The organism is Bremerella sp. JC817, from assembly GCF_040718835.1.
Taxonomy (GTDB): Bacteria; Planctomycetota; Planctomycetia; order Pirellulales; family Pirellulaceae; genus Bremerella.
Genome location: NZ_JBFEFG010000268.1, coordinates 288,357 through 403,699, shown reverse-complemented (window position 1 = coordinate 403,699; position 115,343 = coordinate 288,357). Strand labels below are relative to the sequence as shown.

Here is a 115,343-nt window from a genome sequence, read left to right as displayed (position 1 = left end):
CTCGAAAACGGCATTGTTCTGGTGAAGAAGGGGAAGATCGAAGCGGTTGGTGCCGATCTCGAGATTCCTGAAGATGCCGTTGTTGTCGACGCGACCGGCATGCATATCACTCCAGGCCTGATCGACTGCCATTCGCATATCGCGACGGATGGCGGCATCAACGAAAGTGGCCAGGCGATCACCGCCGAAGTTCGTATCGGCGACTTCATCGACGCCAACGACATCGATATCTACTGGCAACTCGCCGGTGGTTTGACAACCGCCAACGTGCTGCACGGTTCGGCCAACCCCATCGGCGGCCAGAACCAGGTGATCAAGATGCGATGGGGAGCCAACTTCGACGAATTGAAGTTCAAAGGGGCTCCGCTTGGTATTAAGTTCGCCTTGGGCGAAAACGTCAAACAGAGCAACTGGGGCGAAAACTACACCACCCGCTACCCGCAGACCCGAATGGGTGTCGAGCAGGTCTTCCGGGACGAGTTCCAGGAAGCCCAAGAGTACGCCGCCGCCAAGAAGGCTGCCGCCAAGGCAAAATCAGGATTGCCGGTTCGCGTCGACCTGCAGATGGAAGCGATCAGCGAAATTGTCGAGAAGAAACGTTGGATCCACTGCCATAGCTACCGTCAAGACGAAATTCTGGCGCTGCTGCGGGTGCTGGATGACTTTGGCATCAAGATTGGCTCGCTGCAGCACATCCTGGAAGGTTACAAAGTGGCCGACGCCATGGCCGAACATGGTGCAACCGCCTCGACGTTCGCCGACTGGTGGGCTTACAAGGTCGAAGTCGACGATGCCATTCCATACAACGGAGCGATGATGCACGACCAAGGCATTGTCGTCTCGTTTAATTCAGATGACGCCGAAATGGGGCGCCGGATGAATCAGGAGGCTGTCAAAGCAGTAAAGTACGGCGGCATGTCAGAAGAAGAAGCCTTGAAGTTTGTCACACTGAACGCAGCCATCCAGTTGCGGATCGAAGACCGTATCGGTTCGCTCGAGGCTGGCAAAGACGCCGACCTGACCATCTGGTCAGGCGCACCGTTGTCGAACCTCAGTGTCTGCAAACAGACCTGGATTGACGGTCGGAAGTACTTCGATAAGGACGACGAGCAAGCCCAGCGTGATAGGTTCGCCGATATGAAGAACAAGCTGGTGCAGAAGATTCTCGATACCCGAGCCCCCATGATGAATCATGGAGAATCGGTAGACGATCCGACCAGCCTCTGGCCTCGTCACGACGAGTTCTGTGGTCATCACGAGCATGAACACGAACATGAGCATCACCATGAGTAATCATCACGGTTTGCATGGCGTTCGTTTCCCGTTTGTCTCCCACACTCACGTTCGAGTTTTAACTATGCGTTGTTTTTCCTGCCTTCTCACCTCTGCTTTGCTGTTGTTCGTTACGTCGGCTGGTTTCGCATCGGATCAAATTCCTGGTGCGATGCCGAAGGGATCGGTCGCGATCGTTGGTGCAACATTGCATCCCGTTTCCGGGCCCGCCGTGAAAGGTGGAACGATCGTGTTCCAGGACGGAAAGATCACGGCGATCGGAAGCGATGTTGAAGTCCCCGCCGAAGCGACCGTGATTCAGGCAGCCACTAAGCACGTCTATCCTGGCCTGTTCGAGCCATACTCGCGCATCGGCCTGACGGAAATCTCTTCGGTGCGAGCCAGTAACGATTACCGTGAATCAGGCGAGCTGAATCCGAACGTGAAAGCTCACGTGGCTGTCAATCCAGACAGCGAGATCGTACCCGTCACGCGGACCAATGGTGTGCTGCTGACCATGACAGCTCCGACCGGCGGTTTGATCGCTGGACAAAGTGCTGTGATACAGCTCGACGGCTGGACCTACGAAGATATGACCGTGAAGCCAGAAACGGCGATGATCGTCACCCTTCGCAGTCAACATCATCGCGAAGAACTCGGTGAGTTCCTCGAGGAATGTCGTCAGTATGCCAGCGCCAAAGAAGCCGGCATGCAAATACGTCACGATGCACGTTTAGAGGCGATGGGCGAAGTCGTGGCAGGCAATCAGCCGATCATTATCGCCGCGGACCGCTGGGAAGACATAACCCGCGCCGTCGCCTTCGCTCGCGAGCAGAAAGTCAAGCTGGTGATCTTCGGTGGCTATGACGCTCCGAAGTGTGCTCCTCTTCTGAAAGATTACGACGTGCCGGTGATCGTTTCTTCGATTCATCGCCAGCCGATGCGAAAAGACGATGCCTACGATGCCGCTTACACCTTGCCAAAGCGTTTGAAGGACGCAGGCATCTTGTTTGCAATTTCGGGCTACGATCGTTCGGAAGCCTGGAACGTTCGTAACTTGCCTTACCACGCGGCCACTGCGGCGGCATTCGGTTTGACCAGCGACGAAGCGATTGAAGCAATCACGCTTTCGCCTGCTAAGATCCTGGGTGTGGCCGACCGCGTCGGTAGCCTGGAAGTCGGCAAAGACGCGACGTTGATCCTTTGCAACGGCAACCCGCTGGAGGCGCCGACAGAGATCGAGTCGGCCTGGGTCTTTGGCAAGCCAGTCGATCTGAACGACAAGCAGCAGATGCTGCGAGACAAGTACGAGCAGAAGTACGAACAGTCGAAGAAGTAACGGCCGAAAAGTGATTACAGCTTGCGGTCGGAAACGGCCTTCGACGATTGCAACAAGTGCTCGCGCCGCTCTGGCGCGAGCAACAGCAACCGTTCGAGCAGCATCTCGGCGACTGCTTCGCCTGCGATAATCGACGGAACTTCGGCCTTCAACGGATCGCGATTCGCTGTCGTAAAAAGCGAAACATCCGCGATCTGGCTTAATGGCGAACTCGAGAAGTTCGTCAGCGCGATCACGGTCGCGCCTTGGGCCGCGGCAACTTCGGCCGCATGGAGAATGTCCTTCGTGGCTCCTGAAGAGCTGATGGCGAACAGCACGTCGTGCTTCTTCAGCAGTGTGGCATTCACCGCCATCACGTAGCCTTCGGTCGAAGGACGCGCGTCGATTCCAATTCGGCTCAGCTTCCAAACCAGGCTCAACACCAGTGGAGCACTACTGGCAACACCGACCACCAGTACCACTTTGCCTGCCAGAAGGTTCTCGGCAGCTTGTTGCAGATGGTCGTCTTCCAACAGACGGAGGGTATCGGCAAGTTCGTTCGTCAAACGGCGTTCTACCGCGCTGGAAGGTCGATCTTCGCTCCCCTGGTCCGCTCGAACGTTGGCGACCCCTTCGGTCGCGAGCATCAGCTTGAACTCTTGAAAGCCTTTGCAGCCAAGCTTCTGGCAGAACCGGATGATGGTGCCATAGCCGATGCCGCTATGGGCCACCACTTCACTGATTGAGTGATAGGCCGCTTCGGCGTGGCTTTCAAAGTACTCGCCGGCACGCTGCTCGGCGGCAGTCATTTCACCATGCATTCGCCGAAACTTCTTACGCCACGACGGATCGGGATTGCTGTTAGGAGAGGTGTTCATCGAGAAAGATCGAATCCGATCAGTTGAATTCTGGCATCTAGGCGAAGCACGGCGGAGCAAACTAGAAGTCCGTTCGAACGGGCTGCTTTGATAATCGTCTATAAATGGGATCCCATGTCCAGTGATCTGGATGAAATATCCGTTAAGAGTCTAGTGCGGATATCGCATCCAGTGACGTATGGGTGTATCTTGGCTTTTTGAATTATCAATCGTCACGATCCAGGATATTCGATTCGTATCGAATGGATAGGTTATCCAGTGGCGGTTTAGGCGGTCGATTTGTTCCCTTTCCCTGCTTGGAGATACTCCATGTTTGGTAACCCTGCCTGGGCGATCCGATTCCGATTGTTTGTTCTAGCGAGTTTAACGGCGATAATGACCCACGTTTCCACGACCGATCTGCCTGCCGCTCCGGCGAAACCATCTGCGGTGACCGCCTACGTTTGGGATTATCAGGATGCGTGGACCAAGCAGACCGGTGCCACCCAGCTGCTGGCGGAAGCGGGTTTTGATGTTCAGCCATTGGCGAACGATCAATCACCTTGGGGGCTTTCGGGAATGATCTTCATTGGCAGCTTTGCCAGCGACGACCCAGCCTATGCCAAGTACATGGAGCAATACTCCGAGGACCTCTACAAGTTCGTTGACGACGGCAATCTGTTGGTTCAGATGACGCAGGCCGATCAAACCGAAAACCGTCCTCCCTTTCTACCCACGACGCTGGAAGCACGTCGTTGCGATCGTGACTTTTCGGAACTCCATATTCTCTCGAGCGATAACACCCTCGTGAAAGGTTTTCCGATCGAAAAGAACAAGGTTGCTTGGTCTGGGGAGCGACTTGGCTGGGAAACGTTCGATCGCCAGGGTGGTTTTCAGGTGATTCTCAGCTCGGATGGCAACGCAACCTATCCGATTCTGATGGAAGGTGCCTATGGCCAAGGTCGCATCGTCCTGGCTGCCATGCACTTGGACAAGTTTGTGGACGCGGATGGCAAGAACGTTGCGACTCCGCAGCGGCACAAGCTGGCTCAAGCGTTCGCGAAGAATCTGCTGCAGCATGCTAAAGATATCGACGCACGCAAAGCGAAAGCGATCGCCGTCACCCCTTCCCCACGGGTTCAACGAAGCTTCGAGCAGGGATCATGGACGCTGGCTTTGCTGCCCGATACCCAGGTCTATTCAGTTCGCTATCCTGGTCTCTACTCTGCTCAAACTGCCTGGTTGCGTGCCCATGCGGAAGAACGAAATATCAAGTACGCATTGCACCTGGGGGACATTACCGACAACAACACCGAGACCGAATGGCAACGAGCCGCGGAGTCGATGAAGCTGCTTGAAGGTCACCTGCCATATGTGATCGTCGGTGGCAACCATGATTACGGTCCATCGGGGGATGCTTCGACCCGCGATACGTTTCTTAACCAATATTTCTCATTTGACGAAACCTCAGCCAGAGAAGGGTTTGGGGGAGCGTACGAGCAAGGCAAGCTCGATAACACCTACCATTTGTTTGAAGCAGGTGGTCAAAAGTGGATTGTCGTCGCACTAGAATGGGCGCCTAGGGATGAAGTGGTTGCGTGGGCGAACCAGGTGATGGCGAAGCACGCGGATCGAAAAGGCATTCTGGTGACGCATGCCTACATGTTCTCGAACTCGCGTCGTTACGACCACACCGACAAGACTTCCCCCAACCACTGGAATCCGCACAACTACCGCACGCCTGGTAGTAAGAACGATGGCCAGCAGTTGTGGGACAAGTTGGTTCGCAAGCACAACTTTGTGTTCACGTTCAACGGTCACGTTTTGAATGATGGTACCGGATACCGGGCCGACAAGAACGACGCCGGGAACTACGTACATCAGATGCTCGCGAACTATCAGATGCGAGAACTTGGGGGCGAAGGCTACTTCCGGCTGCTCGAGTTCACGCCAGATGGCAACACGGTGAACGTGTTGACCTACAGTCCGCTTTACGATCGGTATCTTTTGGATCAAGACCAGACCTTCACGATTCGTTTGGATGAAGCCCCGGCCAATCAGCCATCACAGCGCGACGAGCCTGCGGGCGACGGAATCAAGCCGCCAAAAAGCGAATTGTTGAAGGCTTTTCCAGCCAGACCTTGAAGGCAACGCAATGAGCCTGCTGAAATGGGAAACGTTCATGACTTCTTCGTTAGCCATCTCGTTTCGCATTTTTCTGCAGCTGCTGCTGGGCGGCGTCTCCCTGGTCGGAGTAGCCGCCGCGGCGGAAGACTCTTTGCGAGATGGTACGGCTCAGCGACCACTTCGCGTGATGCTCATTCCTGCTGATACGGGGGCGGATACGACTCTGGACGATTTTCGTCCTGTGTTCAACGCCATCACACGAAACGAAGACCTTCACTTCGAGCTTCGCGTCGGCACATCGTACGGATCGGTCGTGGAAGGCCTGGTCGCCAAGCGAGTCGATATTGCTTTCCTCGGTCCGGTGACATTCCTGCAAGCACAAAAACGTGGCGCCGCCGAATTGCTGGCGGTCGCTGTGAAAGAGAAGTCGAGTTCTTACCGGGCTGCCATCCTCACGCGTGCAGGCAGCGGGATCCAGAAACTCGAAGACCTGAAACAAAAGCGAATTGCCCTGGGGGATGTAAATTCCACGTCCAGCTTCCGTTACCCGTTGGCGATGATCGTTCGCGCTGGTGTCGATCCGGTGCTGGGGGTCAGCCAGATTTCGTTGACCGGAAGCCATAGCAATGCCCTCGCGGCGCTTCGTGAGGGACATGTCGACGCGGCTGGTTGTTCGCTGCATGCCTACGAGAAAGCCCTCAATAGCCACGCGATCGCTCCGGGTGAGCTCTCGGTCGTGGCGGTCAGTCCTGCGATTCCAAACCCACCTCTGGTGATGCATCCCGAGTTGGAGCCAACGGTCAAACAGCGCCTTCGTGAAGCCTTCCGCACGATCCATGAGTCGCCCGATGTTCGGCCTGAGATGATTCGGGGTTACGGTGGCGATCAGTACGATCGCTTCGATGTTGATTTTCCTCAAAAGCAATTTGAGGACGCAATCAACGATCTTGATCCGGTCAATCCAAGAATGATCGCTACCATTATCGAACGGGCCGCCGATCGCTAGTAGGTTCTAATTTCAATCGCCGCCTTCACGTATCAGACGCTCGATGCTTTCTTTGATCTCTGTCAGCAAATCATTCGGTAGAAAGCAACAGTCCGTTCGCGCGGTGGACGATGTTTCGCTCCGGATCGAACGGGGAGAATTCGTGGTGATGCTCGGCCATTCCGGAGCGGGCAAGTCGACGTTGCTGAAGTTGATTAGCGGCCAGTTGTCGGCAGACCAAGGCCAGGTCGAGATCGACGGCGAGGCAATGCTGACCAGGTCGCGACGACGGTTACAGCATCGCATGGGGGTTGTCCATCAGCACTTCGCTTTGGTTCCGCGACTTAGCACGCTCGATAACGTTCTGCTTGGCCGCCTTCCCTGGATTCCATGGTACCGTTCCATCTTCCGGCATTGGAGTATTGCCGAACGCGAGCTGGCCTGTCAGTGGCTGGAACGAGTCGGGTTGGAACCAATCCATACGAATCGTGCCGCTGGGCAACTGTCGGGCGGACAGCAGCAACGCGTTGCGATTGCACGCGCCCTCATCCGTCAGCCTTCCTTGATCCTGGCGGACGAACCGGTAGCCAGCTTAGACCCAGCCACCGGTCGCGAAATTCTGGAGCTATTGCGAGAAGCCGCTCATCGGTGGAATATTGCCGTGCTATGCAATCTCCATCAGCCGGACATGGCGGAAAAGTACGCGGATCGCATCGTTCATATGGCCAAAGGAAAGGTTAAGTTCGATGGCACGCCGAACCAATGGCGACAGAGTTCGGAACTGTCGTCCGACTATTTCCGCCGCGAGGCAAGTCCGGTAACGACTGGCCAGGCTGAAAATGCTTTGCAGAATGCTTCGACCAACCGATGAGCGATCAGGAACATGCCATGGATGCAGCGAAGCAAGATCGCGATCATTCGGCAGATGTCGCCGATTTGCGTCAAAGCGGGTGGCCGATTCGCCAGCCAATCGTGATTCCCAAATTACTTTGCGTGGTGGCGCTCGTAGCGGTCGCAGCGATGTCTTTTCGTCGCGTAGGATTAGAGCACGTACGTCAGGAGTCAACCAACGCCTTCTGGGCGATGTTAGGTCACGGAGAATCAAGCCAGGTTCTCGAAGCGGCGCAGCGATTTGCTCAGCAGGGTTGGCCTCCGGTGATCTCGCGGCAGCAAGAGGTTAGCCGAATCGAGAACTTCAACCCTGACCAACTGCCGTGGTTTAGTCACCTCGAATCGAAGCAGACGACAAAGATGTCGGTCGAATTCGTCGACGGTCAGGTGATTGAACGAGAAGAGACAATCGAAGAGCAAGTCCTGGTAGAACACGTCGGTTACCTCGTTCGCGTTGGCTGGTTGATGCTGGAAACGCTGGAGATTGCCCTATGGGGAACGATTCTCGCTCTTTTGCTTGGGGTGCCGTTGAGTCTGCTAGGGTCGCGCCGGATCAGCATTGCGGCACCAATCGTTTACGCGGCACGAACGTTATGCAGTTTGAGTCGCGCAATTCCTGAATTGGTGAGTGCGATGTTCTTCGTGCTGCTGTTTGGGTTTGGACCGGCGGCTGGGGTATTGGCCTTAGGGCTTCATTCGGCCGGCTTCCTGGGAAAGTTCTTCGCGGACGATATGGACAACACCGATCCTGCCCCGGCCCAAGCACTCGCCAGCAGTGGCGTGGGAAGGATCGGCGTGTTTCTACACGCTCTGCTGCCACAGGTATTTCCCCAATACCTGGCCTATATCCAGTACATCCTGGAACGGAACGTTCGCACGGCGACAGTACTGGGTATCGTGGGAGCTGGCGGTATCGGTGTCGAACTGATGGGAAAGTGGAGCAACTTTCAATATGGGCACGCAACGACCGTTCTGCTGGCGATTTTCTTCACGGTGGTCGTATTGGAACTGTTAACGCAGTCGATGCGAAAGAAGCTGATTCAGGATTAAGATCCGCTCGGGAAGAGTTGGAAGCAGCGAAAGTGACTCGTCTGCATCTTGTGAATCAATGCCTCGCCGGAAGATTTGAACTGCTGAGGGTGAAGCTCAATGGAGCGACGGGCATGGTGTGCCGCCAGGGTGCTGTGCTGAATGTCTTCGTAAAACTGAGCCAGCAGAAAATGGGTCTCGGCGGATGGATTCAAGTCGAGCAACCGCTGATACGCCTTTTCGGCCTCGTAGACCCGGCCAAGTTTGCGAAGAGCAAAGGCGGTTCCTTGAATCGAGGAAGCCAGGGCCGCGGATGTCGATGGCGATGACGCTTGGTCTGCCCAATACTTTTCGGCCAGTCGGAAGTGATCGAGCGATAATCGCCACTCGCGACGGTCCTGGTAAAGTGTCCCCAGGACCTGATGGCCACCATGGGCCGCAAAGCCGGGAGCATTCTCGTGCATGTTGAGCAGGCGTGTTGCCTCTTCCCCTCGCCCCAAGATTGCCAGTTGAATCGCAAAAGGTACGACGCGTTCGATGGGGGCATCGGCTGCCAGGGGCGTCGCGGCTTGTTGTTGGATTTCGGCGATTTGAAGGGTTAGCTGCTCAACCATCTTTCGTACGGATATGCCGTTGTGCTGAAGGTTTGGTTCCAGTACCAGACAGCGACGCAGTCGATCGTTGGCTTCGACGAGGCGAGTCTGCGAAAGTTTATCCATGGCGGAATCGAGTTCCGCGTTGCACCGAGCCTGTTGATAGGTCCAAGGAACCACCAGAAACAATAGGGACGAAACAAGCCACCTTGTGGTATTCGATGGAGACACGGGAGCGGAAAACCAGGTTGCTCCTAAAAGGGTTAGCCCGAGCGCTGCGGACAAAGCACCCAGCATTCGCGAGAGTCCCATGCTTTGCGAAAGCAGCGTTACCGGGGCGTACTGGTCGACCTGATTCCAGAACAAAAGATGAAATCCGGTCAGCAAAACGATACCCAGGAGTAGTTCTCCCCAGATGGCATGCGTGGGATTATCGAACCGGCGATGAAATTGATTTCGGATCGTCCAGGAAAGTGGCAAGCCGGCGACAACCATCACCACGGCGACGTCGGTCCAGGCAAATGGCAGCAGAATGGCTTGGGGGGCCGGTATTCGGGTAAGCGATCCAAGCCAGGTCAGAATGACCAGGATGCCGATTGCCTGAGGGAGCACTTTCAATAGGCGGTGTGACATCTGATCGGCCATCTTGAGTTACTCCAACCCAACGGGCGTCGTGCTGATTGAGGGACTGCTTCGTTTCCACATGACACCATCGAAGCCATAGTGAAGAAAGGCAGCGATCACGTTGATCAGCAGCCACAGTTCCAGGAAGTTGTGCTCCGCCATCCACCCCACCGAACCGAGTATCAGCATGAAGACCAGCAGCGAGACCGCCCACCGCGATAGCAGCCAGCGAACAATGTCGGAATTGGTATCAGGGCCGCTTGTTTGAGCCTGCCGCTTCAGTCGCCAGCCGATGACGGTCAAATATTCGCTCGCATGAAACCATGCCGACGCGGTCGTCAGGCAAAGCACCAGCGCCGGATTACCAACGTGCACACTGGTAAGCAGTGCCAGGAAAAGACCGACGACGCTGACCAGGTAAATCAATCCACCCAGGCCTGCACGGCGAAACGATAGTAGCGCGTTGCCCAGAACGATTGCTGGCAGAAGTGGCATGAACCAATCCATCCAGTTCAGCAGATCCAAAGCGAGCGAGGGCCGAATCGAGACCTGGGCGACGCGGAGGATCACGTACAACAGGAAAGCGCGAAGCAACCACTTTTCCACGACGATCGGCAGCGTCGTGCGGCGCGAAGCGAGACGGCCGTAAATCCGATAGATGCCATGATGCTGTGCTGCGAAGTGCCACGCATTCCAAAGGTAGTCAATCGCCAACAGGCAAGTCAGGCCGCCAGTTCCAAGGCGAACTCCTACGACGATTCCAATCACCAGTAGAGTGAATCCGATCAAAAACCGGCGTCGGTTACGCAGCAACTGGCGATCCATCAACACCACTGCCAGCGTACTCCAGCGATGGGGCGTGGTGATGAAGTAGATCTGCCAGAACTGAACCGCAGCACGGCCCGTAAAATCGATGTCGTGCTGCAAAAATACAAGCAAGGGCCAAAAGCAGTTCGAGACCAAAAGCAGATCGATCCACGGTCCGAACAGCCAGCCGGTTCGAGCCAACGAAGATGCTGATTCTGCGGCGGTTTCAGTTCCAGTCGCAGGTCGGTTCCAGATTTTTGCCGGGTGATTCACCAGGGGCAGAATCCTAATTGGGCTTGCGCGTCAGGTCGATTGTCAGCTGGTTGTTCCCTTGTGGTGTGACCTCGACCGTGATCGGCGATTTGGCAGAGTCGGCATAAATCAACGGAATCCGCTGCGACTTGCTCACCGTTTCGATCGGACCGGAAGACATCACCGGTTCACCGCCGTCGTCGCTGGCGACCATCGTTGGTTCGGAGGTTGTCGTCTGCATGATGATGACACGAAACTTGCCGGCAACCGAACCGTCCCCTTGGCGGTAAGTCGTCATCGTGAACGTTCCATCTTCATTGACCAGCCCGCCTGCTGGCTTGCCCGTTTGAGGCCCGATGGGGATGAATGAAATCGCCCCGCCCCCTTTCATCGGTTCACCCTCGAAGGTGATCAGACCGGTCGTTGGGTAGGCGGTCGGTTGGCTGCTTCCTTGACATCCGATCGTCAGAAGCAGTAGCAACAGGGAGAAAGCAATGGGAAAGCGAAAAGACATGGTGAATTCACGGCAGGTTGGAGTTCCAGATATTACAGATCACAATCAATCCCGGCGGACACCTTCGCGCAAGGGACGTCCGCCGAGAGGGTGCGTCGACGTTACGGCAGTTCGACCACTTCACGGCCGCCGCGAGAACCAAGAGCCTGCCAGATGGCCAGGTCAACCGTTTCGCTGAAGAAGCGGACCGAACCGTCGGTCATGGCTCCCATTACGCCCCCTGGGTGATAGCCACGAGCCGCCGAGTACATCTCGGTATAGGGGCTGCCGATCTGCGTGCAGGGCATGCCTTCTTCCGGGAAGTTGCGGCAACCCCACACACCATCTGGCGTGGTGCTGTTGGGTCCGGTCTTTGTGCTGAAACAGGCCGCGCCCATCGCACCGTAAGCCCAGACGCCACGCGAGTCCTGGTACGAAGGACCGGTGCCGCTGGGGAGGCGGAACTGAAGTTCGCTCAACGAGATCGTGTTGGCGGTGCCATCGGTGACATCTCGCATGCTGAAGCCAGAGTTGTTTCCGAACACGCCTCCTTCGTCACCATTGTTCGTATGCACCGCCCCATAGCCCGCCTTGCCGTAACAGGCGACGTAGTTTCCACGCGCCAAATCTTCCAGTCCGGTGCCATTGGCAAGCTTTTCGGATGTGGTCGGATGGGATGGGCAAAGCATCGCATCCAACTGCTCGGATCCCACGTTCATGCCTTGGCTGGTGTAGCGGCCGTTACCGAGCCAGTCGGCTACTTCGACTTCCGACTGGGCGATGACCATGAATTGATCGTGCAGCGCGCTTTGTTCGATATGCGAAAGAATCAACAAGCTCCACGACCCGCCAATCGCCGGCGTTCCACTTCCGTGCGCCCCATTGGGGTTGTCGCCTCGGTTGTTGATCACCCCGGACGGAAACGACAGGAAGGTGTCGTGGTAGTTGTGGATCGCCAGCTGCAATTGCTTCATGCGATTGGCACAATCCATACGTCGAGCCGCCTCTCGGGCTTGCTGCACTGCTGGAAGCAGCAATGCGATCAGTACGCCAATGATCGCGATGACAACGAGAAGCTCGACGAGCGTGAACGCACTGCGTCGACGAGGTACTGCGAGATTGCCGGACTTGGATACTTTCATCGGGAACTCCATGTCTTCTGACTCTTCCAAACAAATACGCGAATGAGGACGGTAGCGGCACCGAGCGGATAGATGATCCAATTCGAGGCAGAATGAAATGCACCAACCCACGTCGAATGCCGTTGGTGGATAATTTATCCGCCTGCGGTCAGATGTCCATTGAAAAGTCGGCAACCACGCGATCTATTCACGAAACGTTAATCCAGTGGCAAAAACACCTGTTTGCCGACGAATCAAAGATGTTGCCAAACAATCCGGTTCATGATTCGTGAAGTTTTCAGGTGAATAGGATATCCAGTTTTGATTCTGGGCGGTCAGAGTGCCGTTGTGGGCCACTTTGGGACGGCAGAAAAGCCCACAGCGAGTCCTGCCTGCCGCAGCAAGGCGGTTGATACCGATTGCGCGGATGACGCGCCGTCGACCAGAGATGCGGGTAAATCAGAGATGATTCGTTCTTCAGGCCGGGTCTAGCCGAAACAGTAGGCTAGGGTTTGGCGGAGTTGGGTTGGATCGCGATCGAAATGACACGAGTTTTGGCATCAAGTTTTGTCGTCATTCCAAGTTTCGCTATTCTGCATCCAGCAAACGCGCTCCAACTCAACCCGGCGTGACCGAAGCTTCGGCGCGTTTTTCCTTACTGACTACGAGGTAGAAGCAATGGCATTGCACGCGAAGAAGAAACTCCGTGAACTCGTCGACGACGATATCTACGCATCGAGCGATCTTTCGTCGCGCATGCCGAAGTACAAGTTCCCGCATGCCGAGCGCGATCCACGTCACGTCTATTCGGTCGTGCATGACGAGTTGATGCTCGATGGCAACTCGCGGCAAAACCTGGCGACTTTTTGCCAGACCTGGCTCGAGCCTGAGATTCACAAGCTCATGGAAGAGTGCCTGGACAAGAACATGGTCGACAAGGACGAATATCCTCAGACCGCAGAGATTGAATCGCGCTGTGTCCACATGCTGGCCGATCTTTGGAACTCGCCGGTCGAGGCCTCCGCGGTTGGCTGTTCGACGACCGGTTCCAGCGAAGCCGCAATGCTGGGTGGCATGGCGATGAAACGTCGCTGGGAAGCCAAGCAAAAGGCCGCTGGCAAGCCAATCGATAAGCCGAACCTGGTGACCGGTCCGGTTCAGGTATGCTGGCACAAGTTCACTCGCTATTGGGATATCGAACACCGCGAGATCCCTATGGAAGGTGACCGTCTGATTTTGACGGCGGAAGAAGCGGTCAAATATTGCGACGAAAACACGATCGGTGTCGTACCGACGCTGGGTGTCACGTTCACTTGTCAGTATGAACCGGTAGAGGAACTCGCCGCCGCACTCGATAAACTGCAGGAAGACAAGGGCTGGGATATTCCGATTCACGTCGATGCGGCCAGCGGTGGCTTTCTGGCGCCGTTCTGTGCCCCAGACGTCGTCTGGGACTTCCGTCTGCCGCGCGTGAAATCGATCAACAGTTCCGGCCACAAGTTCGGTTTAGCTCCGCTGGGTGCTGGCTGGGTGATCTGGCGTGAGGAAGCCGATTTGCCGGAAGAGCTGGTCTTCTGGGTGAATTACCTGGGAGGCAACATGCGTGACATCGCCTTGAACTTTTCGCGTCCTGGCGGACAGATTGTTTGTCAGTACTACAACTTCCTGCGACTGGGCAAGGAAGGCTATCGCAAGATCCACACGGCCTGCTACGAGACGGCGCAGTTCCTGGCGACTGAGATCGAGAAGATGGGCCTGTTCGAGGTAATCTACGACGGAAAGATGCACGAAGGCATTCCGGCCTTATGTTGGAAGCTGAAGGACGACGCCAAACCTGGCTTCACGCTCTACGATCTGGCCGATCGATTGCGGACGCGCGGATGGCAGGTCCCTGCCTACTCGCTGCCGCCTAATCGCGACGACCTGGCGATTCAGCGAATTCTGGTTCGGCACGGGGTCAGCCGCGATCTGGCAAGCCTGCTGCTGAAAGACATGCGCGAGGCACTCGACTACTTCAAGCAGCATCCGATCCAGGCCCCTCTCACGGAAGAGGAAGCCTCGGGCTTTCATCACTAATCACTGCCGAGCATGACTTCTTCGGACGAAGCCAATCAACTGCACTGCGTCGAGCAGCGCGGACCGCACCCGTTCATCACCTTTCGATTGTTTCACGATCGACTGGGACGGGTGCGCCGGTGGCGTTCGCGGCATCATCGGAAACGACTTGCCCATCCCGAAACACAGCATTCGCATTCCTTGCTGCGAACGTTAATTAAAGCAGCATGGATGCCTGGCGAATTGAATTGGTGGATCGGCATAATCTTCGCCTTGGGTGCCAGTTTGTTTGCCTTGGGAAGTAGCGTGAGCTTGTGGCCGGAATGGACGCAAGCCATCGGTCTGGCCAAGAGCGAGGCTGGACTGATCTTTTTCCTGGGTTCGATTCCGTTTACGACCGCGGCATATCTTCAACTGTTTCAAGCCGCGAATGCTGATCCAATTCCAGGCGATCAACCGTCGACGCCGCAGCGGACTACGTGGATCGGTTGGAAGCCTGGCGACCTTGGTTGGCTGAGTTGCTTTCTCCAGTTCATCGGGACGGTGCTCTTTAACGTGAACACGTTTGACGGCATGATGCCTTCGCTCGGTTGGCAGCAACAAGATGTTCTGATCTGGGTTCCTAATATCCTGGGATCGATCTTGTTCATGGCCTCGGGCTACCTCGCCTTTATCGAAGCCGCCCACGCCTATTGGAAGTGGGAGATAGAAGATCTCTCGTGGTGGGTGGTCTTCGTAAACCTGTTGGGCTGCATCGGCTTTCTGATCTCGGCAGTGCTCGCCATTGTGCTGCCCGGAGATTCAGGACCGTGGCAAGAAACCGCGTCGGTCTGCTTCACGCTGATCGGTGCAATTTGCTTTTTCTGGGGCTCCGTTCTGATGTTGCCCGAAGCGGTTCCAGGGGAAACTTCATCGCTCTGAGCATCGGCTGGTGCAACGATTTCAGTTGATTCGAGACCAGCGTCAATGCTATTCTTAGGAATCCCACCTGTGGTTGCCTGATGGCATGTCTGGCGAAGGGGCGTCATCGCGAGATGATGCGTCCGCCAGCGTCTCGTTTCCTGCCCAACAACGAACACTCAAGGCCACATCATGGTTCGTTCCTGCCTGATTATCGGCGCCCTCCTCGTATGCGTTCCACATGCGTTCGCCGCCGAGTTACCTCCCGCCGCGAAGAAGACGATTCAATTCGAGTCCGACATCGCGCCGATTCTGCGGGCGAAGTGCCACGACTGCCATGGTGAGTTCACACAGGAAGGCAATCTGAGGCTAGATCGAAAGGCTGCGGTCATTCGTGGTGGTGACTCAGGCGAACCAGGAATCGTGCCTGGCAAGAGCGCCGAGAGCCATCTGATTCGCCTCGTGGCAGGGCTTGAGGCGGACTTGCGAATGCCGCCGGAAGAAGAGGATGCGCTTTCCTCGGAACAAATCGGGTTGCTACGAGCCTGGATCGATCAAGGTGCCTCCTGGCCGGGTCCGGCAGGCTCGATGGAAATCGAGAAACGGACGACAGACCACTGGGCTTTTCAACCGGTCAAGCGTCCGAGTGTCCCCGAGGTGGAAAGTGACTGGGGCACAACTCCGATCGATCGCTTCATCCTGGCAAAGCTCGAGGCAAACGGGCTCAATCCGAGCGAACGAGCCGATCGCAGAACGCTCGCTCGGCGATTCTCTCTCGATGTGCTTGGCTTGCCTCCAACACCTGAAGAAGTGGCTGCCTACGCCGACAGCGAAGATTCTGCCGCCACGGAGAAGTGGATTGAAACGATGCTCGCCAGTCCGCACTTTGGCGAGCGGTGGGCATCGCATTGGCTCGATCTGGTCCGCTTCGCCGAAACGCACGGTTTTGAAACGAATCGCGAACGCCCTAACGCCTGGCGATATCGCGATTACGTAATCGATTCGTTGAATGCCGATAAACCGTACGATCAATTCATTCGTGAACAGATTGCGGGCGACAGTTTCGGAAGCCCCGTCGGCCTCGGCTTCCTGGTGGCAGGACCTTACGATCAAGTCAAAAGTCCTGACATCAATCTCACCTTGATGCAGCGCCAGAACGAACTGGACGACATCGTTAACACCGCCGGGACCGCCTTCCTCGGACTGACGATGGGATGTGCCCGGTGCCATAATCACAAGTTCGATCCGATTCTGCAGACCGATTACTACTCGATGCAGGCGATCTTCTCTGGGGTTCGCCATGCTGACACTCCCCTCCCCTTCACTGCCGAACAGCAAAAGCTTGCCGAGCAGCTTCGTGCCGAGATCGTCCAGCTGGAAGGCGAACTGGAACATCTCCTTCCGCAGCGACCGACCAGTCGTTTCGTCATGCTGGACGACAATCCCGAAATCGCTGGCGAAAAGGTGAAGCACCTGGTCAACGCCGTCGGCAACGGAACGAACCTTCCCGGCACTGAGCGTGGTCGGGCCAGTGACCTTGGGGACGAGTTACGTTCGCTGAATGTGAGCGGAGGCAAGTATTCCTGGTGGAAGCATCAACCAGGCGTCCCGGTCATCTCGTGGGCGCCCGCTACCAAGGGACAATTTCGCCTTTGGCTTTCGTGGGGCTGCGGATACACCACGCATTGCCAGGACGCCCGATACGTTATCGACCGTGATGGCAATCCGGCGACAAAGGAAGATTGGGAAGTCGTCGCGATCGTCAACCAGCAACAGTTTGCCAACGGCGATTTACAGCTCAAGAGCGAACCGATGTGGAGCGGATTCTTCGACGCAGGCCTGGTCACCCTCGACAAGGACGATCAGATTCTTCTCGTCGGCGGGATGACCGGTACCGCTTTAACCGCAGACGTGTTGGTATTGGAACACATCCGCGATTCCGCAGGGCCGACCCCTCCCAAGCCATTCTTCCGCGAACCTGTTCGGGCGATTGGCAATGTCGAACATCTTCACCCGATCGAAACGCGTTCGGTACGCTTCGTGATTGAAGACACCATCGGTGGGATGCAACCTTGTATCGATGAACTGGCAATCTTCTCCGGCGATCGCAATGTTGCATTGGCGAGCGAAGGCGCGGTGGCGACAGCGTCAGGAACTTTGCCCGGCTATGAAATTCATCAGTTGAAGCACATCAACGATGGGCAGTTCTCGAATCGCCGGAGTTGGATCGCCGATACCCGCCGCACTGGATGGGTTCAGATCGATCTGCCACAAGCGACGACGATCGACCGAATCGAATGGGCCCGCGATCGCGAAGGGCAATTCAACGATCGGCTGGCCATCCATTATCGCATTGAAGCGTCAGTAGATGGGGGGACATGGAAAATAATCGCCGACTCATCCGATCGATTGCCCGTGGCGCTTCCCAGTCCCGAATTGATTCCCAGTTATCACTTCGAGAGTCTGCCTTCCGAGAAGTCGGAAGCTGCCAAGGCCGCGGTCGCCAGGCTATTGGCGGCAAGGGAAGAATTAAAACAGGCCACCACTCGACGGGAAGCCTATGCTGGCCGTTACGAGCAGCCAGGCCCAACGCATCGCCTTTACCGAGGCGAGCCGCTGGAGAAACGCGAGGAAGTATTGCCGAACGCCCCAGAGATCTTCGCGAATCTGGCGCTGGCCGCAGACAGCCCCGAGACAGTTCGCCGCCAGAAACTGGCAGAGTGGATTGCTTCCCGCGAAAACCCATTGACTGCACGTGTCATCGTAAATCGGATCTGGCAATTCCATTTCGGTACTGGTCTTGTCGATACCCCGAGCGACTTTGGCGCGGCAGGCGTTGAAGCATCACATCCAGAGCTCCTCGATTGGCTGGCCGCGGAATTGATGGACCATGGTTGGTCGCTGAAGCATATCCATCGGCTAATTCTGCAGTCGGCAACCTATCAGCAGGCAAGCCAGCCCGACGAAGCAGGTTTGCGAGTCGACGGCGCCACGCGACTTCTTTGGCGCTATCCACCCCACCGGATGGAAGCCGAACCGATTCGCGATTCGATCTTGGCGGTGACCGGGGTGCTCGATAATTCGATGGGAGGACCGGGCTTCAGCGCCTTCGAGGTTGAAGCCGAGAACGTGCGTCACTATCACCCGAAGAAACAGTTTGGCCCAGAGGACTGGAGGCGTATGGTCTATATGACGAAAGTCCGCATGGAGAAAGATGCGATCTTCGGCCTGCTCGATTGCCCCGACGCGGCGACGTCCGTCGCGAAACGTTCCCGTTCGACGACACCGCTGCAAGCACTAAACCTTTTCAATAGCGCCTTCCTATTGCAACAAGCCGACCTGTTCAGCCAACGCCTGCAATCCGAAGCAAATACGACCGACGGTCAGGTTCGCCTCGCGTTCGAGTTGTGCTATTCCCGGTCGCCATCGGCAGAAGAAGCGGCGTTTAGTCGGCAGTTCATCAAGCAAGAAGGGCTCGCGGCTTTTTGTCGGGCGCTGCTCAATAGTAACGAGTTCCTCTTCATTCCCTAGCAAACAGGCAACACGTCATGGCTAGTCGCCATCAGCAACCGATCAACGCTCAGCCGACGCCTGGCATGCACCTGCTGGACCGTCGTCGGTTTCTGGGTCAGACGGCCACCGGACTGGGTAGTATTGCTTTCTCGATGCTACTGGCCGAAGAGCAATTGTTGGCGGAAGGCGCGCGGTCGGTGGGTGGGCTGTCTCCCATCCGCCCGGAAATCGACCCTGGGCAACCATTCGCCCCGCGAAGCCCCCATTTGCCAGCCGCGGCAAAGAATGTGATCGTCATCTTTTGCTCTGGCGCATGTAGCCATGTCGATACCTTCGATTACAAACCGGAGCTAATCCGCCGCCATGGCCAGCCGATGCCTGGTGCCGATAAACTGGTGACGTTCCAAGGACAGCAAGGGAACCTGACGAAAAGCCCCTGGAAGTTCCGCCCGCGCGGCCAAAGTGGGAAAATGATCTCGGACCTGGTGCCGCACCTGGGGGAACTGGCGGACGATATCTGCTTCTTGCATTCGGTCACCGGGAAGACCAACACGCATGGACCCGGCGAGAACTTCATGTCGACGGGCTTCACGCTTGATGGATTCCCCAGCATGGGAGCATGGGCAACGTATGCCTTAGGGAGTTCCAATCAGAATCTGCCTGCCTACGTCGCGATTCCCGATCCGCGAGGAACGCCTCAGGCGTCGGTCAACAACTGGGGACCTGGCTTCCTTCCGGCTGCTTTCCAGGGAACCGACTTCAACGCCAACAATCCGATCCGCAACTTGAAACGGCCTGAGGCAGTTGACCCGGAGAAAGACAAAGCAACGCGAGAGTTTCTGAATGCCTTAAACGCTCGGCATCTGGAACGCTTCCCTGGCGACAACGACCTCGCCGCGCGGATCGCCAGCTACGAATTGGCCGCTCGCATGCAGATGGCGGTGCCGGAAGTAAGTGATCTGTCGACGGAAAGCGCCGAGACGCTACGAATGTATGGCGCCGACGATGCCGAGAACCATTTGAAGGCGGCGTATGCTCGCAATTGTATTCTCGCCCGTCGCCTGGTCGAGCAAGGCGTTCGATTTGTGCAGCTGTTCAACGGGGCCTATCAGACCGGAGGCGAAGGGGTCAGTAACTGGGACGGCCATAAAGCGTTGGAGAAACAATACAGCGTCCATGGTCCGGTGCTCGATCAGCCCACCGCCGCGCTTCTGAAAGACATGAAACGTCGCGGGCTTCTGGAAGACACCCTCGTCGTTTGGTGCACGGAGTTCGGCCGGATGCCGACGTTCCAGAAAGGTGCCAGCGGACGGGATCACAATCCAGAAGGCTTTACCTGTTGGCTGGCCGGGGCCGGGGTAAAAGCCCCATATACCTTCGGTGCGACCGACGAATTTGGTTACAAGGCAGCCGAAAACGTGATCGACGTGCACGATTTCCATGCAACCATCTTGCACCTGCTCGGACTGAACCACGAGCGATTGACGTATTACTACAACGGCTTGGAACGCCGCCTGACCGATGTGCACGGTCACGTTATCAACGAGATCCTGTCGTAGCCTCATCGGCCGGAATGATCACGAGCCAATTGATGCATGTGTTCGTCTTGGACATTGGCTTCCCTAAGACCAGCGTCAATCGGCCATCGTTGACATCGACGGTCGTTTCAAACTCGTAGAACGAACCTGCGTCCGTATCGATATGATCAGCGACAATGTCCCCTTCCACGGAAAGGTTCTGTCCTGCTTGTTCGTGCCCGGCATCGCCCAGGCAGCCGATCACTCGGTAACGACCCTTCGCCAGAACAAGCTCCCACGTATCGACCGATCGCGTGAACACAAACGTGCTTCGCGGCGATCGCTGCTGGTCTTCACGCTGCCGCGTATTTTTCGTGAGGTTTGCCTGCCAACCATAGCCGCGAGCAGCCTCAAACTTCTCGCCAATGTCTGGCAGATATCCGGCGTGTGGCGAAGAACTCTTCCCCGTAAAGTCGAACGCTTGCGAATCCGGAAGCTGGAGGATCGTCTCGTCAACAAGGCCATCGAATCGAGGATCATTCCTCCACGAAACGGTTCCGACCGTGAAAGGCAACGCATCTTCCGCGTCTACCAGCCCATCCAAGTCGGCATCTTGTTTCGATTGACGTTTCCAAGGGGGCGTTGGTTGCTGCTGAAGAACCCTCCAAATCGCAACTGCCACGTCGCGTCGGCCTCCGGTCAAGCGATCTGCAGTAAGCGGGGTAAGGTCGTAGCCTTGTTCCTTGGCATTGAGAAGAATCTGTTCTGTCCATTCCGATGTGGCTGGCGAGTCGGCATCGAAGTAGGTACTCGCGGGTCCCACCGGGAGGAGTCGTCGCAAGGCGAGTTGCTGGATCGCGGCGAACGCTGGCTCAAGTGGATCGACATCCGCGAAGGGCCAGATTGCGAGAGGGGCACCCTGGTCCGAGGCGAGGAGGCCATTCCAAATTTCGGCCAGTCGCTCTCGCTGATCCCAGATGGCAGAAGGCTGCTCTTCATGGCGAAGGCAAACCGCCGCGATGGCTCCGCTGGCCTGGCCAGCATGAATGGATTGATCGTGCAGGCGACAGGAAGAACTGACAATGCTGGTGTAGCCCAGGTTCTTTTGCCCACCGAGCAGCCCGTCGATACCCTTTGGGACGAAGCTACGCAGCGGGAAGACTGCCCGACCGGTTCCGCCACGCCCGAATCTTCGGTTGCCGCGAAAATCGGCCTCCCATGGTCCAGCCTCCAGCTGATCGGTAAGCCATGAACGGTGCGTTGGGTGGAAGTCGAGTTCAAACTGCCACGAGAAAACCGCATCTGGAAACATCGCCGTTGCGTAGTGCGAACGGTTCTGAAACCCGAGGACCTCTTGCTCGCGCAGCACATGCAAAGCATCTAAGCGAAGGCTTTCGCGGATGTAAGGTTTGGGAGGCAAGTTGTCGGCCGTTCCGAATTCATCGCTCAGGGCCATCTTACGAAACTTAGGAAAGCGATCCTGTAAGTAGTACAGAAACTTGAGCGAATGATTCTTGGCGTCGGCAAAGACAATTGCCCGCTGCTGGGGAGTCATCTCGACGATCGACTTTTGTGATGCCCCCTGCTCTGTCTTTTCGAGTGCCGCAGCCACATCAGCCGGGAAGACATCGAGCGGATAGTCGATCGGCGGCGTGTTGATCAACAACAGATCTGGCCCTTCGATCTTGCCAAATCCTTTACTGTCGACAAGGCGACGCGATGTGTAGGCGAACTTCTCATCGATCCAGCCCCATTTACCGGTGAAGTATCGCGGGTCGTAGCCGTCTGGCCGTTCAATCCGTGTTTCACTCGATTGTTCTTCCAGGATCATGCACCAGGTGATCGGGTTGATGTCAGTGCGGGGCTCGCCTGATTCCGGGGCACTTGGCTCATCATATTCATGACGAGCATCCAGGCCGACATCCCAGCCAGCCCCCGAAAGCCTAATCACGTCGCCCCAGTCCGAAGCATCGATGGTGATCGCCGCGCGGACGGTCAAGGGCGAGTCATTCGCAGTCGATTTGAACCGAACCCCCTTCACTCGGCTGTCTTCCTTCAATACAGAAGAAACCTGGTAGTTGGAGAATCGTTGAATCTGGCCAGAGTTTTCGTAAGGAGCTAACAGCTCGCGAAAGACCTGCTGGGAAACCACTGGGCGGCTGGTGGTGATGACGCGCGTATTGCCTGGCCGCTGAACGCCGCCGTATAGCCCCGCGTTCTTCGCTTCGATCGCATCGATTACGTCGCGAAAGATTCCGCTGCGAGGGATGGGGACGGTTCCGTCGTAGCCATGGCCCCGGTTTTCGTCGATGGCCCCAAGCGCTTCCGCGCTGAATTGTCCGCCCAACCATTCGATGTCATTCACGAGCACGACACGCTTGACGCCCATCCGGGCCGCTTGCACGGCGGCTGCACAGCCCGACTCGGTTCCTCCAACAACAAGCAGGTCGGCCTCAATCGTCTCAGCTTCGGCTCGAATCGGAACAAAGCAAACCAACAGAAGCAGAAGCAACACGCTGCGGCGAGTCAATTTCATGGAAGAACCAGCCATGGTAGGACTCCAGAGAAGAGAGAGGAGCGACGAGGGCAAAAGACGACGCAGGAACACGGCTGGGTGTTCCTGCGTTGAAGTGGGCACTCCGAGGGCTTGCCGCGGGGGCCATCTGTTTGCGTGAAGCGTAATGGCTTAGAACTGGCCGAGTACTTCGCCGTCGCGACGGTCACGGAGGCGTCGATAGATTGTCAGGTCGATGGTTTCGGGAATGAAGCGGACGGCTCCATCGCATTGTACCGACATGATTCCGCCTGGGTGCGTGCTGCTACTGATCCAGTCGGCACCCCAGTTCGCGCCAGAGCGATTAATCAGCATGTTGGCACCGGAACCGCCGAAGCAAAGCACGTCGTACGTGTAGACACCCGTATGCCAAGTCTGCGTGCTTGGTCCAATACGGGCACCAATCCAAAGCCCGCCAGAGAAGTTACAGACCGAACCACCACAGTTCAGTGTGCCGGAGTCAGGCGTGGCACAGGCTTCGCCGACCATCATGGTATTCGAGGTTCCATCGGTCACGTCGCGGATGCCAAGCTTCGACGCCTCGAACATCACACCCTTCCCGTCGCGGGCCGCATTGTTGCCTGCGTTGGCTTTGTAGTTCGACTTGCCGAAGTTGCCACGACGACTGTTGAGCAGCGGCATCGTATCGGATGGGCAGCTATACGCCTCGAGCCCGACCGTGGCGGCATCGATCGGGTCGTTCATGGTGTCGTCGTTGTTCTTATCTTGCCAGTGATAACCGAATCCATTGGTCTGCGTTCCGATTTGATCGTGCAATGCGTTCTGCTCGATGAATGGCAGAATCAATGCCGACCAGGCAAGGCCGTTCCGGTTCGACACGCTATCGATTGCCGAATTGAATGCCGGATTGGAATCGACATATCCAGGCGGAAACACTTTGAAGGTGTCGTGATAGTTGTGCAGTGCCAGACCGATCTGTTTCATGTTGTTGGAACAGGTGATTCGGCGGGCCGCTTCACGAGCCTGTTGAACGGCGGGAAGGAGCAAGGCGATCAACACGCCAATGATGGCGATCACCACCAGGAGTTCGACAAGCGTAAAGCCAGACTTCCGCGCGAGGGCGCGAAGTGAGCGGGCAGGCATAGGGGCTTCCTGTAGAATGACGGGGATTTATTCGAATTGGGGGGCGATTAGGGTGGGGAGTTAGTCGATTAGTGAGATTCGATGATGCATGAATCCACATTTGTTGTGGGTGGCAAGAGAATTAGCCACCTATGTAGGGTATCAAATTAACCAGTTAGAGAGAATAAGAAATAACTGGAATTTGTGTGAATTAGGTGCCAGGGTCTGGCTTGCTCTCTCGACTATCCAGAAACTTCAGGCGATTGATGGCACGTCCATGCGTTGGCATCTGCTCAAGGCAAGCCCGATAGGCCTCGGCAGCCTGATCGAACTCGTCGAGATAGAACTGCATTTCGCCCAGATAAAACATCGCCCGACCGTTCGTTGGATCGAGCTGGATCGCTTCCTCAAAATGCGGAATCGCCCCGCGTATCCGGTTACGGCGAAATTCGTGAAGGCCCCGCATCATGGCAGCTCGACTTTGGTGATAGTCGCTGCGATCGGGCAACTGCTTTGCGAGTTTGACATGCAGTGCCTCGGACGGACTGAGTTGAACCGCACGTTGCCAAAGCTGGACTGCTTCCTCAGCGCTACCGGACTGAAGCTTCGCATCCCCTTCCGCTTCCAGAGTCACGGCATCGATTCGTCCTTTTTCACGAAGTCGTTCGATCAGTGCCAACGCTTTCTCTGTATCGTTGGCTTGAATGTATGCCTTCAGCTGCTCTGACTTCGCCAGGTCTGCTACGAAAACATTATGATCCATGGCCTCGCGATCGATCGCTTCGGCGATCTCAATGACTTTGGAGGTGTCGTTATCCAGGGCGGCCAGGTGGAGTTCGCTTAACTTGCCGGAAAGGCCAGTGCTTTCGTCCAACGGCGCGACATAGTTGGTGTTGAAGTTTTGCGAAACGAGATAGGCGGACCGCTCGACCATAGCCGCCGCGAGATAGGCTCTTTCTGTATTGCCGAGTTCGGTTTGGGCGCGCTGGTTGAGAAAATGAAAGCCCAGCGAGTAAGGGATGTTCGCCAAGTTCTTTTCGATGATCGGCAACGCCTTGTCGGCGTGTCCTGAGCGTATCGCCAGCTTGGCAAGCTGGTATTCTGCGGCCGGATAGTCTTCGTTTTGCTGGAAGTATCGCTGCGCGTCTTCCGGCGCGTCTTCTCGTAACGCGTTTCGTCCCATGGCAAACAACGCGTTGATTTGTCCGATTTGTTGCTCTGGCGACTCGGACGGTGCCTGAACCACTTTGCTGTAGGCAACGCTGCTTTCCTGCATGCGTCCCATGCGATCGAGGCAGAAAGCCAACCCAAACATCGCGTCGAAGTTTTCAGGATCTTGCCGAAGTGCCTCGCGGAAGGCAGGTTCGGCATGGGCATAGAAGCCTTTGCCGATGAGGGCCTCGCCGTAGATGCGCCAATCGTCCGCGGTGCCATTGGATGCTTGCTCGGCAAGTGCTTCGATTTGCGGCATGATGGTTGGATCGGCAAGTTCTTCCGTAGGAACCAGCGGAATCGTACGAGCCGCTTCACTGGACAGGTAGATGCCTGCCCCGATTGCTTCCAGCACGACCAAAATCAGTAAGGCAATCGTGGCGTACTTCATGGCTGCTGTCCTTGATGATTACGCCAGACGCTCACCCGCCCTAGGTGTCGGTGTGGTCGGCGAACATTCAAACTTCCGGAAACGATGTCTGCCGTTCCGTCTCCATCGACATCTCCGGTGGCTACCGTCACCAAGTGCAGAGGTTCCGCCGCGACCTGCCATGGGGTGAAGTTCTGTTGGCCATCGTTTTCGAGCCAGACCACACTGGCGTTCTCTGGATTTAGCCAATTGTTGGTCAGGCTGACTAGCACCACGTCGAGATGTTTGTCCCCATTAATGTCCGCGACCGAGGCCGCGTAAGTTCCACCGAGATCCGATATCCGATGCTCGACAAACTTCCAGTCTCCTTGGTTCTCGAACCAATAGCACCCGTGATAAGGCTGAGGGTAGGCATCGAAATCTTCCAGGTTGTCACCGGCAGGCAGAATAAAGTCGAGATCGCCGTCCTGATCCAGATCCGCAGCGACCAGACCAGCGCTGCCAGAATCGAGGTTGTACGTCATCCAAAGTAAGCGCGGACGAAACTCACCGCTGCCGAGATTCTCGAAGGCCCACAGCTCTTCCTCGTCTTGCGTGACGATCGCTGCGATGTCGAGGTCGCCGTCTTGATCGAAGTCACCAACGGGCACGTGGATCGTCCCCGGGGCACTCAGCAGAAGGTGATCACGAAACGAGAAGTCACCCAGGTTCTCTAGCCAGAGGACCGAACCTCGCGAATAGCCGAAGACGGCAACCGCCAGGTCGAGGTCGCCATCGCCATCGAAGTCGCCGGGCTGAACATCCGCCACCCGTCGTACATCATCCAGAATGACATGTCGCTGGAATTCACCATCGTTGTTCTCGAATAGTTCGACGCGTCCAACAACACTGTCGTCGGGAAGGATATTTCCCAGCACCGAGACAATGACGTCAAGGTCGCCATCTTGATCGATATCTACGACCGTCGCATGCGCTGGCGCGGCGACGTCGGCGATCAGCGTCGATTCCTCCCAGCTTCCGTCGGACCGTCGTTTGAGTAACAGAATCTGGCTACCGAGCGAATCGCACGCAATGATTTCATTCTGACCATCTTGATCGAAGTCGACGACTTGGACATTGGTGATTTGAGGCAACCCAGGAAACTGCGGCTGGGTGGGCTCGAAGGTGAATGGGACCTTCGTCGCAGGATACGAGGTACCGCCAGAATAGAGTTTTGCGGGATCGATCTTCTGCCGCAGACTGGGGCCGATCACCATCGCGGTGATCGGAATGCCAATCGCAAGCACGATCAACAGAACGAGACGAATGAGCATGGGGACAATCTTGAAGTAGCGGCATGCGATGCTGCACACTGGTTGGCGCAGGCAACGTTCGCACGGTGAGACATCTTGCGGTAAGTCTCAATCATCGCAGATGAACAGCGCCGCTCGCAAGTCTGGGCCGAACGGCGGTTGAAAGCTACTTCGTTGAATGACTGCTCTACTGAAATAGATCCGTCGAGAAATAGCGTTCCATGCGATCGGGGAAGACGGTCAGACAGACTGGAGTTCCGCCCCGTTCTTTGTAGGCACGCACTGCGGCCAGATAATTGAGCCCAGAGCTGGGTCCGACGGGGAAGCCTGCTTGGATCAAACGACGCGTGGCGACGATGGCGTCTTCATCCGAGATCTCGAATTCAATCAGCTTCTGCAGTTGAGCTTCCTGGAAGATATCGGACAGCCCATCGACAACGCCTGGGATGCGCTTGCTGAAGCTGCAACATTCGACGTCGGAGATCAACTTGTTACTGACCGGACGGGCCAACACCGGCACGACATCGCATCCGGCCGAGAGCAGCCCCTGCGTTACGCCCACCAAAGTTCCGCCGGTGCCAACGCCACTGACGAAGATATCGACGTATCCGCTCGGGATCTGACAAAGAACCTCGGCGGCCGTTTCGTCACGGTGAGCTTTGGCATTGTCGGGGTTCGAGAACTGTTGTGGCCAGAACGCGTCTTGTTCGGCGGCAAGTTTCTCGGCCAACTTAATCGAAGCATCGATGCCTTCATCGGCGGGCGTCAGTTCGACCTTGGCTCCATACGCCTTGATGATTTTCACGCGTTCCGGACTGACACTTTCCGGCATGATGGCCGTGAACGAGAGTCCGAGCTGCGCCGATGCCAACGCGAAGGCGATACTCGTGGAACCGCTGGATGCTTCCACGACACGGTCACCTGGCTTCAACCGGCCACTACGGACTGCTTTCGACAAGATATACCGAGCAATACGATCTTTCGTCGAACCGCTGGGATTCAGAAACTCGAGCTTGCACCACACCGGCACGCCATATTCTGGCAAGGTAATAGGAACCAAAGGCGTCGTAACACGGCTTCCGGCCAGAATTGCAAGTGGATCGATCATTGGCATTCAGAATAGGAAAGGCGTCGCCCGGCGATCTGCGATGCGCTCGCGATCACGTTGTGGGCAATTCCGAAGTATAAATTCAATTCGAAACGGGTTAAAGTAAGGAGGACCCCATCGCGGCTCCATTCCGCGTTTCTCTTCCTGTCTTCGTCGGAAATTGCCACCCACCTTCAACCCAAGAATGGCCCCATGTTGCATTCACTCCCTCGAACAAGCTTGTTCGCCCTCCTGCTCTTGTCGTACGTCGTCGCGCCATCGTTGGCCGAGGAAGTCAAAGTTCCGAAGAAAGAAAACTTTCACCTCTTCCTTTTGATTGGCCAATCGAACATGGCAGGCCGCGGCAAGGTGACGCCTGACGATCAGATCGAGAATCCAAAAGTGTTGATGTTCAACAAGGAAGGCCAATGGGTGCCTGCCGTCGATCCGCTGCACTTCGACAAGCCAAAGATGGTGGGCGTCGGACTGGGGCGTACGTTTGGGCTGGAAGTCTCCAAAGCGAATCCAGATGTGACCATCGGTTTGATTCCGTGTGCTGTTGGTGGTTCGCCCATCGCAAGTTGGAGCCCTGGAGCCCGCGACAAGGCAACCAACACGCATCCGTACGACGATGCCTTGAAGCGTGCCAAGGCTGCCCTGAAAGCGGGTGAGCTGAAAGGGATTCTATGGCATCAGGGAGAGGCGGACTCGGGCAAAGGCAAGTCCGAGATCTATCAGCAGAAGCTGACCGAACTGATCGCTCGCGTGCGGAAGGAACTCGATGCGGAAGATGTTCCCTTCATCATCGGACAGCTAGGCAAGTTCGAGGAAAGCCCTTGGAACGAAGCCAAGCAGCAAGTCGATCAGGCCCATCAAGCCATCGCCAAAAGCGATGGTAATAGTGCGTTCGTCAGTTCCGATGGTTTGACACACAAGGGGGACAAGGTGCATTTCAACGCCAAGTCGTATCGTGAGTTCGGTCGCCGCTATGCCAAGGCCTACCTCGACCTGCAAAGCAAGAGCGGCGATCAATAACGATACAACATGCGCTACGGCTTATCGGATTCCGCCGCAGCACGAAAGTTGATCGTTCCCCACAACCCTGGCGAGAGCATGATCTCGCCGGGGATATCGTCGACCAGCCCGGTGCTCCCGTTCGACCAGTAGCTCCGCAGATTGGTGTCGGTCCCTTCCGCGTTGCCATAGGTCACTCCAAAGTCGCCCCGATAGGCAATCCCCGGCTGTGGATCGAAACCGAGATCTTTCAGCGGGACGGTGGCGGTGACATGATAGCCGCCGTTGGACTGGCGAACTTCTACGTTGGCATTCTGCAGTTTCTGAACATTATCAACGGTTTCGGCTCGCCAAGGCGACGTGAACTCGATCGCATTGCCCTGCTGCTTTTCCGGCAGGCGATGTTCGTATAAGACAACCAGCGGTTGGCCATCATGCGGAGCGATCAGCAGGCGTTTATCTCCTGGGACCGGATCACGTCGTTTGGGGTTGGCTTCATGGTTCGTGGCAAACTGGAAGTCGACCGAGTCCCCCGTCGCGAAGAGCTTCGTCCAGTCGCGACCGTTGTTCACCCAAGGAGATCGGTCCTGGACCTGCCAGGTTAGTTGCATTTGATCCGCAACGATCTCAGCACTGACTTCCACCTTGAACTTGCCATCTTTGTCCCAGGCAATCTTGCCAGGGAACTCGGCGTTACGGGATGCTTGTTGCTCGGATGCCTGACGCAGGGTTTGTTGCTGCGCGGCGAGCACCTGTTGCCGCGTCACCGCAAGCGAGCCCTTCATCCGCTTGGTTTGTCCGAGTCCTTCCAGTTCGTAGATGCGATACGGACCGTGCCCAATCTGGACGTAGAACGTTCCGTCCGACAAGGACCGGCCGAAGCTTCCGCCGAAGATCTCTCCGCCGAGGCGGTATTCATTCATTAAGTAGCTGACGCGGACATCGACGAACGCTTCATCGAGATACAACCCGTCGGTTGTCAGTAGAAAACAGCGGCCATGGTTGCCGTTAAGGAAGACCACATCGCTTTCTTCGTCCAGCGGGGCGACGCCCAAATACGCCATCGTTCCTTGCATCACGCCAGGCTTGGGCAACGGCGCATGGTGCGAACCATGCACGTCGCTCCATTGGTTTGGAAAGCTCCAGAGATGGGTACCATTGCGCTTCGGCTGGGAGGCGGGTAATGGTTCAATTCCTGGGCGGTCGATCCAATAGGCATTCATTTCCGGATCGGAGTTCAATAGCATGCGGCCGAAACGATCTTGGATGGTCGAAACTCCACTTCGTTTGTAGCCTGGGCTAAGATCGATCGGCGTCGCCTTGGCGATCGCGGCTTCGAGCGAACCATAGTTGGGGACGCCATTGGCCAGAAAGCCTTGCGGCTCGATCGTGACGATGCTGACCTGATCGTCCGTCGAGACAGGCATGACAAATGTGAGCGAGTTCTGAAGGTGCCCCCAGGCCCCGCCGCCATATTGTTCTCCTTCGCTGAAGTCGAACTCTTTGGCTTGAGACTTGCCGTCACCATTCCGATCGACCCACAACACACCCATGCCACGCTGCGACCAGGGCTTCCCTTCCCCTTTGCGACCAGGTTTCTCACCAGCACGCTTCTCAGGCCACTTGGCATAGAAGGCGTCGATGTATGCCTGCGGTGGATCCCAGTCGCAGCCGTAACCAAAGTGATGCGTACCAGCCGTTGCCGCCAGGTCGTGCAAGGTGCCATCGGGCAAGACTTCCGAGATCAACGAAATCTTGCCACGGGCACAAACGAACGTCCGTCCATCCTGGCGGAAGAATTGGTAGCACTGCGGTTCGTAGTTTCCGAAATGCCCTTCTTCCAGAGAAAGGATCGACGTCGGTCGAGCCGTTCCAGCGGCGATGTCGACATCCCAGAAACAGCCAAGTCCAATCCAACGTCGCGGATTCTCTGGATCGAAGCCGGAACCATCTCCGCCGTAATGCGGCATGCCAAACTTCTCGTAGACAACATGCGGCTCGCCAGTCAGATCCCACGCAAAAATACGTTTCGGATTCCAGCGATCTTCGGTGACCCAAAGTTTGCCATCCGGACCGAACGCAAGACCGGCCGGGTTCACCATCCGAGTTGGATCGTAGGTCCCTTTGTACGCGCCGCCAGGTGTTCCAAGGGTGGAAAGCTGTTTGCCATTAGCATCGAAGCGGATGATCTGATGACGCTTGGCATCGCTCACCAGAATATCGCCGTTGGCAGCAACCGTGAGCCCGGTCAGGTCCATTTTGTTCGCGTCGACCATTCTTTTTCCATCTGGCAGTCGAACTACTCCAGTATCGGTGGCGGCATACAGTGATGGACCAGACGCCAGATGACGCACGCCTGAGAGGTTAATTTGATCGACCTGCTTTCCAGTGTCGGCGTCGAGTACCAGGACCTTGCCTTCGTCTCGCGAGCCAACGTAAAGCTTGCCGTCGTGAACGGCGAGACCGCCCAGGTTGAAGTCGGTCAGATCAGGATGTGCCGAGCCGGGACCGACTTCCATTTCATCGACTTCGATTCCACGCTGCTTTCCGGGAAACTCAACCAGTCGACCCGTTTGAATATCGTAGCGCACGATCGTCAGCTTCCAGGTCGCCTTCCAGTCGTCGCTACCGAGATCGATCCCCTTGTTACCGCCCCACGAAAAACCATCCTGAGCACAGTAAAGGTATTGGTCGTCGGCCGCGATCGCGTCTTTTTGAATGCCGTATCCGTGAAGGTGTTCGTACCCTTGCACGAAATTCCCATCCTGATTCAAAGCGACCAGTGCCCAGCCACCTTCGGTAACGGGAGCCGCGAAGAAGATTCGTTCTCCGTTGCTCGTTGCACAGCGAAAGGTGCTGTGGTTTGGGCCCCAGGAAGCGGTCGTCGGTTCACCGCCGTTGGCAAAGTTCATCTTGTAACGCGGGGCGATGCCGGGATGCGTGATCCCACGCCAATGGTAGTTGCCCGGCGAGACCAGTTTGCCCGTCTCATCGAGACCATCCCACTGCACCGTATGTCGGCCTGCGATGAAGCTTTGCCCAGAAATCAGATTGCGAACGCGATTCCCGTCGGTGTCTTCAATGACGATCGTTGCTTTGCCAGAAACAGGCTGCTCAAAGGTGATTCGGATTTCCTGCTTTCGGGCCTCGACCATTTCGTGATGGGTCGTCAGATCAAAAGGACCCCACGTCGCAGGATTCGCGTTAAATGCGGCATGCAGCGGCGCTGAGTCGACGAAACCGAAACGCTCTTGTTCGGTTGGAAGCGTGAGAGAAGCGGCCAGACGAATTGTCTTCCATTCGGTTTCGGGCAGACGAATGTGGTAATGACCTTGGTTCTGCGTCGCCTGATCGCCGGTCAGAACGTAAGCCCGTTCGGCATTGGCAATCCCGACTTCCAGCAAAAGATCTTCGTGTTCAACCGTACGAAGGGAAAGCGTCGTGCCGGTGTTATCGGTGACAAGGGCAACCTCAAGCGGCAGACCGCCAGGACGCCCCAGTGATTGAAAATCGGCTTCGCCAGGGAGTTGGTTCTGCGGGATCTCCGTGTCCGAGGGAAGCTTGATAACGGTGAGATCGGGCGATGCTTCTGTCGCTTCGCGTACGAGTTTGACGATGCGCTGCCTTCCTGATTCGTAGACAATCATGCGATTGCCGGAGATGGCAACGTGTGTTGGGTGATCGAGCGAGGTGAACTCGCCGTTGGGGGCGTCGAGCGAACGATAGGTTTGGACAGTCCCTGCGGCCGTGTCGCTAATGGCGAGCGTGGTTCCATCACTATGAACGTGGAACGTGCCGTCACCATGTTGCAATGGGGCGAGCTTTTGCCAGTTGCTTTGTTCATCGCGTTGATAAACGTCGACTTTAGATTCGTTGCCCGCGATCAGCTGGTTCTGAAACCAGGCAAGACTTGTACAGCCGCTCAGGCCGGTGATCTTCGCAGGAACCGGTTTGCCGCGCGGTTGGCCGGAACTGGTCACCCCCATCTGAAACGCATTCCCGTCCGTATCGACAAACAAGATCGCCAGCCCGTTCCCGTCTGGAATCAGCGTCGCCCCGGAGACGTTCTCGCCCAGGTCGAAATCAGCAATCCCCTTCGTTTCAAAGTGGGACCAGCCATTCGTATCGAAGAACGGCCCCGATGAAAGCTGCACATAGCTGTAGTGCTTCTTCAGCAGGCAGAGCGTTTTCCCGTCAATGACTGTTGGTTGAGCCATGACGTCGGGAACCTTATCCCCAAGGGATGCGGCATCAGCACTATTGGCATCCCACCGCCAGCTTCCACGTGGCGTCCAGATGTTACCAGATGCATCCAGGGCGAGCCCCTTCAACGAAGGTAAGGCCCCAAGTCGGCGCACCGGCAGGAAGGCTTGTTCCCGTTCATTCCACTGGAGAAGTTGCACGATGCCGTCCAGACCTGAGACGGCAAAGATGTCGCCTCGCACGTGCGTGAGGCCGCGACCGTTTTCGATATCGACACTTTGCGGCAAGTAACCAATGAACGAGCCGGAAGCTCCACCGAGGACCACCCCAGGCTCTGGCTCCCATTGCTCGTTGAACCGCTTGACCGTGCCATGCCAGGCAAAGCTATACCAATAGTCCCCGACCTTGATCGGACGCTCGCCGTCGATTTTCTTTGGGAAACCATTGAGGAGTTGACCATCTTTCCAGGCATAGATCTGGTTGCTGTGCATGCCGTATAGCGTTCCATCGTCATCGATCTGGAGCGTATCGGTCTGAATGTCCGTTTGCAGGTACGGCGTCTCTTCGAGCGAAACCGGGTTGAACCATACGATGGCGCCAGCACCCTTCTTCGAGATCGCCACCTTTCCGTCGATGGCGTTGACCGCGAGTGCTTCGACGTTGCCCAGCACACGTGTTGGTTCGGTTCCGCTGACGCTGTTCACTGGCAACACGTACAGCGCATCGCGGATCTTCATTACCAACAGATCGCCAGCGAGCGTGATGCGATCGAAGCGGCGATCGTGATTGCCAGGAAGCGGAAAACTCGCCAAGAGGCGTCCATCCAAGGCGTAACGGTTGAGCTGCTTCTCGCCAGCACGTTCCCATATTGTTGACTGCGCGTCGAAGACCGGGCCAAAGCCAGAGGCCTCGTTGCCTGCGAATGTGACGAGCGACTCGCCTTCAGCTCCGGAGTTGCCAATCGTACCCTGAAAAGTCCAGGGCTCGGCGACGCTTACCGAAGTGAGAAGCAAGCACAAACAAAGGGTGGGCGCAACAAGATGCATATCGCGAACTCTCTTGGAGGAAGACAGGGGGTGCGTGGCCAGTTGTCGACGATCAGGGGATCGGGACAGAAGACCAGGCGCTGGGGACGATGGGGGTCAGATCGGAGCGCGATAGATGTCTGACCAGGTGGGCATTACGAAGCGAGCCATTGAAATCGTGTGATCCCAACGGCTCGGACAAGGTCATGTTAACAGGCTGCGGCAGCCGTTGTCATCGCAAAATTCGCGATCTAGTCACGCGAAAACGGGAAATTCGCTCGCTGCGGGAACGATTTCTCGGGAGATTCCCCTTCCCCCTCGGTAGCTTCTTCCTCCGACGTGTCCGTAGGTGTCAACCGCTCGGCCACCGAGTCAGGGTTATCGACCGCTTCGCGATCAGGCGTCACGAGCAGCGACCAGCCGTGCAGCACACCGCTGCGTTCGCTTCGACTGCCACGAATCATCAACTGCCAGGTCCCCTTCAGGTTCTTGCCACGGAAGTGATTCAAGCCGGGCTGGCGTTTTTCCAACGCTTCGGGACGGAAGGTGCCTTGGAACGGGGCTCGTGCCCGGGAGATCCGTTCTCCATTGTCGTCGTCGAAGATCGTTTTGTCGAAATGATCGTCGCTACCACCGATGCCGGTAAACAGTTCGATCCGCTGCCCATCCGGACCAATCAGGTAGCCATCGAGCTGCTCGACATAGGTGTGCGTGATCGAAAGCTGGATGTTGAGGTCGCCGATCAGGTAGTCGTCGGCAACTTCAATCTCGGAAACGACCGTCGAACGTGGCAGTAACAGGTGAGCCTGGGTGTTGGAGAACTGGCCACCGACAACCGTCTTCGAGGTGAGAACTTCGTCGATGGTGATCATGCCATCCTGATTGTGATCGTACGAAGCGAATTCGTCGAGCTTCTCTTGGTCCCACTGGTCGGTGAACTCCGACATCAAGATCTGCTTGTCGCCATCCTGGTCGCGTTCGAAGAACCACGTTGGAATCGCTTCCTGGCGTTGGCTGGCTTCCCGTTCGAGGGCCTCGTTCAGATAACGGGCAAATTCTTCTTTGTCGATTGATCCATTCCGGTCGTAGTCGACCTTCGAGATGGTAATGCCGATGCTCGACATCTCTTGCGGATCAAGCTGGTCGTTGCGGTTGAAGTCGTAACGTTCCATCAGGCTATCAGCCAGTGAAGCACTGCCGCGGTCGCCGTTGCGTGAACTACCGGCTCGCATCCGATCGCGCCAATCCTGGCGATCGTCGCGGCGATCTTCCGTTGAAGGAGGTAGTCGCGAGCCAAGACTGCGAACTGTGCTTTGGGCCTCGATTCTTCGTTTGGCGTATCGTTGGGCCAATTCCAGATGCGTGAGGTAACCGTCGTGGTCGAAATCGGTATCGAGAGGCGGATGGCCAGACCATCGTCCCCGTTCAATCTCCTCTGGGCTGAGTCGACCATCTCGATCACGATCGTAGCGCCGCAGTTGCTGTTCGACCTCTTCCAGGTCTGCCAGCGTGTAAGGATACTTCACCTCGGCGAGGCCGAACTCCGGCAGGAGCGGCTTGTCGGCCGGTGGACCAAATTCGCGCATCGTTGGCGAGTCGACACCGGTGACTGCAGCTGGCGTGTCGCCGTTTTGTTGACGCTGGGCATGAAGGCGAGCTGCTTGCTCGAGCTTCTTCACGGAATTCGGCCGCGAAAGGCTCAGACCGTAAGGAACGGCGAACTCCTCGAGGTATCGACGCGACCGATCCGAAATTTCGTCCGGTTCGACAAAGCCATTGTTGTCGCGGTCGATACGATGGATCCACTCTCCTTGAGCCCAAACCCATTGCGGCATCAGGATCAAGAGAAGAAGTGGCAGGAACGTGGGAAGTCGATAGCTTGCCGACTGCATTTATCGACCTCGCGAGTTATTCGAGCGGGTAGGCGTATTGCTGCGCGGACGGTTGTTCGTGCGAGGACGCTGCGAAGTGTTGCCCGACTGTTCGGATAGAATCTGCTGAATCGTTTCCAGATTGACGCCACTCCCTGCGGTGATCACGCGAACGGCCCGCTCGCTACGTTGATCGACCGATTCCACCAACTGCTGTACTTCCGCGAAAAGTGAGTCTGGGGCCGTAATCACCAGCGAGTTACTCGCTTCGTGGACGGCGACCGCCATCACCGGCTTGTTGCCACGGGTCGGCTTGTCGTCAACACGACGCTGCTCTTCCTCACCGCCGCGTGGGTCGTTCGTGGGACGAGGGGCATTCTGCTGTTGTGCTTGTGGATTACCACGCTGCGAAGAGGTATCGACGCGACCAGGAAAAGCCTCGCGGATCATTTCGGCGACTTCCTCGGCCTTCGCATGACGCAGAGCAATGATTCGCGAGCGTCCAGCCGTTTCGATCTCGGTGATGCTGGAATCTTTGTCGATGATCTTCATATAGTTTTCGATCGTCGCAATGTCTTCTTTCGTCCCTTGAACAATCAAGCGATTAAGACGGGCGTCGGAAACAATCGTTGCGGTTCCAGCGGTGACCGTCGTCATGCCATCTCGATCGAACAGCAAGCTGCCGTAGAAAGTACCTAGTCCACTCACCGAACCTCGAACGAGTGTATCGCTAGGCGTATCACTCAGGGCGTTGCCGCCGTCCAGCAGGTCGGCGAGCATCTTCACGGCTTCCTCCGCCGAAACGTACTTTAGGTAATAGACGATCGTCGGCGAGATCGCGTTGCGTTCGTGTGAGGAAAGCGATCGCAGATGACGCTCGAACTGGTCGAGTGCTTGAACGTCGTCTGATTGCAATAAGATCCCATTAGGAACTACCTGGGTGCGGATCGGAGGAGTCGTTGTGCTGGTAGGAACGGACGTGGGGATTGAAGGCTTTTGACCAGACCACGCGACGAAGTCGTCCTCGTTTAAGGAAGGCTTCGACCTTGGTGTTTTGCGAGGTGCCGGGGTCATCTCGACAGGCGACTGCGTCGGAACGGTCGCTGCCGGTTCTGTGGTGGTGCCTGATTCGGGATGCAGCGTCCGCTCGATGACTGGGTTCTGCGTCGATTCACTGGTTGGCAGAATCTCGAGACGATTGTTGCCATCCCACGACTGCTTGGCCGACTCGAGCAACTCGTCGCGGGTTGCACCGGTGAGAGGAACGAATCGTAGATCGGTTCCGCTGGTATTAGGAGAACGGGTTTCGAGGCGGGTTACCAATTGTTCAATCTGCCGTATCTGATCGGCGGTACCACGCACAAATAATCGACGGTTGCCGGGATCGGCATCGACCTTAGGTGGAGCAACCTTGGGTTCTGGTTCACCCTTCTTGGGAATCTCGTTCGGGACGCCGAACATTTCGCCAATGAGCGATACTGCGAAGTAAGGATCGACGGAACCCAGTTCAACGACGGAAAACTCAACCGAAGGTGCTTGCAGTTCCGCAATCGTTTCGCGAATCAGTTGGTGAACTTCAGGATCGGCCAGGGCGACGATCGTATTGCTCTCTTCCTGCCGCGTGAGACGCAGGTTCTTATCCGCCAGAATCGTTTGTAGAACATCGTAGATCACCTGCAAGTTATCGCCGGTAACTGGATGCGAAACGAGCTGCTGCTGCGATGGTGCCAGTTCCGCTTCGTCGGGAACGTCGACGACTTTGAGAAGTTGTTCAAGACGATTCAGCTTTTCTTCCGATCCGACCACGAACAAACGCTTGCCAGTCAGGTCGGTTGTGATCGTGATATCGATGCCGCTCATGGCGTTCTCGGGAATGCCAAGGTGGGTCGCGGCAACCATCAAGACGGTTTGCGCGTCGACATGCTTCAAGTTGAAACGGCGGATCGATTCGGTACTTTGCTGCGGCTGTTGCATCGAATTGAGGACGTCGAGTGCACTTCGCAGGTTCTTCACCGTATCGGTAATGATCAACTGGTTCGACTTAGGCAGTGTGACCGGAGTGGTCATTAGCGAAAGGGGCTGCATTTCGCTGATCGCTTCGGACGCGACCACCTGGCCCAGCGGGACGAAGCACTTCACGACTTCGTGCGGGTTCAAGCCTTCCAGGCCATCGGCTGGGACAACCTTCGCCATCGCATCCAACTGCTGCAGTCCGCGAGGGTCGCCGAGGTTGATGACCGAAAGCAATTCATCCCGGCGAACGAGTGCGTAACCGCGGGGAAGCAGAAACAAGTTCAGCCGAGCGACCGCTTCATCGACGGTGTACTGCTGACGATCGGAATAGGTGAAACTTCCGGTGGGAACGTCGTCGACATACAACGAAAGCTCAGCCGCCTCGGCCAGCCAGTCCAGAACTTCGCGCCAAGAGGCACCGCTGAACGAAAATCTTAAGCGGCTTTCGATGCCTGATGCATCGTTGGTGACCGATTCTTCCACAACAGGAGCCGCAGGCTCAACGGTTTCCTGCGACCACGCAGTGGTGGTGGCAAAGGCTGACAGCAGCAAAGCTGGCAACAACGAAAAGGAAATCGGAGCAATGGACGAAGCGCGTTGCATGGTTGGTTCCACCGGTGATAGGTCCCGGCTTTGGTACAAGATCGGCGGGCGGTTTGGAATTTGGGGCGATATCACGATCTACGAAGAAATCTCGAGAAATGTGATCTGCAGAAACAGGTGGGGAGTAACTGGAAGGCTTTGAAACGCAAAATATCTCAATTTAATTGATTGAGAACTGGCTCAGGCAGGACATCGAAGACTCAGGTGGGGCGTAAGGCAGGTCAACAAAGTTACCTAATTAGACCGTTTTAGAAGGTGGAGACGTTTACGTCAATGTTTTCTGCTAAGGGGCGGTAAGTTGCCGCTAAAGAAAACGAGGCTATTTCTTGGCCGATCCTTTGCTGGAATACAGTAGATAGGACTGCCGTCGCTTCATGAAATCTTCGAGCGCGGCCTGGTAACTGTGTTTAATTTCGGCGGGTGTCTTGGCATCTTCAATCATCTGGGCAAGCGTGCGGTTGCCGAGCAAGACTTGAAGCCGTTCCGCGTTCCAATCGACCGGGTACAGCTTTCGCAGACTCACGGCCAGGGACCACGTCAGATCGAGCGGGCGGAATTCGTTCCAATCGGTAATGATGAAATTCACTCCGCCGCACAGCTCGCCTTTGTATTTGCTGCTCGATGGGGTGAAGTCGATGCCAATCACTTTTACGCCTGGGACGCCATACGCATTGATGGCATTCGCCAGCTTGGGGCCATCGATCCAAGGCGCGCCAACGATCTCGAACGGTGTCACGGTTCCCCGTCCGACCGACAGGTTGGTCATTTCCAGCAGACCGACGCCAGGGTAAAGCATGGCCTGGGTGAGGCTTCGCATGTTCGGTGAAGTATTTCGCCAGGGCAAGCCCGTTTCAAATAAGCGTTGGCTGCGATCCCATCCTTCCATTGGGACGACGGTCAGATCGGTTTTCCAGCCGCGCTCCGCGTTCATTAGCTTGGCAAGTTCCCCCAGGGTCAGGCCATGCCGAACCGGGATCGAGTGAAAACGAACGAACGAGCGGAAGCCCCCTTCCAAAAGTGGTCCTTCAACGACGTCGCCGCCGAGGGGGTTGGGCCGATCGAGAACGACGAACGGAATCCCCTGCTCTGCCGCGGCTTCCATCGCCAGCCCCATCGTCGAAAGATAGGTATAGAAGCGGCAGCCAATGTCCTGGATATCAAATACCAAAATATCGATTCCCTGAAGCTGTTCCGGGGTCGGCTTGCGGGTCTTGCCGTACAAGCTTTGAATCTTGATACCGGTCAGGGGATCGACCGTATCGTCGACGAGCTCTTGATCGAGATCGCCCGTGAAGCCATGTTCCGGGCTAAAGATGGCGACGAGATCAACCTTGGTTGACTTGGCCATCAAGACAGCGGTCGAGGTGCCTGCCTTGTCGCGACTGGTATGGTTGGCGATCAATCCGACCCGTTTTCCAGCGAGAATATCAAACTGTTTGGCCGAAAGAACATCGATGCCGAGCTTTGTTTCTGAGGGGGACGCGGTTTTAAGCCCGGCCAGACAAGCATCGGCTGCGATGGTACCAATACGGCCAGCCAGTTTGTTGATTGAACCTTTGCCATGCGGGTGGACTCGATTGCTTAAAAACAAAACGACCAGTTCCAGGTCCGGGTCGATCCACATCGCTGTTCCGGTGAAGCCACCGTGGCCGAAAGCAGAGGCGGTCATCGTCTCGCCGCGATTACTGGAGTAGCTGCTCTGCTTGTCCCATCCCAGGCCGCGTGTTTGTCCGGCGGCATCGTAGGGGGTGTTCATTGTTTTCAAAGTCTTTGGGTGAAGCAGATGCCCGGTTCCTTCCTGGCGTGTATCGAGCATCGCCTGAGCGTAGGCCGTCATGTCGGCAGCCGTGCTGAAAAGGCCCGCGTGACCTGCGACGCCGGCGCAGTAGCGAGCGCGAGGATCGTGAACGGTTCCTTTCAGCCAGACACCATCTTCCTGCGTCGTTGTCACTGCCCGTTGACTTAATTGCTCGCTCGGGTTGTAGCCGGAGTCTTTCATGCCGAGCGGCTGAAAAATATGCTGCTGAGCGTATTGATCGAGCGGCATCTTCGAGACGCGTGCCACGACTTCTCCCAGCAAAATGAAACCGACATCCGAGTAACGAAATCGTTCGCCTGGTTTCGAGAGTAGCTTCAGCGCACAGATCTTCTTGTAAGCGGTCGGCCAGCCTTCTTCGTAGTCGGACAGCGCGTTATCTGGCGTCAGGCCACTTGTATGCAGCAGAAGCTGCTTGATCGTGATCGTTTCTTTGTCGTTGCCGCGGAACTCTGGCAGGTAGGTGACTACGGTGGCATCCAAGTCGATCTTACCTGCTTCGAACAGTTGCATAATGCTCGTCGCCGTGACGACCGGTTTGGTAAGCGATGCCATGTCGAACAACGTATCGACCGTCATCGGTTCGACGGCAGGTTCCACGCGGCGGTTGCCATGCGCCTTCTGATAGACCACCTTGCCGTTCCGCGCGACAACGACCACACAGCCTGGCATTTGCTTGGCATCCAATGCGGCGCTGATCTCGGAGTCGATCTTGCCAGCCAAGTCCCCCACCATGCCAACCGACTGCGGCGAAGCCTCTGGGAGAGCTGCAAGAGCGAAGCTGGGGAGGCAACAGATCAGCAAAATCACAAAGAACAAACGCGGGTTCATGGGGAGTCCTCGATCGAGGTGATGTCGGCAGGAAGTGGGGTTTTGCGGAACAACATCCCGAGGATGCCTGTCGCCAGGAAGGTGGTGGTCGCACAAATGAAGGAATACCAGTATCCGCTGACATTCGTCTGAAACGCAACCACCGAAATGGTTGAGGCTCCGATCAGCAGTCCCAGGTTCGCCGCCATGCTGGAAACGTGCGGGATCATTATCGCCAGCAACATCAGGCCTAAGAGTAGCCCTGCCGAGAACCCTGCGATCGCCAAGGCTTGTTCGACGACCGAGTCGGCAAATTGACCGCGGTAGGCAACCACCGCGACGATTGCTTGAAGCAACGTGAACAGCAGCGTAAAGCCGCGTGCCAGTCGCAATCGGCGTTGATCGCTGAAATTCGGACAGAGCCCGGTCACCCAGTCATCGAGTAGCGAGCTGGAAGAGGAATTCACCGAACTGGAGAGTGTCGACATGGCTGCCGCGAAAACGGCTGCCAGAACGATTCCGGTGATTCCGATCGGAATTTGTTGCACGATGAACTTCGGCAAGGCTTCATCGCCAGCGATCGTGGTGAGATCTGGGCCGATCTGCTGATAGATATATGCCAGGCCAACACCGATGGCGAGAAAGATCGTGAACTGTACGAATACGATTGGACCGCTCCAAAACAACGCCCACCCGGCCGAACGCTGATTCGCCGCACACAGGTAACGCTGAACGATCAGTTGGTCCGCACCATGTGTTGCCAGACTCAAAGTGGCACCGCCAATCAGGCCAGACCAGATCGTGATGCTGCCGTCCTGCGGAAACCAACGCCAGTCGAACATCTTCCAGCGACCTGTTTCCTGGGCAAACTGCAGGTACTCGCTCACGCCGCCAGGGATTTGCTGCACGATCAACATCATGATGACCACGGCCCCTGCCATGTAGACGGCGAACTGAAGGCAATCGTTCCAGACAACCGACCGCACGCCGCCAATCAGCGCATAGAATGCGGTGGCGATTGCCAGGATGGCCACGTTCGCCTCGAACGGCATGTTCGTCACTTGCTGTAGCGCCAGTGCGGCCAGATACAAACGAAGTCCATCTCCCAAAGTTCGAGCGATCAAGAAGAACAACGATGCCATTCGCTGCGTCGATGGACCAAAGGTTCGTTGAAAAACCTGATAGGCGGTCGAGGTCTCTTCACGAAAATAGATTGGCAAAATGAAGATCAGAACCAGGATTCGGCCGATAATGTATCCCAGCGCCAACTGCAGAAAGGCAAAGCTTCCGCCGGGACGGTAAGCGATTCCTGGAATGCTTAAAAAGGTGACGGTACTGGTCTCGGTCGCCACGATCGAAAGAAGTAGCGCCCACGTCGGCAGGTTCTTCGATCCAAGAAAGAAATCGCCGGACGAATGGTTGCCGCGCCCCAGGTACACCCCCAAGATCGCCGTCCCCAAGATGTAGAGGGCGATGATCGTCAAGTCGATGGGAGTGATCGCCAAGGTTGCGAAAAACGACATTTAGGCAGGTAAGCTAACTGGCGGTCTTGTTAAGGAATCACAAACGACAGATGAACCTTCCTAAGTCTATCTGCCACAAAGGCTCTCGCTAGTTGCTGAAGCGCATATTAATATCGGTTTTGCGCAGTGACTCTATTTTATCGAACTGGCCACATCTAAACTGGCAAGCAGGCCAGACCACAACGTTGGTCTAACCACGATCCCCCTTGAGAAGGAATTTGGCCGCCTGTGATGCTCGAACATTTGACAACCGAGGCGCATAACCCAGCGTCGGAACATCTCGATCAATTGTCGACGATGGAGATGGTCCAGTTGATCAATCAACAGGACGCGCTGATTGCCGACGCGGTCGGACAACAGGCTGCGCAGATCGCCGCATCGATTGACGTCATTTCGCAGCGATTGTCGATCGGCGGCCGCCTGATCTATATTGGTGCGGGGACTTCCGGGCGACTAGGGATCTTGGACGCTGCCGAGTGCCCGCCAACCTTCAATTCCGATCCTAAACAGGTCCTGGGATTAATCGCGGGTGGTCCGACAGCAATGACCACGGCCGTTGAAGGTGCGGAAGATCGTCCCGAACTCGGCGCGGCGGACCTGCAGCATATCGCCTTGAGCGCATCGGACGTCGTGGTTGGCATCGCCAGCAGCGGCCGCACACCCTATGTGATTGGTGGCTTGGCCTACGCTCGGAGTATTGGCGCGTTTGCGATTGGGCTTACCTGTAACGACAATTCCGAACTTCTGCCGCACTGCGATCTGGTAATTGCCCCGGTCGTTGGTGCCGAGGTGCTTAGCGGATCGACCCGCATGAAAGCCGGAACCGCGACGAAAATGGTTCTAAATATGTTGAGCACCGGCGCGATGATTCGCCAGGGAAAGACCTATGGAAACTTGATGGTGGATCTGCGTGCCACGAATATCAAGCTGACCGATCGAGCACGCCGTATCGTACGTGCGGCAACAAAAGTTACCGATCAACGCGCTTCCGAACTGCTCCGGGAATGCTCGGGCGAAGTGAAGACTGCGATCGTCGTCCATCAGACTGGCCTGTCACCAGAGGAAGCAAGATTGCTTCTCAGTGAAGCTCAAGGACACTTACGCGAAGCGATTATGGGAGCAACCAGGGAATGCGAGTCTTAATGGCGACTTCCAGGCAGTCTAAGCTTTCGATCTCGACACCACCTGCCGTTGGTGAGCTGATTCTAGCGGTCGACGGTGGTGGTACGAAGACGCGCTGCACACTGGCAGAAGTCGGTCCGTTGGGAAAATGGCGCGTTCTGGGAACCGGCAATGCCGGGGCCTGTAATCCACGTGTGGTCGGTGTGGATGCGGCCGCCGCCGCGATCAACGAAGCCGTTCAAATTGCCAAAGCGGAAGCGGGACTCGACTCCTTTCCTTGTCACCGCGGACTTTTCGCGATCGCGGGGACGCTTCATCTTCCCACTCGCCAGGCTCTCAGTGAACGACTCGCCCAGCTTGAATTGGCCGATCACGAAGACGTGATGCCAGACCTTCTTCCTCTCATCATGGATGACCCGAAGAACGAAGTCGTGGCGCTCGTTTCGGGGACTGGGTCAGTTGGCGTGGGCCGCGATTTGCAAGGCAATGTCGCGATTGCTGGTGGCTGGGGCCCTTGGCTCGGAGATGATGGCAGTGGATTCTCTCTAGGGCGACAGGCACTGCGGCAGACACTGCGAACGCTGGAATCTGGGGCTCCGCTTTCCCCCATGCAAGCGGCCATTTGTGACGAATTGGAAGCCGAGAATGCGCTCGACATCAGAACGAGACTAGCCGAAGCCAAGGATCAGCGAGATCTCTTAGCCCGTGTTGCGCCGGTGGTCCTTTCAACTGCGATGCAGAACGAACCGGATGCTCAGGCAATTGTCGCCCATGGCGCCGAAGAACTCACGTCGCTCGTGCAATCGGTGCAAAGTCGGTTACGGCTGAAGCAAAATCCGATGCGAATTGTGGTCTCTGGCGGAGTCTTTCAGGCAGGCGGGTACCTGCGAGCGGCATTGCAGAAATCGCTAGAGCAGAAAGGCATTACGCCTAAGTTCACCGCGATCGACGACCCGACGACGCCGATTCTGAAAATGCTCGTTCGCGGAATGACCTCGGCCGACTATCAGATCTTGCCGTAAGCATTACGGCGTCACGAAACCACCCGTCGTGGGAAGCGAGCATCCCGTCGTTTCCGGAATGGTGAGGGGCAGCTTCTTGATGCTGCGGACCGCCAGCCAGGCGAAGCATTCTGCTTCGAGCGTGTGCGGGTTCAAGTGACGCTGATCGATCGTCTTCAGCATCGCATAGCGGTCTCGAAGTAGTTTCATGATCAGCGGGTGCCGGGCACCGCCGCCGGTCACCCAAAGCACGCCCAAGGGGCCAGGCAGTTTGTCGATCGTTTGCTCAATCGATCGAACAATGATCGAGCAGAGCGTCGCCGCGCCATCTTCGACGCTTAAGCCTGAGACGTCGATATGATCGAACTCGTAGCGGTCGGCCGATTTGGGAAGGCGTTTACGAAAGTATTCTGACTGAAGCCATTCTTCGACCAGATCTTCATGCACTTTTCCTTGCGAGGCCAGTTTCCCTTCATTGTCGTGGCTGAGTCCTGCCATCTCCTGGACCCATTCGTCCAGCAGGCCCACGCCAGGACCGGTATCCCCCGCCAGGATCGAACGATCGGGACCGAGCCAGGTAAGATGGGTCAGGCCCCCTAGATTCAACACGGCAATGGGTCGGAACGAATCGTAAAAGAGCGCTTGATGAAAGAACGATGCCAGGGGTAAGCCACGACCACCCCGTGCCATGTCGCGTCGGCGAAAGTCGGAGACCACTTGCTTGCCAGTTCGTTCGGCCAACAGCCAAGGATTGCCCAGTTGCATCGTCACGCCATCCTGCGGCAGATGGCGAACCGTGTGGCCGTGAAATCCAATCAAGGTAGCGGTACTGGCTACTTCACCCAGCTGACGTTGCAAGGCAAAGACAGCTTCCACATGGTGAAGCGTCACCTCGCGCTCCAAAAGTAGGAGTTCATCCAGCGAGATATTGTGCTGCGACGCTTCCAGAAGCTGGGCCCGGAGATCTTCGTTGTACGGCAAACGGATTCCGCCATGATGGCGAATAGAAGACTCTCCGTCGGTCGTCAGCAGGGCCGCGTCGACCCCTTTGGCCGATCCGCCGCTCATCAATCCTATGACGGTGCGAAGTTCTGGAACACTCACGGAAGAGGCACTTTCTGGAGGAATCAAATTGCCCGAGGCACTATGGCAATTCCCCGCGCGGGCCGCCGACTCTGATGATGTTCCAGCTTACTACCCTGCCCGGCGCACGAAAGCCCCCTCGCGATGACGTCGGTGCAAAAATGAAAAAAACTATCGTATATGCGCAAACTTGAACGATGTCGAAGGTAAGATTAAGAGTCTGATTCTACGTGTTAACCCTTAGTCATCTCTTATGCCGCGCACCGTATCCCAACCCGAAGTCACCTTGCCGATAGAATCGATCGCCGTGCTGGTGGAAACCGAAACCAGTTGGGGGCGTGAAGTCATCCGCGGCATCGCCAAATATGCCCAGAAGCATGCGTCGTGGCATTTGCTGATTGATCCACGCGATAACGAGCAGCGGCCGGCGCTACCTGACGGGTGGCAAGGGAAAGGGGTGATTGCCCGGCTATCGTCGCGGCAGCAAGTCGAACAAATTCGTCGTCGTCGATTGCCAGCGGTGGATGTCGACGACGTGTACGAATCGATCGCGGGAATTGGTCGGGTGAACACCGATGAAGATGCCCGGGCCGAATTCGCGCTCGATCATCTATTGGCTCGTGGATTCACACAGTTCGCTTACTTCGCGCCGCCAAGTCATCGTTATTCAACACGCCGAGGGGAAGCCTTTCAGCAGGCGGTGCTTGAGCGGGGCTACCGATGCGATAACTACCGTCCTGGGTACCGGGCAGGACGCAAGATGTCGTGGGGGGAACAACAGCGCCGAGTGACGCGTTGGTTGAACTCGCTTCCCCGGCCGATCGCCATCTTCGCGGTCGATGCCTATCATGCCCGGCAACTGGCCGAGGTGTGCCATTTTTCTTCGATTCGGGTGCCCGATGAGTTTGCGATTCTAGCCGGTGATTCAGACGAACTGCTTTGCGAAGTGTCGTATCCCCCGCTCTCTTCCATTTCGGTGGCGAGTGAAAAGATTGGCTACGAGGCAGCTGCCATGCTGCACGCCATGTTAGAAGGAGAGGCGGCGCCACAGCAGCCAATTATGATTCCACCGCAAGGTGTCATCAGTCGGCAATCGACCGACTTTCTTGCGATCGACGACGCGATGATCGTTCGCGCCCTGCGCTTTATCCAGGCCAATACTGCCCAGGGAATCGGGGTCGAAGACATCCTACGGGAAGTCCCCCTCTCGAGACGGAGCCTGGAAATCCAATTTCGGAACACGCTTGGCCGGACTCCGGCCGAGGAGATACGTCGCGTTCAATTAGAGCGTGCAAAAGAATTGCTTCTCGATCAGGAACTTTCCATCGCGGAGGTCGCCGCTCGGGCCGGTTTCAGCAATGCGACCCGATTCGGGATTGCCTTCCGGAAGAAGTTTGGCGAGACGCCGCGGGACTTCCGGAAAACACTACGTGCCGAGTAGTTCTTCTCTGCGGGACAATTTCTAACACGACCATTTAACCTGGTTGCCTGTTTTCTACGCGATGGTTGTAAGGGGAAGGCTTTCTGCCGGAAGTATTCCCCTGCTCTCCCCCCACGGTTGATCCGAACCACCACGCCTACCAGCTTAGGAAACCGGTTATGTCTTCTGACCACCGACAAGATCTCCGCCAGGCGATCCAATTCGTCCGGCAAAATCTCAAGGATTGCCAACTCGAAGCGCCTGTGGCGGCCTACTACGACGACTGGGAAAGTCGCATTGAAGGCGAAGTCGAACGTTGTCCATGGCTACGAGAACCCAAAGACAACGAACCACCCTCGGGATCTGGCCAGCACTGGCGATATCGGGCGTTTCTCGAACATGAACTGGGCCGACATATTGAAGCTGGTCGCTTGTCAGAAGAGTCGGTCGCCAGCTTGCGAGCCGAAAACCGGCGAATCGGTACGCTTCTGAAAGAGCAAATGGAATCGCCAGTGACAGCAGAAGCGGCGGCCCCTACCGCGGCAGAGCCATCGTCGGGCAACCTGCTGGATACGATCCTCGACCCCCGTAGCCTCCAATATTTGATGATGTTGGGGGCGAGTGTGTTGATGGTGGGCCTGGTAATCTGGCTGGCGACGCAAGGCTTCTTCGATAATCCACTGACCGTCGCGATCTGCGGCGGTATTGTCAACCTGGCAATTCTGGGGACTGGGGCGTGGCTCCTGAAAGGAACGAAGTTGGAATTGGCGGGGCGCGGACTATGCCTCTTAGCCTGTTTGTTAATGCCGCTCCATCTTTGGTTCTACGACTACCAGGGATTGATCGTGCTGAATGAAGGAGGTCACCTGTGGGTTCCGGCGCTGGTGATCGTGGGACTCTATGGTCTCTGCGCACTACTGATTCGCGATCGAATGTTCGTGTATGCCTTGATTGGCGGGGTTACGTTGACCGGGCTCATGATTCTCGGCGATCAGAGCGTGGGGAAATTCTGGCAAGGGGCCGCGACTTCCTCGCTGCTGATTGTGATCGGGGCGTTGGCAATCCATGCCGAACGTGCATTCCCGAAGGGAGATGGCCCCTTCAGCCAAGGCGAATTTGGTCAGGCGTTCTTTCGGGCGGGTCACATTGTCTTGATGGGCGGTCTGCTGGTGATGCTCAGCTGGAACGTTTGTGCGTGGACCTACGATGGCTTGTTGAGCAAGATCTACGCAGAAACCTGGCGGCAACCTTTACCGTTTGATCTGCCAGCGTTGGCGACCAATACTCAGCTGAAATTGCTGGCCGTCAGTTTGATGCTGGTAGCGACCTACCTTTATGGTTACTCCTACGCCCTGGTCCAGCGTAACCTGGCATGGATCGCCGGAGCATTCGTCACGCTGCTGTGGGCCGAGGCGATTGCGGTCAGTTTCTTACCGGTTTCGATTAGCGAAGAGCTTGTTGTGGCCATGTTCGGACTGACTGGTTTCATCGCTTTGTTGGCTGGCAAGTTCGCAGAGTTCTCTGATACGTCGAACCAGGAGGAAGCCTCACAAAGCAATCCGATCAACCAGGTTGGCCACTTCGTGATTGGCGTCGCAGGCGTGGCAGGGATTTTGCTTTCCTTGAATCGTATGGCGGGCGTTGGATTGATGGCATCGACAATGGCAGTCAGCCTGGGACTGTTAGCTGTCACGTTGGTCGCTCGTTTGACAACCTCGAATCGTCCAATGCGGCAATGGTATGCTGTGCTGGGAATCGCTCAAGCCGCCAGCGCCGTGGTGCTGGTCGCCTTCGGCTTGGATCTGTTGATCTGGCAGAAGCTGGAATTGTTGGTGATGACGGTCGGTGCAATTTTGCTGGTGACCAGCCACATTGGTTGGGCTCGGGAACGTGACCAGCGCGAAGATTGGATCACGGTTACGATGATGTTCGGCAGTATGTTCCTGGTCGCCCCGGTGCTCATCGGATTGGTGGGCCAGCGATTGGGTTACTACGACGGCGATAGCGTCTGGCGAATGGTTCACGACATCGGAACGCTATCGATTGGCTTATTGCTGCTGGGGAGCGGGATCCTGCTTCGCCTGCGAGCCACAACGATCACCGGTGCCACGGCGATGGTGTTGTACCTGACAACATTGGTGGTCTACATCCGACTGCCAGAGCAACTGCAAGGTGTCGCGGTCTATATGATGATCGGCGGCGGAGCTTTCTTTGTGGTGGCGATCGTTCTGAGCATCTTCCGCGACTATTTGTTGTCGCTGCCGAAACGGTATCACGACCGAAAAGGACTATTTCGCGTGCTGAACTGGCGATAAACATGCTCGAGGGGCTTTCGCGAATCGAAACATTGTCCAGGGCAGGCTCGACTCATTCGGGCCTGCCTTTTTGTGTTAAGTATGCTCAACCACCGGAACGGCGACAGAAGCGTTGTGGCGATAAGCGAAGTAACGTGATGCCACAAGCAGACCAACTAACGAGAGGATGACTGCCAGCCAACTGAAGCCGAGAAAGTAGTCCAGAAAGTTCGATCGTTCGACAATCAGATGTCGCGTAAACATCACTACGACAAAGCCAAGGTAGCCAAAAGCATCTGCCAGATACACCAGGAAGCCGAGGTTCCCTTTCTCACGAGTCATCGCAAGCAGGCGTTCAAACACCGTCGTATGGATCGCCACGTAAGGAACATAAAGACCAAATCCAATCAGGACCATAAACGAGAAAGGACCGATGGCATCGAACTGCTGACCGATTAGTGCGATCGCCACCGCGATGAAACCGAGTCCACAGATACCCAGCGAACGGAAAAAGGCAAGTCGGTTGTCTCCGATACAAACCGCCAGGCCGTTCACCACCGTCACGCCAATGGCAACCAGCATCTCCGAACGGGTAAACAGCAACGGGTCGACCTCGTAGCCAAGCCCCTGCCAAAGCTCCGGAGCGAAGTCGGCGCGAATGCTTCGCATTACGGTCGTCAAAAGGTAAACGCCCACCAGGATCGAGAGCCCGGGCGCGTACCGCAGGAACAAGTGTCTCCGGTCCTGGGCCGTCATCGAGTCGCGTGCTGAACGAGCGTTTACGTCTTGTTCGCTCGGGGCAGGGATCAGCGTCAACATCGCCACGAAGAGGCACAGTGGCAGACAGAAGAACAAACCGGCCGTTACCGGCATCCAATCTTCTTGAACGCCTTGATCCAATAACCACGCTCCGACCGACTTGGTTACACCGTCCGAAATGATGAAGCTGGTGCATAGCCCGGCAACCAGGGCCTCGGTCAGACGGCGTCCTTCCAGAAATCCCAAGACAAGCCCAAAGACCATTCCTAGTGATAGTCCATTCAGGAATAGGCCTGCGGCATTCCATGGTCGTGGCAACAAGCCGAAAAGCGCCAGGGCCATCTCGGCGAAGATTATCAACCCCAACAGGGCCGTTGCCCGCAATCGGGGCGGCATCTCCGAGATCGTCTTGATACCGATGAACTTCGACAGCGTATAGCCGATCACCTGGGTCGAGACCGCGATCGTCTTGTAGTCGATCCCGACGAAAAAGCTGTCGGCGTATTCGGCTACGGTGAATGGCTTGCGAAAGCCATACATGCAGAAGTATGTGCCGAAGGCGGCCACCACGGCCCACGCACCCCAAAACAAATCGGACTTGGTTGACGAAGGCTTCGGCGTGGCGTCGAACGAGTTCATCGGGATACGATTCGTTTTGGGGATCAACAAAGTAGGTACGTGTTGGAAGAGAGGTGGGCTAAGGACGCTCGCCTTGCGCCATTCGTTGATTGATCTTCTGAATTACAACGGGAAGCTCTTCGAGGGAACCGATCGTGAAATGGCTGCCGGCATCTTTGAACACATTCGTGGTTGAGGCGATTCGTTCCTTCTGCTCTACGGCCTGCAGATGCTGAAAGTCTTCGTACGAGAGACCGGTGCTACTGCTGCTGTCGCAGACGCCCACGGTCCAGCAACCAGCGTTGTGCCCCGCTTCGATGTCGGCGACCGTATCACCGATCTTTACAACGCAGCGAGCCGGATAGACGGTCAGTTGCTTCATTACTTCATAAATCATCCACGGTGCAGGTCGACCTTCTGGAACATCGTCCGCACAGACGTTGGCATCGGGCACAAAACCTTGCTCGCGAGCCGCGGCGGCGGTCGCTTCCGCGGCCGCTTTGAAGTAACCGGTCGTACCGCCGATACGAATGTTGTGATTACGGAGGTGTTGGACGACTTCATTCAGTCCTGGTACCAGTTTTGAGCTCTCTTCAATCGCCTGAAGCTGGTAGGGAATAAACTCTTCGTACAGACGCGAAACGTCGTCTTCGGTCCAGGCCTTGCCGTTAGCAGCAAGCCACTGCTGGGCGATGGTTTCGGTTTGCAACATCCGGATAAGGTGCTCGCGTTTGTTGAGACCCATCGGTGCCCGGGCAGCATGGTCGGAAGCTTCGACCCCATGGGCGGCAAACACTTTGCGGAAGGCGGCAGCCGGGGCACATGAACCGAAGTCGATGGTGGTCCCGGCCCAGTCAAAGATGGCGAGTTGAATGTGGTCAGTCGAATCGGTCATAGCAAATCTTTACAGGTGCCACGGGGCATGTCGAAATGGGAAACAATCAGAGGCTCGTCGCGCGGGGAGTCACACCGAGGGGGCGAGGCATCGTCGATAAGTTAGTGCGAACTTTCAGCAACGAGACAAGATCGTCATGACTGGCCGCTCGCGGGTTATTGGAAAGCCGATCGGTATTCACACGGCTGGCAAGCAGGTTCAAACTTTCGTCTGACGTGATACCGGCCGCGAATGGTGTGGCGCTGCAGCCGAGCGAATCGACAAACGATTCAATCCGCTGGCAGGCCAGATCGACGCTAGGTACTTCGAGGATCTCCAAGATCAATTCAAGCTGCTTTTGAACGTAAGCCAAACCACGTCGATCGGCACAATCGCGAGCCGAGACACCAAAGTTGAACGCCATCACACTGCTTAACGTGGTGGCGACGGCCGCACCGTGCGGCAAACCATAGTCGGCGGTGATGCTGTACGAAATCGCATGCGGCAAGGTCGTCTTGCTGATGTTGATGGCCTGACCGGCGAGATTCGAGGCACAGCACATCGCTCGCCGCGCTTCCGGCGTTGGGCGATGGGTCGCCTCCGGCAGATATCGCAAGGCAAGCTGCGCGGCCTCTTTGGCGAACTCGATCGATTCAGACGTGGCACCAACCGCCCAGATCGATTCGATTGCCTGACAGAACGTATCGAGCCCTGTCGAGGCGGTCATCGTTGGTGGAAGGCTGTAAGTCAGTTGGGGATCGATCAACGCGAACGCTGGCAAAAGACAGGGGTCGGCGACCGAGTACTTCTCGCCATCGACATAAACCACGGCGAAGTGCGTTGCCTCGCTGCCGGTGCCAGCCGTGGTCGGAATCGCGATCAGGGGCAACGTTCCACGCTGAAGTGGCAAGCCATGAACGGCAATGTCGCGGGGAGACTCTTCCTGCAAAGCCATCGATCCGATCATCTTCGCCAGATCGATGGCGGTTCCTCCACCCAGAGCCACCACAAGATCAGGTTTTACGGAACGGCACTTCTCGACGCCACGCATGACATCTTCAAGCTTCGGGTTCGGCTCGAAATCAGTAAACAGCGTAACGGCGTCTTGGGGCAGAAACTGTCGCAACGCGTCGGCCGCTCCGGAAAGGCGATAGGCGATCTCGTCGACGACTAGCAGCAAGTGCCGGGCACGAAGTGTCTCGCAAATCTTCGGTAGCTCGGATAACGCTCCTTCACCAAAGATGGTGCTCGGAGTTATTCCTCGATCGTTCAAGCCTGGGGATCCTTCGTTGCGAAAAGCCAGATGTGGAATCGTTGACTTTAAGCAGGTGTCAATTCGTCGGCGGTCAGGGTGATATCCCACATCGGTTGTTCATCCATCTGGACCCACTCGGCATGCAGCTTGGCGGGCGACTGCGTCGTGTCGACTTCCAGTCGCATCCAGACATGCGGTATCGCTTCCCCACGAACCAGATCGGGGTGAGGCACATTCAAGGCTGGGATAACGCGATCGTGGATTGGTGAAACAATAAACTGATACATCGGATAGCCGATGGTTTGTTCCGTCTTGTATTTCAGCAGTCGCGAACAGTGGATATCGCCTCCGATCAGCACGACCCCAGGGATCTTGTTGTCCGCAATGAACTGATAAACCGCGTCACGTTCGTGTGTGTACGTTCCCCAATCATCCGATTCACCGTTCTCTTTGTCATCCCAAATCATGCCACACGTCAACAATTTGAATGGAGCGGTCGAAGCGAGAAGTGATTCTTGCAGCCATTTCCATTGCTCTTTGCCCAGGAGCGTTAGCTTCGAAGCATCAGCAAAAGACTTTTCGGTTCGAGCAAACCAGCGTGTGTCCAGCAGGAACACATCGACCGGCCCATACTCGAACTTCGTATAGATTCCTGATTGATCGTGACCGAACTCACGGAGGGCTCGATACTCGACAAATGCTTTGCGAGTGTTCTCCTTTCCCTTCAAGCGACCATCGGAGTCGTTCCGGCCAAAATCATGATCGTCCCACGTGCCCCAGGTTGGCGTATGACGAATCATTGCAGCCAACTCTGGCACCTGCAGAAATTGACGATGCTTGGCGCGGGCAACGTCGAGATTCGTCGTGTCGATGTAAGGTGTGTCGCCAAGCAGGACCAGTGCCTCTGCCCCTTGATCCTCCATTTGCTTCCAAAGCTTGGATGGATTGTTACTGGCACATGACCCGAAAGCGAGGCACACCTTGCCAGGCTTCGTGGGCTCGGGACTGGTGGTGAAGTAGCACTGGTCATCCGAGTACGTCTCGCCATCGGGACCGGTGATGCTGTATTGATAACGCGTTGCTGGCGATAGGCCTGGGACGTTCCACTTCACGCAAAAGTCTTCATCGGCATTGGCTTCGGCCAGGATCGTTTTGGTGCCGGAATTCGCAGAGCCTTCCACCTTCAAAACAAAGCTTCCCGCTTTGCCAGGTCGCAGCCAAAGCTGGCTGGACGTTGTAGTCGTGTGACCGACCATTGGCCCGGAGATCTCGGAAGGAGCCGCTTCAGGGGCGGCAAGTGCGGGCTGAGCGAGAAGCGATGCCGCGGACACAGCGAGCATCGCGCGGCGGTCGAGGTGGTTAGACATTCGCGAGTTCCTGTCGAAAAAGGCGGGGCCCATGCCTGGGCATCAGACGGTAGGTCTCGAAGGACGAATGTCGACAGACACCGCAACTGATCCATCAAGCTGCGACGATGCCTGTCAACTGTTTCCTCATTCTGTCCGAAAGTTGCCTGGTAGTCAACAAACGGGATATTAAGTCAATATGAAGAACGGTTTCTTTTCGCGCAGACCGTGGGCCATCGGTTCCCTAAGCAGTGGGGATTCCGGGGCAGTGACGCAGCTAAAAGCTCGCCACGCAGATGGCAAGTTGCCGCCTAGGCTTGTGGCGACTGGAAGATGCAGAGAACGACCGCCGGTCGCTTGTAGGTGTTCAACAGCCGATGCGGCACGCTGGCATCGAAATAGAGACTGTCGCCTGCTTGAAGCTTGTAGAGATCGCCGTCGTACTCGAAGTCGACGTTGCCGTTTTGGACGAGCAAGAACTCCTCGCCCAGGTGAGGCAGAGCTTCTTCGCGAGCGACCCCAGGGGGAATGGTGATCAGAAAGGGATCCATCGAACGCGATTTCCGCCGATGGGCGAGCGACTCGTAGATCGAGGTGTTCGCATCGGACTGGTCACGCTCGACCACTTTCCGCTCGTTCTTCCGAACCATGGTCAGCGATGGCTTCTCGTCCAGGCCTTCGACCAGCTTGGAAGTCGTAACTCCGAGTGCCTTCGCGATTTCCGCCAATGCCGGGAGCGAGGGAGTCACCCGAAAGTTCTCGACCTTGGACAGCCAACTCCGGGTCAGACCGGTGCGCGAAGCGACTTCTTCCAGCGTTAGACGCTGGTCAATGCGGAGAGAGCGGATTCGTTCTGCCAGTTCGACCAAGTTCATCGCGGTATTATATTCTGCGGGTTTGCCGCCGCAACCTGTCTGCTAAGAACCCCCTTTTGCTCTTCACCAAATGTTCTTCCACGTCGTAGCCATTCCTTAAAACGGCGAATCTGCCATCTGGCGATCCAGGTTTTGCCATTCTTGAAGCTTCGTTTCTTGATGCTTGGCACTTTGCTGCGTGAAGGATCGCCTGTTTCTAAGAATTTCCCTTTGTGCAAGGTATTTGCAGGAGCGTATTGGTTGCCTTTAGAGGACTGGGGGGACTATACTTGCTGAAATGGTATGGATGCGGCTGAAGAATGAATTCCAGTCTGGGTTGTTGTGAGGAGTGCGTGAATTTCGCCAACGCCATGGCAACAACGATTGACGACTGGCCGATCCTTGAAGCAAAATTCCACGAGGTTCGGTCAGATTAGCTGCGACCGGTTTGGACAAGTGTTGTGAAGCGAGTTCTCTCAATCCGAAAGTGTGCTGCATGGCTTTGCCTTGCTGTGATCCTGTTTGGGTCCGGCGGAGCACAGCTACTGCACGCAATTCCTGGGTTGGGGCACCACCATCACAATTGTTGTCATTCCCACGGTCTCGCCTCAGAGCATTCCCACCGACATTCACATTGCAGCCATGGTCACGATTACGACCATCGTGGCCACGCATCGGTGGCGACAACGCCTGCTGAATCTGAAGCGGACTCAAGCGGCAAGCAGTGGAGCGTTGGGCATCACTGTGTGCTGTGCGAAATCATCGCGGTGCTACATCATGGGACGCTGTTGATCGATTCGCCGGAAACTTCGACAGAGGTTTTCAGCGGACAATTCTATCTTTGCGAGGCGTCCCAGCAGAATTGGCGTCTATTGGGCGTACCGGCCCCTCGCGGCCCGCCGATCTCTTAGCCTCAAAGCAGATGCCCCTTTGACTTGGATGGAATAGGCGTTCGATGCGCGTTCCAGGCTAGGCATCTGATCTTTACATGTGGATTGAACGGAGAACTCCAGAGCCTTCCGTCCCTGCGGGATGCGTCTGCTGCTAGTGGAATCCTGGTTCGATCTCTCTGTACGAAAGTAAATTCCCAACAGCCCTTTTGCCTAGTGAGGCGAAGCGGTTGCGCCATGAACTGTCGTTGATATCGGAGGTACGGGAGTCTGCGCCGGTACGCAAGCTCTGTACGCCCACTCCCTTGGAATTTCTAAGATGACTAATACGCAACCGTCTGCCAGCCGTTGGGCATGGCTGACCAATGACTATACGCCATGGGCTAACAAACACGTCTATTGGCTGAAGACGCCTATCGGGATCTTGCTCGCACTTGCTGCGGTGGCACTCGCCATGGGAATCTTCGTAACACCGCAAGGATACGTCCTATTACTGACGATTCTGGCCGTTGTTGGGCTCGGCGTGGTGTGGCCATGGGTGGGGCTAAAAGGCGTTTCGTGCGAACTGAAGTTCCGCACGCGTCGTTGCTGCGAAGGTGAAAAGGCAGATGTCATTGTCGAAATTGTCAATCGATGGCCTGTCCCAGTGTGGGGACTCTCGATTGAAAACGGTTTCTTCCTTGAGGACGCGGCGAGCGATGCCGCAGTGGCTTTGGCTCGCATTCCTGGTTGGTCGCGATGCGAGTTTGTCTGGCGATTTCGACCACTCCAGCGTGGCGTCTACCCGCAAGCTCCACCAAAGATAGTTACTGAATTCCCGTTTGGGCTATGGAAAGCGAAGCGACCGGTGAGGGTTCAGCAAGAGCTGACGGTATGGCCCAAGACGTACCGCCTGTCGAACTTTCCACTACCACAAGGAAACCATCGCAACAATACGTCCTCCAGCGATCAGCGGACCGGTCACGAAGGAGAACGCAATGGCGTCCGGCCGTTTCGACAAGGAGATTCGCTACGCACAATTCATTGGTCGCTGACAGCAAGACATGGGCGGTTCATCGTTTCTGAGCGTCAAGGTTCCGCGCAAACTCGGGCACGTATCCGTGTCGATCTTGATCACCATTCACATCAAGGGTTCGGACCAGATGGCACCTTCGAGTGGGCGATCCGCATTGCGGCGAGTATCGCGACCGAACTCGTTCAACAGCACAACGTCGTGGTGCTGGACTTCGGGACACACGAAGAGCAACTCACCGGCGCTCAAGCCAGCATTCATCGGACCATGGATCGCTTGGCTCGACTAACACCGACCCAAGAGCCGGCCACCATGCGACGGACTGGCAATGGGTGCGATTGGTTGGTTTCCGTTGTTACCGACCTCAGCCCATCCGAGAAGCACACCAGACGGACAATCGTGCTTCGAAGCGATGGTTTTCGTGCAGCGCCCGAGTCTTCTGAGAGGCAGCCCGTATTGGCATCGGTGAAACCTTGGATTTCTGTAGAAGACCATGACAACGCGCCTCGCCAGTTGCTTTCGCAGTGGGCCACGAAAGGCCGGGAGGCTTGGTGTGGAAGCTGATAAGTTCACCCAAACAATTCATCTAGCGATGGTGCTGACCGCTGCCTTGGGCGTGCAGTTGGCAATCAGCCATGGTGAACTGGGTTTCTGGTGGCAGTGGTTGGAATTGGCGGTTGTGGCTGCGGCCGCATGGCTGTGTGCTCGTTACCTAAGGCCATCAGATGCGATACGTGATCCCCGCGTGCTAGGGCTGTTGATTGCCGTGGTCGCCGGTCACTTTGCACTGGAACAGGTTCTCTACCATACGCTTCCCAGAGCAGGTCAGCTGTTTGAGGGGCAGGTTTCCCTGGCGCTACGAAACCTCATGATTGCATCTCTGCCATTTCGATCGGAAAGACGGATCGCCAATCTGGCTACCCTGATAAGCCTGGCTCTGATGGCGGTAAGTGTCTTTATGAGTGTCTATTGGTCGGTGACGATCTGCGGAATTGTTTACGCAGTGCTAGGGGTGGGTTGGCTCGTGACCTCGTACTGGAATCGCATTTCGGGAAGATTTCCGGAGGGGACAAAGTCGGAAATTCCACGCGGTGCCGTGGGGCTCGCGTTTTGTCTGGCCGTATCGCTGGCGGCCGCCGCCATTGGCATCGCAGGTACGAACCACGCAACACGAGCGCTCGCTGGATTCATGCCTAGTTCTGGTGGGAACCGAGTTTCTGACGTGCGATCGCAAGGTGGTGTCGGCGATGGGGATGACTTAGTTCAAGGCACCAAGGACGCCATGAGCTTCGGTCCGACTGAGAGTGAGGTCTTTCTTGAGTCAAGAATGCCGAGCCTTTTCGACGTATTTGATGACACTTATGACGCTCCGGTGATCAAGAACAAAACCTTGCAAAAGGCAGTAAGCCTTCCACCGTCCAAACTGGAGCATCGCCACTCGCGCGTCGCGACGACTAAATCGAAAGGTAACGACTTTAGCCTGTTACGTAAGAATGAGGCCCGTCGTCAGAAGTCCCTCGATGATAAGAAGTCGCCGGCACTGTTCTACGTGAAAGGACGCGTGCCACTGCATTTGCGGACGACCATTTATGATCAATTTGATGGCGTCAACCTACGAGCAGCCGAAAGTCACGATGAACCTCCCGTGAAGTTGATCAAGGAGGATGGAGTGCCCTGGTACAACATTTCGTGTCCACTATCGGAGGGTGCCATCCATTCCACCGAAGAGCACCTGTTGAAGTTCATCAATCTAAAGACAGATCGTATTCCGTCTCCTCCGCGTCTGGCACGCTTTCAGATCAAAGATGTCGATCGAGAGGATATGTTTGGCTTGGCAGCCGATGGGCATCCCCGGATAACCGTGGACTTCATTCCACAGCTTACCGTCATGAGGGTGCAGTCGTTCCTGGTTAGTTCGCCAACATTGCTCAGCGACTCCACGACCAGCAAACTTCAGCAAAGTATCTCACTTCCAGACCAGCACAGTTCGGTTCCACGAATACGTGAGTATGCGCAACAGATAACTGCCGGACTGGAGCCTGGATGGCAGCAGATCGCGGCGGTGCGAGATCATCTTCGAAGCGAATACGCACATGCACCCGATAGCCAACTGAGTGAGGATATCGAGTTCCCGGTCGAAACGTTTCTGTTCGATACTAAGCAGGGCCCTGACTATCTCTTTGCTACGGCCACCTCGCTTCTCCTGCGAGAGTTGGGATACACCTCACGTGTGGTAAGCGGATTCTACGCGGATCCACAGAACTTTGATTCCGGAACCTGGCAAACTCCGATCGGGAAGGAAGACGTTCACTTCTGGGTTGAAGTCTCCTGGGATGGAAAAGTATGGCATCCCGTTGAACCGACCCCTGGATACGAACTGTTAGCACCGAGGCTGAATCCTTGGCAAAGAATCCAGGCTGCCTGCGTCGCTACAGGCCAGTGGTGCGTCAGCAATTGGATACCACTGACCGTTATCGCCAGTCTTGTTGTCATTGTTTATCTAGCGTTCGCACGCCTGGCGGATGTTGTTTTTCGCCTGGCCAATCGGTATGCCCGGTTTGGTAGTGATCGAAATCGAATCCTCTGGACGGCGCGTTTATTACAGTGGCGAGCGAGGATTCAAGGACACCGTCGTCCGCCAGGAAAGACCTTTGCCCGTTGGATTCAAGAGTCTTGCCAACCCATCTCGCACGACTTTATCGCTGCTACGAATTGGGCATTTTATTCACCGACGTTAAGCTGCCCAATCTCGCGCATTGAAATCGACCGTGTTTGCAACGAAGCATTCAGCTCATTCTTTCATTCGCCTCCCCCGAAAAGTCCAGCATCCGCTTCCAAGGAGCTATCGTGAAGACTGCGTCCGACAATGATCTGCAAGTTCTCGCCCCTGAGGGAGAGTGCGAATTTCAGCCAATGATCGATGGAATTCGACAGACGCTAAACCAAACCCTGAAGGGGAAGCAAGACGTCGTGGAAAAGGTGATCGCCTGCGTATTGGCTCGGGGGCATATCCTGCTGGAAGACCTACCCGGACTAGGAAAGACCACCCTGGCCAAGGCACTTTCGACTGCCATCGGAGGTGACTTTGCCCGAGTGCAATGCACTCCGGACTTGATGCCCAGCGATGTCACGGGATTCAACATGTTCAATCAGAAGACGCGTGAGTTCGAGTTCGTTCCAGGGCCGGTCTTTTCCGACGTACTGCTGGCCGACGAAATCAATCGTGCGACGCCGCGTACGCAGTCGTCGCTTTTTGAAGCGATGGCAGAGCGTCAAGTGACTATCGACAAGCATTGCCATCGTCTGTCGGAGTCGTTCTTCGTGATTGCCACCCAAAACCCGGTCGACAGTCATGGGGCCTATCCCTTGCCAGAGGCCCAACTCGACCGTTTCGCCATGCGGTTGAGCATTGGCTACCCCGGTAAAGAGAACGAAATTGCGATGTTGGCCTCCAACATCCATCGAGGTGATCGAGAGCGCGCAGATGTGGAGGCCGTGGTTACACCCAGGCAATTGCACCAACTTCAAAACCATGTTTCCCAGGTGCATATCGAAATGAACTTACTTCGATACATGGTCGAGTTGGCCGAATTCACCCGTAACCGTAGCGAAGTGACACTGGGCGTGAGCCCGCGTGGACTATTAACCTTGCAGCGCGTGTCCCAGGCCTGGGCGCACTTGAATGGTCGCGACTTCGTCACGCCTGACGATATTCAAGAAATGGCCTACCCCGTGCTGAATGTCCGCCTGTCGGGTGAATTTGAAGATGCTGCAGACCTCATCGAAGAGATGCTTCGAACCGTTCCTGTTCCCGTTACGCGGGGTTGATCGATGACGTTTGGTGATTTCTGGCACACATTCACGATCGAACAGTCGGTCGTGACTCTGCTGATAACGTTGGTCCGCATTCTGGTGGAGTCGTCCGCCACGATTCTCATCGGAATCGTTGGCGCAGCGGCTATTCGAGTCAGCGGTGGCTACAACTTCGTTCAGGAATGGCTAGGACCGGCAGACAGCCTGGAGCGGACTTTTCGTCTTCTGGCGGCGTGTCTATGCGTGCCGGTGTGTGCGCTCGGCGTCATTCCGATCGCAAAGGAACTTTCTGATGGGGGAATGCCACGCCGCGACCTGGCCCTGTTGTGGCTGGTTGCACCACTGCTCAACCCGTTGTCGATTCTCTACGCGATCAGCGTATTGCCGATCTGGCAATGTGGTGTGTTTCTGCTCGTGGCTTGCGTATACGCCGTCGTCGTCGCCGAGGTTGCCGGACGGTTCTACGATGAGCCTCAGAACAGTAAGTCAAGTTCCGTTTCCGAGGCAACCAGCGGAACAACCAGACTTTGGAATGCCTCTATCGCGGCTGGGCAAATCGCGACGGGGTGGTCGATCGTCTACGTAATACTCGGCATGGTTATCTCGGGTCTGGTCGTCGGACTGGTTCCATCGGGGTCGTTCGAGAGGATCTTCTCGTATCAGAATTCAATGGGCCCATTGGAAACCATGGCGTTAACCGGCCCCCAGATGGTGACCCCCATCACCTTCACCATGGCGGTGTCAGCCATTCATTCCACGCACCTCGCGTTCGCTTGTGCCATCGTTCTACAACTACTTGGTGTTGCATGGTGTGGCGGTACGGTCCTAGCGATGCGTTCGATTTGGGGAATCCAGCGTACGCTGGCACTCCTCGTGGTGACACTCTTTTTGGCGACGACCGTCAGCTATGTAACTTACTCCGTGTTTCCACCGGCCCCTGGTGAAGAAGAGGAAACACATGGCCTCGATACTCTGGCCCGCCCCTACCATGCGACCTTCGACCAGTTCTCTCTGGCTTTGAGCCAACAACTAAACCATACCGACCTGATCATGCAGGCCGGCACCACGCTGTTGGGAATCCTTGCGTTGTGGGGCATCGTAGTTCGGTCCTGGGGCCTTCGCTTTTGTGAAGATCCTATCCCGTCGACCGAAGCAAAACCGTCTGCTGGTCGCTGGAATGTCGAGTTGACCCAAGGACAGGTTGGCATGTCGCTTATTGGCGTCGCCGCGTTCGGAATCATCCTGCTGATGTATTCCATCTTCCCTGGCGTGGAAGAATCATTCGAGCAAATGAAAAAGGTATCCGCAGACGCGGTGATCGCGGTGAAGACTAACAAGACGCAGGTCGCCCAGCAGAAACTTTCCGAGTGGGATGCGGTTGCTGCCCGGATGCCGGTTGGGTGGGTTCTAAGGATGGGCGTTCCCGATAGTCAACAGGCGTCAGAAATTCGGGCTCTGCGAGAGTTGCTTTGGAAGACGCGCCAACAGTTCGCTCAAGCCGAATTGACAGATACTGAGGCCAAAGAACGAGGGGCCGAATTGATCGATCAATTTCAATCGTGCCGGGTCATCTGCCTAGGAGACAAGACATGAGTGATGTGTCAGAACAAGACGCACATGCTCCACTTTCCCCAGAGGGGCGTACCTGGATCGGGCAGCTTTTGTGGATTGTTGGCGTTAGTGCCGCGTTGACTTTCGGCTATGCGTTTTACAGTGAGTCCGCCCTGTTTCGCGGTTTGGCGATTCAACTGCTGCTGGCGGTCATTCTATTGTGGTCGACTCGTCGATCGATCGACATCCAAGTAGCAACTTCGTCGGGCCGAACCAAATCGGTTGAAGCCTGGTCGCTGCATACGATCTTTACGGCGGGGCCCCTGTTCGTGCTGCTGATTGGCGTGATCATGTCGCTTCTGGTCGGTCGTGTCGAAGTCGCTCGTTCACTATCTCCACAGGAAATCGCGACCTCAGCGATTCTCGCTGTGCTTATGGCAAGCTTGTGGACGGCGCTCGGGAAGATGACTCAAGGGATTTCCGAAAGACCATCCTGCGAACTAGCGACCATTGGGCTAACTCTCCACGAAGCTCGCGTGGGATGGTTCCTCGCTGCGGCAGCTCAACTGGCATCGTCGGTGCTGGCAAGTGTTCCTCAGTGGCTTGCGGTGATGGTTCATGTATATCTGGCCGTCGTAATCGGCGAGTGCCTACTGCGTCTGTTGTTTACCTGGTTCCAGTTGGAACGTGTCCCCAGTACGACTCATGAAGGTTTGCCTGATCCATTTGACTCGCTCTTTCGTGAAGTGCTGTTGTCTTCGCTTAACCCTATCGACACGCTCTTCCAAATCGCTGAGCGGCGTTTTGGACTAAGTCTTCGCTCTTCCTGGTCGATTCGATTCTTCCGACGGGCAACGCCGCTGGCTTTGCTCGTTTCAATACTCGTCTTCTGGTTGTCGACTTCGCTCGTGATTGTACAGCCTGACCAGTTGGCACTCTCGGAAGTATTAGGACGAGTCCAATCGGAGCCACTCCAACCTGGTTTACACACCAAGTATCCCTGGCCATTTGGTATTGTGCGACGTGTGTCGGTTGGAAAGATCCACACGCTTCAAATTGGTTTCTCGCAGCCAGTGGATGAAAAGGCCGTCGTCTCTGTCGAGCCACGCTCGATGCTCTGGACTGAACCGCACGCCAATGAGTTCGCCCTGGTGCTGGGGACCCAATCGGAGTTGGTTGCCGTCAACGCTCAGATCTATTACCAGGTTGGGAAGAACGTCGAGCAACTTAGAAACTATCTAGTTCGTCATTCAGACCCTGCCAAGGCGCTCGAGGCTGTCGCTTACCAGGTACTCCGTGAAGAAACGGAAAGCGCGACTCTTGGCCAGGTGCTGACTGAAGACCGCCTGGTATTTGCCCAGCGAATCGCCAGTAAAGTGACCGAGAAGTCTCGTGATATGCAACTCGGGATCGAGATTGTAGATGTCAGCCTGCTTAGTTTGCATCCGCCCGTCGAGGCAGCTGAGGCCTATTTGGATGTCAGCAATGCCGAAAGCGATGCTGCACGGCGTGTGACTCAAGCACTCGGCGACGCTCAAGCGAAACTCTTGGGTGCGGAAAGGGAATCTGCCACACTCGTCGCGTCCGCGAAGCAGGCTGCCGCCAGGCGTGTTGGGCTGGCAGGTCAAGAAGCATCGCACTTTGCTGAGGCCAGCAAAGCCTATCGCGCGGCCCCGGAAACTTATCGAATGCGGCTCTGGTTCGATACCTACGAAAAGGCTCTCCCTGGCCGGCAAGTCTATGTGATCGACTCGCAGCTTCAAGATGTACTCGTCACGGAGCCCAACGCTTCTTTATCGCCAACCGTCATTCCACCACTCGCATCACCATCCCCCTAGTTAGCCGGTTCAAGCTATCTCATGGAAAACGCAATCGAACATCAGTCGAATCAGGTGGCGCCACTCTGGACGAAAGTCGTACGGATTGGTCTAGGAATTTCTATCCTTATCCTGCTGGTGGCCTATCCCTGCTACATTCAGGTATCGGAAGGGACATCGGTGGTTGTCACTCGCTTCGGCAAGCCAACTCGGCAACTGATGGAACCTGGCGCCTACTTCAAGCTTCCCTGGCCCATCGAAGATGCCCGCGTTGTCGACTTGCGACAACATGTCTTCAATACGCCCTACACAGCAACGTTAACGCACGATCGCCGCAACGTGGTCCTCTCGACCTTTGTGGTATGGAACGTGGACGACCCACTACTATTCCTTCAATCGGCCGGAAGCGTCGAAGCTGTGTCGGCCAAGATCGATGGCATGGTAACGGCCGCCAAAAATACCCGGATGGGAGGCTACGATCTGTCCGCGTTAGTTTCAACCGACTCGACTCAACTCCAGACCCAACGCATCGAGCAGCAATTGCTGCAAGATGTCCAGCAAGATGTTCGCAAAAAGTTTGGCATTCAAATTCTTCAGATCGGCATCAATCGAATTGCGTACGAGTCTTCCAACGTATCAGCCGTACTAGCCCAGATGAAGGCCGAACGTGAAGCTGCAGCGAAGCAACTGCGAGCCTTGGGCGAGAAAGACGCCAACGCAATTCGCGATGATGCTGTCGTGCGCAGCGAAGAGATTCTGCGAGACGGTCGATTAGAAGCAGGCCGAATTCGTGCCGAAGCCGAACAAAAGGTTTCGGAAATCTACGCACATGCCCATCTACGCGATCCAGAGTTCTACCGGTATTGGCGTTCGTTGGAAGCCCTCAAGCGGAGTCTTGGGAGTGATTCGACGATTATCCTGCGAACCAACGATGGATTTATGGATTTGCTCACGGATCCACCTCCGGTTCCTCAAGCGGGTGCACCCTCCTCGCTGTCAGCAACGTCCGCCGACCGAACGACGCAGTTTCCTCCCGGCAATACCCAGGCAACTGTGGAAAGGCAGCCATGAGCGATCAGCGTACCTTCTCGCCACCACCTCCGCCGAGAGAGAATCGTGCCCGACGTTCCGAGCAGATCGGTGTAGGAGTTGGTGCCGGCATGCGAATCATTGGATTGCTGGCAGCATTGTTGATGATTCTGTTCTGGTGCTCTGGGATCACCATGATTCAACCCAACGAAGTTGCCTTGTTAACTCGCTTTGGCAAGCTGGTCGGCAACACGCCTGGAGAGCAAGTTCAGCCCCCAGGCATCTTGTTAGCTATGCCCTACCCTATCGATGAGGTTATTCGCGTTCCTGTCAAAGAAGAACGGGAAGTCTCGATTGATCGCCTGAAACTGAGTGCTGCCGGTGGCAATACCACCGCACTCGATCCCATTCGGGATGGCTACGTGCTTTGTGGCGACCAGCACATTCTGCAGACCAATGTTCGTGTGAAGTATAGGATCTCCGACCCGGTTGCTTATCACTTTCAAGCCGATCAGCCGGAACGGGTTCTCAAGGAAGCGGCCGCAGCTTCGATTGTCCAGACGATTTCTGGTTGGAATGCGATGGATACTCTGCGCCTACAACGTTCTTCCCGCATGGTAGAAGTCGAGCGTTTACCGATATCGGTTCGCGCGAGTTTGCAGAGGCGGCTCGACCAACTTGGTCTTGGCATCGAGGTCAGTGCGGTTGAGTTCCGTGAAATCATTCCGACACCACAGCTGGCGGAAGCATTCGAGAACGTCCAGAGCGAACAGATTCATATTGAAACGCGAAAACGGGAGGCCGAGGGCTTTGCTGCTCGAACGATTCCCAGATCTGAGGCAGATAGCTACACGCTGGTCAACGAGGCAACGCGTTTTCAAACCGATGTGATTACGAAAGCAGACGAAGAAGTAACCCTGTTCGACAAGGTCTATGCCCAGTATCTGGCCAATCCCGACCTGGTCTGGTCGCGTCTCTATCTGGAATCCATGGAGCAGATCATGCAGTCGGTGGGACGCCTCAAATTTGTCGCCCCTGGGACCCGGATTGTTATCACTCCTAGGAGTTCTCCCGAGAATTCACCTTCGGTTGTTACCGGTCCAAACAAGGAGCAAAGCCCATGAGTTCCGTATCGGTAGCGAAAAGAATCCAAACCGACCTCGACGCCGGTCTTTCAAGCTACGAAAAATGGCGAATGAGCATTCGCTTCAGTACGGCCTTGATAGCGGCATCACTGCTTGTGGTTGGTATTTTGATCGAGCGTTTAATGCCTGCCGAGCAGCTATCCCTAGGGGCCGCATTTCAGGCTGCGGCAGCACTCCTGGTACTTGTTCCGATCCTATGGGAAGGCTTGTGGGGACTATTTCGCGAATCACCAGAATATTATAGCTCGCAGTTGGTAAGTATCGCGGCGCTCGCGGCATTTGCGATTGGTGATTTTGCCACGGCTGTTATCGTCCCGGTGATATTGAGCGTGGCGTTCTTCCTGGAAGAGCGTAGTATTCTCGGTGCCAATTCGGCCATCGCGGGGCTTCAAGCTTTGCAGTCGAACCTTGCCCGCAGACTGACTGAAGACGGAACGGAACTTTCCATCGCGGCCTCGGAACTTAAGGTCGGCGATATCATCATCATTGCTCCCGGTGAAAGCATCCCGGCCGACGCGGTCGTTCTACATGGACATGCGGCGATTGATCAGTCTTCGATCACCGGCGAATCGACTCCGGAAGAAGTCAGCCCTGGTTCGAAGATCTTCGCTGGTTCCATGAACTTGAACGGATTGCTCCGAGCACGGGTGACGTCGGCGGGTGACGATACCACGCTCGCCAAGGTACTGGATCTGTTCCAGCAAGCCGAGCAGTCCAAGACGCGTGTCCTTCGCTTGGTCGAACAGTATGCCAAGTACTTCGTCTTAGCGGTCCTGATGATCGCTGGGATCACTCTCTTTCTTACGCACGATGTGGCTCGTGCGATCACTGTGCTGGTGGTGGGTTGCCCCGGTCCCTTTCTCATCGCGGGGCCCGCCGCCATGGTGGCTTCCCTGGCAGTTGCCTCGCGGCATGGCATTCTCGTGAAGAATGCTCGATTCCTCGAGGCTCTGAGTGAGGTTAATTGCGTCGTTTTCGATAAGACGGGGACCGTGACCACCGGGCAGCTAGAGGTTGGTTGCGTGATACCCTGTTCCGGTGAAGAGAACGAGACTATTCGGGCGATTCTGCCTGGGGTCTCTGTGAACCAGCATCCTGTTTCCAAGGCTATTGCCCGGTATGCCACACAACAAGATCTAGTCGGCATTGCAGTTGAAGAGGTAGCAGAAGTCCCGGGATTAGGGATTCGTATCCACTACCCAGACGGACGCGTTATCCTCTTGGGGCGTGAGAGCTGGCTCAATCAGGAAGGAATCGAGACGGAGTCGATCGACCATTCCGGCCCGATGGTCTGGGCCGCCGAGATCAGTCACCAAGCCAAACGACCGCTCGGGTGTATCTGTCTTTCCGACCATGCCCGCGCTGACTCGTCGCAGGTAATCCAGTTGCTGCGTGATCTGGGGGTTGAACGCACTGTTCTGCTGACTGGGGACCGAGCGGCCGTGGCACAGCTAATCGGCCAGGAGGTCGGTGTCGATGAGATTGTTTCCGAGGTACTCCCATCCGAGAAACTACAGGTAGTCGAGTTGGAAATGAAGGCTGGCTACAACGTCATGGTCGTGGGAGACGGAATCAACGATGCCCCAGCACTTGCCGCGGGAAATGTCGGTGTAGCGATGGGAGTTGGAGGGGCCGATATCACGATGCGTAGCGCCGATATCGTCCTGATGACTCATCAACTGGATCGGCTGCCCATGGCCATGATGCTAGCCGCCAAGACCAAAGCAACGATTCACAGAAACGTGCTCATCGGTGCGGGACTAACGCTCTTGATGCTCGGTATGGCCTCGGCCGGAACGATTACTCCCATCGCAGGTGCGGTACTGCAGAATGTTGGAGAAGCGTTCGTTATCATTAATAGCGCCACGATCCTTCGCTGGAAATGGCAGCCCGTCAGCCAACCGATTTCATCCTGAATTGCGGGGAGCTTATTGCCCCGTGCATCCGCCACCGGAGAGTTCCTGGAGTTACGGCACAAACTCCATCCGAACGGGATCAGTCGTCGTTTCAAATCAGGTTTGCATTCACCGACGTCCGCAGCACCGGAAATATTAAGCCAATTTCCGATGACTCCGCATCCGGTATTCCCACAAACAATCACATGGCTGATCTCGTGTTGCGAAAACGCAAACTCGATGTCCGCGATAACTGTGTTCTCGTCGCGATCGCCTGCTGCGCGAATCGATGATGCGATGTGCTGGATTACGAAGAGTCTCCGTGGCAGTGCAAATGACACATCACCAGGAGACGGACACCGTCGCCTGCCGCGATGGGAGGAATCGCCTCCAGCAGGTAACGAACCGGGCGACATTTCCGCGATGAATTTCCAGGACAGGATTGTCGTTTGGCATTACTCGACTCCCACAATCAGGCTAGGGAAGCGAGGAACCTTCTGCGGAGTGATCCTGATGAGTATCGTGCGCTGCGGATTCTTGCGTCGCTTGATCTGCTCCCCGCGACTTGAGTAACGCCGTTGCAGCGTGATACCTGGACTGAACTCCCGGTTGCGGAAACACGCCGCCGCCGATGATCAATACCACCATTACCAAGATCGTGAGACGTTCCGTCGGTCGACATACCAGCGAGGCCGTTGCGATATGTGGCGTGCCAGTAAAGACGTGGAAGTAAGCTTTGACGATCGCAATACCATTGAGCGCCGCCGCCAGAACCACGGCGAATCCAATCAGTGGATAGACGTCCACGACTCCTTCGACCAGCAGTTCCGTGCCGATGAAGCCGATCGTTCCTGGGAAACCAATCGAGGCCAGACCCGTCAGCAGAAACATGTTGGCGAGGAATGGAGTATGTTCGTAAAGCCCATGAAATCCATCGAGTGAGAGGCGTCCCGTTCGCGCTTCGACGGATCGCAGCGCCAAACCGAAACCTAACAACGAGATCCCCACAGATAGCCAGACATACAACGCCCCTGTCAAACCGATCGGATTTGCCATTTCCAGCCCAACCAACACCAGGGAAGAATGGCTGAGAAACAGGTAGCAAAAGAAGCGGCGCGTTTCATGCTGAACCAGGGCCATGCCGGCGGCATATATCGCCGTCATCATCGACAACATCGCGATACTTTGCAGGGCCCACGCCGGGGCAATGGGGAAAACGAGCCGCATAACCACGTAGGCGCCGGCCATCGGCGTGACAAACAGCAGCGCCGTCCCGAACGTCGCCTTCTCGAATAGATCGGTCATCCAACAGTGAAGTGGGCAAATGCCACTTCGAATCAACGCGCCTGCCGTCAGCAGGCAGCCGGCGAGGATCGGAGGATTGTCGGCGCTCGCGTCGGTTCCGACCAGCCACTGTCCGGCGACCAGTAGTCCCACGGATAGCCCCATATGCAGGGAGTATACCTGCGTGGATTGGCGGCGTTTGCGCAGCTCGATCCAAGGGGGAACCACGCCGACCGCCAGCAATAGAATGACCAACCAAGGGTCGCGACATCCGAGCGTTGCCAGCAGCACCGACTCGGAGAAGAGCGCCCACCCGAATGAGAAGCGATTCAGCTTGGTGCGAAGCGTCGTTAAAACAGTCGCGAGATAGAGCAACGCGCCGAGCGGCAACAGCGGAGCGCTAAGTTCGTCTACCACGAACGCATCGGCCGGACCAAACAACTGAAAGACGTTCCAATGATCGTGCGCCTCGAAGGACTGCAGCGTCTCAAAGTCAATCCACTCTCCGATGGCACATAAGAACGTCGCCAAACAAATCGCAACGCTATAGTTCCTTGCGCGCTCACGATCCTTTGTTAATGACGCGATAATAGAGCCGATCAGCGGCAGCAGGACCGACAAGCCAAGCCAGGGCATGTGAAGTTCCGGCATTAGGCTACGTCCTCCAGCGAGTCTTCGTACGGAGCGAGACGATCCGACTCGCGCGACTCGCCGCCGGAAAGCAGGCTCGTCCAGCGTCTTTCCAGGGAGTCAAAGCTGCGAAATGCGAACAAGAACGGGTCGACGATCCAGACGTTGAGGAAAGCGTCGAGAAAGCCACGCTCCAGCGCGAAGCGATACAGCCACAACTGGAGCGAAGATGTGGATTGGGAGCGCCCCGCCTTATCGCCGCTCAACGAGGAGCCGACAGCATTCTCCAACATTCGGTAGTCTTTCAGGACGGAAGGAGCTCGTAATAGTTGGAATGTTCTGAGGCAAGCATGGCCAATCATGTGTATCAAGGCGACGTATTGCAGTCCGAGTCCGATCTCCACAGTAATAATACCGACCTGAGTCAACGAAGCGTACGCCAAAGCGTTCTTTACGTCGCTTTGGACGCGGCATGCCGTCGCTCCAAAGATCGCCGTCACGAGCCCCAGTACAACGACCGCAACTCGTAGCAGAACCGAAGCGTCTAGCAAGGGGCTCACGCGGAGCAAGAGAAACACACCCAGATGAACCGACAAGGCTCCATAGAACACCGCGCTGGAAGGCGTAGGGCCTTCCATGGCGCGAGGAATCCAGCCCGAAAACGGCACCATTCCAGACTTGCCTGCCGCGGCCAGCAGTAGCAGAAGTCCGACCAAGAGCGCCGACGTGGAATCAATCGCGGCGACGCCATCGGGCCAGGGCCCAGAGCCCATCAGTCCATCGAAGTCTCCACCGCCTGTTAGATGATGCAACGTTAAAGCGGCAATCAGAAAAGCAGCGTCCGCAATACGATAAATAGACCAGACGCGTAGACCATTGCGCACCGGAGCAGGCCGCTCATGGAAATAGGCGACGAGCAACGCCGACGAAAGGCCGACCAACTCCCAGCCAAAGAACAAGGTTTCGATCGTGCCGGCCAAGGCCGATACCACCATTCCTAGCTGGAAGAGTGCGTAAAGGAGGAAAAAGCGTCGAAAGCCGCGATCTCGATGCAAATAGACGGAAGCGAACGCTCCAACGGTGCCGCACAGCACGAACGACAAAATTACGAATGGTACCGAAAGCCGATCGAAAACGAATTTCAGATGGAAATGAAAGTGCTCTTGGGGAATAGACGCCCAGTTCCCGAGTTCAATTGGCACATGCCGCGATCCTGTGGCCAGCATGACTCCCAGTATGCAAACCGCGGCCGTTAATCCCGCGACGACGCTCCCCTTCATGAGTCTCGACTGTAAGGTTTCGCTTAGTCGAATTCCAATTAAGAGCGGTAGACCGAGGGCTGTTAATAAGACTACGGGGCTTCCAACGACAACGTCTCCCAGGGCATGTAGGATCGGCTCGACCATCATTGCCGCTCCTCTGTCGCCGAGATCGAGAAGAACGGCAGGTTGTCGCGGGAGCCACGATAGCAATCCCGCGAGAAGGATGCCGTACGAGGTGCGGCGCCGCTGAACTCATATGGTTCAAACTGGCCATTTCTGAAAACTTGCACCGTTGAATCCGCTGGTTGCATCACGGCGAGATGGATCCAATCGCCGCGGCAAAGCCGGCCGATGGTCGGGTTGTCCTGCATGATGGAAAGTAAGGCCTCGGGAGTTGATTCAATTACAAACAGTATTCTGAGCGGCTCGTGAATCTCCACCATTTGTTGATAGAGACCGGTTCTCAAGTCGCTCGCCGTCCCTTCCATCACTCCTAATAGAGATACGATGTTGTGCGGCAACTTCGATCCAGAACCGTAGACCGCATGATCGACTCGTGAGAAGTAGTACTCGAGGTTGATCCCCGCGCAAACTGGTATCGCCGCGGCCAGGATGCGGGCGAGAATCGAATGCCGGTCGTCGTCTTGGGCCGGATCGTACGACGTCAGGAAGGACCGCCGATCGAGAAATAGGCCCCGCGACCAATCGCGTCGTCCCACAACGCAAAGCGCGTTCGTGGCGTGATTGTATTCTGGTCGAGCTTGGGAAATGTCCTGGGCTCGGGCTTCAACATGCCGAACGGCCTCTTGCGGCGAGATGGTCAGAGGGGCAGAGTCGAACCGTCGACAACGTTCGTGGGCGTTGCGACGGCGTGCCTCTTCGATGGCCTCGCGAGCCGCCTCGAAGTCGTCATGATGCGACGGTGGCAGCGAGTCCAAATCAAAAAAGACCACCGAATCGTCGCACGTATTGTGGTAGGCGCCAACGAATACCGTATCATCCGGAATCGAGACGCCTGCCTGCTTCACCAAGGCACGCACGCGCCAGTCGTTGGCCATCTTGGCGAATGCTCTCGCGTTCGGACCGCCCCGTTTTCCTGCACATGCTCCACAGCAATAGGCCGACTCGTGGGGATTATTGAGGCTCGAGGAGCCATGTCCGCAGACAACGAACAAGCGAGAAAATGCGTCTGGTTTGGTTACGCCGATATCCTGCAACAAACGTACAACGACGCTCGCCATTTCCTCGCAAGAGAATCCAACATGACCATTCTCGGGGCCAGGCTCCTCTTGATAGCGTTCCAATTGGAGTGTCGTCACCGGAGGAGGTTGAACCAAGCTCCCCAACTGTTTGCGAATCCTGGCCGTCAGATGCGGAAAAAGGACGCTCGCTACTAGCGGGGCCGTCGCCAGCGAACCGATGATGCCGGTAAAGATGCCTCCCAAGAACGTCCGACTGCGCATATGAAAGGCATGGCTCGCCAGGCCCAAGCGTCGCCTTAACTCTGCCCGTTCCAGATGCATTCCCTCGAACGTATAGCCGACGTCCTCCTGAACATAGTGCCGCGGAGTGATCACGTTGGGACATAGCGGTTGGTAAAAGCTGTCGGCCGCCCCACGATAGTAGATCGCCACTGCGAAAAATCCTGCGGCGCCAAACGTTTCGCAAGCCGGATGCGTTTCTTCCAGGTGACGTCGAAACGACTCTTCCCGATCGTCGATACATGTCAGGACTTGAAAGTCAGGACGATGTGGCTTTCGCCTGGCCGAGATCTCGTCGAAAGATTGCGTGTGCGAAATGAACGCGTCCAACGCCTCGCGCCGGTATTTTCGCTCGAACGCCTCGTGGTATATCCGACGGCGCTCGATGGCCGAAAAAGCTTCGGCTTCCGCATCCAGTTCTTTCCACTGATCATTGGAGAGCGCGAGTAATTGCTGTGGTTGCCAACCAAGCGTTTGGGCGGCCTGAAACAAGAGAAATGCTCGGCGTTCAATGTTAAGGGGGCGTTGTTCCGACAGCTTCCTCTGAGCGAACTGCATTACTTCCCGAGCGCCGCTGCGCCGACCGGTTTTGTCGAACCCAACGTTAACGATCGCAAAACGCTCAAGAATCAACTGGATGGCCACCAGCCCGAGCAGAGAGCCTGATGGGATCGAGTGGACGACCGGACCGGCACCCGATTCCAACTGCCAGATCATTCCGGCCCAGCCCCGTAGGCCAAGCAGTGTCTGGGTTACGAATTCGTCGCGATCGTCGTCGGGCACGCCCAAGTCGCGGATCGATTCTTCAATCGATGCTTCTGGCGTTACCCCAGAAGTTTGCAACCGACGCAGTTCCAGGGAAAGCCCACGCGTCCAGCGGTCGGCACACCAATTTGATTGGGTATAGAGCGTCAAAAACGCTTCGTAAAAGCCCTTGTCCCGCTTGGGGAGTTCCCAGTCGGAATAGCCCTGATCGACGTAAGCCGCGCAAAATCGGATGAGCAGGTCATGCACGTCTTGGTCGATGTCGTCCCCGAATGCCTTCAGTAACAGATCGCGTGGACGCACGTAACGAACAGATGCGGTGCGAGGTGGCGTGGACTGAATTCCAATGCGGCAGATACGCCACAACAGGTGCAAGGAAAACGCTTCCCAGGCGTTTTCCCCCCATTCCTCATATTTTCGGCCGAACTTCACCAAAAGCCCGTCCAAGTCCGCCGAGGTTGAGCGTTCCGTTGCCTGACGACTGCGAAGCCACTCTTTTGCACCGCCTACGACTCGCTCGCGAAGGTCCTGGGGGACTTCTGAATGAAACCGCTCAAGCGCGTCGGTCTCTGCCACAATCCACTTCAGCTCGGCGTTGGGACCAACGTGAACAGGATGGCGAAGCATCGCTAGGCGAATTTGCCGGCGCGTTCCCAGACCGTTGATTCTCTCCTGATCCTGCTGTCCAAGGTCTTCTTTCAGGACGGCCAGGAGATCTTCATCTGTGATCCGACCTTTCCGAAATAGCTGGCGATATTCTTGTTCCAGCAAATAAGGCTGGGCGCCATAGCGAGCCAACCCCAGCTTCACAGCTTCGTGAAACGGGAGATCCTCGAATGCATGAAGCGTATTGTGATGAACAAAGACCTCGATCGGCCCTTGCGATGGTAAGAGGTGGGCAGCGTGCTCCACCAACTTACGTATCGCCTCCGGTCCGGAATCGTCGGAGACCGTCTTGGTCAAAGAATCAGTGGTGCGTTCCAAAGTTGGATCGGCCCTAGTCTAATAACATGCAGGCGAAACAGCGCGTTTTGGCGATCCATGCCGCTAATGGGGAGGCGGGGTCGCGTTTCGATTGGTACTTTCTGTCGCAATTATTATACCGATAAAGCTGCCCAGCCGTTGTCACGATGTTTGGCTCAATACGAACGATAGAAAAACGGGGGTGAGGCCGAAAGTTTTGTTTGCGAAAATCTGCAAGTGAGGCAGTCAACTCAACCCTCGGTCGATAGAATCTGGAGATGCAAATGATGCAAGTTCTTGCATGTCAGATGCAAAATCTTGCACGCCCAGACGTTTTGAACCGAGGAATCGATCGATGCAGCAACTAGTTCAGGGGATCCATCGCTTTCAACGCGAACAATTCAGCCAAGACAAGAAGCTGTTCGAAACCCTTGTCGACGGCCAGCACCCACTGGCGTTATTTATTACCTGCTCTGACTCGCGCATTGACCCTAATCGTCTAACCCAGACAAAGCCGGGCGAGCTATTCATTCAGCGTACCGCTGGCAACATTATCCCTCCCTATGGGGCAGTACTTGGCGGCGAGGCGGCGACGATTGAATATGCGGTTTCTGCGTTAAAAGTCCGTGATATTATTGTATGTGGACATTCTCACTGCGGAGCGATGGCCGGCCTGTTGACTCCAGAATCGGTCGAAAGCATGCCGGCGGTTCGCGCCTACCTGCAACATGCGGAAGCGACGCGTCGCATCGTCGAGGAAAACTACTCTCACCTGACCGATCCTGCCAAGCGATTGACGTTGACAGTCGAAGAGAACGTCCTGGTGCAGCTCGAGAGCTTGAAAACCCACCCCGCCGTCGCGGCCGCCGTTGGTCGAGGCGACCTGAAACTGCATGGATGGGTCTACAAATTCGAGACGGGGGACGTATTCACATTCGATCCGGATCAGAATCAGTTTTTGCCTCTCCGAGACGTGGCGTCGCCGTTGAGTGAGACCCAACGTACGCTTCCGCCGATCTAAGCATTAGCGAAGCCAAACTGATCGTCGGCGTGGTATTCCTGCAGCACGCCCTTCGTATCGATAATCAGGCAATTTAAACGCATCGTGGGAGTAGCCGCCTTGAGGCGGCTTTTATTTACTTGTTTCTATGTTTCGTACCCAATCTGTCGGTACCGGTAACGGGTACCGACTTTCTATCGCCGGGTTACTGCTACTGAGTTTGGCTGCTCTGGCCATCACTATCTGGACGATGTCCGACTTCTTGCGGGAACAAGACATCGTCGAGGAACTGACGCGAAAACTGCCCCGTGACTCGACAGCGACCGCGAAAGAATTGGTGGTCGAACTGGGGTGGCAGTTCCGGCTTTCGATCCTCGTCGTGCTGAATCTTATCGCGACGGGGTTGGCGCTCGTTTTGCTTTCGCGCGCCTATCGGTCTTCCCAGGAGTCGCTTCGGGACATCAAGGCCCTGGCGGGACATATCCTCAGCAGCGTCGATCAAGCGGTAATCACGACGAACCGAAACGGTATTGTCACCAGCATCAATCGTCACGGCATGGAGTTGCTCGGAGCCAAACTCGATTGTATCGACAAGCCGGTGAAGGAGCTTTCCGCTGACTTGGCGCTTGACCAGTTCCTGGCCGATTGGCAGGCCAAAAAGCCTTCTTCTTTGACCAGAGATTTTCATATCGACGCCGACGGGAGAACCGTCCGCGCGACTTGCCAATCCTTGAACGACTTTGAGGGAAAGCAGATCGGCAAAGTCTTGCAGCTGCGTGACGTAACGGAACGCATTCTCCTGGAAGAGCGGATGCGACGGATGGAACGCTATATGGGACTGGGATCTCTGGCGGTCGGGCTCCACCACGAAATCCGAAATCCGCTTGCAGCGCTGTCGCTCCATGTTCAACTGCTGGAGGAGCAACTCGAGGAGAGCCAGGTATCCGAGGAAGTGCAGCAAATGTTGGCGGTCATCAAGGCGGAAATGACGCGAATTGGGGGAGTCTTGGAGGGGTTCCGGGATTTTGCTTCGATGGAAAACCTGCGGCTCGAGGAGGTCGATCTCGCCAGGCTAATTCAGCGACAAGTCGATCTTGCGGTACCTCAGGCAAATCAACAAGGGATTGACGTCAGATTCGTTCGTCCGGAATCTCCCTTGCCGAATATCACGGCCGATCTGGTTCGTTTGGAACAGGCTTTGCTGAACCTGTTCGTCAACGCGATGCAAGCCATGCCCAACGGAGGCGAACTTACCATCGCCGTGACTGCAACTGCCGACTCGGTGCGTATCGAAATCGCGGATACAGGCAGCGGAATTCCAGAGGACCTTCGCAGTCAGGTGTTCGACGCCTACTTTACGACCAAGAGCGAAGGAACCGGTTTGGGGCTTGCCCTCTGCGACAAGATCGTCCGGCAACACAATGGCAGCCTTGATTTTTTGAGCAACAAAGAGGGAACGACCTTTGTAATGACGTTACCAATTCAACAAGCGGCGATTTTTGCGGACTAGCGTCATGGAAGAAGCCTTTCGCATCTTGATTGTCGACGATGAGCCCAACATAAGGTCGGGGTTGGCCAAAGGGCTGGAAAAAGAAGTCGACCTGATCGATACGGCCAGCGGCGTCAACGAGGCGCTCGACAAGTTCGATACGGAGAGTTTCCAAATCGTCATCGCCGACGTTCGATTGCCTGGGGATCGAGATGGCCTGGAACTGTTGTCGCTGATCCAGCAGCGCGCACCCAATACGACGATGATCATGATTACCGCCCATGGAACGGTCGAGATGGCGGTCGACGCGATGCGCCGCGGTGCGTTTGATTTTATTACCAAGCCGGTTGACCTGAACTTGATCCGTCAGCAGGTCGCCAAAGCAGTAGAGCATCATCGGTTGCAGACCGAAAACCGTTTCCTGAAAGATCGGCTGGCGGTTGCCGGCGAGTTGCCCAACATCATCGGCAATTGCCACGCACTCAATAATGTGCTGTCACAAATTCGCCAGGTTGCTGATACGGACGCGACCGTGCTGATTCATGGCGAAAGCGGTACGGGAAAAGAACTCATCGCCAGGGCCCTGCACGATCTAAGCAAACGTTCTTCGTTTCCATTCATTCCGGTCAACCTCGGCGCGTTACCGGTGAACTTACTGGAAAGTGAGTTGTTTGGGCACGAAAAGGGTGCCTTCACAGGGGCCTCTCGCCAGAAACCAGGCTGCTTTGAGCAATCGATGCGAGGGACGCTGTTCCTCGACGAGATTACCGAAATACCGATGAAGAGCCAGGTCGATTTGCTCCGCGTGCTCGAGACGGGACAGTTCACCCGAGTGGGAGGCGAGGAGACGCTTCTCTCGGACGCTCGCATCGTTTCGGCGACCAACAGAGACATTCCGCAGCTGGTCGAAGATGGCGTTTTCCGAGAGGATCTTTATTACCGTCTCAATATCATCCCCATCGAAGTCCCTCCCTTACGGCAACGCCGCGACGATATCGTTCTCTTGGTGGACCACTTTTTGAATCATTTTTGTGTCCGACACCATCGAGCGCCCAAGTCGATAGACCATGAGGCATTGCAAGTGCTCGTCTCGGCGAATTGGCCGGGCAATGTACGTCAGCTTCGAAATGTAATCGAACGCCTGGTCGTCACGGTGGACAGCGAAAAGATAAGAGCGAAGCATTTGCCCGCAGAGCTAACCGCGGTCGTTAGAAACGCTGCCGCCAGTGAAGTACGCTCATTGGCCGACGTTACGGAGTCGGCTGAGAAGGAAGCTATTTTGATTTCTCTTGCGGCCAACGATTTTCACCGTGAGAAAACCGCGAAAGTCTTGGGAATCAGCGTTCGTACGTTGCAATACAAAATGAGTCGCTACGGGCTGCACTAGCCAATTCCCAAGGGCGTTCGCAGTTTTTCCCGAAGGTGAATTGCGAGGATGCCGAAAAAACGCTGATTTGTTGGGAACACCGGCCCAAGCCGACGAAGTCTCTTTCCATGTCGTAGCCAACCAGTCGTAGCACGCCTTGCAATTGAGGCGATGAACCGTCTGCGGCGTGGCAATCGTTCCCCAATACGCCAGTCAAGGCATCGCCCAAACCAATGGCTTCCAGTGGCGAATAAGGCAGGGGAACGTCGGTGGCGTTCGTGAGTCAGTTGGAAGGGTGATTGCAATCGCAGCGAGATGCCCCACCACTGAGGTGCACGGCATCTCTTCTCTTAGCGAACTTTGCTTGACGGAAGCAAAAATTCTATGGATATTTAAGACTCCTTCCTGACGCCTCTAAGCGGGGCATCACTTCCCTCCTGAAGTACACGGTAGCCATGGACCACCAACACACCGGTCCTGGCTTCTCTTGATAGGTGGACCTGATGAAATCGCTTCGTATTCTCCTTCTGTTCCTAACCGCTTCCAGCTGCTGGTTTTGTGCCGATGCAACGGCGAACGAACCTGTCGTTTTTTGGGAGTTTGGTGCCGAAGAAGAAACTCCGTTGATTGCCCATGGTGGCGTGCACCGCGATGTGCCAGGCCCCCGGCCACCGGTCTATCCAGACTTCGATAACGGCAACACGGCAGTAAAATTCGATGGTCGAGGTGCCTATTTCTCGTATGCCGATCCTGGGGCACTCAGTCCTTTCGACTTCACCAACGGTGATCAGATCACGATCGAAGCCTGGGTGAACGCGCGTGACTTGAAAGATGGTGAGAACCTCTACATCCTTGGGAAAGGACGCACCGGCAGTCCGGAATTTGCCCCGGACAATCAAAATTGGGCGTTGCGTCTGCGAGGCGTTAAGGGGACCGCGTGCGTTAGTTTTCTGTTTGCAACACCACGCAATGGCGCCGGCACACCTTGGCACCGCTGGACCACTAGCGATGGCTTCATTCCGCGAACAGGCTGGCACCATATCGCCGTTACATACGAGTTCGGCAATCCTGAAAGCATCCGTGGCTGGGTTGATGGCCAAAGCATCCCCGGTAACTGGGACATGGGTGGACCGACAACGGAAGCTCCTGTCGTCGACGACGACAGTGTTTGGATTGGTTCGTCGATGGGGGGCAGCGCATCGAACTCGTTTCGAGGTTACCTCGACGCTGTTGCGTTGCACCGTGTGACACTTGATGAAGAAACGCTGAAGTCGCGATTTCGCCGGGTGGGCGATGCCCCCAAGCCTGAGCCTCTGCCCGAAGCCATGCCAAAAATTGGTGATCTGCCAAGCGATCGTGTGACGGTCACATTTCACGAAGGATTGGACGCACATAATCGCTGGCTCGACTTCGACGAGACCTATCCCAAAGAAGTGATGCGGTGGGAAACGAACGAGTTCCTGACGCCTCGGATGCCAGTTCGTTACGATAGCTGGGGCATCCGCGACAGCTGGAAAGCTCCGGTCCTGGTGCGCATGGCGGCCGACGTGGCCCTGGACGAAGGTGAACAAACCTTCCTGCTCCGTGCCCGGGGCCTCACTCGCTTGTGGGTCGATGGAAAACAGGTTGCCAAAACAGGCGCCCTACAAGGATCGCCGAGTGGTGAAGAACCGATTACGCCGGTGGCCGAGCCGCCGCTGCCAGGGCACCGCATTAAAGAACATCGTCTGCATGAGTCCACCGGAACCTTCCAAGCGCCCGAGCGTGGTGTTTATCGGGTCGTGGTCGAAACCACGGCAGGCGGAAAGAAATTCCGCCCTGAGCCAGGCGAGTTCACCGTGGCGAAGCTTTCGGCCGATGGCCAGCAATATCACGTGCTGGGCCCAGCCCAAGCGGTCGATGCCCCCCTTCCATTGACGGACGAAGCATTCGAGGGTGCCCTCGCCCGTATCGAAGGTGCATTGACCCAGTTCGATGACGACAATCGCCGTGCGGCCGCTGCTTCGCGAGAAGACTTCTGGAGTCGCCGTCACGAATTGGGGCGAAAGTGGGTGCAACACAACCCTGCCCCACCAGTCCCGAGAACAGAAGGCACGGCGAATCCGATCGACGCCTTCCTGACTCAGCGAATCGCGGAAGCGAAAGAGGCTGTACAAGGGACGTCTCCCGATGCCGCCAAGAAGTTCCACTCCGAAGTGCTCCCAATTTTACGATCGGAGTGTTTTCGTTGCCATGGCGAGAAAGACTCAGGCGGACTTCAATTGAATTCGCGCGACATGGCCGTTGCCGGTGGCTTCTCAGGCCCTGCCATTGAGCCAGGCGACGCCGAGGCGAGCGAACTGATGGTCCGCATCCAACATGAAGACGCCGACATGCGGATGCCCCCCACCGGCAAGCCGCTCAGCGAAAAGCAAATCAAGACGCTCGAGGACTGGATCAACGCCGGGGCCGAGTGGCCCGAGTTGCCGCTGTCAGCGGATGAAACCGACCTGGCACCGAACATTACCGACGCTCAATTCATTCGACGAGCCTATCTCGACACGGTGGGCGTCATCCCTACGGAAGCGGAAGTCCGCGCATTCCTCGCAGATACTTCTTCCGACAAGCGAGCCCAACTGATTGACCGCCTGCTGGAAGATCCTCGCTGGGCCGATCACTGGATCAGCTACTGGCAAGATGTTCTGGCCGAGAATCCCACCCTGATCAATGCCACGCTGAATGCGAGTGGCCCCTTCCGCTGGTTCCTGCTGGATGCCCTGCGAGACGACAAATCGCTCGACCGCATGGTGACCGAGCTGATGATGATGCGTGGCAGTTCGTACGACGGCGGCAGCGCTGGGTTCTCGATGGCAGCGCAGAACGATTCGCCGTTTGCCGCCAAGGGACATGTCGTCGCGAATGCCTTCCTGGGAATTGAACTGCAATGTGCTCGTTGCCACGACTCTCCCTATCACAGCACGACGCAAGAAGACCTTTACGCGTTGGCTGCCATGTTCGCACGCAAGCCAATGTCGGTGCCGAAGACCAGCTCGGTGCCGGCGGCGTTCTTCGAGAACAAGGACCGTCAGGCGTTGATTGAAGTCACCCTGAAGCCAGGGCAAGCCGTCCAGCCGAAATGGCCGTTTGCGAAAGAGACCGGCATTGAAGATAACGAGGCCCTCGCTCGTTACATGGAAAACGAAAAGGACACGCGTGAACGACTCGCAACCCTCGTTACCGCGCCTGAAAACCAACGTTTCGCAAAGATCGTCGTGAATCGAATCTGGCGACGCCTCATCGGCGCTGGCATCGTCGAGCCACCGCACGACTGGGAAGGGACCCAGCCAAGCCATCCCGAGCTGCTGGAATGGCTGGCGAAAGATTTCATCGCCCACGATTACAGTGTGAAACACACGACCAGCGTGATCATGAACTCGCGACTTTACCAGCAGGCAGCGATCGGCAACCAGAAGGATGTCGATCCAACCCGCCGCTTGTTTAACGCTCCGGAACGTCGCCGCATGACCGGCGAACAGGTTGTCGATTCGTTCTTTGCCGCGGCCGGTAAAGAGATTGAGATCGAAACGATGACACTCGATCCGGACGGTCGCCGCCCGGCCAGCAACCGCAACAATTTAGGTGAAGTGAAGCGTGCGTGGATGATGGTCAGCTTGTCGAACGAACGCGATCGTCCAAGCCTGACGCTACCTTATGCCGCTGTGATCGACGACGTGCTAGTCGCCTTCGGTTGGTCGGCCGAACGTCAGATCCCTCGTACCGATCGCGAATCCGAACCGAACGTTCTGCAACCGGCAGTGATCGCCAACGGCACGATGACGATATGGCTGACGCGGGCCTCACACGAGAGTGCCTTGGCCGATCTCGCTGTCGAGGCCAAGTCGCCGGAGGCAGTGGTCGAGTCGGTATTCCTGAGGTTCCTCAGCCGGATGCCGACCACGGAAGAGAAGACCTTCTTCGCGGATGCCTTGCGAGAGGGATTCGACCAGCGACTGGTTCCAAAAGACAAGATTCAGCCTGTGAAGCCGCTTGAGCGTTTGCCCCAGGTTACCTGGTCGAACCACTTGAAATCGGAAGCGAATACGATTCAGCAGGAACATGCCCGGCGTGCACGGAGTGGCCCACCGGTCGATCCGCGACTGCAGCCGGAATGGCGCGAGACGTACGAAGACTTCGTCTGGAGTGTTGTGAATCTCCGCGAGTTCGTCTGGATGCCGTAAGCTCGTTCGCTGATCCTCGCCTTCCCGTCACCACGTTACCCCAACCTTTTGAGTCACCATGAGCATTTTTCCCTCGAACTCCGGCGTAAATCGACGACAGTTCCTGGCAGCATCCGCTGCTACGGCCATGGCAACTTCGATGGCCCAAGGCATGCCCCACTCGGCTCCACTGAAGGGACAAGCCGAACATGTGATCTCGATTTGGCTCGGCGGGGGGATGGGGCAAATAGATACGTTCGATCCCAAACGCAAAGGGGATCCGAAGGCCAAGAAGCCAGGCGGTTATTACAATCCGATCCCGACCGCCGTTAGCGATGTCGAAGTGTGCGAACACCTGTCGAAGCTGGCCCCGCTCATGGATCGCGTGACGGCTGTTCGCACGGTGAATCATTCGGTGATCGACGAACATGCGGCCGCTACCAACTGGATGCACATCGGCCGCCCGGTCAGCGGGACGGTCGTTTATCCTTCCATCGGTTCGATCGTCGCTCACGAGCGGGGCGCCGCATCGGACGACGTCCCGGCTTACGTGTTGATCGGCTACCCCAACGCCACGCGCGGGCCAGGGTTCCTCGGGGCCCAGCACAGCTATTTGTATCTGACCGAAACGGGACGAGGCCCTGCAGGTCTTTCGTCGCCGGAAGGGATTACCGACAAACGCAAGCTACGCCGCGAACGTTTTCTTTCCGAGCTTCGCGGAATGCAGCCGGAAGCGAAACAGGCCCGCATCAAGGATTATGAATCGACCATTGACTTAAGTCTGAAACTCAGCGGTCCGGAGTTTATGAGCAGCTTTGAACTCGAGCGCGAATCGGCCGACCTGCGGGAGTCGTACGGAGGCGAGTTCGGACAACGCTGCTTGCTGGCCCGTCGGCTCTGCGAACGAGGCGTGCGGTTCATCGAGGTCTCGCACAATTTGAACTTCCTGAATGGTGCCGGCTGGGATGTGCATAACGGCGGCATCCTCGAGCAGCATAAGTTGATCCAAGAGCTCGACACGGCAATGTCAGCTTTGATTGTCGATCTGGAAGCTCGGAAGATGCTCGACAAGACGTTGATTGTCATTACCACCGAGTTTGGTCGTCCGCCAGAATTCGATAGCGGCGGCGGTCGAGGGCATCAAGGTTCGGCCTTTACTTGTGTGCTGGCTGGCGGCGGATTGAATCACTGCGGTGCGTATGGCGTGACCGACGAACTTTCTAAGAAGATCGTCGAAAACCCCGTTTCGGTGCCCGACTTCTTCGCAACGATTCACGCCTCGCTGGGCATCGATTACGCCAAGTCGCTCTACGATGGCGATCGTCCGGTTCCGATAACGGACAATGGCAATCCGATCGCGGCGCTGTTCACCTAGAGCTGGTTTCGGCCGGGGGATCTCGCCTGCAACGATCGGCTGCTCCATAATAAGGAGCAGTCGTGAATCCAAGTTTGCAGGCGATCCTATGTGCCATCGATACAACATCCGTGCCACTTCGACCGAAATCGCGTCGTGGTTCGGCGCCGAAATTCAAAAACCATTCGACCCCGCTCAGAAGACGCTGTTTCCGCTGGCGGACGTTCCGGTCGTACTCGATACGAGCGAGGGCCGCGTTGTCACGGTGATGTCGTGGGGGCTGGTTCCTTTCTGGTGGAAGCCTGGTAAGAAGACCTGGAAAGCGACGGCTCGTTCCTGCTTCAATGCCAAGAGCGAGACGGCGCACGAAAAGCCATCGTTTCGCAAAGCCTTCAAGACCCAGCGTTGTTTGATCCCGGCGACGTCGTTCTTCGAGAAGGATCTCGACTTTCAGTTGAAGCAGGCCAACTACTTTGCCATGGCAGGTCTGTGGGATCGCTGCCAGATTGATGGCGAAGAGCATCTGAGCTGCACAATTCTGACCACCGCCCCCAATAGCTGCGTTGAGAAGGTCCATCATCGCATGCCGGTGATTCTGGATGACGACGACAAGATCCGGCAGTGGCTTAGTCCCGATATCCACGATCGTCAGCCGCTGGAACGGTTATTCGAGCCGATCCCAGGCGAAACGATGTCGACGCAGCCTGCCGAGTCGTGATCGCTAGGCGGTTCGCTGAATGGTCGTCCCGCTGGTTCTTACGATGAGGCGTTTCATTTCAAGGATCGAGAGGGTCGACAACACCCGGTGAACCGGCAATTGCGACCGGGCCACGAGCGCATCGAGTGACATCGGTGCCAGGTCGATATGCTGCAGGACCGTTTGCTCTTGATCGTTGAGCTGTAGTTCGGCAGGTGCAAGAACCGTCTGCGTTTCCGAGACCTTCAGCGGTTTTCGGAGTGGGCCAAGTTGTTCCAGCACATCGTCCACCGATTGAACCAGCGTCGCGCCATCGCGGATCAGGCTATTCACACCGCGGGCAACCGGATTGTCGATTTGTCCTGGGATCGCGAACACCTCGCGATTTTGCTCCATGGCCATGCGAGCGGAAATCAACGCTCCACTTCGTAGTGCCGCTTCGATGATCACGACGCCTAAGCTCATGCCGGTGATCAATCGGTTTCGCTGCGGGAAAGCACCTGCAATTGGGCTGACCAGGGGAGCTGCCTCGCTGACGATCGCCCCGCTTTGCGAAACTTCCTCGGCCAGGTCAACGTGCTCCGGCGGATAGATCTTCGAGACCCCGCCCCCGAGAAATGCGATCGTGCGGCCCCCGGCCTTGATGGCTCCGCGATGGGCAGCCGCGTCGATACCTCTAGCCAGACCACTCACAACCGTGAAGCCTGCCTTCGCAAGTTCGTAGCCAAAGCGTTCGGCTTGCTTCTTACCGTAATGCGTGGCATGTCGCGTGCCGACGATGGCGACCGCTAGTTCATCGCTGGCGAGAAACTCTCCCCGAACGAATAGCAGCGTCGGAGGATCGACGATTTCGCGAAGCAGGCCAGGAAAGGCTTCATCGGAGCGGGTCAGGATTTGAATCCCAAAGTCGCGACAATGATCGAGTTCGCGCTCGATATCGAGCGTGTTGGCTTCGACGATCGTCTTTGCAACCTTTGGTCCAATGCCGGAGACTTCCTGCAATTGCCGAGCGGTTGCCTGAAGTGCGGCAGCGAGCGACCCGAAATAGGCTTCGAGGGCCTGAACCTTCGCAGGTCCAATTCCGGAGCTGAGTGCTAACCGAATGGCCGCTTGAAACTCAGGATCTTCTTCACGATCAACGTCCGACATCGTCATTCTGGCCGACACCTCTGAATAGGGAGAATTGCTCCGCTATTGTAGGGGGGCCTACTCGAGAATGTCGAGCGAAAAGTTGCTAAGCGGAATGCCCTTCTCGCCAGGCGGACATGGCAACTTGGCTGTCGATATCGGCCATCAGTTCCACTTTGCCGATCTTGTGGGGAACGATGAATCGCAGCTTGCCATGCTCGACCTTTTTATCGCGCTGCATCGCCGCCAGGATGGCCGCTTCGTCGAGCTTGGGCGTAGCGACCGGAAGACTCAAGGCCGATAGCAACGCATGTTGTCGCTGGGTCGACGGGGCGTCGAAAACGCCGAGCTTTTCTCCCAGTCGCGAAGCACATAACATCCCGACCGAAACTGCTTCGCCATGCAGAAACTCGCCGTAGCCGGCAACCGTTTCCAAGGCATGGCAGTAGGTGTGACCGTAATTCAAGATTGCCCGAAGGCCGGTCGTTTCGCGTTCATCTTCGGCGACGACCTGGGCTTTTAACTCGCAGCTGCGGGCAATGATTTTTTGCAAAGCTGCCGGTTCGCGGTCGAGGAGCGGTTGGACGTTCACTTCCAGATAGTCGAAGAACGGCTCATCGAGGATCACGCCATACTTCACCACCTCGGCCAGGCCAGAAAGGTATTCGCGCCGTGGCAACGTTTCGAGAACCGCCGTATCGATCAGCACCCCTTTGGGTTGCCAAAAGCAGCCGACTATGTTCTTTGCCGCGGGGAGATTAATGCCGACCTTGCCGCCGACACTGCTGTCGACCTGGGCGAGTAGCGTGGTGGGAATCTGAAAAAAGTCGAGTCCACGCGTCATGGTCGCGGCGATGAAGCCTGCGAGGTCGCCGATCACGCCGCCACCAAGAGCCACGACGATCGACTTCCGGTCCACGCGATCCTCCAGGGCGGCTTCCCACAACTTCTGGGCAGTAGCAACCGATTTGCTGGGTTCGCCGGCGGGAACGACCAGGCTCGTCACGCGAATCCCTTCGGCTTCCAGAGCCTGCAGGACTGGCTTTTCGTAGTGAGCGGCGACGTTGGTATCGCTGATCAAGACGGCATGGGTGACGCTTCGCAGCGAAGTGATCCACTTGCCGACTTGGGCCAAATTGCCAGTGCCGATGGAGATATCGTACGAGCGTTCGGCCAGGGGCACATGAACGGTTTGCGGAGGGATCTGGCTAGGATTGCTGGTTGGCATCGGCGACGATCTGGGGCTGAATGACGGATAGGGATTAAGTGGCGTTGCCGAGACGGACGAGGTCTGCGGGCGTCACCGTGATCTGGCGGCAAAAGCCGGTATGGAGACGAATGTACTCCAAGTGCTCGCACGCGGCGGCATCGCCATGGAGCTTCCGAGCGAGGCTCTCGCGCTTTTCAAGCGGAACATCCGCTAGTTCTTCGGGCCAAATCGTCTGCTGCTCGACGATCAATGCTTCGCGATAGGGATCGAATTTGTCCGCCAAGGGACTTATCCTTTGAGAGTCTGATCAGACGAAATGGGTTCGCTTGCCCACCGGCGGGCAACTATTGAGTATAAAAAAACGATCCGCTCCCGAACATTCCCGATTGAGGCCGACTTTGGAATCCGAATCCGACGCAACTTCCCCCCAGGAAAAGCCTTCGACCTCTGGAACTCTGGTCGTGGCCGTGATTATTGCTGTCGCGGTCGCGGTCTCGCTGGTGACGGTATGGCATCACTGGAATCGCGGATATGCATCGATCGCCTATTGGGGAGCTCTCAACGGCGAGAACATTCGCTACGCCCCGAAGGTCGAACTGCGGCACGATGGCCAGTCGTACGATATCTCGAAGATGCGGGGACTGGTCCATTTTCGCCAGGCTTTGATCGAGGATTCTAGTTTCGAGGGGACTTTGCCCACCGACGAGGCCGCTCCGAACTGGACGCACCAGGTCGATTTCACCCCCGACGGCGACGAACCTGCGACGACGGTCTGGTTTGATCTCGATCAGGGATTCGTCGGTCTGGCCGATAGCAAGTCGGTATTGGTCCCCAAGCCGAACCCAACGGCAAGCGGCATTCGCCAATTTGTCGCCGATGCCCTGACCCAACAGGCTTCCAAGTAGCTCAACCGCAAATCTGATTCGACTATGTGGTACGACCTAATCTTTCGCCGTGGCGACCCAACCAACGATTGGCAACGGGCGAGCGGTTTGAAACTGAATGCCGATCTCGACGTCCCTTCGCTCCTCGGAGTTCCGTTGGGAGGCGCGTTCGACCGGCTTTCCTGTCTGGGGCGGAGCAGCCAGGGCGATCCCTTCAGCGTCGAATACTTTGACCTCGGGCTTTGCCTCGATCGCGACGACAACGGGAATCTGTGTGAGTTTCAGATCGTGCTGGACGACGATGTCGGCAAGTGTAAGCCTTACCCAGGAACTGTTTCGTGGGAAGGCGTTTCGATTCCACTAACTGATTTGACGCTGGACAAATTGCCAGACATCTTTGGGGAGTGGTACTGGCTCGACGAAGATGACCACGAGTTCATCGCCTTCTACGAGTACCCGAACTACGAGATGCAGATCGAATGCTTCAAAGACCGCCGCGTCAAACGGTTCGTGCTTTGCCAAGAGCCGCTCATGGCATTTGAAGATCAGCGAGAGGCATTCAAGGTGACCAAAGCCTGGCCGCCAGAGTTTCCATCGCGGTAGGCCTTACCGCCGCATTATCGCGGCGACATATCCAAGACCCAGTCCTGCGACCAGACCGCCGGTGTGGGCCAGGTTGGCCACGCCGCCCATCATGCCAAACCAGCAAAGAAAGAACCACACCATCAGGATGACGTACGACGATTGGTCCATGCGCAGTCCGAAGGTCAAGTCGTTGTTCGAGCGTGCCCAGATATAGCCAAACAGCCCATACAACACGCCGGAGTAGCCGAGGAAGTTGACGCCGCCGTAGTAGCGTTCGTAAACCGACAGATCGGTTCCATACAGCAGCATCGGAATGACCCCTTGGGCCAAGTTGGATGCGATCGCCAAGGCCAGGTTCAACAGCAGGAAATGCAAACTGCCGATCCGTCGTTCGAGCGTCGGCCCCAGCATGTACAACATGTACATGTTGAAGCCGATATGCAGAATCCAGCCCATGCCTTGATGATTGGGGGCAGGTCGCTGATGCAGGATCGCTGGAGTGATCAGACGCCATACCTGGCCCCGTTCGATCGTCTTTAGCGAGTTCGGTTCGGGCGAGTTGAGATAGGCAAACAGATCTTCCGGCGAAAGAAACGAGAGGGCGTTGTAAACCTGGTCACCGATGCCGGGCTCTTGCAGCGAGTAATTCGAGTCGAAGACACCGAGCAGCAAGATCCCAATGCAAAGGGTGAGAATGCCGCGGGTCACCGGGGCGCCGGTGGTTCCAGTCCCCATGCCAGGCGAACGGTGCTTCACCTCGTGAATGTTCTTGCGACGCTCCTTCTCGCGAAGCTGCTCCATTTTGCGGATGCCGGCCGCTTCGTCGCTCGCCTTACGATATCGAGCGTCGTCCGGGTTCGAGCGGAAGGCCTCGAGCTCGGTCCGGGCCTGTTCGACCTGGTTTTCTTCGTGAATCCAGACAGACCACTCCCCTTGCTGTGCAGGATCCGCTTTGGAGTGGATTCCCAACGTCAGCAGGTAGTCGGTGAAGCGGGCTGCCTCGTTTTCAGAAGAAAGTTTGCCGATTTGGCGCATTGGTCTATCAGATCTATTGAACGTCCCCGGATTGAAGCCGCCGATGCGCCTCCTCAACTTCATCGTAGTAAGAACGGCGTTGCAATTGCGAGGCCGATTCCTCGTCCAGAATTACGACGACGTCTTGATGAAATTGTAGGGCGCTTCCGGTGACTTGTGCGGTCACTGGTCCTTCGACCGTGGCCGCGATGGCTTCGGCCTTCTCTTTACCGAAGGCCAACAAGATACATTTTTTCGATTCGAGAATCGTACCAACACCCATGGTGATCGCCAGACGGGGTACCCCCTCTTCCGATCCAAAAAAGCGGGCGTTGTCTCGAATTGTCTCAGGAGCCAAGGTCTTTAAACGCGTTCGGCTTCCGAGCGAAGATCCAGGCTCATTGAACGCGATATGTCCGTCGCGACCAATCCCTAGAATTTGCAGATCGATGCCGCCTGCCTCGTTGATCATGGCTTCGTACTGGCTGCCATAAGTTTCGTAATCCAGGGCGCGACCGTCCGGCACATGGGTGTTTCGGATATCGATATTAACGTGCCGGAAGAGATTCTCCGTCATGAAATGACGATAGCTTTGTGGGTGCGTCGGTGGCAGGCCGACATATTCGTCCAGATTGAACGAGGTGACACGCGAAAAATCGAGTCCCTCGCTCTGGTGCATGCGGATCAGCTCTTGATACAGCTTGAGAGGCGTACCCCCCGTTGCGAGCCCCAGAATAGCACGGGGTTTCTTGCGAACAAGCTGGGCGACGATCGAGGCGGCACGCTGGCTGCCTTGTTCGGCCGAAGATTCGATAATGACACGCACGTCGGCGTTCCTCTATCTTCTTACTGGACAATGAGAGGTGGCAGGGACGAATGTTCTCGATCATAGACCACCACCGGCAGATGGAAAAGACAATGCCCCAGCGTCAAACTGGGGTAATTCAGTGAAAAACCGGTCTGGAATTAACTTGATCATCCTGTTTACAATCCTCACCACATGCTGGCATTGCTTTCCAAGCCAGTTTGCCGGACGTTTTCGCTTCACAACAAGGAGGTTGTCATGCGGTCGATTGCCATTTTGAATCAAAAAGGGGGCGTTGGAAAAACGACCACCGCCGTCAACCTGGCTTCTGCAATCGCGCGTGAAGGGCACAAAGTCTGTGTGATGGATCTCGATCCACAGGCGCATGCCTCATTACATCTAGGAATTGGAGTCGCTGCTGGATCGGAATCGATCTACCAGGTTCTCATGGGGGAAGCGACCCTGGAACAAGTTCGTCACGAAGCAGGCGAGAACCTGTGGTGCATTCCAGCCCATCTCGATTTGGCGGCAGCCGAAATGGAACTTGCCGGTGAAGTCGGACGAGAAATGATCTTGCGGGATGCCCTGGAACTTCATGGCGAGCAATACGATTACCTGATTATCGATTGCCCACCAAGCCTGGGCGTGTTGACGCTGAATGCGTTGGCGTGCGTCGGCGAGGTCTTCCTTCCGCTGCAGCCCCATTTCCTTGCATTGCACGGGCTGAGCAAGCTGCTGCGAACGGTCGATATCGTCTCGAAGCGTATCAATCCGACCCTTCGACTGTCGGGCGTCGTGCTTTGCTTGTTCGAGTCGGGAACGCGTCTGGCGGGTGAAGTCGCTGGCGATGTGCACGACTTTTTCGACAAGGGTTCGTCGGAAGGCAAAACGTGGGCGACTGCGGAAGTTTTCCAGACTCGTATTCGACGCAATATTCGCTTGGCGGAAGCACCCAGCTTCGGTCAATCGATCTTCGATTACGATCCAAACTCCAACGGAGCCGAGGACTACGCGAACCTCGCTCGCGAGGTGTTAGGGCTGGGGTTGGCGTCGGCCAACAAAGATGAATCGCTTGCCGGTTCGGCCGCGGCCTGACGACCGGGCAAGAGTTGATTCTTCTCGGGTCCCACGGTAAAGATGAAATGGACGGCAATGGCCGTCCGTTTTCGTACCTTGCTGGAGAGCCACGAGAACATGCGAGGCATTCGCTTCAGTCTGAAAAGCCTGCTGGGGTTGATGGTGGTGATTTCGCTCGCCATCGTTCTGACCACACAATGGCGTTATCGCGAACGGCTCGTAACGCGATTTCTTGACCCTGATTCGGTCGAAGCGAGATCTCTGCTGGCCAAACCGATCGTCGAAGCGGATGAGGGCCTGCCGACTGCCCAGTACCGAGCCAACTACCGCGATGTGCGGTGGCTCTTCTCGATGGCTGAGAACGACATCGCCCTTTCAGGTGGTCTCCAGGCCGAGTTCGATAACGATCGCGTCGTGATTCAGACTGCCGACGGCGAAAATCTCAAGCGATTCATTGCTCATATGGAAGAAGCGGACCGATTACCGGACGATCACGCCGTGATCCGGGGGATCGCGGTCGACGAGAACGATCATCCTGTGGCAAACCTGCCCATCGACGTGCTCGGGCCGACGCAGTGCCTGAACGCCTTTCTAACGCGTCCTGACGGAAGTTTTAGCCTTCCCGTCGAATTCTTGCCCAGCGACGGTTACACGCTACGTTTCCGCCGCTCGTATGCCGAGTCGTACCGGACGATGCCCTTCCAGCTCGGAAAATCGAAGCGGGAAGTGGTTATGCGGGTCGTTATCCCACAAAAAGGCTAGACGAACGCAACTTAATGCGCTCAGCGAGGTTGAATAATCATTCCCCCCTAGGGAGAATGAGGGGGCAAATACCAACTGGTAGACCTCTCACTTGACCGATCAACGTCGTCAATCCGGGCTCAGGATGTCCACATACGCTCAATGTACGCACTGCCAGACGAAGTTCAAAGCTAAGCCTGAACTGAATGGCAAATCTGTACGTTGTCCGAAGTGTAAGAAGGTTTTTGACATCCAATTGACGTCCGAAGCCCCTTCGACCCAAGAGCGTGCTCAGCATGGTTCGGCTGCCAATCTGTCCAAGTCGAAGGTGATTCCGTCGTCGAAATCGGGATCGAATGTTCTCGGCAAAAAGCCTGCCAAGACCGCCGCCAAGCCGAAACAAGCTGTCGCCGCGCAGCGTCCGAAATGGTCGGGCGAACCAGAATCGCAGGGGCCCTCCGGCTCTGAACCGAATAAACCGAGTCTTCTGCATGGAATCGCCGCGGGCAAAGAGAGCCCGATCCTTCGCAGCCGCCGAACGATTTCCGCCGTGATTCTTCCAGGGGACCGACACGTTCCCGCTTTGGAAGTCCCCTGGGGTGCTCCGTGTAACCCGCCGAAAGACTTCCTCAAAGAGCAAGCTGGGCATGCGCCTCGACCAGAGACAGCGACTCGATCGGTGAATGACACCCTCTCGCTGATTTCACCTGACGAGAAAGAAATCCGCATCGAGCCGACCCGTCCGGCGGCCGATGCCCCGATTGTCGAATCGGAAATTGTCGACATGGGTCTGCGAAATGACTCCAGTCGTTCCTCCTTAGGTGACGCGGACTCGCTCATCGCCGGTGTGGCGGAAGACGAGAAGCCGGTCGACAAATCGAAACCAGGTTTCCATCGTTCGGCGGCAGAAAAAGTCATTGCCGGCAAAATGACGGACGAAGTCGTCACCGAAGACAACGATGGTGGATTCTATCGTCCGACCTTGCCAGGCCAAGGCGAAGACATCACGATGGCCGACGCAAAATTACTCGAGCGCGCGATGGCTGCGGCCCAACGATCGCTCGGGCGTGGGCCTTCGTTCGACGAAGTCGAGGCAGTCGAGAACTCGAAGTACGTTCCGCAAGTTCGGATGCTGCTGAGGGACGAATCGAACTTCGGTGCGAGTACAAAAAAGAAGGGAGCGGGCTTCGACTTCCCGGTGAATCAAGCCGTGCTCATGAGCGCGGTTGGCGTGGTATCAGGAATCGGGCTGCTGGGTCTGCTGATTTTTGCCATTAGCACCATCAGTAGTACATTGTCTGCCGCGACAGGCGGAACCGGAAGTCAGTACGAATACGTCACGCCGACGACCAGCCAGTTTCCGGTGGAAGCTCGCGGGCCCGCAGGGCTGGTAACGGTTAAGTTTCCTTCAAATTTTGACGCAATTCCGGTTATCGAACGTCCCTGGCTGGGCACCGAAGTTGAAGGCTATCGCCTCATTCGACCTACCGAGTCGTTTGTGATGATGTACAGCAATTCGATCCCAGGAACTCCGCCAACTGGCAACCAAATGCCAACCGAAGAGCAGTTGGAAGTCTTCGGTTTGCAGTCGCTCTCGGCGTCTAATCCTCACCTGACAAAGACCGATCACCTATCGCTCGACAACTATCCGCTGATCGAGTATCACTTTTCGGCGGACGTCTTGCGGAGCCGACCAGGCAAAAGCCGGATGGTGTTCCTCTTCACGCAGCAGCGTATGTTCGTCTTCCTGTGGTCTGGCAATCGATCGACCGCCGAAGTCAGCAAGTTCTTCCAGTCGATCAGCGTGAAGGGCATTCCGTTTCCTGGTGCTGGCTAAACGCGACCGGCGTCCATTCCTCCTTCCACAACCATCATTTGGATAGAGGCAGGGCGTGACTACGATCGCGAAATGCACGCATTGCGAAACGACCTTCAAAGTCAAAGACCATCTCGTCGGCAAGGCGGTCCGCTGTCCGTGCTGTCAGCAGGCATTTCGCATTCGTACGACTCCGGTCCTCATCTCTCGGCATAAGAAGCCTGCGACCGACGCATCGGCAACTGTCGCCGAGCCTGAGCCAGCTGTGCCGCCGCCAGACGACGACTTCTTCAGCAGTCCCGAAGATCCAGACGTCCTCTACGATCAAACGGTCGCCCAGGCCCAGCTCCGAAAACGCAAGCGACACTGGACAACGGTCATCGCTATCGCGTCGATTGCTTCGTTGGTCTTGATTTGCGGAACCGTCGCCGCGCTGCAGTTCGCCTATCAAGAGATCGATCTTTCCAACGAACTGGCAGACCTGGAATCAGTGGATGTCGAGTCACTGCGTGGAAACTGGCGACCTGTCTCCGACCCGCACTGGGGCTATCTGATAAGGATGCCCGGCGAGCCAGACCTTCAAGAGAGTGCTTCCGGCGACACGGTAACGCTGAATCTGCCAGATCGGCAACTGGGGCGGATGCGACTGGAAGTCCGCAAAGAAGCCAACGACGCGTGGAACAACTACTTTGCCCGCCTCGATCGGGAAGAGATCTTGGCGGGGATCCCTGGAGCAAATCTGATGGAGATCCGTTCTTCTCAAGTCAACTGGAGCGGCAAAGTAGCCGTCTATCGCTATTTTCTGACACCGAAAGATCGTCGCATTAGCACAAATGTCACAGTCGTGCAGAAATTCTCGACCGAAGGGAAGACGATCACGGTTCAGTGGTCCGGGCCGCGGCAGCAGCTAGGATCTCCCGAGGTTTTCTACTATTTCAATTCGGTCGAATTCATGGGGAAGAAATACATCGAGCGCTAACCATCGAAGAGGTCCCGGCTCCCCTGCCCTGGGCATGCTACAATGTCGTAACAACTTTACATCGACCTTGTCCCAGGCCAGTGGATTGACCCCATGGATTGGTTCGTATCCGATCTCCATATGTTCTCGCGGCGTTCGATCTATCACGAACACGCGGATGAAATTCTCGCTCGTGCTTCGGAAGCCCGGGTCTTCGTCCTGGGTGGCGATATCGTCGACTTCTCGTGGACGACACTTCCTTCCGTGGAAGCGACCATCGACGCCGCCATGCAGTGGCTTTCCGATCTCGTCGAAGCAAATCCGAATTGCCAGTTCCATTACCTGTTGGGGAACCACGATTGCCATAGCGACTTCGTGGAACAATTGGGCAAAGTGACTGAGTCGCACGCGAACCTTTTCTGGGAACCTTATTTCCTGCAGATCGGTTCCGCCGTAATGCTGCATGGTGATGCGGTTCATCTGAAAGAACGCAATAACCTGGCATTGGCCGCCGCTCGTACCAGCAAGCATCAATTCAAACAGCCTGAGTATCGCCACAAGATCTATCAGATGGCGATTCGCTCGCGGCTGCATGCCGTTGTGGGCAAGCTGGCCAATCCAAAGCGTATCGTCGCCGGCCGAATCTGGGACTACCTCAGCAACGAACAAGTCGATCTCGACAGCGCGGTTCGCAATGTTTACTTCGGCCATACGCATGTGCCGATGCAGGACTATGCGTTTCGTGGAGTTCATTTTCACAATGGCGGCGCATCAATCTCGGGCCTGAAGTTCAATATGCTGCCGATGCAACTCGATGGCGAACTTCATCCGCGATAGACTCATCCTACGAACGTAAGACTTACGATGCCAAAACAACCAGACGACCCAGAATTGATCGCCACGCTGGAATCGCAAGGCGTGGTCGTTCGCCTTCGCAAAAGCGGCCAGGTACACACGCTCGACTTCTCGAAGTCGTCGTTTCCGCTAGATGATCAGGCGCTATTACAACTTGATTCACTCCAGAGCCTGGAAGTGTTGAATTGCGAGAACACTGCCATCAGCGATGCATCGGTGACGACCCTGCTAAAGCATCAGAACTTGAAACTGATGACGCTGACCGGCACCGGGATCTCGATCGAGGGCATCAAACGACTGCGGCAAAACATGATTGGCTGCCGGATCATCGCCTAGTCCACCGAAAAATCGACCTAACAAGAAAGCCCCTTGTGACGCGGCATCACAAGGGGCTTTTCTTTTGGGGAACTGGCGAGTTTAGTCTCTAGAACGTCCACTCGATGCCGCTATACAGCGAAGCATCGGCCGTGGCGTAACCGGTGATCTCTTCGTACTGCTCGTTGAAGAGATTGTCGACTTTGTAGATCCAACGCATGTTCGGTCGAATCCAGTAATCGCCGTACAAGTCGATCACGTTGTAGTTCGGCAAAACCACCGATCCGTCGCGTGAATCGATTCGGCGACCAATCATTCGTGCTGCCATCGTGATCGAACCGGCGCGGTTGCCATAGTATCGAGTCACGCCGAAAGTACCTTTGTCACGCGGACGGCGGAGAAGCTGCTTGTCGGTATCAGCATCCCAGGTATCGGTATGCGTGTACGAAGCCCACACGGTCCACTGATCGGTCAGATACCAATCGGTGGTCAACTCGATCCCGTGCGAACGAGCCCGACCGACATTCAGCAGGGTGAACGTCATCGGATCGTAAATGATCAAGTTGCGGTAATCGTTCCGGAAGTACGTGGCACCGAACACCACGTTGTTATCGAAGAACGACTGATCGACCCCATATTCCCAGCCGGTGCTTTCTTCAGGCTTTAGCGCCGGATTGCCGTAAGGAAAGACGTTCTCCGAGAGCGCTGGTGCCCGGTAACCCGTTCCAAGGCTGGCACGTAAACGAGTATTCGTTTCGCGAAGCTCGTAAGCGGCCGTGGTTCGGTAGGTCGAGTGGGGACCAGCCTCGCTATGGTCATCCCAACGCACACCGCCAGTCAGATGCAATCGATCCCACAGGGTCAACTGATCCTGAAAAAAGATGCCGGTCTGGTATTGGCTGGCACTATCGGGTGGCGACGGAAGATACTCGGTCGTAGCCGATTCGTCCCAGTGCTGAACACCAACGGAAAACTCGTGATCAGGCCACAACAGTGCCGTGCTCAGCGCGGTGAACTGACGCGTGGCTCCCTCGATGTTACTCGGGAAGAAGTCGTCTTTATCGTTTCGTTCGTAGGTCACGTAGTCGTAGGCGAACATGTTGGTAATGTTGCCGTCGAGCATCGTGTTGTTGATCTCGAAACGCTGGACCATGTTCTTCGACAAATAGATCCGGAAAGGATCGTCCGTTGGCGGAATACCGGTCGAGAACGATGCGTCGTCGATATGCGCTCGAGAATCGGTGTATCGCAATCGATAGACGAACTCGGTATTCTCGGTCAGCTGAACGCCGAAAGCCCCTGCGAGCGCACCGACTTCAAATGGATCGTTTTCAGCACCACCAGCGGCGGCAGAAAACGACTGGGTATCAAGCCACGAACCCGAGAAAGAGTAGTCGATCGCGCCGCTGCTTCCTTGAACGAAGCCTCCTTCGCGATGCGTCTGATACGAACCCCCTTGTACGTTGACCGCACCTGACATCGGACCTTGACCGCGTCGCGTGATGATGTTCACCACTCCACCGATCGCTTCCGAACCATACAAAAGGCTTTGCGGGCCCTGCAGGATTTCGATGCGTTCGACGTTGTCGAGCGTCAGGTTGGCAGCGTCGAACCCGCGCGACGGGCTGCTCGGGTCGTTCGCCGGCGAACCGTCGATCATCACCTTGGTATGCTGCGAGTTAGCACCTCGCAAAAAGATCGACCGAACGCCACCTGGGCCGCCAGAGTTCACGACGTCGACACCTGGCTGGCGAGCAAGAATTTCGCCGACAGTGTAGGCGTCAGACTGCTCGATTTGCTCTCGCGAAACAACCCGGACGGTACCACCGAACTTACGCATCTCGGTGGGCGTTTCGTTCGGGGTGATAACTTCCGCATTCGAGAATGTGGCGTCGTAGTCTCGCTGCGAGTCGCCACTGTTCGGGGCGCTCTGCACGACAACAGGAGGCAACATCTGCTCCTCAGCAATGGGCACGTCCGGAATCGCAGGCACGACAGCGGCTTCTGCCGAGTCGGTTTCCTGCTGCATTACCGAGCGTTCGAGCGATACAGACTCGGCGGGAATCAATTCCTGGGCAGCGGCAGTACCGGTGCAACAGGCAAGCCCTAAAACACAAAGGGAACCCAGCCGAGGCGGGCTCCAACCATCGATCCATTTCACGCGCTGACCTTTCCATCCCTCGTGGAAACGTTTGAAGAAAACATCATCTCGCTGGTCGAATATCCTGACTTCGATTCATCCTCACGCCACCCTTCCCAAAACGGCCGCTGGCCATTTCAGTGGTATGTGACGCTCGTCCTCGTTACAGTCGCGGGGCGGTGGGAGACTTGCACTCCACTTCCTCGGGTCCAGAAGACACGAACACGACGATGCTTCGGCTGCTAGCGATTGCCGATTGCATGCGTCGTACTGATTCCATCGACGCTACAGCCGCTCGTCTCTTCAAAAATCCAAATGATCGGCCGGTCTTGCCTGGGCGTTAAACTCGACCAGCCTCGTGTACCCCTTATTACGTTGAAAGTCACTCGCAGGTAGGGATATACTCTGTCTAAATCTCCTTTCTTGACTCCCCTTCTCTCCCTCCTCCTTGAATCATGAATCACAAAACTCTGAACCGCAGCATGGCGTTCACCTGCGCTTGGGTCGTTGTTGGCCTGCAATCGATTGCATTCGCGGCTGACCCGCCAAAGTCTCCTGCCGAACAGCAAGAACTGTTTCATCTTCCGCCGGGGTTTGAAATTCAGTTGGTGGCCAGCGAGCCAGAGATTGGCCAGCCGATGAATTTGAACTTCGATGCCCAGGGACGTCTCTGGATTACCAGCAGCATCGAATACCCTTACCCAGCGGATTCGCCCGGTGTGCAGCCTCGCCCGGATCGCTTTACGGCAGGTGCCGACGAAAAGCATGCCCCGCGGGACTGGGTCGCCGTGGTCGAAGGCTTCGACGACAACGGTCGCGCGACCAAAGTCACGCGGTTCGCCAGCGGATTGAACATTCCGATCGGGCAGATTCCGATTGGCGACGGCAGCGAGGCCATCGTTTACAGCATTCCGAATCTCGACAAATGGACCGACACGGACCGGGATGGCATGGCCGATCAGCGTACCAAACTGTATGGCAGCATCGGCAACGTCGACACGCATGGCATGTCCAACGGTTACACCCCTTGGATCGATGGTTGGATCTACGGTTGCCACGGGTTCACGAACACTTCCGAGATTACCGACGCCCAAGGCAACGTGACCCGGATGCAGTCGGGCAACACCTATCGATTCAAAGCGGATGGAAGCCAGTTCGAGCAATTCACCTACGGTCAGGTCAATCCGTTCGGCATGACGTTCGACCCGCTCGGCAATTTGTATGATGCCGACTGCCATACGATGCCGGTCTACCAACTGATTCGTGGTGCCCTCTATCCTCACTTCGGCGCGAAGCCGGATGCCTTGGGGTTTGGTCCGACGATGATCAATCACAACCATGGGTCGACCGGCATTTGCGGTCCGGCATATTATTCGGACGATCACTTTCCAGCCGAGTTCCGCGACAACATCTTCATCTGCAATCCCGTCTCGCAGGTTATCCATCGCGACAAGCTGAAGCAGTTTGGTTCTACGTATCTGATCGATACGCAGCCTGACATGATCACCTGCGACGATAGCTGGTTTCGACCGGTCGATGTGATGATGGGCCCAGACGGGGCACTTTACATCGCGGACTTCTACAACCCAATCATCGGGCATTACGAAGCGCCGCTGGACCATCCCGACCGCGACCGCACGCATGGCCGGGTCTGGCGAGTGATTTACACCGGCAACGAAGGAGCGACCTACGAAACGCCCTCCAATCTGACCGAGATGAATATCGAGCAATTGTGGGAGCTGCTGAGCGATCCTAACCTGTTCGTGCGAACACAAGCGACCAATCGCCTGGTCGAGAACTATGGTGAAGAAGCGGCTCTGTTCGCCAGAAAGAATCTTCCTGGTTCGAGCGCCGTCGAAAAGGCACACGGACTTTGGGTCATGGAGCGAGCCAAAGGTCTGACCGACTTTGACGCGCGTTCCTTCTCCAACATCGACGATCGCCTGGTCCGGGTTCATCTTGTCAAAGCACTGGCGGAACGGCCGCGATGGAACGACTTCGAGTTTGAAGTGACTCGCCGGGCACTTAACGATCCGGATGCTTTCGTAGTGAGAGCCGCCGTCGACGGACTGGCTAGGCATCCAAACGCGCAGAACTGGCGTCCGTTGCTGGAAACCTGGACGAAGGCGATGCCACAGGACACGCACCTAATTCACGCGATCCGCTTGGCGCTGCGAGAACATTTCCGCACGCCAGACGCGGTGAACGGATTGAATTCAGTCGAGTGGAACCGGGAAGAGATGAAGCAGCTCATTGCGATTGCCAAGGTTTCGGAAACGGCCAATGCGTCGCGTTGGTTGGTTCAGAACTCGAAGGGAGAAGCGATCGACTGGGACGTGATGCAGCAGGTCGCCCGACAGGCAGCCCAGTTGAATGACCAACGCATGTTGGCGTCGATCATAGAACTTACGGCAGACAGTCCTGCGGCTGGCCAGTTGGGCGTGCTTCAGGCCTGGTGCAGCGGGGAACGGGAGCGAGGTCGACGCCCAATCGACAACGCGGTTGCCCTTGCCTGGGCGAAACGCGTGACGGAAACTCTTCTGCCTCAAGCAGTGGAAGCCCGAGACTGGACGGCACTCGATCTTTCCGGAAAGACGCGGCTGGAGCGAAACCCATTCGCACCCCGCCCGCGAGAAACGGAAGATCGTGGCGTGATCGAGTTTCTGGATAGTATCGTGCATGGCGAGAAGCAAACCGGGATCCTGCGGAGCCGCGTGTTGGAACTGCCGGGCGAAGTCCGCTTCTCGATGTGCGGCCAGGATGGACTGCCAGGGCAACCAAGCACCGAAACGAACCTGGTTCGTGTTTGCCTTGAGGATGGCCAGGTGATCGCCCAGCAGTTGGCGCCACGGAACGACCGGGCGCCACGCTACGTTTTGGATACCAGCAATTACCAAGGTCGGCGCGGGTACGTCGAAGTCGTCGATGGCAACGCGAATGATCTCTACGCGTGGATTGCCGTGGCCGATTTTGCGGATCCTTTGCCACCCCTCCCGATGCCAAGTCAGGCTGAAACGAATGATCAGTTATTGAACGTTCTGGTTGAATTTCGGCTCGACGAAAGCACGAAGAGCCTTCTGGCAGGACTTCAGAAGGAAGACGTTGTCTTCGAGGACCGCTTGGACCTCGCGAACACGCTTATTGCTCTGGGCGAAGCTGGCAAGGTGGAGGCGGCACTTACGCAGTGGGTACACGATCCGGCGTTGACCAACGAGCAACAAAGCAAGGCGATTCGAACGTTGGGATCGATGAATTCAGAAAGCAGCCGAACAACACTCGTTGGCCTGCTTCCGATGGCGGCAGCTTCTCAGCAACTCGAAATTGCCTTGGCCCTTTCTCGCAATGAAACAGGCATCCGTTCGCTTGTCGAAACCGTAGCGGCAGGCAAAGCGTCGCCATATCTGTTGCAAGATCCGAAGTGGAAACAGCAGGCCGAAGCGGTTTTGAAATCGGACAATCTTCGCCAACAAATCGCGAAGCTGACGTCCAACTTGCCGCCGCGTGAGGCGCAGGAACAACAGCGTGTCGCAAAGTTTCTGGCTGGCTATCAATCAAGTAACAGCGACTTGAACGCTGGTCGGGCAACGTTCGAGAAACGCTGTGCGACGTGTCATCAGCTGGGTGGTAAGGGAGCTTTGATTGGACCACAGCTCGATGGTGTCGGCAATCGCCCGGTCGAGCGGATTGTCGAGGACGTCCTGATTCCCAATCGCAACGTCGACGCCGCCTTTCGCACGGTCCTGATTCAAACGGTCGATGGCCAGGTCATCTCTGGTTTACCACGACGAGAAGAAGGCGAGATCTTAGTGCTGGCCAACGCCGAGGGAAAAGAAGTGCGAATCGCCAAGGAAGAAATCGACTTGCGGAAAGACTCGCCGCTTTCGTTAATGCCAGGCAACTTCGCCGAACAGATGTCGCCGGACGAAATGAACGGCCTGATTCGTTTTCTGGAACAGCAGAAGAAGTCGAAGACTGAATAGTTTCAATCGGAATCGATGCTCGGATCGCGCCACAGAGCCGTAGGGTGAGGAAAGTACCAATCACCGACGAAGTAATAGCAAAACGGTCGTCCGCAATTTCGATCGATCAAGACGATCGTTTCCCCGCTTTGTGAATCGCTGGCGCCGAAGTCTGATTCATTCGGAAAGGAAAGGATCAAGCATTGCTGCTGGTAAAACGTTGCCTTGATGGGGCGAGGTGCAGGGTCGGGATAATGGTATCGATACTCGAAGAGTTCGGAAACGAGATGACGTCCCACTTCCGTGTCTAATAGAACGTCTTGGCCATCGACAATAAATCGCCCCGTTTTGACATCTTTGTATTTTAGGCCGTCCGCCGCTTCGAGCGCCTGCTGGGCTTCTTCAAGCGTCGGATAAGGACCGCTGTATGCCCCGGCCATCGGTCCTAGAACTGCGGTCAGCACCTTCAACGTTATATTGTTGGTCGGAACGAGGATCCATTCTCTTCCACTGGGTATACATCCCAGCGAAACGTGTTCGCAACGTGTATGACGATCGAGTGTGCCAAATTCCTGGCGTCTTAAACCTAAGTGATGCAGCCGGGCCGTTCCTTCAAAGTACTGGCTTGTCGTCAACATGGCCTGCAACGTTGGCGGAGTGAGGATAAGGATCGCGACGGCGAGGACGACTTTGCGGCGCCGTAAGAGGTAAGTCAATCCGACCAGCGTTATCGGAATCATCAATCCACTGACGATCCCCAGGGCAAATACAGACCAATTGCCGACGATGACCGCCAGGACCTTCGGCCAAACGGGACTCGACTGGCTAAGGTCCTGTGATTGAATGTGTTCGTCTGCAAATGATTCCTCAACAGGCATCTACGATTCTTTGGCAGGTGGAAAGCAGATACCTCGTTCTACTGTTTGTTACCCAATTCGTACAACGTTCTGACACAAAAAAAGCTTCCCAGCCAAATCGACTGGGAAGCTTTTCTGATTTCGAGATCGTGTGCGAGGACTACGAGTATTCGACGTCGCGATTTTGACCTGGTGCTGGAACCGGGTACTTGCCGTCGGCATCCGGCATAACCGGGGCGGGACCATCGACGGTCAGCTTGTCGACGTTCGGTGCGAATTCCTGCTCGCAGTTGAGCATTTGTTCGTAGGTGACTTCCTGACCGGTATGAGCAGCCATACGACCCATGCTGGTCACCAGGCTCGCCTGGACGCCGCGATGGACTTCGTTGTAAGGCTGATCGTTGCGGATCGCGTCGATGAAGTCGTTCCATTCCAACTGGTATGGGTTCTGTTCTGGCTGTGGGTAAGCCCAAGCCACTTCACGTCGGCTCTGGTTCTGACCCTTGAAGGTTCGAACCTTACCTGGGGTGTGCCCCGAGGTGCTGACGATGGCGGAACCCTTGCTGCCGTGAACAACACTCGACATGTCGTTGCGGCAGTTCAGCATGGTACGACCGTCGAAGAACAGCTTCGAACCGTCGTCGTAGGTGTACTCGACGGCATAGGTGTCGAAGTTCTGATCGACGAAGTCACCACGATAGTGACGACCACCCAGGGCCTGGGCTTTGACAGGCCACGAATTCTTCATCCACGAGGTTTCGTCGATCTGGTGAATATAGAAGTCACTGAAGCAACCACCGCTGGCCCACAGGAAGCTATGGAAGCGTTCGATCTGCCACATGACTTCTGGCTTGTCTTCAGGCTTCTTGGTGCTGAAGGCCGAAGCGACTGGGCCGTGCATACGATAGGCACGCATGCAGATGATGTCGCCGATTTCGCCGTTCTGGATACGATCGAACAGTTCCTGACGGCCACGGCAGTGGCGAACCATCAGACCGACAGCCGACTTGATGTTCTTCTGATCGGCCAGTTCGGCCAGAGCGATCATCTTCTTGGCGCTTGGACCATCAGCGATGACCGGCTTTTCCATAAAGACGTTCAAGCCCTTGTCGATGGCGTACTGGTAATGAACCCAGCGGAATGCCAGTGGCGTGGCCAGAATGACGACGTCGCCCGGCTTCAGGCAATCCATGGCCTTCTGATAGCCATCGAAACCAACGAACTGACGTTCCTTAGGAACATCGACCTTTTCCTTGTTTTCCTGGAAGGTGCGTTCCAGCGCCTTGTGGCTGCCTTCGAGGCGATGATCGAAAACATCGGCCATGGCGACCAGCTTGGTTCGACCGTTCGGGACGTTCAGGCTGTCAGCGGCAGCACCGGTACCACGACCACCGCAGCCCACGAGGGCGACTTGGATCGTGTCGATTTCTTTTTCTTCGGCATGCACGTGAGGCACTGCGAAAGCGGTCAGAGCCGAGGCCGCACCAGCGATCTTCATGAACTCGCGGCGATTGTTCGTCGATTGGAATCGTTCGCTCATAATCAGTCCTGTGACGAAAGGAAAAGTTGAGGGGATGAATGGGGAGTTGGGGGTTAGTAAACGTCTTTCGCGCTGTTCCAGTAGAAGTACATCTCTTCCGGCGTCGGAATCTCGACCGGACGAACAATGCGGAAGCCGAGCTGTTGAGCGTTGGTGTGATACCAGACGCTCTTGGGGAGCTGAGGATCCTGCTGCTTCCAGCTCGCATCGCTACCACGCCGCGCCGCGCTGCGAAGACGATCTGGATCGTCATCCCAGCCACCACCACGAACGGATCGTGGATACAAGGTGGTTGGTTTGATGAATGGGTTCTTCGTCGAATCTTTGATCTTCGCGAAGTAATCAGGCACATATTGATCGGCACACCATTCCATCACGTTGCCATGCATGTCGTGCAGGCCCCATGGGTTGGGCTTCTTCAGACCGACCTTCTGGTATTTCTCGTTCGCGTTGTCGTAGAACCAACCGAACTCTTTCAACTTGTCAGGATCGTCGCCGAACGAATAGGCCGTTTCGGTACCGGCGCGGCAGGCATATTCCCATTCCGCTTCAGTCGGCAAGCGATAGAAATGACCGGTCTGAGCGCTCAACCACTGGCAATACTTGTTGGCCGCATGCTGAGTCATGCTGATGGCAGGGTAGCCATGCTGACCCATGCCGAAGCTCATTTCGGTGTAAGGCGGAGTTGGCTGGCTGACGGCATCGACGATGGTGTGTTTAGTGGTGTCGTAATCGATTCGCGAACCATCTTTACGACGATCGACCTGGGTGATCATGAATGGTTCGTACTCGTCCCACGTCACTTCGCACTTGCCCATCCAGAATGGGCTGACTTCGACACTGGTCTGCGGGCCTTCTTCAGGGCGACGCAGTTCTTCCCCTTCGGGGCTTCCCATGACGAACTTGCCGCCAGGAATGGCGATCATCTCGTAGTCGACTTCGGTGATCGGAATCGTGTTCTTGTAGCTATCAGTCGCCTTCTTTTCTTTTTCGGACTGCGCGACGATCTTGGCATGGATCTTCTTGACCAGTTCCATGTCATCGGCCGTGGCAACTTTGGGCATCACCTTCTCGCGTGCCTTCAGTTCCATACCTTCTGGCCACTTGGCACCTTCTTCGATCCACTTCTTGATCAGGTCAGTGCTTTCCTTCGGCAGCGGGCCGCCCGAACGCTTTGGTGGCATCAGCATGTCGTCATCCTTTTCCAGAATGGTCAGGCTGTACAACATGCTGTCCTCAGGCGAGCCAGGAATGACTGCTTCACCACTGCCCGACTCGAAGGTGAGTTCCTTGGTGGTTAGCGTGAAGTCGCCATCGGGTTCGTCGCCAGAGTGGCACGAAACGCAATTGGTCTCGAGGATCGGTGCAATATCTTTGGCAAAGTCCACTTCCGCAGCGGAGATCGCGCAGGCCGATAAAGACAGAAACGTTAGCGAAAGGCAGAGAGTCAGCTTCATACGGTTTGTTTTCGAGAGCCTTGAGACACCTTACGCGGAAGGCGTCGGAGAGGTGAATACGGAAAGGGAGGTGGGCAGATTGGGGCAAATCTCGCCGGATTTGCGATCATTGCTAGATTCTAGGCAAAGGATTTCAATGTGCAATACAACTCGCGATTGAGAAAGATTTCAGACGATTTGCGCAACTCTCGTAGATGTCGCGGGAAATCGTCCTGCTGTTGATAATCAACGACCCAAAATAGAAAGCGGTCGATGACAAAATATGAATTGAAAGGCTTACGTTTTAGGGCCTTTTCTCGCGCTATTGCGAGCCGTTCCGATACGCTTTCAGCAAGATTTCGGCGGGATGATACGCCTTGCGCGATGTCCCGTCGTGGATCTGATGTCGGCACGATGTTCCCGGCGCGGCAATCAGCGTTTCGGACGTCAAATTTCGTACCCGGGGGAACAAGACCAACTCGCCGATACGCATAGACACTTGGTAGTGCTCTGCTTCATATCCGAAGGAGCCTGCCATACCACAGCAACCACTCGGGATTGTCTTCACCTGATAGTTGCGTGGCAAGCCTAACGCCGCAATCGATGCCGATTGCCCCGCCAGCGCTTTCTGAAAACAGTGACCATGCAAATAGACTGTCGCAGGTTCGTCGGTGAACGACTCCGCCTTGATCCGGCCCGCTTGAACTTCCTGCTGAATGAACTCCTCAAACATTAAACAGCGTGGCGCGATCTCTTGAGCGAACGGACGCAAGGCAGGCTCGGATAGGTCCAGTGTCTCGTCACGGAAGGTCAGGATTGTCGACGGCTCGACGCCGATCATCCGGATGTCTTCGGTCATCGATTTCTGCAGGACCGTCAGGTTGTGATCGATCCGTTTCTTCGCTTCGCGGAGAAGTCCCTTCGACAGCCACGTTCGACCACTCTCGCCATGCTCGGGAATGGTGACCTCGTAGCCAAGCTTCTCAAGCAACTCGATCGCCGCGATGCCGATGTGCGGATCGTGATAGTTGGTGAATTCGTCATTGAAGAAGAGCACCTTGCCGACCTTGCCAGCATTCGCTTGAGGCTTATGCCCCACATACCAGGCTGCCAGCGTTTGCTTGGGAAGCAGTGGGATCGTGCGATCGGGATGAAACCCTGTGAAACGATTTAACAGCTTCCGCAAGAACGGCGTCCCGAACAGAAAGTTCCAAAGCCAAGGCACTTTCGCCGCAAGCTTCTGTTTGCTGGTGAAGTCGGCGATCAACTTAGACCGGCCAGGCACCCCGTGCTTATCGTAATAGTGCTGCTGCGTTTCCGCCTTCAACTTTGCCATGTCAACCGACGAAGGGCACTCCTTCTTACACCCTTTGCACGATAGGCATAAATCGAGAACCTCCTTCAAGCCCTCATGATCGAACGGATTGGCCTGATCCGATTCCGAGATTACTTGCCGCAGCATGTTGGCTCGGGCCCGCGTCGTGTGCATCTCGTCACGTGTTGCCATAAAGCTGGGGCACATCGTGCCGCCCGTGATCTCGGTCTTCCGACAGTCACCACTGCCATTGCACATTTCAGCGGCGCCAAGCATGCCGGAGTTCTCGCTGAAGTCGAACAGCGTTTTCACTTCGCGTGGCTTCTGCCCCGGCGTATAGCGGAGCGACGAGTTCATCGGTGGCGTATCGACGATCTTATTGGGATTGAAGATTCGCTTCGGGTCCCAAGCCTTCTTGATTTGGCAGACCAGCCCGTAATTATGTTCCCCGATCATTTGCTTGAGGAACTCACCACGGAGACGGCCGTCGCCATGTTCGCCGCTGAGGGAACCCCGATATTGCTTGACCAGTTCGGCGATGGTCTGGGCGACTTCGCGAAACTGCTGGTTGCCTTCGGGGGTCTTCAAATTGATCACCGGACGCAAGTGAATTTCGCCGCTGCCTGCGTGGGCATAGTGCACACACTGCAGGCCAAATCGTTCGCTTAGTCGTCGATTGAACTCGGCGATGTATTCCGGCAGGTCATCGACATCGACGCAGGTATCTTCCACAACCGGTGCAGGCTTCGCGTCTCCAGGAATATTGCCGAGTAGGCCGAGTCCTGCTTTTCGCAGATCCCAAATTCGCTCGGTGTCTTCGCCAAACAAAACCGGGTAGGCATATCCTAGGCCAGCGGCTTGCATTTCGGCGATAATCTGATCGCAGACTGCTTGAACTTCGGCCTCGGTATTCCCCCGGATATCGACGACGATGATCGCTCCAGGCTTGCCTTGTACAAAGAAGCGGTTCGCACGATGCTCGCGACTTCGTTCGGTGCATTCCAGGATGAAGTGGTCGATCAACTCACAGGCATAGCAATCGTGCTGCACAGCAATCTGCGTCGCACGGAGCGATTGATCGACGGTTTCAAAGTGGGCACACAGCAGGCCACTCACCGGCGGCGGTAAGGGCAGGCAGTTCAACTTGATACGCGTGGCAAAGAACAAAGTTCCTTCGCTGCCTGCGATAAGTTTGCAGAAGTTAAACGGTTTGTCGCTGCTCGGATCGAGCACGTCGGCATCCATCAACAAGTCGATGGCATAACCGGTATTGCGGCGCGGAATGGAAGGCTTCGGGAACTCCTTGGTGATCTCGGCCCGGTTCGCTTGATCGGAAAGAAGTTCTTTTGCTTGCCGATAGATTCGCGTTTCCAGTGTCTCAGGGCCGTTGCACTTCGCCTCGAACTCCTCGGCCGTCAGCTTGCCGAATGTCACCGGCGAGCCATCTGCCAGAAAGCCTTCAATTTCCAACAAGTGATCGCGGGTGCTGCCGTACTTGATTGAGTTCGAGCCGCACGAGTTGTTGCCAACCATGCCGCCGATCATCGCTCGAGTTTGGGTCGAAGTCTCGGGTCCGAACAACAGGCCATGCGGTTTCAGCGCGTGGTTCAGTTCGTTGCGGATAACGCCAGGTTCAACCCAGACGGTTCGCTCCTCCGCGTCGATTTCGAGAATGCGGGTGAAGTGCCGCGAAACATCGACCACGATGCCACCACCAACAACCTGACCGGCGAGGGAAGTACCGGCAGTTCGCGGAATCAGCCCGACTTCGTGCTCGCCTGCGAATTCAATCAGCAGGCGAATGTCTTCTTTTGTTTCCGGAATCGCAACCGCCAGCGGCATTTGCTGGTACGCGGAGGCATCGGTCGAGTAAAGTCGCCGCCAAGTATCGTCGACGTGCAGCGTTCCTTGCAGCTTGGTCGCCAACTGTTGAAAGGGAGCCGCAAGTTGTTGGTCGGTATTGCCTGCCGGAGAGGAGGTCGCGGAAGCCATGGGGTGTCAGCTCGGGGATGGTGGGTATACGACAACCAGTGGGAGTCGTTTCATCATAACGAATTCCTACCGGCATCTGCATTGCCCCCATCAGTCGGTCCCATCGAGCCCGCACGAGCCAAACAACTGCACCGATTAGGCAGACCAATGCGGCCCCCAGGCGTGTTTTTAGAAGTTTTCGATTCACGCTTGATCGCTCTCGGTTCGATAGTGTAATATAAACACTAAGAAAGAGAGGAAACGATGTTAACCCAACTTTATCGGCCTCCGTTGGCCTTGCTGACCGACCTTTATCAACTAACCATGGCCTATGGCTACTGGAAGTTGGGGCGTGCCGAACAGCAGGCCGTGTTTCATCTGTTCTTTCGCAAGGCACCGTTTCAGGGTGGCTATGCAATCGCTGCTGGCCTAGAGCAAGCAGTCGATTACATGAATGGCTATCGATTCGAACCGTCCGACCTGGAATACCTCGCCCTGCTGACCGGCAACGATGGCGAGCGTCTTTTCGAGGACGCCTTTCTCGAATACCTCGGCAATTTGAAATTGTCAGTGGAAGTTGATGCGATGCCGGAAGGTACCGCAGTGTTCGGTCAGGAACCGATCTTGCGAGTTCGTGGACCGATCTTGCAGTGTCAACTGTTAGAAACGCCACTGCTGAATATCGTCAATTTCCAAACACTGATCGCTACCAAAGCAGCTCGAATCAGTGCCGCCGCTGGGAACGATCCGGTGTTGGAATTCGGCCTGCGAAGAGCCCAAGGGATCGATGGCGGGCTGTCGGCAAGCCGGGCCGCTTACATCGGCGGCTGTGCGGCCACCTCGAACGTGCTGGCAGGCAAACTGTTTGGTATTCCGGTCAAGGGAACGCATGCCCATAGCTGGGTGATGTCGTTCGATACGGAACAAGAAGCGTTCGAGCAGTATGCGGCTGTGCTGCCCAACAACTGTGTTTTTCTGGTTGACACTTACGACACGCTCGATGGTGTTCGGCTGGCGGCGGAAGTTGGCAAGAAGCTTCGCCAACAAGGCCACGAGATGGTTGGCATTCGCCTCGACTCAGGGGACCTGGCTTATTTGAGCATCGAGGCCCGCAAGATCCTCGACGAGGCAGGCTTCCCGAATGCGGCGATCGTCGCTTCAAACGACCTCGACGAACGGATCATCGAGAACCTTAAGATCCAGGGAGCCAAGATCGCCGTGTGGGGCGTCGGCACCAAGCTGGCTACCTCGCACGATCAACCGGCACTGGGAGGTGTCTACAAACTGGCGGCAATTCAAGATGAAGCAGGAAACTGGCAACCGAAGGTGAAATTGTCGGAACAAGCGATCAAAACGTCGATCCCTGGCACGCTCCAGGTGCGGCGGTTTGAAGGTCCGGATGGTTTCATCGGCGACATGATCTACGATGAAACCAATGGGATCGATGTCCGCGAGATCATCGTCGACGCCAAAGATCCGACCCGTCGCAAGCGGCTCTCCAGCAAAGCCCAAGCGGTTGATTTACTGCAAACGGTGATGCAGGAGGGGAAGCGTCTGGCGGATGCAGAACCGCTCGACAAGATTCGTGAGCGAGCGCTGCAACAACTTAGCCGTATCCACCCCACGATCCGGCGATTCATGAACCCGCACGAATATCCGGTCGGGCTCGATATTGGATTGCATGAACTCCGAGATCAGATGATTCACGATATTCGTGACAAGCGACTGGTCGATAGCGTGGGGGATGCCTGATGCGAAGTAAGCCAGCGGCCAAGTTTCAGTACGAATATGCCCGCCCTGCCCTGACGGTCGACATTGTCGTGTTCGCGCTCGATGCCGATGACCTGATGGTAATGCTCATCCAACGTGATCTCGAACCGTTCGAGGGACAGTGGGCACTACCAGGCGGTTTTGTGCATATCGATGAAACGCTCGACGATGCCGCGCGGCGCGAACTTCAGGAAGAAACCGGTTTGCAGGGAATCTTTCTCGAACAGCTTTATACCTATGGCGACTTGAATCGCGATCCGCGCGAACGTGTCGTCACGGTGGCCTACTATGCCCTGGTCAATCTTGAGGGGCACAATGTTCAGGCAAGTACTGATGCCCGGAACGCGGCGTGGTTCTCCGTGAATGAACTGCCGGATCTGGCGTTCGATCACGCGAAAATCCTGGCTGCAGCTCATGAACGCCTACGCGGAAAGGTTCGTTATCAACCGATCGGTTTTGAACTTCTGCCGGAAAAGTTCACCCTTCGACAGCTCCAGCACTTGTACGAAGTGATTCTCGATCGAGAACTCGACAAGCGGAACTTCCGTAAGAAGGTCCTTAGCATGGAGATCGTGCAAGAGACCGACGAGATTGAAAAGGATGTCGCCCACCGAGCGGCGCGCCTCTATCGCTTCGATCAGGAAGCCTACGAACGGCTGACCGAGCAAGGCTTCCACTTCGAAATCTAACACCTCACTGAAGGAACCCAGGCAATGAAAGCCCTGATACTGGTCGATATTCAAAACGACTTTTTGCCCGGCGGAGCATTAGCGGTCAAACATGGCGATCGCGTGGTTCCGGTTGCCAACGAATGGATGGAGAAATACCGACTGGTGATCGCGACGCAAGACTGGCATCCTGCCAATCACCAGTCGTTCGCCAGTCAGCACCCTGGCAAGAAACCAGGACAAAGGATCATGCTGGACGAAGTCGAGCAGGTACTCTGGCCCGATCACTGCGTTCAAGGAACGAAAGGCGCCCAATTCGCACCGGGCCTGAACTTGGATGGCATTCAGCATGTTATTCAAAAGGGAACCGATCCGCGATTCGATAGCTACAGCGGATTCTTAGACAACGATCGCCAGCATGCCACCGGTCTCGAAGCTTTACTGCGAGAGCACAATGTCACCGTAGTTCACATTATGGGGCTGGCCACCGACTATTGCGTCAAGGCAACAGCGATCGATTCCGCTCAGCTAGGGTTTGAAACGGCCGTCATCCTGGAAGGGATTCGCGGCGTGGAGTTAGGACTGGGTGACTGTGCGATGGCGATGGAACAGATGATGGCGGCCGGGGTCGAAATGATTAGCTAAAGGAGCCGAAGAATGCCCATTGAATTTTACTCAACGAAATCAGCGTACGGAGAGTTCTCGAACTTTGCGGCGTTTGGGTTTCACGTCGATGGTGTGTGGTACCCAACCAGCGAGCATTACTTCCAGGCGATGAAGTTCGAGGATGAAGAGTACTGCGAAAAGATCCGCACCACAAAGAGCCCGATGATTGCGGCCCGGCTTGGCAGAAGCCGGAAGGTCAAAATTCGCGATGACTGGGAAAGCGTGAAGATCGATGTCATGCGGAAAGCGGTTCAGGCTAAGTTTGCCGAACATGCCAAGCTGCGTGATCTTCTGCTGGAAACAGGCGACGAACCAATCATCGAAGCCGCTGGACGTGACTATTTCTGGGGTGCCGGAAAAGATGGCAGCGGCCAGAACTGGCTCGGTAAGATCCTGATGGAGATCCGAGCCGAACTACAACAATCCAAAGTACGAATACAATGACAAGCAAAGAGAAACTAAAAAAGATCAGCAAGACGATGAGCTACGTCTTGCGGCATCGGCCTGACATGGCTGGGCTCACGTTAGCTCCTGGCGGATGGGTCGCGATTGCCGATCTGTTGGAGGCATTCCAGCGAGAGGGAAAGTCCGTATCGGAATCGCTGCTATTGGAGGTCGTGCAAGACAACGACAAGCAGCGGTTTGAGATCTCAGACGACGGTCTGCTCATCCGCGCGAGGCAAGGCCATTCGGCCGAAGTTGATTTGCAATACGAAGCGGCCGAACCGCCGTCGATCCTTTACCACGGGACCGCAACACGCTTTCTCGATTCGATCCGACAACAAGGATTGATCAAAGGAAAACGACATCATGTCCACATGTCGGTAAACCAGCAAACGATGTTGGAAGTTGCTCAGCGTCACGGAAAACCTGTGTTGCTGGCGATCGCTTCCGGCGAGATGCATGCCGCCGGGCATCAGTTCTTTGTAACCGGGAACGACGTCTGGTTGACCGATCACGTTCCGCCTGGCTTCTTGAAGGTGTTGGAAACAACTTCCTAAAAGCCGAGCAGTCCGGTTAACTCTTCCATTGCGGCATCGACTTCTTCGGCCAACTTGGAATCGGCCAGATCATCGACATGCAGTCGATCGCGATAATGTCGCTGAATCCATTCTTTCAACTGGCGATATCGAGCGTCCGTCAGCCACACCGTTTTCGGGATCGCGGCGCGTTCCTCTTCCGTGAGGACGACCCGCAATCGTAGGCAGGCAGGACCTCCGCCATTTTGCATACTCTCGCGAAGGTCGACGAATTGGCAGTCGACAATCGGGTTCTCTCCCTTCATGAGAACAGACAAAAGCCGATTCGATGCCTGCACCTCGCCACACTCGACTGGGGCAAAGACCGTCATCGTTCCAGTCAGTGACGTGAGCAGTTGGCTGTTAAAGAAATAGGTGCTCACCGCCTCTTTCAGTTTCAATTCGTAGTCGCTGATCACTATCGTTTGCAGGCCGGGGCCGAACTTGTCGGCGAGTTCCGCAAGGACCCGTTCCTGATCGACGTATGCTTTTTCGTGAACGAGGTGTAAGGCCATGTTGCCGACCGCGATCACGTCGTTATGGAAGACGCCTGAATCGATCGCCTCGGGAGACTGCTGGGCAAAGACGACGCGGGCAGGATCCAGTCCATGCTGTCTGGCGATTGCCTCGCACGCTTCTTTTGTCTGGCGGGCGACGAACTTCTCTGTCGGCGCGGACTGATCTGCTTCGCGGCCGTAAACAAACAGCTCGACGCCCGGTTCGCCATAGCGGCGACAAAGCCGCGTGTGATTGGCTGCTCCTTCGTCGCTCCAATCCGCATCCACAGGATCGTGAACGACGAAGTAGCGAGCATCATGAAAGATGGTTCGCAAAATGTGACTGGTCTGATTCGCTTCAATCCGGCGATGAGGCATCGACTGCAAATTGGCTGGCGTGAAATGAACGCGACCGTCGCTCGTATCGGCGCTCGGTGAAACGGTCGCCGCGTTGGCAGTCCACATCGAGGAGGCGCTGAACGCAACGCTGAGGAGCTCTGGCCTCTTGGCTTTCACATCAGCCAGTACCTGGGCGTGGTCCCCTTCAAAGCCTTGCTCGGCCAAAAACCGCCAGTCAGGCCGAGGCTGCGGAGGCAGAAACGCTTGCGGCGTTCCCATGTCGGCTGCTCGTTTCATTTTTGCCAGGCCTTGCAGCGCTGCCCTTCGGGGTGAACTGACCTGATGGCGATGCTGCTGCGAGGCAACATTACCGGGTGAGAGCCCGCCGTAGTGATGCGTAGGGCCGATCAATCCGTCGAAGTTGGCTTCCTGCGCGGTCATTGTGCGTTCCTCTTTCACGAGATGGATTCCGTTTCCGCGATGGCAACCTGGCAGAAATCAATGGCATGAAATCCGGCAGGCCGATAATTGCCACTTTGACCGATCCCACCAAATGGCATTCGGCCGCTGGCGCCGGTGGTTGGCAGGTTCCAGTTGATGAGTCCCGCTTGAACCTGCTGTCGAAACTGATCGAAGTCGGCCCGATCGTCGCACAAGATCCCAGCCGCCAGGCCAAACCGCGT

At 56.2% G+C, this 115,343-nt stretch carries 79 protein-coding genes, 2 pseudogenes and 1 riboswitch (2 of these 82 cut by a window edge); of the genes and pseudogenes, 44 read left to right on the top strand and 37 right to left on the bottom strand.

All coding sequences use genetic code 11. The annotated features are described in order from the left end of the window. Both AB1L30_RS13030 and AB1L30_RS13025 read left to right on the top strand, forming a co-directional pair. On the top strand, positions 1-1,293 hold the 3' portion of the coding sequence (locus AB1L30_RS13030) for an amidohydrolase family protein (protein WP_367013856.1). The gene continues 1,848 nt to the left of window position 1, outside the view; 1,293 of the gene's 3,141 nt are visible here — the last part of the coding sequence; its start codon lies beyond the left edge, outside the window; it ends in the stop codon at positions 1,291-1,293. Positions 1,294-1,357: 64 nt separating this feature from the next. Further along, the gene (locus AB1L30_RS13025; RefSeq protein WP_367013855.1) at positions 1,358-2,611 is read left to right on the top strand and encodes an amidohydrolase family protein; all 1,254 of its coding nucleotides are present in this window, start codon (positions 1,358-1,360) and stop codon (positions 2,609-2,611) included. A 14-nt stretch (positions 2,612-2,625) separates the two neighbouring features. On the opposite strand, the gene AB1L30_RS13020 is transcribed toward AB1L30_RS13025, so the two are convergent. Further along, a complete protein-coding gene (locus tag AB1L30_RS13020) occupies positions 2,626-3,468 on the bottom strand; it encodes a MurR/RpiR family transcriptional regulator (protein WP_367013854.1) in 843 nt (280 codons plus the stop codon). A gap of 375 nt (positions 3,469-3,843) precedes the next feature. Between AB1L30_RS13020 and AB1L30_RS13015 the strand changes: the two genes are divergently transcribed. Genes AB1L30_RS13015 through phnE form a run of 4 tightly spaced genes read left to right on the top strand, consistent with a single transcriptional unit; the run spans position 3,844 to position 8,500 of the window. Further along, positions 3,844-5,592: a metallophosphoesterase gene (locus tag AB1L30_RS13015; protein WP_367013853.1), complete on the top strand. Its 1,749-nt coding sequence runs from the start codon at positions 3,844-3,846 to the stop codon at positions 5,590-5,592. Positions 5,593-5,629: 37 nt separating this feature from the next. Continuing rightward, positions 5,630-6,580 carry a phosphate/phosphite/phosphonate ABC transporter substrate-binding protein gene (locus AB1L30_RS13010; RefSeq protein ID WP_367013852.1) on the top strand — a complete coding sequence of 317 codons (951 nt, stop codon included), beginning with the start codon at positions 5,630-5,632 and terminating at the stop codon, positions 6,578-6,580. A gap of 43 nt (positions 6,581-6,623) precedes the next feature. Then, the gene (locus tag AB1L30_RS13005; RefSeq protein WP_367013851.1) at positions 6,624-7,430 is read left to right on the top strand and encodes a phosphonate ABC transporter ATP-binding protein; all 807 of its coding nucleotides are present in this window, start codon (positions 6,624-6,626) and stop codon (positions 7,428-7,430) included. 17 nt (positions 7,431-7,447) lie between these two features. Then, entirely contained in the window at positions 7,448-8,500 is a 1,053-nt protein-coding gene (gene phnE / locus AB1L30_RS13000) for a phosphonate ABC transporter, permease protein PhnE (RefSeq protein ID WP_367013850.1), read from the top strand. Here the strand turns inward: phnE and AB1L30_RS12995 are convergent. The 4 genes from AB1L30_RS12995 to AB1L30_RS12980 all read right to left on the bottom strand — a co-directional run bounded on the left by AB1L30_RS12995 (position 8,497) and on the right by AB1L30_RS12980 (position 12,390). Further along, positions 8,497-9,705, bottom strand: a complete 1,209-nt coding sequence (locus AB1L30_RS12995) for a hypothetical protein (protein ID WP_367013849.1) — start codon at positions 9,703-9,705, stop codon at positions 8,497-8,499. The genes phnE and AB1L30_RS12995 overlap by 4 nt on opposite strands. Before the next feature lie 18 nt (positions 9,706-9,723). After that, complete coding sequence (locus tag AB1L30_RS12990; RefSeq protein WP_367013848.1) at positions 9,724-10,704, bottom strand: hypothetical protein; 981 nt, start codon at positions 10,702-10,704, stop codon at positions 9,724-9,726. 85 nt (positions 10,705-10,789) lie between these two features. Then, on the bottom strand, positions 10,790-11,269 hold the full coding sequence (locus AB1L30_RS12985; RefSeq protein WP_367013847.1) for a hypothetical protein: 480 nt from the start codon (positions 11,267-11,269) through the stop codon (positions 10,790-10,792). Positions 11,270-11,370: 101 nt separating this feature from the next. Continuing rightward, positions 11,371-12,390, bottom strand: coding sequence for a DUF1559 domain-containing protein (locus AB1L30_RS12980; protein ID WP_367013846.1), 1,020 nt, complete (start codon positions 12,388-12,390; stop codon positions 11,371-11,373). A gap of 657 nt (positions 12,391-13,047) precedes the next feature. Here AB1L30_RS12980 and AB1L30_RS12975 point away from each other — a divergent pair. From AB1L30_RS12975 to AB1L30_RS12960, 4 genes are all read left to right on the top strand, one after another. Beyond that, positions 13,048-14,445, top strand: a complete 1,398-nt coding sequence (locus AB1L30_RS12975) for a glutamate decarboxylase (protein ID WP_367013845.1) — start codon at positions 13,048-13,050, stop codon at positions 14,443-14,445. Positions 14,446-14,457: 12 nt separating this feature from the next. Beyond that, entirely contained in the window at positions 14,458-15,345 is an 888-nt protein-coding gene (locus AB1L30_RS12970) for a hypothetical protein (RefSeq protein ID WP_367013844.1), read from the top strand. Positions 15,346-15,516: 171 nt separating this feature from the next. Continuing rightward, entirely contained in the window at positions 15,517-18,855 is a 3,339-nt protein-coding gene (locus AB1L30_RS12965) for a DUF1553 domain-containing protein (RefSeq protein ID WP_367013843.1), read from the top strand. Between the two features lie 134 nt (positions 18,856-18,989). Continuing rightward, on the top strand, positions 18,990-20,396 hold the full coding sequence (locus tag AB1L30_RS12960; protein ID WP_367014099.1) for a DUF1501 domain-containing protein: 1,407 nt from the start codon (positions 18,990-18,992) through the stop codon (positions 20,394-20,396). On the opposite strand, the gene AB1L30_RS12955 is transcribed toward AB1L30_RS12960, so the two are convergent. From AB1L30_RS12955 to AB1L30_RS12935, 5 genes are all read right to left on the bottom strand, one after another. Continuing rightward, positions 20,377-22,905, bottom strand: coding sequence for an FAD-dependent oxidoreductase (locus tag AB1L30_RS12955; protein WP_367013841.1), 2,529 nt, complete (start codon positions 22,903-22,905; stop codon positions 20,377-20,379). The genes AB1L30_RS12960 and AB1L30_RS12955 overlap by 20 nt on opposite strands. Positions 22,906-23,040: 135 nt before the next feature. Further along, positions 23,041-24,012 carry a DUF1559 domain-containing protein gene (locus AB1L30_RS12950; RefSeq protein ID WP_367013839.1) on the bottom strand — a complete coding sequence of 324 codons (972 nt, stop codon included), beginning with the start codon at positions 24,010-24,012 and terminating at the stop codon, positions 23,041-23,043. A 190-nt stretch (positions 24,013-24,202) separates the two neighbouring features. After that, positions 24,203-25,594 carry a tetratricopeptide repeat protein gene (locus AB1L30_RS12945; RefSeq protein WP_367013838.1) on the bottom strand — a complete coding sequence of 464 codons (1,392 nt, stop codon included), beginning with the start codon at positions 25,592-25,594 and terminating at the stop codon, positions 24,203-24,205. Continuing rightward, on the bottom strand, positions 25,591-26,886 hold the full coding sequence (locus AB1L30_RS12940; RefSeq protein WP_367013837.1) for a VCBS repeat-containing protein: 1,296 nt from the start codon (positions 26,884-26,886) through the stop codon (positions 25,591-25,593). The genes AB1L30_RS12945 and AB1L30_RS12940 overlap by 4 nt, the downstream gene beginning before the upstream one ends. A 166-nt stretch (positions 26,887-27,052) precedes the next feature. Continuing rightward, a complete protein-coding gene (locus tag AB1L30_RS12935) occupies positions 27,053-27,973 on the bottom strand; it encodes a cysteine synthase family protein (protein ID WP_345084991.1) in 921 nt (306 codons plus the stop codon). 192 nt (positions 27,974-28,165) lie between these two features. Here AB1L30_RS12935 and AB1L30_RS12930 point away from each other — a divergent pair, with 192 nt between their 5' ends. Beyond that, positions 28,166-28,987 (top strand): sialate O-acetylesterase, encoded by an 822-nt coding sequence (locus tag AB1L30_RS12930; RefSeq protein WP_367013836.1) that lies wholly within the window; start codon positions 28,166-28,168, stop codon positions 28,985-28,987. Between the two features lie 14 nt (positions 28,988-29,001). Here AB1L30_RS12930 and AB1L30_RS12925 read toward each other — a convergent pair whose 3' ends face one another. From AB1L30_RS12925 to AB1L30_RS12905, 5 genes are all read right to left on the bottom strand, one after another. Further along, a complete protein-coding gene (locus AB1L30_RS12925; protein WP_367013835.1) occupies positions 29,002-34,215 on the bottom strand; it encodes a FlgD immunoglobulin-like domain containing protein in 5,214 nt (1,737 codons plus the stop codon). 230 nt (positions 34,216-34,445) lie between these two features. Then, positions 34,446-36,086, bottom strand: coding sequence for a proprotein convertase P-domain-containing protein (locus AB1L30_RS12920; protein ID WP_367013834.1), 1,641 nt, complete (start codon positions 36,084-36,086; stop codon positions 34,446-34,448). Continuing rightward, a complete protein-coding gene (locus AB1L30_RS12915; protein WP_367013833.1) occupies positions 36,087-38,681 on the bottom strand; it encodes a secretin N-terminal domain-containing protein in 2,595 nt (864 codons plus the stop codon). Positions 38,682-39,000: 319 nt separating this feature from the next. After that, positions 39,001-41,328 (bottom strand): exo-beta-N-acetylmuramidase NamZ domain-containing protein, encoded by a 2,328-nt coding sequence (locus AB1L30_RS12910; protein ID WP_367013832.1) that lies wholly within the window; start codon positions 41,326-41,328, stop codon positions 39,001-39,003. After that, positions 41,325-42,830 carry a sodium/solute symporter gene (locus tag AB1L30_RS12905; RefSeq protein WP_367013831.1) on the bottom strand — a complete coding sequence of 502 codons (1,506 nt, stop codon included), beginning with the start codon at positions 42,828-42,830 and terminating at the stop codon, positions 41,325-41,327. Before AB1L30_RS12905 ends, AB1L30_RS12910 begins: the two co-directional genes overlap by 4 nt. A gap of 231 nt (positions 42,831-43,061) precedes the next feature. Here AB1L30_RS12905 and murQ point away from each other — a divergent pair, with 231 nt between their 5' ends. Further along, the gene (gene murQ / locus AB1L30_RS12900; RefSeq protein WP_367014098.1) at positions 43,062-43,973 is read left to right on the top strand and encodes an N-acetylmuramic acid 6-phosphate etherase; all 912 of its coding nucleotides are present in this window, start codon (positions 43,062-43,064) and stop codon (positions 43,971-43,973) included. After that, positions 43,973-44,974, top strand: coding sequence for a BadF/BadG/BcrA/BcrD ATPase family protein (locus tag AB1L30_RS12895; protein WP_367013830.1), 1,002 nt, complete (start codon positions 43,973-43,975; stop codon positions 44,972-44,974). Before murQ ends, AB1L30_RS12895 begins: the two co-directional genes overlap by 1 nt. A 3-nt stretch (positions 44,975-44,977) precedes the next feature. Here the strand turns inward: AB1L30_RS12895 and AB1L30_RS12890 are convergent, their stop codons facing one another. Next, positions 44,978-46,057: an anhydro-N-acetylmuramic acid kinase gene (locus AB1L30_RS12890; RefSeq protein WP_367013829.1), complete on the bottom strand. Its 1,080-nt coding sequence runs from the start codon at positions 46,055-46,057 to the stop codon at positions 44,978-44,980. 265 nt (positions 46,058-46,322) lie between these two features. Between AB1L30_RS12890 and AB1L30_RS12885 the strand changes: the two genes are divergently transcribed. Beyond that, positions 46,323-47,477 carry a DNA-binding transcriptional regulator gene (locus AB1L30_RS12885; RefSeq protein ID WP_367013828.1) on the top strand — a complete coding sequence of 385 codons (1,155 nt, stop codon included), beginning with the start codon at positions 46,323-46,325 and terminating at the stop codon, positions 47,475-47,477. 158 nt (positions 47,478-47,635) lie between these two features. Beyond that, on the top strand, positions 47,636-49,771 hold the full coding sequence (locus AB1L30_RS12880) for a hypothetical protein (protein WP_367013827.1): 2,136 nt from the start codon (positions 47,636-47,638) through the stop codon (positions 49,769-49,771). Positions 49,772-49,846: 75 nt separating this feature from the next. Here the strand turns inward: AB1L30_RS12880 and AB1L30_RS12875 are convergent, their stop codons facing one another. The 5 genes from AB1L30_RS12875 to AB1L30_RS12855 form a co-directional block, all read right to left on the bottom strand. Next, positions 49,847-51,148 carry a DUF5690 family protein gene (locus tag AB1L30_RS12875; protein ID WP_367013826.1) on the bottom strand — a complete coding sequence of 434 codons (1,302 nt, stop codon included), beginning with the start codon at positions 51,146-51,148 and terminating at the stop codon, positions 49,847-49,849. A gap of 58 nt (positions 51,149-51,206) precedes the next feature. Then, the gene (phnX, locus tag AB1L30_RS12870) at positions 51,207-52,022 is read right to left on the bottom strand and encodes a phosphonoacetaldehyde hydrolase (RefSeq protein WP_367013825.1); all 816 of its coding nucleotides are present in this window, start codon (positions 52,020-52,022) and stop codon (positions 51,207-51,209) included. A gap of 46 nt (positions 52,023-52,068) precedes the next feature. Beyond that, positions 52,069-53,274: a phosphonoacetaldehyde reductase gene (locus AB1L30_RS12865; RefSeq protein ID WP_367013824.1), complete on the bottom strand. Its 1,206-nt coding sequence runs from the start codon at positions 53,272-53,274 to the stop codon at positions 52,069-52,071. Positions 53,275-53,321: 47 nt separating this feature from the next. Further along, positions 53,322-54,623 (bottom strand): alkaline phosphatase D family protein, encoded by a 1,302-nt coding sequence (locus tag AB1L30_RS12860; RefSeq protein ID WP_367013823.1) that lies wholly within the window; start codon positions 54,621-54,623, stop codon positions 53,322-53,324. A 290-nt stretch (positions 54,624-54,913) separates the two neighbouring features. After that, entirely contained in the window at positions 54,914-55,477 is a 564-nt protein-coding gene (locus AB1L30_RS12855; protein WP_345085037.1) for a cupin domain-containing protein, read from the bottom strand. A gap of 1,188 nt (positions 55,478-56,665) precedes the next feature. Between AB1L30_RS12855 and AB1L30_RS12850 the strand changes: the two genes are divergently transcribed. From AB1L30_RS12850 to AB1L30_RS12815, 8 genes are all read left to right on the top strand, one after another. Further along, complete coding sequence (locus tag AB1L30_RS12850) at positions 56,666-57,922, top strand: DUF58 domain-containing protein (RefSeq protein ID WP_367013822.1); 1,257 nt, start codon at positions 56,666-56,668, stop codon at positions 57,920-57,922. Then, a complete protein-coding gene (locus AB1L30_RS12845) occupies positions 57,912-60,209 on the top strand; it encodes a transglutaminase-like domain-containing protein (RefSeq protein ID WP_367013821.1) in 2,298 nt (765 codons plus the stop codon). The genes AB1L30_RS12850 and AB1L30_RS12845 overlap by 11 nt, the downstream gene beginning before the upstream one ends. Continuing rightward, the gene (locus tag AB1L30_RS12840) at positions 60,206-61,186 is read left to right on the top strand and encodes a MoxR family ATPase (protein WP_367013820.1); all 981 of its coding nucleotides are present in this window, start codon (positions 60,206-60,208) and stop codon (positions 61,184-61,186) included. The genes AB1L30_RS12845 and AB1L30_RS12840 overlap by 4 nt, the downstream gene beginning before the upstream one ends. A gap of 69 nt (positions 61,187-61,255) precedes the next feature. Further along, a complete protein-coding gene (locus AB1L30_RS12835) occupies positions 61,256-62,764 on the top strand; it encodes a permease (protein WP_367013819.1) in 1,509 nt (502 codons plus the stop codon). Then, positions 62,761-64,560, top strand: a complete 1,800-nt coding sequence (locus AB1L30_RS12830; RefSeq protein ID WP_367013818.1) for a protease modulator HflK — start codon at positions 62,761-62,763, stop codon at positions 64,558-64,560. Before AB1L30_RS12835 ends, AB1L30_RS12830 begins: the two co-directional genes overlap by 4 nt. 21 nt (positions 64,561-64,581) lie before the next feature. Further along, a complete protein-coding gene (locus tag AB1L30_RS12825; RefSeq protein ID WP_367013817.1) occupies positions 64,582-65,610 on the top strand; it encodes a protease modulator HflC in 1,029 nt (342 codons plus the stop codon). Continuing rightward, positions 65,607-66,692 carry a protease modulator HflK gene (locus AB1L30_RS12820; RefSeq protein WP_367013816.1) on the top strand — a complete coding sequence of 362 codons (1,086 nt, stop codon included), beginning with the start codon at positions 65,607-65,609 and terminating at the stop codon, positions 66,690-66,692. The genes AB1L30_RS12825 and AB1L30_RS12820 overlap by 4 nt, the downstream gene beginning before the upstream one ends. Positions 66,693-66,763: 71 nt before the next feature. Further along, a complete protein-coding gene (locus AB1L30_RS12815) occupies positions 66,764-68,629 on the top strand; it encodes a cation-translocating P-type ATPase (RefSeq protein ID WP_367013815.1) in 1,866 nt (621 codons plus the stop codon). 146 nt (positions 68,630-68,775) lie between these two features. Here the strand turns inward: AB1L30_RS12815 and AB1L30_RS12810 are convergent. The 4 genes and pseudogenes from AB1L30_RS12810 to AB1L30_RS12795 all read right to left on the bottom strand — a co-directional run. Beyond that, positions 68,776-69,024: pseudogene (locus AB1L30_RS12810) on the bottom strand (carbonic anhydrase); the annotation flags it as partial. A gap of 61 nt (positions 69,025-69,085) precedes the next feature. Next, positions 69,086-70,543, bottom strand: coding sequence for a proton-conducting transporter membrane subunit (locus AB1L30_RS12805; protein WP_367013814.1), 1,458 nt, complete (start codon positions 70,541-70,543; stop codon positions 69,086-69,088). Beyond that, on the bottom strand, positions 70,543-71,724 hold the full coding sequence (locus AB1L30_RS12800; protein ID WP_367013813.1) for a proton-conducting transporter membrane subunit: 1,182 nt from the start codon (positions 71,722-71,724) through the stop codon (positions 70,543-70,545). The genes AB1L30_RS12805 and AB1L30_RS12800 overlap by 1 nt, the downstream gene beginning before the upstream one ends. Positions 71,725-71,927: 203 nt before the next feature. Then, positions 71,928-75,014 carry a DUF2309 domain-containing protein gene (locus tag AB1L30_RS12795; protein WP_367013812.1) on the bottom strand — a complete coding sequence of 1,029 codons (3,087 nt, stop codon included), beginning with the start codon at positions 75,012-75,014 and terminating at the stop codon, positions 71,928-71,930. Positions 75,015-75,348: 334 nt separating this feature from the next. Between AB1L30_RS12795 and AB1L30_RS12790 the strand changes: the two genes are divergently transcribed. The 6 genes from AB1L30_RS12790 (at position 75,349) to AB1L30_RS12765 (ending at position 85,116) form a co-directional block, all read left to right on the top strand. Next, positions 75,349-76,014: a carbonic anhydrase gene (locus AB1L30_RS12790; protein WP_367013811.1), complete on the top strand. Its 666-nt coding sequence runs from the start codon at positions 75,349-75,351 to the stop codon at positions 76,012-76,014. Between the two features lie 316 nt (positions 76,015-76,330). Next, positions 76,331-77,503: an ATP-binding protein gene (locus tag AB1L30_RS12785; RefSeq protein ID WP_367014097.1), complete on the top strand. Its 1,173-nt coding sequence runs from the start codon at positions 76,331-76,333 to the stop codon at positions 77,501-77,503. 4 nt (positions 77,504-77,507) lie between these two features. Then, a complete protein-coding gene (locus AB1L30_RS12780; RefSeq protein ID WP_367013810.1) occupies positions 77,508-78,869 on the top strand; it encodes a sigma-54 dependent transcriptional regulator in 1,362 nt (453 codons plus the stop codon). A gap of 482 nt (positions 78,870-79,351) precedes the next feature. Then, entirely contained in the window at positions 79,352-83,065 is a 3,714-nt protein-coding gene (locus AB1L30_RS12775; RefSeq protein WP_367013809.1) for a DUF1553 domain-containing protein, read from the top strand. A 58-nt stretch (positions 83,066-83,123) separates the two neighbouring features. Beyond that, complete coding sequence (locus tag AB1L30_RS12770; protein ID WP_367013808.1) at positions 83,124-84,419, top strand: DUF1501 domain-containing protein; 1,296 nt, start codon at positions 83,124-83,126, stop codon at positions 84,417-84,419. An 88-nt stretch (positions 84,420-84,507) separates the two neighbouring features. After that, positions 84,508-85,116, top strand: coding sequence for an SOS response-associated peptidase (locus tag AB1L30_RS12765; RefSeq protein ID WP_367013807.1), 609 nt, complete (start codon positions 84,508-84,510; stop codon positions 85,114-85,116). 3 nt (positions 85,117-85,119) lie between these two features. Here AB1L30_RS12765 and dprA read toward each other — a convergent pair whose 3' ends face one another. The 3 genes from dprA to AB1L30_RS12750 all read right to left on the bottom strand — a co-directional run bounded on the left by dprA (position 85,120) and on the right by AB1L30_RS12750 (position 87,716). Next, positions 85,120-86,244 carry a DNA-processing protein DprA gene (gene dprA, locus AB1L30_RS12760; RefSeq protein WP_367013806.1) on the bottom strand — a complete coding sequence of 375 codons (1,125 nt, stop codon included), beginning with the start codon at positions 86,242-86,244 and terminating at the stop codon, positions 85,120-85,122. Between the two features lie 85 nt (positions 86,245-86,329). Continuing rightward, positions 86,330-87,451, bottom strand: a complete 1,122-nt coding sequence (aroB, locus tag AB1L30_RS12755; protein ID WP_367013805.1) for a 3-dehydroquinate synthase — start codon at positions 87,449-87,451, stop codon at positions 86,330-86,332. Positions 87,452-87,485: 34 nt separating this feature from the next. Next, positions 87,486-87,716, bottom strand: coding sequence for a hypothetical protein (locus tag AB1L30_RS12750; protein WP_367013803.1), 231 nt, complete (start codon positions 87,714-87,716; stop codon positions 87,486-87,488). A 178-nt stretch (positions 87,717-87,894) separates the two neighbouring features. Here AB1L30_RS12750 and AB1L30_RS12745 point away from each other — a divergent pair, with 178 nt between their 5' ends. Together AB1L30_RS12745 and AB1L30_RS12740 are read left to right on the top strand one after the other, a co-directional pair. Continuing rightward, positions 87,895-88,338, top strand: coding sequence for a hypothetical protein (locus AB1L30_RS12745; protein WP_367013802.1), 444 nt, complete (start codon positions 87,895-87,897; stop codon positions 88,336-88,338). 24 nt (positions 88,339-88,362) lie between these two features. After that, complete coding sequence (locus tag AB1L30_RS12740; RefSeq protein WP_367013801.1) at positions 88,363-88,920, top strand: hypothetical protein; 558 nt, start codon at positions 88,363-88,365, stop codon at positions 88,918-88,920. Positions 88,921-88,923: 3 nt separating this feature from the next. Here the strand turns inward: AB1L30_RS12740 and AB1L30_RS12735 are convergent, their stop codons facing one another. Continuing rightward, positions 88,924-89,937, bottom strand: a complete 1,014-nt coding sequence (locus AB1L30_RS12735; protein ID WP_367013800.1) for a rhomboid family intramembrane serine protease — start codon at positions 89,935-89,937, stop codon at positions 88,924-88,926. A gap of 13 nt (positions 89,938-89,950) precedes the next feature. After that, positions 89,951-90,742: a glucosamine-6-phosphate deaminase gene (nagB, locus tag AB1L30_RS12730; RefSeq protein WP_345085101.1), complete on the bottom strand. Its 792-nt coding sequence runs from the start codon at positions 90,740-90,742 to the stop codon at positions 89,951-89,953. Positions 90,743-90,979: 237 nt separating this feature from the next. On the opposite strand from nagB, the gene AB1L30_RS12725 reads away from it, so the two are divergent. The 7 genes and pseudogenes from AB1L30_RS12725 to AB1L30_RS12695 all read left to right on the top strand — a co-directional run bounded on the left by AB1L30_RS12725 (position 90,980) and on the right by AB1L30_RS12695 (position 96,504). After that, the gene (locus AB1L30_RS12725) at positions 90,980-91,816 is read left to right on the top strand and encodes an AAA family ATPase (protein WP_367013799.1); all 837 of its coding nucleotides are present in this window, start codon (positions 90,980-90,982) and stop codon (positions 91,814-91,816) included. A 57-nt stretch (positions 91,817-91,873) separates the two neighbouring features. Then, the gene (locus AB1L30_RS12720) at positions 91,874-92,560 is read left to right on the top strand and encodes a hypothetical protein (RefSeq protein WP_367013798.1); all 687 of its coding nucleotides are present in this window, start codon (positions 91,874-91,876) and stop codon (positions 92,558-92,560) included. 124 nt (positions 92,561-92,684) lie between these two features. Next, positions 92,685-92,777, top strand: a pseudogene (locus AB1L30_RS12715) (hypothetical protein); the annotation flags it as partial. 18 nt (positions 92,778-92,795) lie between these two features. Next, entirely contained in the window at positions 92,796-94,376 is a 1,581-nt protein-coding gene (locus tag AB1L30_RS12710) for a hypothetical protein (protein ID WP_367014101.1), read from the top strand. Between the two features lie 55 nt (positions 94,377-94,431). Next, entirely contained in the window at positions 94,432-95,334 is a 903-nt protein-coding gene (locus AB1L30_RS12705) for a hypothetical protein (RefSeq protein WP_367013796.1), read from the top strand. A 93-nt stretch (positions 95,335-95,427) separates the two neighbouring features. Then, on the top strand, positions 95,428-96,150 hold the full coding sequence (locus AB1L30_RS12700; protein ID WP_367013795.1) for a metallophosphoesterase: 723 nt from the start codon (positions 95,428-95,430) through the stop codon (positions 96,148-96,150). Between the two features lie 27 nt (positions 96,151-96,177). Next, on the top strand, positions 96,178-96,504 hold the full coding sequence (locus AB1L30_RS12695) for a hypothetical protein (RefSeq protein ID WP_367013794.1): 327 nt from the start codon (positions 96,178-96,180) through the stop codon (positions 96,502-96,504). An 88-nt stretch (positions 96,505-96,592) separates the two neighbouring features. Here AB1L30_RS12695 and AB1L30_RS12690 read toward each other — a convergent pair whose 3' ends face one another. After that, positions 96,593-98,644, bottom strand: a complete 2,052-nt coding sequence (locus AB1L30_RS12690) for a TonB-dependent receptor (RefSeq protein WP_367013793.1) — start codon at positions 98,642-98,644, stop codon at positions 96,593-96,595. A gap of 35 nt (positions 98,645-98,679) precedes the next feature. Further along, a riboswitch (cobalamin riboswitch) is annotated at positions 98,680-98,862 on the bottom strand. A gap of 216 nt (positions 98,863-99,078) precedes the next feature. On the opposite strand from AB1L30_RS12690, the gene AB1L30_RS12685 reads away from it, so the two are divergent. Next, positions 99,079-102,603, top strand: coding sequence for a c-type cytochrome (locus AB1L30_RS12685; protein ID WP_367013792.1), 3,525 nt, complete (start codon positions 99,079-99,081; stop codon positions 102,601-102,603). 2 nt (positions 102,604-102,605) lie between these two features. On the opposite strand, the gene AB1L30_RS12680 is transcribed toward AB1L30_RS12685, so the two are convergent. From AB1L30_RS12680 to AB1L30_RS12665, 4 genes are all read right to left on the bottom strand, one after another. Beyond that, the gene (locus AB1L30_RS12680) at positions 102,606-103,460 is read right to left on the bottom strand and encodes a hypothetical protein (RefSeq protein ID WP_367013791.1); all 855 of its coding nucleotides are present in this window, start codon (positions 103,458-103,460) and stop codon (positions 102,606-102,608) included. 139 nt (positions 103,461-103,599) lie between these two features. Next, positions 103,600-104,979: a Gfo/Idh/MocA family oxidoreductase gene (locus AB1L30_RS12675; RefSeq protein WP_367013790.1), complete on the bottom strand. Its 1,380-nt coding sequence runs from the start codon at positions 104,977-104,979 to the stop codon at positions 103,600-103,602. Between the two features lie 53 nt (positions 104,980-105,032). Continuing rightward, positions 105,033-106,436 carry an SUMF1/EgtB/PvdO family nonheme iron enzyme gene (locus AB1L30_RS12670; RefSeq protein WP_367013789.1) on the bottom strand — a complete coding sequence of 468 codons (1,404 nt, stop codon included), beginning with the start codon at positions 106,434-106,436 and terminating at the stop codon, positions 105,033-105,035. 301 nt (positions 106,437-106,737) lie between these two features. Next, positions 106,738-109,722 carry an FAD-linked oxidase C-terminal domain-containing protein gene (locus AB1L30_RS12665; protein ID WP_367013788.1) on the bottom strand — a complete coding sequence of 995 codons (2,985 nt, stop codon included), beginning with the start codon at positions 109,720-109,722 and terminating at the stop codon, positions 106,738-106,740. Between the two features lie 243 nt (positions 109,723-109,965). On the opposite strand from AB1L30_RS12665, the gene AB1L30_RS12660 reads away from it, so the two are divergent. Genes AB1L30_RS12660 through AB1L30_RS12640 form a run of 5 tightly spaced genes read left to right on the top strand, consistent with a single transcriptional unit; the run spans position 109,966 to position 113,806 of the window. Continuing rightward, positions 109,966-111,453 carry a nicotinate phosphoribosyltransferase gene (locus tag AB1L30_RS12660; protein WP_367013787.1) on the top strand — a complete coding sequence of 496 codons (1,488 nt, stop codon included), beginning with the start codon at positions 109,966-109,968 and terminating at the stop codon, positions 111,451-111,453. Then, on the top strand, positions 111,453-112,160 hold the full coding sequence (locus AB1L30_RS12655; protein ID WP_367013786.1) for an NUDIX domain-containing protein: 708 nt from the start codon (positions 111,453-111,455) through the stop codon (positions 112,158-112,160). Before AB1L30_RS12660 ends, AB1L30_RS12655 begins: the two co-directional genes overlap by 1 nt. A 24-nt stretch (positions 112,161-112,184) precedes the next feature. Then, the gene (gene pncA, locus AB1L30_RS12650) at positions 112,185-112,784 is read left to right on the top strand and encodes a bifunctional nicotinamidase/pyrazinamidase (RefSeq protein ID WP_367013785.1); all 600 of its coding nucleotides are present in this window, start codon (positions 112,185-112,187) and stop codon (positions 112,782-112,784) included. Positions 112,785-112,796: 12 nt separating this feature from the next. After that, positions 112,797-113,249: an NADAR family protein gene (locus AB1L30_RS12645; protein WP_367013784.1), complete on the top strand. Its 453-nt coding sequence runs from the start codon at positions 112,797-112,799 to the stop codon at positions 113,247-113,249. Further along, positions 113,246-113,806, top strand: coding sequence for an RNA 2'-phosphotransferase (locus AB1L30_RS12640; protein ID WP_367013783.1), 561 nt, complete (start codon positions 113,246-113,248; stop codon positions 113,804-113,806). Before AB1L30_RS12645 ends, AB1L30_RS12640 begins: the two co-directional genes overlap by 4 nt. Here the strand turns inward: AB1L30_RS12640 and astB are convergent. Together astB and astD are read right to left on the bottom strand one after the other, a co-directional pair. Continuing rightward, positions 113,803-115,119: an N-succinylarginine dihydrolase gene (astB, locus tag AB1L30_RS12635; RefSeq protein ID WP_367013782.1), complete on the bottom strand. Its 1,317-nt coding sequence runs from the start codon at positions 115,117-115,119 to the stop codon at positions 113,803-113,805. The two genes, AB1L30_RS12640 and astB, sit on opposite strands and share 4 nt — an antisense overlap. Then, positions 115,116-115,343, bottom strand: the 3' end of a protein-coding gene (gene astD / locus AB1L30_RS12630; RefSeq protein WP_367013781.1) for a succinylglutamate-semialdehyde dehydrogenase. It continues 1,185 nt past the right edge of the window; 228 of the gene's 1,413 nt are visible here — the last part of the coding sequence; the start codon falls outside the window, past its right edge — the gene reads right to left on this strand; the stop codon is at positions 115,116-115,118. The genes astB and astD overlap by 4 nt, the downstream gene beginning before the upstream one ends.

Coding starts and splice junctions, on each gene's coding strand:
- AB1L30_RS13025 (WP_367013855.1), top strand. CDS start 1,358: ATGCGTTGTTTTTCCTGCCTTCTCACCTCTGCTTTGCTGTTGTTCGTT.
- AB1L30_RS13020 (WP_367013854.1), bottom strand. CDS start 3,468: ATGAACACCTCTCCTAACAGCAATCCCGATCCGTCGTGGCGTAAGAAG.
- AB1L30_RS13015 (WP_367013853.1), top strand. CDS start 3,844: ATGACCCACGTTTCCACGACCGATCTGCCTGCCGCTCCGGCGAAACCA.
- AB1L30_RS13010 (WP_367013852.1), top strand. CDS start 5,630: ATGACTTCTTCGTTAGCCATCTCGTTTCGCATTTTTCTGCAGCTGCTG.
- AB1L30_RS13005 (WP_367013851.1), top strand. CDS start 6,624: ATGCTTTCTTTGATCTCTGTCAGCAAATCATTCGGTAGAAAGCAACAG.
- phnE (WP_367013850.1), top strand. CDS start 7,448: ATGGATGCAGCGAAGCAAGATCGCGATCATTCGGCAGATGTCGCCGAT.
- AB1L30_RS12995 (WP_367013849.1), bottom strand. CDS start 9,705: ATGTCACACCGCCTATTGAAAGTGCTCCCTCAGGCAATCGGCATCCTG.
- AB1L30_RS12985 (WP_367013847.1), bottom strand. CDS start 11,269: ATGTCTTTTCGCTTTCCCATTGCTTTCTCCCTGTTGCTACTGCTTCTG.
- AB1L30_RS12980 (WP_367013846.1), bottom strand. CDS start 12,390: ATGAAAGTATCCAAGTCCGGCAATCTCGCAGTACCTCGTCGACGCAGT.
- AB1L30_RS12975 (WP_367013845.1), top strand. CDS start 13,048: ATGGCATTGCACGCGAAGAAGAAACTCCGTGAACTCGTCGACGACGAT.
- AB1L30_RS12970 (WP_367013844.1), top strand. CDS start 14,458: ATGACTTCTTCGGACGAAGCCAATCAACTGCACTGCGTCGAGCAGCGC.
- AB1L30_RS12965 (WP_367013843.1), top strand. CDS start 15,517: ATGGTTCGTTCCTGCCTGATTATCGGCGCCCTCCTCGTATGCGTTCCA.
- AB1L30_RS12960 (WP_367014099.1), top strand. CDS start 18,990: ATGCTACTGGCCGAAGAGCAATTGTTGGCGGAAGGCGCGCGGTCGGTG.
- AB1L30_RS12955 (WP_367013841.1), bottom strand. CDS start 22,905: ATGGCTGGTTCTTCCATGAAATTGACTCGCCGCAGCGTGTTGCTTCTG.
- AB1L30_RS12950 (WP_367013839.1), bottom strand. CDS start 24,012: ATGCCTGCCCGCTCACTTCGCGCCCTCGCGCGGAAGTCTGGCTTTACG.
- AB1L30_RS12945 (WP_367013838.1), bottom strand. CDS start 25,594: ATGAAGTACGCCACGATTGCCTTACTGATTTTGGTCGTGCTGGAAGCA.
- AB1L30_RS12940 (WP_367013837.1), bottom strand. CDS start 26,886: ATGCTCATTCGTCTCGTTCTGTTGATCGTGCTTGCGATTGGCATTCCG.
- AB1L30_RS12935 (WP_345084991.1), bottom strand. CDS start 27,973: ATGATCGATCCACTTGCAATTCTGGCCGGAAGCCGTGTTACGACGCCT.
- AB1L30_RS12930 (WP_367013836.1), top strand. CDS start 28,166: ATGTTGCATTCACTCCCTCGAACAAGCTTGTTCGCCCTCCTGCTCTTG.
- AB1L30_RS12925 (WP_367013835.1), bottom strand. CDS start 34,215: ATGCATCTTGTTGCGCCCACCCTTTGTTTGTGCTTGCTTCTCACTTCG.
- AB1L30_RS12920 (WP_367013834.1), bottom strand. CDS start 36,086: ATGCAGTCGGCAAGCTATCGACTTCCCACGTTCCTGCCACTTCTTCTC.
- AB1L30_RS12915 (WP_367013833.1), bottom strand. CDS start 38,681: ATGCAACGCGCTTCGTCCATTGCTCCGATTTCCTTTTCGTTGTTGCCA.
- AB1L30_RS12910 (WP_367013832.1), bottom strand. CDS start 41,328: ATGAACCCGCGTTTGTTCTTTGTGATTTTGCTGATCTGTTGCCTCCCC.
- AB1L30_RS12905 (WP_367013831.1), bottom strand. CDS start 42,830: ATGTCGTTTTTCGCAACCTTGGCGATCACTCCCATCGACTTGACGATC.
- murQ (WP_367014098.1), top strand. CDS start 43,062: ATGCTCGAACATTTGACAACCGAGGCGCATAACCCAGCGTCGGAACAT.
- AB1L30_RS12895 (WP_367013830.1), top strand. CDS start 43,973: ATGGCGACTTCCAGGCAGTCTAAGCTTTCGATCTCGACACCACCTGCC.
- AB1L30_RS12880 (WP_367013827.1), top strand. CDS start 47,636: ATGTCTTCTGACCACCGACAAGATCTCCGCCAGGCGATCCAATTCGTC.
- AB1L30_RS12875 (WP_367013826.1), bottom strand. CDS start 51,148: ATGAACTCGTTCGACGCCACGCCGAAGCCTTCGTCAACCAAGTCCGAT.
- phnX (WP_367013825.1), bottom strand. CDS start 52,022: ATGACCGATTCGACTGACCACATTCAACTCGCCATCTTTGACTGGGCC.
- AB1L30_RS12860 (WP_367013823.1), bottom strand. CDS start 54,623: ATGTCTAACCACCTCGACCGCCGCGCGATGCTCGCTGTGTCCGCGGCA.
- AB1L30_RS12855 (WP_345085037.1), bottom strand. CDS start 55,477: ATGAACTTGGTCGAACTGGCAGAACGAATCCGCTCTCTCCGCATTGAC.
- AB1L30_RS12850 (WP_367013822.1), top strand. CDS start 56,666: ATGACTAATACGCAACCGTCTGCCAGCCGTTGGGCATGGCTGACCAAT.
- AB1L30_RS12830 (WP_367013818.1), top strand. CDS start 62,761: ATGAGTGATGTGTCAGAACAAGACGCACATGCTCCACTTTCCCCAGAG.
- AB1L30_RS12825 (WP_367013817.1), top strand. CDS start 64,582: ATGGAAAACGCAATCGAACATCAGTCGAATCAGGTGGCGCCACTCTGG.
- AB1L30_RS12820 (WP_367013816.1), top strand. CDS start 65,607: ATGAGCGATCAGCGTACCTTCTCGCCACCACCTCCGCCGAGAGAGAAT.
- AB1L30_RS12815 (WP_367013815.1), top strand. CDS start 66,764: ATGAGCATTCGCTTCAGTACGGCCTTGATAGCGGCATCACTGCTTGTG.
- AB1L30_RS12805 (WP_367013814.1), bottom strand. CDS start 70,543: ATGCCGGAACTTCACATGCCCTGGCTTGGCTTGTCGGTCCTGCTGCCG.
- AB1L30_RS12790 (WP_367013811.1), top strand. CDS start 75,349: ATGCAGCAACTAGTTCAGGGGATCCATCGCTTTCAACGCGAACAATTC.
- AB1L30_RS12780 (WP_367013810.1), top strand. CDS start 77,508: ATGGAAGAAGCCTTTCGCATCTTGATTGTCGACGATGAGCCCAACATA.
- AB1L30_RS12775 (WP_367013809.1), top strand. CDS start 79,352: ATGAAATCGCTTCGTATTCTCCTTCTGTTCCTAACCGCTTCCAGCTGC.
- AB1L30_RS12770 (WP_367013808.1), top strand. CDS start 83,124: ATGAGCATTTTTCCCTCGAACTCCGGCGTAAATCGACGACAGTTCCTG.
- AB1L30_RS12765 (WP_367013807.1), top strand. CDS start 84,508: ATGTGCCATCGATACAACATCCGTGCCACTTCGACCGAAATCGCGTCG.
- dprA (WP_367013806.1), bottom strand. CDS start 86,244: ATGTCGGACGTTGATCGTGAAGAAGATCCTGAGTTTCAAGCGGCCATT.
- aroB (WP_367013805.1), bottom strand. CDS start 87,451: ATGCCAACCAGCAATCCTAGCCAGATCCCTCCGCAAACCGTTCATGTG.
- AB1L30_RS12740 (WP_367013801.1), top strand. CDS start 88,363: ATGTGGTACGACCTAATCTTTCGCCGTGGCGACCCAACCAACGATTGG.
- AB1L30_RS12735 (WP_367013800.1), bottom strand. CDS start 89,937: ATGCGCCAAATCGGCAAACTTTCTTCTGAAAACGAGGCAGCCCGCTTC.
- AB1L30_RS12725 (WP_367013799.1), top strand. CDS start 90,980: ATGCGGTCGATTGCCATTTTGAATCAAAAAGGGGGCGTTGGAAAAACG.
- AB1L30_RS12720 (WP_367013798.1), top strand. CDS start 91,874: ATGGCCGTCCGTTTTCGTACCTTGCTGGAGAGCCACGAGAACATGCGA.
- AB1L30_RS12700 (WP_367013795.1), top strand. CDS start 95,428: ATGGATTGGTTCGTATCCGATCTCCATATGTTCTCGCGGCGTTCGATC.
- AB1L30_RS12695 (WP_367013794.1), top strand. CDS start 96,178: ATGCCAAAACAACCAGACGACCCAGAATTGATCGCCACGCTGGAATCG.
- AB1L30_RS12685 (WP_367013792.1), top strand. CDS start 99,079: ATGAATCACAAAACTCTGAACCGCAGCATGGCGTTCACCTGCGCTTGG.
- AB1L30_RS12680 (WP_367013791.1), bottom strand. CDS start 103,460: ATGCCTGTTGAGGAATCATTTGCAGACGAACACATTCAATCACAGGAC.
- AB1L30_RS12675 (WP_367013790.1), bottom strand. CDS start 104,979: ATGAGCGAACGATTCCAATCGACGAACAATCGCCGCGAGTTCATGAAG.
- AB1L30_RS12670 (WP_367013789.1), bottom strand. CDS start 106,436: ATGAAGCTGACTCTCTGCCTTTCGCTAACGTTTCTGTCTTTATCGGCC.
- AB1L30_RS12665 (WP_367013788.1), bottom strand. CDS start 109,722: ATGGCTTCCGCGACCTCCTCTCCGGCAGGCAATACCGACCAACAACTT.
- AB1L30_RS12660 (WP_367013787.1), top strand. CDS start 109,966: ATGTTAACCCAACTTTATCGGCCTCCGTTGGCCTTGCTGACCGACCTT.
- AB1L30_RS12655 (WP_367013786.1), top strand. CDS start 111,453: ATGCGAAGTAAGCCAGCGGCCAAGTTTCAGTACGAATATGCCCGCCCT.
- pncA (WP_367013785.1), top strand. CDS start 112,185: ATGAAAGCCCTGATACTGGTCGATATTCAAAACGACTTTTTGCCCGGC.
- AB1L30_RS12645 (WP_367013784.1), top strand. CDS start 112,797: ATGCCCATTGAATTTTACTCAACGAAATCAGCGTACGGAGAGTTCTCG.
- AB1L30_RS12640 (WP_367013783.1), top strand. CDS start 113,246: ATGACAAGCAAAGAGAAACTAAAAAAGATCAGCAAGACGATGAGCTAC.